This is a genomic window from Staphylococcus sp. LKG3-1, assembly GCF_048568385.1.
GTDB lineage: Bacteria > Bacillota > Bacilli > Staphylococcales > Staphylococcaceae > Staphylococcus > Staphylococcus saprophyticus.
On sequence record NZ_CP183796.1, the window covers coordinates 2,422,199 to 2,537,541 of the forward strand.

The 115,343-nt window shown below is 33.2% G+C and carries 108 protein-coding genes and 1 riboswitch (2 of these 109 running past the window's edge); of the genes, 77 read left to right on the plus strand and 31 right to left on the minus strand.

The features are described 5' to 3' along the window. A protein-coding gene (locus ACM595_RS11980) for a LysM peptidoglycan-binding domain-containing protein (RefSeq protein WP_002483999.1) crosses the window boundary here: on the minus strand, positions 1-663 show its 5' portion. 144 nt of this gene lie to the left of the window's left edge; the window shows 663 of its 807 coding nt (coding positions 1-663); its start codon is at positions 661-663; the stop codon falls past the left edge of the window. 463 nt (positions 664-1,126) lie between these two features. Between ACM595_RS11980 and ACM595_RS11985 the strand changes: the two genes are divergently transcribed. The 7 genes from ACM595_RS11985 (at position 1,127) to ACM595_RS12015 (ending at position 6,413) form a co-directional block, all read left to right on the plus strand. Continuing rightward, positions 1,127-1,786, plus strand: a complete 660-nt coding sequence (locus ACM595_RS11985; protein WP_011303704.1) for a Bax inhibitor-1 family protein — start codon at positions 1,127-1,129, stop codon at positions 1,784-1,786. A 379-nt stretch (positions 1,787-2,165) separates the two neighbouring features. After that, entirely contained in the window at positions 2,166-2,861 is a 696-nt protein-coding gene (locus ACM595_RS11990; RefSeq protein WP_002483997.1) for a helix-turn-helix transcriptional regulator, read from the plus strand. 142 nt (positions 2,862-3,003) lie between these two features. Beyond that, positions 3,004-3,456 carry a hypothetical protein gene (locus tag ACM595_RS11995; RefSeq protein WP_002483996.1) on the plus strand — a complete coding sequence of 151 codons (453 nt, stop codon included), beginning with the start codon at positions 3,004-3,006 and terminating at the stop codon, positions 3,454-3,456. Between the two features lie 18 nt (positions 3,457-3,474). Further along, positions 3,475-4,263, plus strand: a complete 789-nt coding sequence (locus tag ACM595_RS12000) for a hypothetical protein (RefSeq protein WP_041079736.1) — start codon at positions 3,475-3,477, stop codon at positions 4,261-4,263. Between the two features lie 171 nt (positions 4,264-4,434). After that, on the plus strand, positions 4,435-4,791 hold the full coding sequence (locus tag ACM595_RS12005; RefSeq protein WP_002483994.1) for a transcriptional regulator, SarA/Rot family: 357 nt from the start codon (positions 4,435-4,437) through the stop codon (positions 4,789-4,791). A gap of 394 nt (positions 4,792-5,185) precedes the next feature. Beyond that, positions 5,186-5,902, plus strand: coding sequence for a YebC/PmpR family DNA-binding transcriptional regulator (locus ACM595_RS12010; protein WP_115347516.1), 717 nt, complete (start codon positions 5,186-5,188; stop codon positions 5,900-5,902). Between the two features lies 1 nt (position 5,903). Then, the gene (locus ACM595_RS12015) at positions 5,904-6,413 is read left to right on the plus strand and encodes a cupin domain-containing protein (RefSeq protein WP_002483992.1); all 510 of its coding nucleotides are present in this window, start codon (positions 5,904-5,906) and stop codon (positions 6,411-6,413) included. A gap of 202 nt (positions 6,414-6,615) precedes the next feature. Here the strand turns inward: ACM595_RS12015 and ACM595_RS12020 are convergent, their stop codons facing one another. After that, positions 6,616-7,728 (minus strand): 5-methyltetrahydropteroyltriglutamate--homocysteine S-methyltransferase, encoded by a 1,113-nt coding sequence (locus ACM595_RS12020; RefSeq protein ID WP_011303699.1) that lies wholly within the window; start codon positions 7,726-7,728, stop codon positions 6,616-6,618. A 213-nt stretch (positions 7,729-7,941) separates the two neighbouring features. Here ACM595_RS12020 and ACM595_RS12025 point away from each other — a divergent pair, with 213 nt between their 5' ends. The 5 genes from ACM595_RS12025 (at position 7,942) to ACM595_RS12045 (ending at position 13,103) form a co-directional block, all read left to right on the plus strand. Continuing rightward, a complete protein-coding gene (locus ACM595_RS12025; RefSeq protein WP_037538993.1) occupies positions 7,942-8,685 on the plus strand; it encodes a DUF402 domain-containing protein in 744 nt (247 codons plus the stop codon). Positions 8,686-9,043: 358 nt separating this feature from the next. Continuing rightward, positions 9,044-9,901 carry a LysR family transcriptional regulator gene (locus ACM595_RS12030; protein ID WP_002483989.1) on the plus strand — a complete coding sequence of 286 codons (858 nt, stop codon included), beginning with the start codon at positions 9,044-9,046 and terminating at the stop codon, positions 9,899-9,901. 103 nt (positions 9,902-10,004) lie between these two features. Beyond that, positions 10,005-11,213, plus strand: coding sequence for a sugar efflux transporter (locus ACM595_RS12035; RefSeq protein WP_011303697.1), 1,209 nt, complete (start codon positions 10,005-10,007; stop codon positions 11,211-11,213). A gap of 6 nt (positions 11,214-11,219) precedes the next feature. After that, positions 11,220-11,708, plus strand: a complete 489-nt coding sequence (locus tag ACM595_RS12040; RefSeq protein ID WP_011303696.1) for a DUF456 domain-containing protein — start codon at positions 11,220-11,222, stop codon at positions 11,706-11,708. 234 nt (positions 11,709-11,942) lie between these two features. Continuing rightward, positions 11,943-13,103 carry an MFS transporter gene (locus tag ACM595_RS12045; RefSeq protein WP_011303695.1) on the plus strand — a complete coding sequence of 387 codons (1,161 nt, stop codon included), beginning with the start codon at positions 11,943-11,945 and terminating at the stop codon, positions 13,101-13,103. A 93-nt stretch (positions 13,104-13,196) separates the two neighbouring features. On the opposite strand, the gene ACM595_RS12050 is transcribed toward ACM595_RS12045, so the two are convergent. Further along, positions 13,197-13,880, minus strand: coding sequence for a DUF1129 family protein (locus ACM595_RS12050; protein ID WP_115338652.1), 684 nt, complete (start codon positions 13,878-13,880; stop codon positions 13,197-13,199). Positions 13,881-13,978: 98 nt separating this feature from the next. On the opposite strand from ACM595_RS12050, the gene ACM595_RS12055 reads away from it, so the two are divergent. The 4 genes from ACM595_RS12055 (at position 13,979) to ACM595_RS12070 (ending at position 15,918) form a co-directional block, all read left to right on the plus strand. Beyond that, complete coding sequence (locus tag ACM595_RS12055) at positions 13,979-14,446, plus strand: GNAT family N-acetyltransferase (RefSeq protein ID WP_002483984.1); 468 nt, start codon at positions 13,979-13,981, stop codon at positions 14,444-14,446. A 38-nt stretch (positions 14,447-14,484) separates the two neighbouring features. Next, positions 14,485-14,697, plus strand: a complete 213-nt coding sequence (locus tag ACM595_RS12060; protein WP_002483983.1) for an SA0632 family lipoprotein — start codon at positions 14,485-14,487, stop codon at positions 14,695-14,697. Positions 14,698-14,969: 272 nt separating this feature from the next. Next, positions 14,970-15,266 (plus strand): hypothetical protein, encoded by a 297-nt coding sequence (locus tag ACM595_RS12065; protein ID WP_002483982.1) that lies wholly within the window; start codon positions 14,970-14,972, stop codon positions 15,264-15,266. Between the two features lie 100 nt (positions 15,267-15,366). Beyond that, positions 15,367-15,918: a GNAT family N-acetyltransferase gene (locus tag ACM595_RS12070; RefSeq protein WP_002483981.1), complete on the plus strand. Its 552-nt coding sequence runs from the start codon at positions 15,367-15,369 to the stop codon at positions 15,916-15,918. A 160-nt stretch (positions 15,919-16,078) separates the two neighbouring features. On the opposite strand, the gene ACM595_RS12075 is transcribed toward ACM595_RS12070, so the two are convergent. Beyond that, positions 16,079-17,509 (minus strand): PLP-dependent aminotransferase family protein, encoded by a 1,431-nt coding sequence (locus ACM595_RS12075; RefSeq protein ID WP_241686131.1) that lies wholly within the window; start codon positions 17,507-17,509, stop codon positions 16,079-16,081. 142 nt (positions 17,510-17,651) lie between these two features. Between ACM595_RS12075 and ACM595_RS12080 the strand changes: the two genes are divergently transcribed. Continuing rightward, positions 17,652-18,269, plus strand: coding sequence for a LysE/ArgO family amino acid transporter (locus ACM595_RS12080; protein ID WP_011303689.1), 618 nt, complete (start codon positions 17,652-17,654; stop codon positions 18,267-18,269). A 232-nt stretch (positions 18,270-18,501) separates the two neighbouring features. On the opposite strand, the gene ACM595_RS12085 is transcribed toward ACM595_RS12080, so the two are convergent. The 4 genes from ACM595_RS12085 to ACM595_RS12100 all read right to left on the minus strand — a co-directional run bounded on the left by ACM595_RS12085 (position 18,502) and on the right by ACM595_RS12100 (position 21,451). After that, positions 18,502-19,068 (minus strand): TIGR00730 family Rossman fold protein, encoded by a 567-nt coding sequence (locus ACM595_RS12085; RefSeq protein WP_145437594.1) that lies wholly within the window; start codon positions 19,066-19,068, stop codon positions 18,502-18,504. Between the two features lie 2 nt (positions 19,069-19,070). Beyond that, positions 19,071-19,535 (minus strand): YaiI/YqxD family protein, encoded by a 465-nt coding sequence (locus ACM595_RS12090; RefSeq protein WP_115338651.1) that lies wholly within the window; start codon positions 19,533-19,535, stop codon positions 19,071-19,073. A 4-nt stretch (positions 19,536-19,539) separates the two neighbouring features. Continuing rightward, entirely contained in the window at positions 19,540-20,241 is a 702-nt protein-coding gene (locus ACM595_RS12095) for a hypothetical protein (RefSeq protein WP_037538991.1), read from the minus strand. Between the two features lie 334 nt (positions 20,242-20,575). Continuing rightward, entirely contained in the window at positions 20,576-21,451 is an 876-nt protein-coding gene (locus ACM595_RS12100; protein ID WP_002483975.1) for an undecaprenyl-diphosphate phosphatase, read from the minus strand. A 279-nt stretch (positions 21,452-21,730) separates the two neighbouring features. Between ACM595_RS12100 and ACM595_RS12105 the strand changes: the two genes are divergently transcribed. Continuing rightward, positions 21,731-23,362, plus strand: a complete 1,632-nt coding sequence (locus tag ACM595_RS12105) for an ABC transporter ATP-binding protein/permease (RefSeq protein WP_069821742.1) — start codon at positions 21,731-21,733, stop codon at positions 23,360-23,362. Further along, positions 23,359-25,038, plus strand: a complete 1,680-nt coding sequence (gene cydC / locus ACM595_RS12110; protein ID WP_002483973.1) for a thiol reductant ABC exporter subunit CydC — start codon at positions 23,359-23,361, stop codon at positions 25,036-25,038. Before ACM595_RS12105 ends, cydC begins: the two co-directional genes overlap by 4 nt. A gap of 208 nt (positions 25,039-25,246) precedes the next feature. On the opposite strand, the gene ACM595_RS12115 is transcribed toward cydC, so the two are convergent. Beyond that, a complete protein-coding gene (locus ACM595_RS12115; protein ID WP_011303683.1) occupies positions 25,247-25,690 on the minus strand; it encodes a MarR family winged helix-turn-helix transcriptional regulator in 444 nt (147 codons plus the stop codon). A 225-nt stretch (positions 25,691-25,915) separates the two neighbouring features. Between ACM595_RS12115 and ACM595_RS12120 the strand changes: the two genes are divergently transcribed. The 5 genes from ACM595_RS12120 (at position 25,916) to mdh (ending at position 29,814) form a co-directional block, all read left to right on the plus strand. Next, positions 25,916-26,842, plus strand: a complete 927-nt coding sequence (locus ACM595_RS12120; RefSeq protein WP_037538987.1) for a CobW family GTP-binding protein — start codon at positions 25,916-25,918, stop codon at positions 26,840-26,842. A gap of 33 nt (positions 26,843-26,875) precedes the next feature. Further along, entirely contained in the window at positions 26,876-27,784 is a 909-nt protein-coding gene (locus ACM595_RS12125; protein WP_037538985.1) for an aldo/keto reductase, read from the plus strand. Positions 27,785-27,809: 25 nt separating this feature from the next. Next, positions 27,810-28,112, plus strand: coding sequence for a hypothetical protein (locus tag ACM595_RS12130; protein ID WP_037538982.1), 303 nt, complete (start codon positions 27,810-27,812; stop codon positions 28,110-28,112). Positions 28,113-28,164: 52 nt separating this feature from the next. Then, positions 28,165-28,776 (plus strand): DedA family protein, encoded by a 612-nt coding sequence (locus tag ACM595_RS12135; protein WP_069821745.1) that lies wholly within the window; start codon positions 28,165-28,167, stop codon positions 28,774-28,776. Positions 28,777-28,875: 99 nt separating this feature from the next. Next, complete coding sequence (mdh, locus tag ACM595_RS12140) at positions 28,876-29,814, plus strand: malate dehydrogenase (RefSeq protein ID WP_002483968.1); 939 nt, start codon at positions 28,876-28,878, stop codon at positions 29,812-29,814. Between the two features lie 320 nt (positions 29,815-30,134). Here mdh and ACM595_RS12145 read toward each other — a convergent pair whose 3' ends face one another. The 3 genes from ACM595_RS12145 to ACM595_RS12155 all read right to left on the minus strand — a co-directional run bounded on the left by ACM595_RS12145 (position 30,135) and on the right by ACM595_RS12155 (position 32,089). Next, on the minus strand, positions 30,135-30,410 hold the full coding sequence (locus ACM595_RS12145) for a hypothetical protein (RefSeq protein ID WP_011303679.1): 276 nt from the start codon (positions 30,408-30,410) through the stop codon (positions 30,135-30,137). Further along, complete coding sequence (locus ACM595_RS12150) at positions 30,407-31,024, minus strand: DUF1361 domain-containing protein (RefSeq protein ID WP_041079729.1); 618 nt, start codon at positions 31,022-31,024, stop codon at positions 30,407-30,409. The genes ACM595_RS12145 and ACM595_RS12150 overlap by 4 nt, the downstream gene beginning before the upstream one ends. Positions 31,025-31,669: 645 nt before the next feature. After that, complete coding sequence (locus ACM595_RS12155) at positions 31,670-32,089, minus strand: PPC domain-containing DNA-binding protein (protein ID WP_041079728.1); 420 nt, start codon at positions 32,087-32,089, stop codon at positions 31,670-31,672. A 197-nt stretch (positions 32,090-32,286) separates the two neighbouring features. On the opposite strand from ACM595_RS12155, the gene norA reads away from it, so the two are divergent. The 11 genes from norA to ACM595_RS12210 all read left to right on the plus strand — a co-directional run bounded on the left by norA (position 32,287) and on the right by ACM595_RS12210 (position 45,854). After that, the gene (gene norA / locus ACM595_RS12160; RefSeq protein ID WP_011303676.1) at positions 32,287-33,447 is read left to right on the plus strand and encodes a multidrug efflux MFS transporter NorA; all 1,161 of its coding nucleotides are present in this window, start codon (positions 32,287-32,289) and stop codon (positions 33,445-33,447) included. Between the two features lie 321 nt (positions 33,448-33,768). Further along, positions 33,769-34,509 (plus strand): hypothetical protein, encoded by a 741-nt coding sequence (locus ACM595_RS12165; protein WP_037538980.1) that lies wholly within the window; start codon positions 33,769-33,771, stop codon positions 34,507-34,509. A gap of 369 nt (positions 34,510-34,878) precedes the next feature. Further along, positions 34,879-35,748 carry a UTP--glucose-1-phosphate uridylyltransferase GalU gene (gene galU / locus ACM595_RS12170; protein WP_011303674.1) on the plus strand — a complete coding sequence of 290 codons (870 nt, stop codon included), beginning with the start codon at positions 34,879-34,881 and terminating at the stop codon, positions 35,746-35,748. An 81-nt stretch (positions 35,749-35,829) separates the two neighbouring features. After that, positions 35,830-36,309, plus strand: coding sequence for a Cys-tRNA(Pro) deacylase (ybaK, locus tag ACM595_RS12175; RefSeq protein ID WP_002483962.1), 480 nt, complete (start codon positions 35,830-35,832; stop codon positions 36,307-36,309). Positions 36,310-36,658: 349 nt separating this feature from the next. Then, positions 36,659-37,417, plus strand: a complete 759-nt coding sequence (locus ACM595_RS12180) for a DeoR/GlpR family DNA-binding transcription regulator (RefSeq protein WP_002483961.1) — start codon at positions 36,659-36,661, stop codon at positions 37,415-37,417. Next, positions 37,414-38,337: a 1-phosphofructokinase gene (gene pfkB, locus ACM595_RS12185; RefSeq protein WP_041079727.1), complete on the plus strand. Its 924-nt coding sequence runs from the start codon at positions 37,414-37,416 to the stop codon at positions 38,335-38,337. The genes ACM595_RS12180 and pfkB overlap by 4 nt, the downstream gene beginning before the upstream one ends. 1 nt (position 38,338) lies before the next feature. Further along, complete coding sequence (locus ACM595_RS12190; protein WP_041079726.1) at positions 38,339-40,282, plus strand: PTS fructose transporter subunit IIABC; 1,944 nt, start codon at positions 38,339-38,341, stop codon at positions 40,280-40,282. A 198-nt stretch (positions 40,283-40,480) separates the two neighbouring features. Next, complete coding sequence (gene nagA / locus ACM595_RS12195) at positions 40,481-41,647, plus strand: N-acetylglucosamine-6-phosphate deacetylase (RefSeq protein WP_002483958.1); 1,167 nt, start codon at positions 40,481-40,483, stop codon at positions 41,645-41,647. A 292-nt stretch (positions 41,648-41,939) separates the two neighbouring features. Further along, entirely contained in the window at positions 41,940-43,289 is a 1,350-nt protein-coding gene (locus tag ACM595_RS12200; RefSeq protein ID WP_011303668.1) for a hemolysin family protein, read from the plus strand. Between the two features lie 170 nt (positions 43,290-43,459). Beyond that, positions 43,460-44,299, plus strand: a complete 840-nt coding sequence (locus ACM595_RS12205; RefSeq protein WP_002483956.1) for an aldo/keto reductase — start codon at positions 43,460-43,462, stop codon at positions 44,297-44,299. A gap of 493 nt (positions 44,300-44,792) precedes the next feature. Continuing rightward, entirely contained in the window at positions 44,793-45,854 is a 1,062-nt protein-coding gene (locus tag ACM595_RS12210) for a glycosyltransferase family 2 protein (RefSeq protein ID WP_075340015.1), read from the plus strand. Positions 45,855-46,071: 217 nt separating this feature from the next. Here the strand turns inward: ACM595_RS12210 and ACM595_RS12215 are convergent, their stop codons facing one another. The 5 genes from ACM595_RS12215 to queC all read right to left on the minus strand — a co-directional run bounded on the left by ACM595_RS12215 (position 46,072) and on the right by queC (position 49,033). Continuing rightward, entirely contained in the window at positions 46,072-46,323 is a 252-nt protein-coding gene (locus ACM595_RS12215; RefSeq protein WP_002483954.1) for a GlsB/YeaQ/YmgE family stress response membrane protein, read from the minus strand. A 68-nt stretch (positions 46,324-46,391) separates the two neighbouring features. Then, positions 46,392-46,985: a hypothetical protein gene (locus ACM595_RS12220; RefSeq protein ID WP_075340016.1), complete on the minus strand. Its 594-nt coding sequence runs from the start codon at positions 46,983-46,985 to the stop codon at positions 46,392-46,394. Between the two features lie 240 nt (positions 46,986-47,225). Continuing rightward, positions 47,226-47,942: a 7-carboxy-7-deazaguanine synthase QueE gene (gene queE, locus ACM595_RS12225; protein WP_419744314.1), complete on the minus strand. Its 717-nt coding sequence runs from the start codon at positions 47,940-47,942 to the stop codon at positions 47,226-47,228. Further along, a complete protein-coding gene (gene queD / locus ACM595_RS12230; protein ID WP_069819972.1) occupies positions 47,935-48,360 on the minus strand; it encodes a 6-carboxytetrahydropterin synthase QueD in 426 nt (141 codons plus the stop codon). The genes queE and queD overlap by 8 nt, the downstream gene beginning before the upstream one ends. A 1-nt stretch (position 48,361) precedes the next feature. Then, positions 48,362-49,033 (minus strand): 7-cyano-7-deazaguanine synthase QueC, encoded by a 672-nt coding sequence (gene queC, locus ACM595_RS12235; RefSeq protein ID WP_069821746.1) that lies wholly within the window; start codon positions 49,031-49,033, stop codon positions 48,362-48,364. Between the two features lie 99 nt (positions 49,034-49,132). Further along, positions 49,133-49,179, minus strand: a riboswitch (PreQ1 riboswitch). Between the two features lie 109 nt (positions 49,180-49,288). On the opposite strand from queC, the gene ACM595_RS12240 reads away from it, so the two are divergent. From ACM595_RS12240 to ltaS, 6 genes are all read left to right on the plus strand, one after another. Next, complete coding sequence (locus ACM595_RS12240; RefSeq protein WP_011303664.1) at positions 49,289-49,882, plus strand: anthranilate synthase component II; 594 nt, start codon at positions 49,289-49,291, stop codon at positions 49,880-49,882. Then, positions 49,866-51,008 (plus strand): aminodeoxychorismate synthase component I, encoded by a 1,143-nt coding sequence (pabB, locus tag ACM595_RS12245; RefSeq protein ID WP_069825721.1) that lies wholly within the window; start codon positions 49,866-49,868, stop codon positions 51,006-51,008. The genes ACM595_RS12240 and pabB overlap by 17 nt, the downstream gene beginning before the upstream one ends. Then, positions 51,008-51,616, plus strand: a complete 609-nt coding sequence (locus ACM595_RS12250; RefSeq protein ID WP_002483947.1) for an aminotransferase class IV — start codon at positions 51,008-51,010, stop codon at positions 51,614-51,616. The genes pabB and ACM595_RS12250 overlap by 1 nt, the downstream gene beginning before the upstream one ends. 339 nt (positions 51,617-51,955) lie before the next feature. After that, positions 51,956-52,663 (plus strand): 5-oxoprolinase subunit PxpB, encoded by a 708-nt coding sequence (pxpB, locus tag ACM595_RS12255; RefSeq protein WP_002483946.1) that lies wholly within the window; start codon positions 51,956-51,958, stop codon positions 52,661-52,663. Next, positions 52,651-53,655, plus strand: coding sequence for a biotin-dependent carboxyltransferase family protein (locus tag ACM595_RS12260; RefSeq protein WP_002483945.1), 1,005 nt, complete (start codon positions 52,651-52,653; stop codon positions 53,653-53,655). The genes pxpB and ACM595_RS12260 overlap by 13 nt, the downstream gene beginning before the upstream one ends. 667 nt (positions 53,656-54,322) lie before the next feature. Then, positions 54,323-56,263, plus strand: coding sequence for a polyglycerol-phosphate lipoteichoic acid synthase LtaS (ltaS, locus tag ACM595_RS12265; protein ID WP_037538973.1), 1,941 nt, complete (start codon positions 54,323-54,325; stop codon positions 56,261-56,263). Between the two features lie 218 nt (positions 56,264-56,481). On the opposite strand, the gene ACM595_RS12270 is transcribed toward ltaS, so the two are convergent. After that, on the minus strand, positions 56,482-57,300 hold the full coding sequence (locus tag ACM595_RS12270) for a ZIP family metal transporter (RefSeq protein WP_041079719.1): 819 nt from the start codon (positions 57,298-57,300) through the stop codon (positions 56,482-56,484). A gap of 112 nt (positions 57,301-57,412) precedes the next feature. Between ACM595_RS12270 and ACM595_RS12275 the strand changes: the two genes are divergently transcribed. The 6 genes from ACM595_RS12275 to ACM595_RS12300 all read left to right on the plus strand — a co-directional run bounded on the left by ACM595_RS12275 (position 57,413) and on the right by ACM595_RS12300 (position 65,813). Then, on the plus strand, positions 57,413-59,296 hold the full coding sequence (locus ACM595_RS12275) for an ABC-F family ATP-binding cassette domain-containing protein (RefSeq protein ID WP_115343895.1): 1,884 nt from the start codon (positions 57,413-57,415) through the stop codon (positions 59,294-59,296). A gap of 13 nt (positions 59,297-59,309) precedes the next feature. After that, positions 59,310-61,088 carry a DNA helicase RecQ gene (gene recQ / locus ACM595_RS12280; RefSeq protein WP_011303656.1) on the plus strand — a complete coding sequence of 593 codons (1,779 nt, stop codon included), beginning with the start codon at positions 59,310-59,312 and terminating at the stop codon, positions 61,086-61,088. A 308-nt stretch (positions 61,089-61,396) separates the two neighbouring features. Next, positions 61,397-62,359, plus strand: coding sequence for an ABC transporter ATP-binding protein (locus ACM595_RS12285; RefSeq protein ID WP_002483940.1), 963 nt, complete (start codon positions 61,397-61,399; stop codon positions 62,357-62,359). Beyond that, positions 62,356-63,873: an ABC transporter permease/substrate-binding protein gene (locus ACM595_RS12290; RefSeq protein WP_041079717.1), complete on the plus strand. Its 1,518-nt coding sequence runs from the start codon at positions 62,356-62,358 to the stop codon at positions 63,871-63,873. The genes ACM595_RS12285 and ACM595_RS12290 overlap by 4 nt, the downstream gene beginning before the upstream one ends. 158 nt (positions 63,874-64,031) lie before the next feature. Beyond that, on the plus strand, positions 64,032-65,087 hold the full coding sequence (gene hisC, locus ACM595_RS12295; RefSeq protein ID WP_041079716.1) for a histidinol-phosphate transaminase: 1,056 nt from the start codon (positions 64,032-64,034) through the stop codon (positions 65,085-65,087). A 177-nt stretch (positions 65,088-65,264) separates the two neighbouring features. Continuing rightward, on the plus strand, positions 65,265-65,813 hold the full coding sequence (locus ACM595_RS12300; protein ID WP_002483937.1) for a 5' nucleotidase, NT5C type: 549 nt from the start codon (positions 65,265-65,267) through the stop codon (positions 65,811-65,813). 169 nt (positions 65,814-65,982) lie between these two features. Here the strand turns inward: ACM595_RS12300 and ACM595_RS12305 are convergent, their stop codons facing one another. The 5 genes from ACM595_RS12305 to ACM595_RS12325 all read right to left on the minus strand — a co-directional run bounded on the left by ACM595_RS12305 (position 65,983) and on the right by ACM595_RS12325 (position 72,373). Continuing rightward, on the minus strand, positions 65,983-66,942 hold the full coding sequence (locus ACM595_RS12305; protein WP_069821750.1) for a diacylglycerol/lipid kinase family protein: 960 nt from the start codon (positions 66,940-66,942) through the stop codon (positions 65,983-65,985). A 457-nt stretch (positions 66,943-67,399) separates the two neighbouring features. After that, entirely contained in the window at positions 67,400-68,905 is a 1,506-nt protein-coding gene (locus ACM595_RS12310; protein ID WP_002483934.1) for a peptide MFS transporter, read from the minus strand. A gap of 369 nt (positions 68,906-69,274) precedes the next feature. Continuing rightward, on the minus strand, positions 69,275-70,789 hold the full coding sequence (locus ACM595_RS12315; RefSeq protein ID WP_011303650.1) for a peptide MFS transporter: 1,515 nt from the start codon (positions 70,787-70,789) through the stop codon (positions 69,275-69,277). A 182-nt stretch (positions 70,790-70,971) separates the two neighbouring features. Further along, complete coding sequence (gene queF, locus ACM595_RS12320; RefSeq protein ID WP_002483932.1) at positions 70,972-71,472, minus strand: preQ(1) synthase; 501 nt, start codon at positions 71,470-71,472, stop codon at positions 70,972-70,974. A 13-nt stretch (positions 71,473-71,485) separates the two neighbouring features. Further along, positions 71,486-72,373 (minus strand): DMT family transporter, encoded by an 888-nt coding sequence (locus ACM595_RS12325; protein ID WP_011303649.1) that lies wholly within the window; start codon positions 72,371-72,373, stop codon positions 71,486-71,488. A 726-nt stretch (positions 72,374-73,099) separates the two neighbouring features. Between ACM595_RS12325 and nrdI the strand changes: the two genes are divergently transcribed. From nrdI to ACM595_RS12365, 8 genes are all read left to right on the plus strand, one after another. Further along, positions 73,100-73,498 carry a class Ib ribonucleoside-diphosphate reductase assembly flavoprotein NrdI gene (gene nrdI, locus ACM595_RS12330; protein WP_069821751.1) on the plus strand — a complete coding sequence of 133 codons (399 nt, stop codon included), beginning with the start codon at positions 73,100-73,102 and terminating at the stop codon, positions 73,496-73,498. Next, positions 73,461-75,566, plus strand: coding sequence for a class 1b ribonucleoside-diphosphate reductase subunit alpha (gene nrdE, locus ACM595_RS12335; RefSeq protein ID WP_037538966.1), 2,106 nt, complete (start codon positions 73,461-73,463; stop codon positions 75,564-75,566). Before nrdI ends, nrdE begins: the two co-directional genes overlap by 38 nt. A 121-nt stretch (positions 75,567-75,687) precedes the next feature. Then, on the plus strand, positions 75,688-76,656 hold the full coding sequence (gene nrdF / locus ACM595_RS12340) for a class 1b ribonucleoside-diphosphate reductase subunit beta (RefSeq protein WP_002483928.1): 969 nt from the start codon (positions 75,688-75,690) through the stop codon (positions 76,654-76,656). Positions 76,657-77,069: 413 nt separating this feature from the next. Next, positions 77,070-78,038 carry an ABC transporter permease gene (locus tag ACM595_RS12345; RefSeq protein ID WP_037538964.1) on the plus strand — a complete coding sequence of 323 codons (969 nt, stop codon included), beginning with the start codon at positions 77,070-77,072 and terminating at the stop codon, positions 78,036-78,038. Next, complete coding sequence (locus ACM595_RS12350; RefSeq protein ID WP_002483925.1) at positions 78,028-78,987, plus strand: iron chelate uptake ABC transporter family permease subunit; 960 nt, start codon at positions 78,028-78,030, stop codon at positions 78,985-78,987. Before ACM595_RS12345 ends, ACM595_RS12350 begins: the two co-directional genes overlap by 11 nt. Further along, positions 78,984-79,784: an ABC transporter ATP-binding protein gene (locus tag ACM595_RS12355; RefSeq protein WP_069821753.1), complete on the plus strand. Its 801-nt coding sequence runs from the start codon at positions 78,984-78,986 to the stop codon at positions 79,782-79,784. The genes ACM595_RS12350 and ACM595_RS12355 overlap by 4 nt, the downstream gene beginning before the upstream one ends. A gap of 103 nt (positions 79,785-79,887) precedes the next feature. Next, positions 79,888-80,934 (plus strand): ferrated catecholamine ABC transporter substrate-binding lipoprotein SstD, encoded by a 1,047-nt coding sequence (locus ACM595_RS12360; RefSeq protein ID WP_041079713.1) that lies wholly within the window; start codon positions 79,888-79,890, stop codon positions 80,932-80,934. Between the two features lie 206 nt (positions 80,935-81,140). Then, a complete protein-coding gene (locus ACM595_RS12365; protein WP_002483922.1) occupies positions 81,141-81,467 on the plus strand; it encodes a PH domain-containing protein in 327 nt (108 codons plus the stop codon). Positions 81,468-81,580: 113 nt separating this feature from the next. On the opposite strand, the gene ACM595_RS12370 is transcribed toward ACM595_RS12365, so the two are convergent. The 3 genes from ACM595_RS12370 to ACM595_RS12380 form a co-directional block, all read right to left on the minus strand. Further along, positions 81,581-81,895 (minus strand): CHY zinc finger protein, encoded by a 315-nt coding sequence (locus ACM595_RS12370; protein WP_011303643.1) that lies wholly within the window; start codon positions 81,893-81,895, stop codon positions 81,581-81,583. A gap of 11 nt (positions 81,896-81,906) precedes the next feature. Continuing rightward, complete coding sequence (murB, locus tag ACM595_RS12375) at positions 81,907-82,833, minus strand: UDP-N-acetylmuramate dehydrogenase (RefSeq protein ID WP_002483921.1); 927 nt, start codon at positions 82,831-82,833, stop codon at positions 81,907-81,909. Between the two features lie 160 nt (positions 82,834-82,993). Next, positions 82,994-83,512, minus strand: coding sequence for a GrpB family protein (locus ACM595_RS12380; protein WP_002483920.1), 519 nt, complete (start codon positions 83,510-83,512; stop codon positions 82,994-82,996). 127 nt (positions 83,513-83,639) lie between these two features. Here ACM595_RS12380 and ACM595_RS12385 point away from each other — a divergent pair, with 127 nt between their 5' ends. The 3 genes from ACM595_RS12385 (at position 83,640) to ACM595_RS12395 (ending at position 86,505) form a co-directional block, all read left to right on the plus strand. After that, the gene (locus ACM595_RS12385; RefSeq protein WP_037538962.1) at positions 83,640-84,533 is read left to right on the plus strand and encodes an EMYY motif lipoprotein; all 894 of its coding nucleotides are present in this window, start codon (positions 83,640-83,642) and stop codon (positions 84,531-84,533) included. A 154-nt stretch (positions 84,534-84,687) separates the two neighbouring features. Beyond that, positions 84,688-85,008, plus strand: coding sequence for a bacillithiol system redox-active protein YtxJ (ytxJ, locus tag ACM595_RS12390; RefSeq protein ID WP_011303640.1), 321 nt, complete (start codon positions 84,688-84,690; stop codon positions 85,006-85,008). A 375-nt stretch (positions 85,009-85,383) separates the two neighbouring features. Beyond that, positions 85,384-86,505 carry a glycerate kinase gene (locus ACM595_RS12395; RefSeq protein WP_002483917.1) on the plus strand — a complete coding sequence of 374 codons (1,122 nt, stop codon included), beginning with the start codon at positions 85,384-85,386 and terminating at the stop codon, positions 86,503-86,505. Between the two features lie 244 nt (positions 86,506-86,749). On the opposite strand, the gene pepT is transcribed toward ACM595_RS12395, so the two are convergent. The 4 genes from pepT to gdpS form a co-directional block, all read right to left on the minus strand. Further along, the gene (pepT, locus tag ACM595_RS12400; RefSeq protein ID WP_011303639.1) at positions 86,750-87,982 is read right to left on the minus strand and encodes a peptidase T; all 1,233 of its coding nucleotides are present in this window, start codon (positions 87,980-87,982) and stop codon (positions 86,750-86,752) included. A 13-nt stretch (positions 87,983-87,995) separates the two neighbouring features. Further along, positions 87,996-88,496 carry a threonine/serine exporter family protein gene (locus tag ACM595_RS12405; RefSeq protein ID WP_100217405.1) on the minus strand — a complete coding sequence of 167 codons (501 nt, stop codon included), beginning with the start codon at positions 88,494-88,496 and terminating at the stop codon, positions 87,996-87,998. 16 nt (positions 88,497-88,512) lie between these two features. Continuing rightward, complete coding sequence (locus ACM595_RS12410; protein WP_011303637.1) at positions 88,513-89,274, minus strand: threonine/serine exporter family protein; 762 nt, start codon at positions 89,272-89,274, stop codon at positions 88,513-88,515. A gap of 338 nt (positions 89,275-89,612) precedes the next feature. Further along, positions 89,613-90,683, minus strand: coding sequence for a GGDEF domain-containing protein GdpS (gene gdpS / locus ACM595_RS12415; RefSeq protein ID WP_011303636.1), 1,071 nt, complete (start codon positions 90,681-90,683; stop codon positions 89,613-89,615). Between the two features lie 395 nt (positions 90,684-91,078). Here gdpS and ACM595_RS12420 point away from each other — a divergent pair, with 395 nt between their 5' ends. Further along, the gene (locus tag ACM595_RS12420) at positions 91,079-92,137 is read left to right on the plus strand and encodes a glycosyltransferase family 4 protein (RefSeq protein WP_002483912.1); all 1,059 of its coding nucleotides are present in this window, start codon (positions 91,079-91,081) and stop codon (positions 92,135-92,137) included. A 121-nt stretch (positions 92,138-92,258) separates the two neighbouring features. Here ACM595_RS12420 and ACM595_RS12425 read toward each other — a convergent pair whose 3' ends face one another. Beyond that, on the minus strand, positions 92,259-92,900 hold the full coding sequence (locus tag ACM595_RS12425) for a YigZ family protein (RefSeq protein ID WP_041079705.1): 642 nt from the start codon (positions 92,898-92,900) through the stop codon (positions 92,259-92,261). Between the two features lie 168 nt (positions 92,901-93,068). On the opposite strand from ACM595_RS12425, the gene fakB1 reads away from it, so the two are divergent. The 18 genes from fakB1 to ACM595_RS12515 form a co-directional block, all read left to right on the plus strand. Further along, entirely contained in the window at positions 93,069-93,932 is an 864-nt protein-coding gene (gene fakB1 / locus ACM595_RS12430) for a fatty acid kinase binding subunit FakB1 (RefSeq protein ID WP_002483910.1), read from the plus strand. A gap of 90 nt (positions 93,933-94,022) precedes the next feature. Beyond that, on the plus strand, positions 94,023-95,291 hold the full coding sequence (locus ACM595_RS12435; RefSeq protein ID WP_419744315.1) for a DEAD/DEAH box helicase family protein: 1,269 nt from the start codon (positions 94,023-94,025) through the stop codon (positions 95,289-95,291). Continuing rightward, the gene (locus ACM595_RS12440) at positions 95,284-95,955 is read left to right on the plus strand and encodes a ComF family protein (protein ID WP_002483908.1); all 672 of its coding nucleotides are present in this window, start codon (positions 95,284-95,286) and stop codon (positions 95,953-95,955) included. Before ACM595_RS12435 ends, ACM595_RS12440 begins: the two co-directional genes overlap by 8 nt. Positions 95,956-96,021: 66 nt before the next feature. After that, positions 96,022-96,594 (plus strand): ribosome hibernation-promoting factor, HPF/YfiA family, encoded by a 573-nt coding sequence (hpf, locus tag ACM595_RS12445; protein WP_037538957.1) that lies wholly within the window; start codon positions 96,022-96,024, stop codon positions 96,592-96,594. Positions 96,595-96,895: 301 nt separating this feature from the next. Next, positions 96,896-99,427, plus strand: a complete 2,532-nt coding sequence (secA, locus tag ACM595_RS12450) for a preprotein translocase subunit SecA (protein WP_419744316.1) — start codon at positions 96,896-96,898, stop codon at positions 99,425-99,427. A 212-nt stretch (positions 99,428-99,639) separates the two neighbouring features. Further along, positions 99,640-100,762, plus strand: a protein-coding gene (gene prfB / locus ACM595_RS12455) for a peptide chain release factor 2 (RefSeq protein ID WP_100217404.1) whose coding sequence is annotated in 2 segments (ribosomal slippage) — positions 99,640-99,711 and positions 99,713-100,762 — 1,122 coding nt in all. Because the reading frame shifts where the segments join, the coding sequence is not laid out codon by codon here. Positions 100,763-101,136: 374 nt separating this feature from the next. Further along, positions 101,137-102,090 carry a COG3942 and LysM peptidoglycan-binding domain-containing protein gene (locus ACM595_RS12460; RefSeq protein WP_002483904.1) on the plus strand — a complete coding sequence of 318 codons (954 nt, stop codon included), beginning with the start codon at positions 101,137-101,139 and terminating at the stop codon, positions 102,088-102,090. 392 nt (positions 102,091-102,482) lie between these two features. Beyond that, positions 102,483-103,124 (plus strand): YfbR-like 5'-deoxynucleotidase, encoded by a 642-nt coding sequence (locus tag ACM595_RS12465; protein WP_002483903.1) that lies wholly within the window; start codon positions 102,483-102,485, stop codon positions 103,122-103,124. Between the two features lie 5 nt (positions 103,125-103,129). Next, positions 103,130-103,360 carry a CsbA family protein gene (locus ACM595_RS12470; protein ID WP_037538954.1) on the plus strand — a complete coding sequence of 77 codons (231 nt, stop codon included), beginning with the start codon at positions 103,130-103,132 and terminating at the stop codon, positions 103,358-103,360. Positions 103,361-103,693: 333 nt separating this feature from the next. Beyond that, positions 103,694-105,676 carry an excinuclease ABC subunit UvrB gene (uvrB, locus tag ACM595_RS12475; protein ID WP_002483901.1) on the plus strand — a complete coding sequence of 661 codons (1,983 nt, stop codon included), beginning with the start codon at positions 103,694-103,696 and terminating at the stop codon, positions 105,674-105,676. A 5-nt stretch (positions 105,677-105,681) separates the two neighbouring features. Beyond that, positions 105,682-108,519, plus strand: coding sequence for an excinuclease ABC subunit UvrA (gene uvrA / locus ACM595_RS12480; protein ID WP_037538951.1), 2,838 nt, complete (start codon positions 105,682-105,684; stop codon positions 108,517-108,519). A 301-nt stretch (positions 108,520-108,820) separates the two neighbouring features. Beyond that, positions 108,821-109,762, plus strand: a complete 942-nt coding sequence (gene hprK / locus ACM595_RS12485; RefSeq protein ID WP_002483899.1) for an HPr(Ser) kinase/phosphatase — start codon at positions 108,821-108,823, stop codon at positions 109,760-109,762. Further along, a complete protein-coding gene (lgt, locus tag ACM595_RS12490; RefSeq protein WP_002483898.1) occupies positions 109,759-110,595 on the plus strand; it encodes a prolipoprotein diacylglyceryl transferase in 837 nt (278 codons plus the stop codon). Before hprK ends, lgt begins: the two co-directional genes overlap by 4 nt. A 9-nt stretch (positions 110,596-110,604) precedes the next feature. Then, the gene (locus tag ACM595_RS12495; protein WP_002483897.1) at positions 110,605-111,081 is read left to right on the plus strand and encodes an acyltransferase; all 477 of its coding nucleotides are present in this window, start codon (positions 110,605-110,607) and stop codon (positions 111,079-111,081) included. A gap of 25 nt (positions 111,082-111,106) precedes the next feature. Next, positions 111,107-112,543, plus strand: a complete 1,437-nt coding sequence (locus tag ACM595_RS12500) for a tetratricopeptide repeat protein (protein ID WP_002483896.1) — start codon at positions 111,107-111,109, stop codon at positions 112,541-112,543. A 65-nt stretch (positions 112,544-112,608) separates the two neighbouring features. Then, positions 112,609-113,553 (plus strand): thioredoxin-disulfide reductase, encoded by a 945-nt coding sequence (trxB, locus tag ACM595_RS12505; RefSeq protein ID WP_002483895.1) that lies wholly within the window; start codon positions 112,609-112,611, stop codon positions 113,551-113,553. Positions 113,554-113,898: 345 nt separating this feature from the next. Beyond that, on the plus strand, positions 113,899-114,825 hold the full coding sequence (gene rapZ / locus ACM595_RS12510; protein WP_002483894.1) for an RNase adapter RapZ: 927 nt from the start codon (positions 113,899-113,901) through the stop codon (positions 114,823-114,825). Then, a protein-coding gene (locus ACM595_RS12515; protein ID WP_002483893.1) for a gluconeogenesis factor YvcK family protein crosses the window boundary here: on the plus strand, positions 114,812-115,343 show its 5' portion. Its footprint extends 467 nt past the window's final position; the window shows 532 of its 999 coding nt (coding positions 1-532); its start codon is at positions 114,812-114,814; its stop codon lies beyond the right edge, outside the window. The genes rapZ and ACM595_RS12515 overlap by 14 nt, the downstream gene beginning before the upstream one ends.

Consider the following 115,343-nt stretch of genomic DNA (forward strand, 5'->3'; position numbering starts at 1 on the left):
AGGTCCTTCGAAGTTTTGCATAATTGAACCTGCTGTAGGTGCATTATTAACTGTATAACCATCTGCTGCTGCATTATCAGCCCAGTGATCAGCGTTCCACCAGTAAGTACTGATTGGTTGACCAGTTTCTGCTCTACGGTTAAATACATGCCAAGTACATTGTCCCCAGTCATATAGGTTAGCATCACTTGCTGTAGAACCACCTGTATTTGAACTTGGTGTTTCTGTAGCAGTTCCACCTGAACCACCTGTTCCTGTAGTATCTGGAATTGTTAGTGTTTGATTAGGATGTATTAAATATCCATTTAAATTATTAGCTGCAATGATTTCATCAACTGACACGCCATATTGATTCGCAATAATGTTTAGTGATTCACCAGATTGAACTGTATGTGATGAACCATTTGAAGTGTTATTTGATGTAGATCCACTTTCTTTTGAGCTACTTCCACCAATTTCAATAACTTGTCCCGGGAATACCATATTATTATTGATGTTATTGCTTTGTTTGATTTCGTCTACTGAAACACCGTATTGTTGTGAAATTGACCAAAGTGACTCACCAGATTTTACTGTATGTTGTGTTGACGCATCGGCTTCATGATTGGCGATAACGGCTGCCGCGCCTGAAGCTGCTGTAACTGCAAATGCTAACTTTTTCAAAAGAACTCCTCCTTCAATTCCTATATATCTAACCGTAAATATGTATTAAATATATTCGTTAGTGTTTTTAATCTGAATTCACGTTCCATACTAACAAAAATCATTTGCTTTGTGTACGTTGTTATCAAGATGTAATATTATTAAAATTTCGTAATGCCATGTTTATATGAAATAAATACTTTTACTGCGCCATTTACAAGTCTTTCTGTTATTTCAAGTAAGATGATATTTATTTCAAATGTAACATAAGCGGATATAAAAAAAGTCTATAAATAATAAATTTTAAAAATATTGTATATTCAATGTTTGTTTATTTGAAAAAACGTGAACATTAAAGTATTACGCATTAATTTTGTGGAAAATTTAAAAAGTACATGCTATTAATATAGACGTTTAATGTTATGATTAAACGCATATGTTTTATTTATTTTATAGTAGCTTTTGGAATTAAGGAGTGATTGGGTTGGCTGAAACAGCACAACATGTTAATAACCAGCAAAAAAAGACTAAAGAACAATCAAAATCACATGCATACGGAAAAGTATGGCTCTTTTTTGTATATTATTGGATTATTTTTGGAATAGGTTGTTATTTTGGACAATACCTACCAATGTCATGGAGACAACCACTTTCTTTTGTACTGCTCGGTTTAGTATTAATAACTTTAATTTTTAATAGAGCGCGTAAGTATGGGCTTGTGATTTCTCATATCTATGCCATTATACTTGGGTTGCTATCCTATGCAACGTTTACGGCGTATTTACAGAATTTAGGGCCAGAGGTTTTTTATAAGAATATTATATTAGCCATATCTGCCTTTATTGTATTTGGATTGATTGGATTTTTCGTTATTGGAAATGCAGCGAGCATGGGTAAATACCTTTTTGTAACACTCATTGCATTAATTGTTGCAAGTTTAATAGGTATGTTTATCCAGAATCCAATTTTCCATACAATTATTACAGTTGTAGGATTATTGCTATTTTTACTCTATACGTTATATGACTTTAACCGCATGAAACGGGGTCAGTTCTCACCGAGAGAAATGGGTTTCAACTTGTTTATTAACTTACTTCATATTATAAAATATGTATTAAGACTTGCCAACAGAATGAGAAAATAGTTAAATAAAGTATATATAATCCAAAAATGTTATTACACCCTTAAAATTACTTTCTACAGTAATTTATAAGGGTTTTTTTTAAAATCTAGTGTAATTTTAAATTTTGTGAACTATTTAAAAGTTTAATAATACTATAGCTGTATTTTAAAATTTAGTTCGATTAATACAAAAAATGTTGACAAAATTAATTATTTTATTCAAAATTACCTAAAGACTAAAAACATGTTAATTGAAATATTTGGGGTATGACGTGATTAAGCTAGAATTAATAGTGAAGTGAGCGTTTAATGCATAGCGTATGACAATATTCGAAAGAGGTTAAATTATGAAAGCGTAATGCTTAAATATTATTTCTAAGGACAAGTATCCTACTAAGCGCGTGACAGACGGTATATTATTATTATTTCCTTTAAAGGATGCCGTTGAAGTACAGCATTTTATAACAAATGTAGAAGTTGAAGAAGATTTACTTATCGTGAACAATACAGAAATATTTAGAATCAAAAGAAACGAAATGTCGTTATTATTATATATTTCTAGTGATTGGTTTCATGAGCGAGGGTATTCATTTTTTGAGTATCAATATACATCTAAGTTGATACAATCTTCGAGCAGATTATTTGAGGCTTTATTAAATTTAGCTAAGCATCATTTAGATCAAACACTGACAAATGAACTATATGAAACTTATATGTATAAAATCGTTGATATTATTGCGACAGAAGCTAAGATTGATGTTAATTATTTAAAACAACAAACAGATTATTCATTTTATGGTATTACAGGTGAAATGTTAGATTATGTAAATACACATTTACATAAAAGGCTAACATTGAAAGCAATTGCTAATAAAGTGTTTATATCGCAATCAAATATATCAAGCCAATTTTATAATACACTAGGCATGCGATTCAAAACTTATGTAGATACATTAAAATTACCAGTATCAATCGGCCCATTATTAGAAGGGAAACTTACGATTTCTGAAATTTCAGATGCATATGGTTTTAGTAGTTTTGCGAGTTATAGTAAAAAATTTAAACATTATTTTGGATATTCACCTAAAGAAAATTGACAACTTACAAAATCAGATAAAGTCTTTAATGTAGTAAACCAAAGATGATGAGCAAAACTTTGAGGAAACACAACAAATCATTGCTAAAAAATTACAGAAACTAAATGTCCAAAATAATTATATTTGTTTAGATATCAATGAAATGGCAGAATCGAACAACGATGCAATTGTCATTCAAATTCATTCTTTAGAAGAATTTCGTAATTTATTTGATAACCAAAGTATGCGCTACATCTTTGAAGGCACACAAAAAGTATTAGTTTATTGCATGATAGATGTTGAATCATTACGAGATGCTTTTACAACAGATGTGGATTGCGGTTTTATAAAATTTGTGTTGAATACGAATGTTAATATAGCATTTCAAATTCAAACAGATGAAGAAGTGAATATTTATATAGATGAGATCTATAGTCAATACAAATCATATGTACAATCACACCCTGAGTTGTTAGAAGATAGCATGCACTCGGTCAGCTACGTCTTTGATCTTTCAACGATGCCCCTTAAAGAAATATATCGCAATATCATTAAAATACAACTTTATAGAAAAAATGTGAAATTTGGTGTTGATATTACACATTTATTCAATTAGCCAGAAGTTTTTAAAAATATGGAGCCTCAATTGAAGCGCATTGGATTTGATTACTATTTTATTGATAATCATAAATTATCATCACCTTATCTTAATGAAGATTATGAAGAGTTACTTACCAAAGAAGTGTTTAAATTCAGTAATATTAAAAAAATAATGAGTGAAATGCAGTTAGAAGAAAGAAAATATTATCTTTTAAATGTTCATAATAATTTTTTATTAAATGATGATCATATGGAGTTAATAGAAAGTCCGCCATTATTGATGAGTATGTTTAAGAAAGCGCGTGGAAACTTCTTTGGTGTCGGTATAGATTTAGTTAAACAAGAGGATAAGAAACATGCATTGTATTTATATGATAGAAATGGATTCCGTTCTATTCTAGGTAATATATATGAAAGATTAATGGGAAAGAGTAAATCTAGCGTGAAAGAATATGATTATTATACGGTAGCACATCACCCACACAAAATCACAATTTTTGTGGGTGACTGGCGTGTAGTTGAGAGTGAAAATGCTTTAGATCACGAAGAACAAAACATCCAAATTCATATCAACTTTAAGGATATGATGTTGCGACGTGCTTATGTTATTTTTTATGAAACTATAAGCAACGTGTACGGTAATATTAATTACGCGATTCCTGAGCACTTACGTAACCATTATCAATGGTCAAATGAATGTATTAAGAAAATAGATGAATATAATAAACCTGAATTCAGTGTGTTTGAGCATCATTTTGAAGAAGAAACTTTGACATTAAATTTAGATTATAATACAGTGCACATTATTGATATATATAAATGATCAACACATAATATAATTTATAAAATGCAATATTGAAAAAGCGTTATGAAACTTAATTTATTATTGTTCGCAATTTTGACAAACCTATAATTACAAATGATAAGGACAAGCAATTACATTTTATGGATAATTATATTGTATTGCTTACTAGCATTTGGAGGTGTAACAACAATGAATGAAGAGAAAAAAGCGCAATTTTTAAATGTTTATAAAAAGTATAAACGTGTGATGCATTACGTTGAAGAAACCTATAAGTTAACAATGAATGATGTAGCTATCTTAGAGCTTATACGACATAACTGTAGGAACAAAAATATGCTAATGCAACCATTTTTAAAAATTGCAACAACGGAATTAGAGTTGAGTAGAACGAAGGTGCTTGCATCTATCCGTCGCTTAATCGATCAAGACAGAGTAAGTAAAATACGTTCAACAGAAGATGAACGTAAAGTCTACTTATTTATGAATGACGACAACGCAGAAAAATATGAGACTCTTCTTGATGATATTGAAGCATATGTAAAATAATCATTCATTATTAACACGAAATTTTTATGTGAAAATAGAATATAAATATAACGACGAGCCTGAGACATAAATAGATGTCTTGGGCTCGTTTTCAATTAGGGAGTAGATGGCTATATTGAAAATGCAATGTTCTCACTTGTTTAAAGAAAAGATGTTTATATTTTTATAGAATAGCGTCGTCTTTATGCATAAGCTAAAACATAGATATGACACGTAAAAATGCTTGTGAGACATATGCGTGAGCGTTAGCCCAGGTAAACCCACGCCTGTTTTTTAGTATATAAGGTGAATAAACAAAATGGATGTTATGGGCTTACATCTATATTCTCTGTGGAAATTATTGTATAATATAACATGTTAATCAATGTAGTTATTGAGAAAGTGAGATGGAAATATGGGACGTAAATGGAATAATATTAAGGAAAAAAAGGCCCAAAAGGATAAAAATACAAGTAGAATTTATGCTAAATTTGGTAAAGAAATTTATGTGGCTGCTAAATCTGGAGAACCAGATCCTGAGTCAAACCAAGCATTGCGTCTAACTTTAGAACGCGCGAAGACATATTCAGTGCCTAACCATATTATTGAAAAAGCGATTGAAAAAGCAAAAGGTTCTGGTGAAGAGAACTACGACGAACTACGATACGAGGGATTCGGTCCAAGTGGTTCAATGATTATCGTAGATGCTTTGACTGATAATGTGAATAGAACAGCTTCTGATGTTCGTGCAGCTTTTGGTAAAAACGGTGGCAACATGGGTGTCTCTGGTTCGGTTGCGTATATGTTTGAATACACGGCAGTCTTTGGTATAGAAGATAGATCAGCGGATGATATATTGGAAGCATTAATGGAACAAGATATAGATGTGAGAGATGTTATAGATGAGAATGGATTAACGATTGTCTATGCTGAACCGGATCAATTCGCTCAGGTGCAAGATGCATTACGTGAAACAGGCGTTGATACATTTAAAGTAGCTGAATTTGAAATGTTACCACAAACAGATATTGAGTTATCAGCAGAAGACCAAGAAACATTTGAAACATTAGTAGAAGCGTTAGAAGATTTAGACGATGTACAAAATGTATTCCATAATGTGGATTTGAAGTAGTATGGAACAAACAGTACAACGTTGGATTTCACAATTAGCATTGCAACCGCATCCAGAAGGTGGCTATTATAAAGAAGTTATCAAAGGTAACCTTGATAAAGACATGGATAGAGCAGCTTACACAAGTATTTATTTTTTGTTAACTTATCATAATATTTCACATTTTCATCGTATCGATGCTGATGAAATTTGGTATCATCATGAGGGTGATTCACTCACAATTCACATGATTTCTCCGAATGGTCAATATGAAAAGGTGACATTAGGTAAGCATATTGAAGCGGGTGACGTATTACAATACGTCGTTCCTAAAGGTACGATTTTTGCATCTAGCGTAGAAGATGAAAATGCATATGCTTTGGTTGGCTGTATGTGTCAACCAGGCTTTGAATTTGAACATTTTGAATTGCTTAGTAAAGAGTGGCTAAATAAACATTATCCAGAATTAACAGAGATAAATGAACGCTATGCTTTAAAGGCAGATGAAATAGAAAAAATAATAAATAAGTGAAAGAGTCTGGGACATAAATAGATGCCCCAGACTCTTTTTTGAATTAAGCAGTAGATGATTGAATTGAAAATGTAATGTCTCATTTATTTAAAGAAACGTAGCTTAATTTATGATATATCTAAGATCACATCGCCATAAAATGGGTTGTTTTAATATGCAATCTCTTCATTTATCATTTTTGCGTAAGACAAGATATTTAAAATTACTTCGCAGTGCCAAAGACTTCATTTGCAATTTCGACAACGTAAGCTAATTTTTTCCATTGCGCGTCTTCAGTCAATTTATTTCCTTCTTCTGTAGAAGCAAAGCCACATTGAGGGCTTAAGCATATTTGATCTAAAGTAATGTATTTTTGTGCTTCTTCAATACGCTTAAGAATCGTTGCTTTATCTTCTAAGTCACCATTTTTTGATGTAAATAATCCTAACACTGCTGCAGATTTGTCTTTAGGGAAGAAACGTAAAGGTTCAAAGTCACCAGAACGTTCATCATCATATTCTAAGAAAAACCCACCAAGTTGTTCTTGGAATAAATAAGGTGCTACAGGTTCATAGCCACCTGAAATTGCCCAAGTAGATTGATAGTTACCACGGCAAATGTGTGTGGTAATGAGTAAATCTTCTGGTAAATCTTTAACAGCTTCATTGACAACTTGATAGGCAAGTTGACGTGCAGCTTCTTTTTCTTCTTCAGTTCGATCACGACCACGCGTCTTTTGTGTACCTGAAGTTAGGTTTGCCCAATAAACATCGTCTAATTGAATGTAACGTGCGCCTAATTCGTAAAATTTAAGTAGGCTATCATGATAGGCTTTTGCGACGTCATGCGCAAAGTCTTCGATATCTGGATAAATCTCTTCATTTAAAATATTAGGATGAAATAATTGATTAGGGCTTGGTATAGAGACTTTAGATGTAGCACGTCCATCTACTTTGTCATGTAAAAATTTGAAATGCTCAAAGTGAGGATGATCTGGATTGAATTGTACTTTGCTAATGATTTTAACATTGTGATTTCGTGTCTCTACACCTTCGAATTCTAAACCACGGTCTGAAGTATAACCTTCTACGCCATTTAAATTTTCTAGGAAATCGAAATGCCACCAACTTCTGCGAAACTCTCCATCAGTGATACTATGTAATCCAATTTCAAGTTGTTTTTCAATGATGTGCTCAATTTCCTCATCTTCAACTTGTTTCAATGCCTGTGCATCGATAATGTTGTTTTGGTAATCCTGGCGTGCTTGTTTTAAGCGTTCAGGACGTAATAAACTACCGACATGATCGGCTCTAAATGGTCTTTGAATAACTGCCATGGTTCTATCTCCTTTATTTATAGAATTTTCAGAAAAATATAGATAAAATTTAACAGAATTCATAAAGATTGTCAATTTCGCTTTTACGCTATGAAATATAGTACAATAATAATAATCAAATTTTCTGCAGTGCAAATTGAATGCTGACAATATAATTCATGAGATGACATAAAGAAGACAGTTTTATATAATAATGTTAAGGAGTTGGTGACAGTGAAAGTAAAATATATCGATAAGCGTCACTGGCGTCGCATCATTGATAGAGAATATACTGAGGTCAAGGTGAACAATAATAAGTTCAAAGGAATCATTGGTTTGGTCACAATGAATAAAGTACGAGAACCATTAGAGGTTTCAGTTGTAGGTCAAAATATTATTGTTGCTGATGATAACTATCAATGGTTACAAATCTTACCTGAGAAAAAGCGCTATAGTATTACAGTGATGATAGATGACAAGGGCAATCCGTTGGAATATTATTTTGATATAAATATAAAAAATGTTACACAAAAAGGTAATGCACGCACAATTGATTTATGTCTGGATGTACTTGTATTACCCAATGGCGAATATGAACTTGTAGACCAAGACGATTTAGAACGCGCTTTAGAGTCAGGGCAAATTACGAGAAAGCAGTATCACGAAGCTTATGTAATTGCACATCAATTAATGATTAAAATTGATGCAGATTTTCAATCGATGCAAGATAAGATTATGTATTGCTTTTATAAAATTAAACAAAAGGCAAAGCAACATAAGCAAGGTGTTACAAAAACGCAAGCACAGCATAAACCGAAAGATCATAAAGCTAAAACACACAAGCATAAGCCCTCGCACAAACAAGAAAAACACATCAAACAAGCGAAAAATGAAAGATCTGAAACAAAATCTCAGCATAAAAAAGGTACATTTGAACAATGGAGTCAGAAGTCTTCATCTATATCCAAAGAAAATTAGAAACTGATTAATATGCATAACAAACTTAATCGCTCATTATGCAGTATGTAATCCTTTGAAAAATAGTATAGGAGTCATTAAAAAAACGTGTTATAGTGAACCATACACATAGAATAAAAGACATTTGAAACATAACTTGAATGTCTTTTATTTATTTTAATTGCTGAACTATAGTGAAAGTAGCGAGGACGAACTGAAAAGGTGATTGTGGTTAGTATGAAATGAAATATTGAGATAAAACGTGCGTATTGAAGTATGAGTCAGTTTGTTTACAGGTTACATTATGGGCATAATGGAAAACATGTGTAATGAAATGGAAGCGGCTACAGAAACGTGCATAAAAAATAGGGGGATAATTATGAAGATAGACGATTATCGCTTGTTAACTACGCTTGATGAAACTAAAACACTTAGGAAAGCAGCAGAAATATTATATATTTCTCAACCTGCAGTCACGCAACGTCTAAAGGCCATTGAGAATGCTTTTGGCGTAAATGTATTTATTCGAACAAAGAAACAATTGATTACGACTACTGAAGGCGCAATGATTATTGAGCATGCTAGAGAAATGCTTAATAGAGAACGTCTATTCTTAGACAAAATGCAAGCGCATATTGGCGAAGTAAATGGTACGATATCGATTGGTTGTTCATCTTTAATTGGACAAACATTATTGCCAGAAGTTTTAAACTTATATACACGACAATTTCCAAACGTAGAAATTCAAGTTCAAGTAGGTTCAAGTGAACAGATAAAAGCAAATCATAGAGATTACCATGTCATGATTATTCGTGGTAATAAAATGATGAATTTAAGTAATACGCATCTTTTCAATGATGAACATTTCTTTATTCATCCCAAAAATCGCAATGATGAAGTAGATAAGATGCCATTTATTGAATTTCAAGCTGATCCAATTTATATTAATCAGATAAAAGAATGGTATGGTAGTCAAATAGGTCAAGATTATCATGCGATGATTACTGTTGACCAAGTTGCTACATGTAAAGAAATGTTATTGAATGGTGTAGGCGTTACGATTTTACCTGAAATTATGATGAAACATCTCGATCGAGAGCAATTTGAATTCCAACGTGTAAATATTGATGAAAAACCATTGATTCGTTCAACATTTTTAAGCTACGATGCGAGTATGAAGCAATTACCTCAAGTAGAATCATTTATCAATTTAATGATGGAATATGTTGAATCATAAACGACAAACCATCTCAACTTTCTTATAGTTAGAAATATTTCCATATTGGAATACTTACTTTCACACTGTTGAACATATTATTTATTGAATAGAGGTTGGCTATATGTTTAGTGCCTTATTACATATCAAGAATTACAAATTATTTGTAATTAATATGATGCTATTGGGAATGGGAATTGCGATTACCGTACCTTATTTAGTGTTATTTGCTACAAATGATTTAGGAATGACGTCCTCTCAATACGGGTTATTATTAGCTTTAGCAGCAATAAGTCAATTTATTGTAAATACAATTGTGGCACGATTTTCAGATACGCGAAATATAAATAGGAAATTGATTATTGTTGCTGCCCTGTTTATGGGGGCCGTAAGTTTTTCTATTTATTTTTATATTCATGAAATTTGGATTTTTATAGCGATGTATGCGATTTTTCAAGGGTGTTTTGCACCTGCAATGCCACAAATGTATGCCTCGGCAAGAGAATCAATTAATGCCTCCGCGTCTAAAAATAAAGCCAAATTTGCAAATGCTGTTTTGAGATCAATGTTTTCATTTGGATTTTTATTCGGTCCTTTAATAGGTGCTTTGCTATTAAGCGCAAATGGTTATTCTGGGCTGTTTGGGGGCACCATTACAATTATAATCTTCACTTTACTACTGCAAGTTTTCTTTTTTAAAGATATTAAAACGGAACACACTGTTTCCGATGTGAACCATGTAGAAGCAGCTGCACCAAATATGTTAAAAGATAAAGTATTATTAGTTCCATTTTTAGCGTTTATCTTATTGCATATTGGGCAATGGATGTATACGTTGAATATGCCATTGTTCGTTACAAACTATTTAAATGAACCTGAAGGGTTTGTCGGCGGTTTGGCAAGTTTATGTGCAGGATTAGAAGTACCATTTATGGTATTACTCGGTATTTTATCTGCTAAATTAACAACGCGCACACTATTAATATTAGGCGGCTTATTTGGTGGATTATTTTACTTTAGCATTGGGGTATTCGAAAGCCTTGTAATGATGTTTGTTGGCCAAGTATTCTTAGCCATATTTTTAGCAATTTTACTTGGGCTAGGTATTAGCTATTTCCAAGATATATTACCAGATTTTCCGGGTTATGCGTCGACATTATTTGCTAATGCGATGGTTATTGGTCAATTATGTGGGAATTTATTAGGTGGTATCATGAGTCAATGGGTTGGTTTAGGCAATGTATTTTATGTCTCAGCAGCTTCAATATTTGTTGGCATGATACTGATTTTCTTTACTAAAGATCAAAAATTTACAGAAGAAAGTATGGAGTAGATAATCATGACAGTAATTTTATGGCTATGTATTATAGCAGCATTTGTTTTAGCATTTATTGGATTAATTAAACCCATTATTCCTTCAGTATTAGTGTTATGGGTCGGTTTTTTAATTTATCAATTTGGTTTTCATAATGGCAACTTATCATGGGTATTTTATGTTTCTATGATATTATTCACGGTATTTATTCTTGTTGCTGATTTTATTATGAATAAATACTTTGTAAATAAATTTGGTGGTTCAAAGTTAAGTGAACTGGTTGCACTTGTCGGTGTCATCGTCGGTTGTTTTGTCTTTCCACCTTTTGGCATTATTATAGTTCCATTTGTTGCAGTGCTTGTTGTAGAAATGATTCAAGAGCCTAACTTAACTAAAGCGCTAAAAGCGAGCTTTGGTTCGGTCGTTGCCTTTTTAGCAAGCTCAGTAGCACAGGCAATCATTATGATTATTATGGTGATTTGGTTCTTTGTAGATGCCTTACTTATAAACTAAATCAGTATACCTTCGTGTTGATGGTTCATTTTTAAAATAACTTTTGTAAGATGTTATTTTAGATTTGAATGATCAACATTTTTTATATGTGCGATTAATTTTAACTACACATATAATGTAAGCGGATTTATATAAAAAACAGTAAAAATTAAGCAATACCCTTGTTTTAAGCAATCGCATTTTAGTATAATCACAATCATGTTTAAAAAATACGTAATGGGAGGTAAGTCGAAAATGAAATATCCTATAGCGATATGGATGCTTGCAATTGGTGCGTTTGCAATTGGCATGACAGAGTTTGTTATTATGGGGTTATTGCCTAATATTGCACGAGATTTTGACGTGACGGTGAGTCAAGCAGGACAATTGATCACTGGTTATGCATTGGGTGTAGCAATCGGTGGACCTATCATAGTTATGTTGACAATAAAATGGAATAGAAAATATTTGTTGATTGTATTGATGGGAATATTTATTATAGGGAATCTTACAGCATCGTTTAGTCCTAATTATGGGTTTATGATGACAAGTCGAATTATTACCTCTTTAGCACATGGTTCGTTCTTTGGTATTGGTTCTATACTTGCGGCAAGTATGGTAAGACCTGAAAAGCGTGCGAGCGCAATGGCACTTATGTTTATGGGGTTAAGTATGAGTAATATATTAGGTGTACCTTTTGGTACATTAATTGGTCAAAACTTTGGTTGGCCTATGACGTTTATTATTATTTCGATTATTGGGGCACTTGCACTGATTGGCATCATCATTTTTGTTCCTATGCAACGTGAAACGATTAAGTCATCTGTCTTAAATGAATTACAAATTTTAAAAGAAAAGCGCTTGTGGCTAACGCTTGCAGTGACATTGTTTGGTTTTAGTAGTGTGTTTGCATACTTTACTTATATTTCTACTGTGCTCATAGATGTCTCCAATGTACAAGAAAACTTAATCTCTTATCTGTTAATTATATTTGGTATAGGGGTTACTCTTGGTAATGTCGTTGGTGGTAAGCTGGCAGATTGGAATTTAAATAAAGCTTTAAAAATCATTTTTATCGTCTTTATTCTATATTTCATCTTATTATACTTCGTTCAAATGAATAGTATTTTAATGGTAGCAGGCATCTTCTTCTTTGGTTTGATTGGCTTTAGTATGAGCCCGTCATTACAATTTAAGAGTACTTTAATCTCTCAAGATGCACCAACACTTGCAAGTACGTTGAATCAATCTGCATTTAATTTAGGTAATGCTTTAGGTGCCTTCATAGGAGGCGTCGTGGTTACGAATTTACCTATAGCATCATTAAGTTTAATAGCACCTATATTAACGGTTATTGGACTCATTTTCTTATTAGTGAGTATTCGTGTTGAGAAAAAAGAAGGACTAAATATTTAATATAGACATATTAAATAATAGATAAAAGTAGGGCGATGAAATCATATTTTAAATAAGATTTCGTTGTCCTACTTTTTTATCACTATGCACTGTTTATAAAGAAGTGTTGGCATCTTTATTGATAAAGTGATGATCGATATAGAGTGAAACTGGAATAACGATAAAAGAAATAATGATAAAGGTCCAATTACTAATTAAGAGATAAGGGCCTATCGCTAAAAAAGATTGTGGAACAAAAAATACATAGAAAGTTGCAAATAATAAAAGGATAATGCTGATATAAGTGCCAATCGATGTCCAATGTGATTTAGTAAAACATTGCATTTGCACAGTTTTAAATATTACCCAAATAAATAAGAAAATGATAATGAAACCGACAATTAACATAAGAGGGAAGGTATAAATATATAAACGTTTTGCGCCAATGAAAAATCCAATAAAACCTTTTAAAAAACAAAAAATACCTATAAATAATAAGATATGTTGAAATATATATTTGAATATATTAGTTATAGTTTCATTAGGTAACTTTTTGATTTCGTTTTTAGCATGCGCTTTAGGATCATGGTTAAAGAAATCCATTGCGAGGGTGCCTTCCTTTTCGGCCTGTAATAACTGATGTAAAATGCGATTTAACATTTTTTCAGATGCATGTGGATTTACGCTTAAATCAGCTCGTACATAAGTCATATAATTTTCAAACGTTTCTCTATCTGTATTATTTAATCTAAGTGATTTCACATTATTTTCACGCATTAATTTATCAGTGGATTTCATTTGAATTTCGCTACCTTTTTTTAGAATATATTTATAAGATAAGAATTATTATGACTAATATCATAATATAAATCAACAAGCTTTTATAAGGAGTATATATGAATCGATTAACAATTAAACAGACACAATATATTAACCGAATTGCTGAAGTGCATGAAGCAGAACTGGAACGGCAAAATACTACATATAAAAGGACTAAACTTTCTGTTGCTTTGCGTATTGAAATGATTGAACATGGTTTAAGATACAGTGACGATACAATATTGATTCAAACACAAGGTGAACAGTTGATTGGTTTTATTTGGGCACGATATGATAAAACACTGAAAACAGCATTAATTGAAATGTTATATGTTGAATCTACTCACCGTAATCAGGGTGTTGCAACTAAGTTAAAAAAAGAGATTGAAGCATGGGCACGAGATAAAGGGGCGCATACAATAGAAAGTACTGTAGCTTATTCGAACCAAAAAATGCAAAAAATGAATTTTAATATGGGGTATGATATGGATAAGGTCGTTATGGTCAAAAACTTATTGGTAAATAATGAAGATAAGCATAAATAATGATAAAATATATATTATTATGAAAAAGGAGATATTACATGAAAAAATGGCTGGCACTCATAATAGCATCAACCATTACTCTAACAGCATGTGGTAAAGATGATGAGAAAGCGTCTTTAGAAAAAGATATCGATAAACTTGAAAAGCAAAATAAAGACTTGAAAAAGCAAAAAGAAAAATTAGAAAAAGAGCAAGACAAACTTAAAGATAAATCGGACGACTTAGAAAAAGATATTAATGCCAAGACATAAAGTAGTCGTAGGGTATCACGCATCATAATTTATATATCATCTTATTTAAACATCCTTAAATAGTATTTCCTAGGAAATCATTGTAAACTGGTTTTAGTAATTGTTATAATGGGTATCGTTATAAGATATTACAAGTTTTAATCGTCACATATAAAAATATTTAAAATAAAAAGTTGGAATACAAGTTAATTGATAAATATGTTTTATCGTTTATGTGAATATAAAGATAAAGTGAATTAACAATTTCCTTGAATAGAAGAGAGGTTACCGTTATGCATGAACAAGATTTCAATTTATTAGAAGGCCGTTCAATTACTTTGCCAGAATTAGGTAGAGAAATTGAAAGCATTACTGGCAGACAAATTAAAGATTCAACGGGTGAAATTAAACGTGTTATTGCACATTTGCCAAATTTCGAATCAGATACGGATACATTTGTAGCGACGTATAAACTAGATCATCAGAATGATTTTATCGATGCAACATTTACTGCACCGAAAAGCGAACGCAATCGTTTAAAAGAAATTGCGGTAAACGTTGAATTAATTAGCTATATTTCAAGAACGTAATGGATATTCTTTGAAATACTAAAAAAGTAACGCGATATGAGTGCGCTCATAACGCGTTACTTTTCTATATAAATTTACTTTAAGTATAGAGGTGTAATGAATGACAGTTTATATTGAAACTGAACGGTTGAGATTACGTGATTGGCGAGAAACAGACTTATTACCATTTCAACAAATGAATGCCAATCGGCAAGTTCGGAGATATTTTCCTAGTTTATTAAGCTATAAACGTTCAGAACACGATATGAAAAAAATGGATGAAGCGATCCAATCAAATGGCATAGGATTATTCGCTGTAGAACTTAAAGAAACAAATGGCTGGCTAGGGTTTATTGGCTTGAATTATGTTCCTAAAGAAAGTAAATACACATTTGAAGAATTGCCATTTTATGAAATTGGGTGGCGCTTAATTCCAGAAGTATGGGGCAATGGCTTTGCAACTGAGGGCGCAGCTGCGGTATTGAAATATGCTAAAGAACAAGGCATTGAAGAAGTATATGCTTTCACTTCAGAAAATAACGAAGCTTCACGCAAAGTTATGGAGAAAATTGGTATGAAACGTTTTGATCATTTTGAATACCCAGAACTTAGTAAGTATCATCCACTGAAAAAACATGTTCGATATTATAAAGATTTAACAATAAATGTCTGAGAAGTGTTGTTTTGATAATGTATATGATCATCTATACAAATGTATATAGATTAAGTTAAATAGAGGCTGAGGCAAATTTAATTGTTTCAGCCTTTATCAATTTTTTAAAGTTAGAAAGATTTATGCATGTACCACAGTTCAGAAACACTTTTTATACTTATCAACCGTGATTACCTTTGCCAATGTGGGAAGACGGTGGCGTAAAACGTGTTTGGATAATTTTGCTTAAATGCTTTAAAGTTGCATCGATATCTTCGGCATCGATATAAGCATATGAGAAACGGATACAATCACGCGCATCTTTATCATATACTTCACCAGGGTTAATCAGTATGTTTTCTGCAATCGCTTCATCGAAAAGTCTTTTCATATCGATGGAGAACTTAAATTGGAACCAAATATAAAATGATCCTTCGGGCGTTGACCATGAACCGAAATCACTAAAATATCTCTTCAGAGATTCTAAAAATAAATTTCTCTTAATTAAAAGTTGGTTCTTTAACATTTTGAGGTGTTGGTCATGATATTGAGGATGTGTTAACCATTGTATTGCGATATATTGTGATATAGAACTTGCGCCATAGTCATTTTGCATTTTTAAATCAGCTAAATGTGCTGCGACAGAAGGCTTGGCAACAATCCACCCGACACGTAAACCAGGACTTACTGTTTTAGATAAGCTATTCATATATAAAATATTGTCTTTTGTATCAAACGATTTTAATGGTTTAGGTCGTTCATGATTGAAATATAAGTCACCATACACATCGTCTTCTACGATTGGTATACCATGTTGTTCACATTGCATGATGATTTTTTGTTTTTCTTCTGTTGAATAACTATGTTGTGTTGGATTGTGTAAAGTCGGTATACAATAAAAGATACTGTTTGTATATTGTGATTGTACTTTAAAAATATTATTAATATTACTTTTAATATCAGAAATGCTTATTTGCTGAATATCGGCCCTCATATTATGCCACGTGCGTATTGAATTAATGTATGAAGGTGATTCAACAATAATCTTGGATTGTAGAATGAGTAAGCCATCTGCAATGAGTTTTAACCCTTGTAATGCACCTGATGTAATACAAATGTGATCAACAGTACATGCGACACCTAATTTTTGCATATATTGTGCCACTGCTTCTCTAAGCTTAAGGTTGCCTTGGGGTGGTTCATAATTAGTATTTAACACAGGAGTATGACACTTGCTCAAAATTTCTTTGAACTGTTCATTAGGTATAAGATCGGGAGCAAGTTCACCAGTACCCAATCGTATCATGTTAGTGTGAAATTCTAGTTTATTAATTTGTTGAACAAAGTATTGGTTATTTTTAGTCGTACTATGGCTAATATAGTTTTGCCAATTAATATTGTTTTTAATATAAGTATGCCAAGTATTTCCAGATACATATAAGCGTTGTTTTTCTCTACCTTCTATGATTCCCTGGCTTTTTAGAATATCGAGTGCTTGTATAACGGTGGAACGGTTCACTTGATATAACGAGGCCATATCTCGTTGAGAAGGTAATTGCATGCCTTGTTCTAAATCTCCAGAATCTATTTGTGAAATGATATCATCTATAATTTACTTGTATTTTGGTTTGAACATAAAATAGCTCCTATATTATCTGGTTGGTATTTTAATTTGTATCTGGTGGGTCCAATTTCTGTGCATATAGTATAGCATAGTTAAAATAGACGTAATAATTAAAGGAGCGTAGTTTTGTATGTTGCAATCAGCCGTTCACGGATTACTATTAGCGCTAGGGCTCATATTGCCTTTAGGGGCGCAAAACGTATTTGTATTTAATCAAGGTGCAAACCATAAAAGTATTACCAAATCATTACCAGTTATTATAACAGCAGGGTTATGTGATACATTTTTAATCGTGTTAGCCGTCATAGGTATTTCTGTGATATTGTTATCGATGCCTGTGCTACAAATTACAATTTATTGTATTGGACTGGTATTTTTATTATATATGGCATGGTCATTATGGCGTACACGTCCAGTTACACTACAATCATATCGACCGATGTCCGCTAAAAAGCAAATTGGTTTTGCACTGTCTGTATCATTACTTAATCCCCATGCAATCATGGATACCATAGGCGTAATAGGGACAAGTGGTGCAGTTTATGAAGGTACTGAAAAAATGGTCTTTACTATAGCTACTGTTATTGTTTCTTGGCTATGGTTTATTTTCTTGGCAGTAGTTGGAAAAATGATTGGAAACATAGATAAAACAGGGAAATATATCATGCTATTGAACAAATTGTCATCAGTCATTATTTTAATCGTAGCTATAATGATTTTAAAACAACTCTTAGCAATTTTGTTATAAGTCAAAGGCTAACTATTCAATGATAGATTTCAAGTTAGATTATATTAAATGTTTGGGATATAAATAGATATTGTCAAATTGAGGGATAAGGCGAAATAATGCTTCATTATTAAAAAGCGTCTGGGACAAAAATAAATGTCTCAGACGCTTTCCTACGATTAGTCATCCTTTTTTCGCGGATTATATAAGCTAGTGCTTGTGTATAATAGCTGCTTAATTTTATTAACATGATTTAGTCATAAGTTCTAATGCCAAGAGGTTGGTAATTGTTTAATGTTTTAAAAAGTGATTCTGGCGTAGCGCATAAAGGTGCAAGTGCTTTATATTTTGGATCGATAAAGCCTTCTTTAATCATATGATTTATTAATGTTTGTAAAGGTTCAAAAAAGGCATTGATGTTAAAAATGGCTATCGGTTTCTGGTGTATACCAATTTGCGCCCAACTATACATTTCGAAAAATTCCTCTAGTGAGCCAGCGCCACCAGGTGCCATCACGAATGCATCGGCAAGCTCTGCCATTTTATTTTTTCGCTCATGCATGGAATCCACTAAAATAAGCTTCGTTAATTTAGTACTCGTAATTTCTTTTTCATCTAACATTTTAGGCATGACACCAATTGCAGTGCCGCCATGATCCAATACACCATCTTGAATTGCGCCCATAATCCCTACAGAACCTGCACCGAAAATGAGTTCATAGCCTTGTTCTGCCATGTACTTACCTAATTGATAAGCTTCGTTCATATATGTAACATCATTGCCTTTACTGGCACCACAATAGATAGCAATTTTTTTCATGATTAATCCTCCGTTTCTAAAAAATATTTATGAATTAAATTTGAAAATATAGACTCGAATTTTGATACATCTTCTTCTGTAAAAGTAGCCGGCCCTTTTGTTCGACCACCACTCTTTCTAAACTGTGCACTTGCATGTCGTTGTTCGAGTAGCGTATTGATATTTTCTTGATTATATATAAATCCTTTGTGATGCATAACAATTTTAGCTTTGTTTAATAATAAACTAGCGAGTCCATAATCTTGTGTTACAACAAGATCATCAGAGTGAACCAGTTTTACTATTCTATAATCGACAGCATCAGGCCCATCATCAACATAAATAATATTGACATGTTCAGGTTGAATGACGGTAGAGAAGTGGCTAAAGCTACGGACGACGGTAACAAAAATGCCTGTCCCTTTCGTCAATTCAATAATTGAATTGGTTACAGGACAAGCATCTCCATCTATAATGACTTGTGTCATTTGCTTATTTGCCTTTATCTTCGTTGTTTTGTTTTACAACGCTTTTTGCCACATAGTCTTTATATTTTTTGAATTCAGATAAACGTGCTTTTTTATTTTTTTCTTGCACTTTCTCTTCTTCTTTATGACGTTTGTCGATGTTTTTTTGTAACAATTTGTTTAATTTATTTACATCTTTACGATTATCTTTTTCAAGCTTTTCGCCTTTTTTCTCAGTTTCGTCATCAAGTTTACCTGGTGTTAATCCAACTTTTTCCATGTGCTTGTTAGATTTTTTCATATCTTTGATACGTTGTTTTTCATTTTCTTGACGTGCTTTCTCTTCTTCTTTATGACGTTTATCGATATTTTTTTGCAGAATTTTGTTCATTTTATCTGCTTCTTTGCGATTTTCTTTTTCTAATTTTTCGCCTTTTTTCTCGATATAAGCAGGATCATTTTCTTTTGCAATGCGTTTAAGTTCGCGCTTTTGATCCATGTTGTGTTTTTTATCTACAACATATGCTTTCGCATTAGAAGATTTTTCAACTACATTATCTTTCAAATGTACAGATTTATCTGCAACTGTTTTAGAAGCGCTAACTGTCGCATCGCTAGCTTTTTTAACATCTGGATGATCTTTGATGCGTTTACGTTCGACGATTAGCGGTACTAGAAACACAGGCGCTACTGTGATAATTGTTTTAATTAATTGCTTTTTGTCCATACTCGTTGCCTCCATTTAATTTATACTATCTTCACCATACCCTATATTACATGAAAATAAACGGTAAATATAGCGTATACATAGGATTTATTATCTGTTGTTTTATTCAACATAACAAACACTACGACTGCCCAATTTATATATTATATTATTTTCTATATATTATTGGCAGTGATTTAGATCGATACCTGGGAAAGCAACACTAGCCGAAACCTACACGCTAAGATACTGTCTGCGAAAACCATACACAAAAAAACTGCCAACAAAATCGGAGACTTTGTCGACAGTTTGTGATAAACCCCGTTGATGGGGGAGTTACCTGTTTTTTATTAAATTATTCACCAGTGATACCTTGACCAATACCAAAGCCAAAATAAAGAATAGCGATAATGATTACTAAGACAATTCTATAAATAGCGAATGGAATCAGTTTGATTTTACTAATTAAGTATAAGAAAGTTTTAATGGCAATTAGACCAACAATAAATGCGGCTAAGAAACCTAAAACATAAAAGCCAATATCACTCATGTGGATATATTCCATATTTTTAACTAAAGATAAACCACTTGCAGCAAGCATTACTGGCACTGCCATGATAAATGTAAAGTCAGATGCTGATTTATGATTCATTTTCATTAAGACACCAGTGGAAATCGTAGATCCTGATCTACTAAAACCTGGCCACATAGCTATGGCTTGCGATAAACCAATGACAAATGCTTGGAAATAATTGATTTGGTCCACGTTTCGTGGATTGGTAACTTTTTTGCTGTAAATATCAGCAATAATCATATATATAGCACCGATAAATAGTCCTATCATTACAGTAGGCACACTGAAAAGATATTCTTGGATGACATCATCGAAGAGTAATCCTAAGACACCAGCAGGTATCATACCAACGATAATATGCAATAAGTTTAAACGTTTTGGTTTTTGGCCAATACCGTCAATGGGTTCATGTCTGTATTTGCCAATATGTAACATTTCGAAATAACGTTCACGGAATACCCAAGCACCTGCGAACACAGAACCGAGTTGGATTACAATTTTAAATGTAAAAGCGGATTGTGAACCTAAAAATTCACTAGATTTTAGCCACATGTCATCGACAAGTATCATATGGCCAGTAGAAGAAACGGGTGCAAATTCCGTTAATCCTTCAACGATACCTAGAATAATACCTTTAATTAATTCAAGTATTAACATAATTTACCTACTTTCATAGTACTTATTAAATTTTATGCATTTTCATCTAACAATAATAGCACAATAAAAATATAATACGCTACTTAAAACCGTAATATGAGACCAAAGAATGAGATAATATAAAATATATATATTTTAGTAGCTTTGTCAGAGTAATAAAAAATCAATTTTAAATTTATGTCAGAAATATGAAATTAACATAAAAAATGTTACTTGATAATGAGCGAAATCATTTAAATTTCATATAATGTGTTTATAATATGTGGCAGGTGATATTTTGTGAAAAGATTAACAAATTTAGCTTTAAAATTTAAAGTATATCCTATATGGATGTTTATTATTAGTACATTATTAGCCATAACCGTAGTAGTTCAAAATATTTCTATTGCTGAAATTTTAAATATCATGTTATTAAAAACCAATCAAGATGTATTGGCTTTATTATTTATAACATTGGTGATTTTAATTGCACGTGCGACACTTAATACAGTGAACCAAATGATAGGTAATCGTATGGCTTCAAAAGTCAAACGAGATTTGCGACGTCAGCTCATATTACAACGCTCAAAAGAACCAATTGGTGCGCAAATAAACACATTGACAGAAAGTATAGATGGCATTGTTCCTTTCTTTAACAGTTATTTTCCACAGGTATTTAAATCGATGATGATTCCACTGATGATCATTGTGGCAATGTGTTTTATACATTTAAATACTGCATTAATTATGATTGTTACAGCACCATTTATTCCTATTTTCTATATTATATTTGGCTTGAAAACACGTGATGAATCTAAAGATAAAATGACATATTTAAATCAATTTAGTCAGCAATTTCTAAATAAAATTAAAGGTCTTATTACATTAAAGCTTTTTAATAGAACAGATAAGACTGAAGCGGCATTATATGAAGAAAGTACAACATTTAGAGATTTGACAATGCGCATCTTAAAGAGTGCATTTTTATCAGGCCTCATGCTTGAATTTATTAGTATGTTAGGTATTGGCTTGGTTGCATTAGAAGCAGGTTTAGGATTGATTTTATTTCATAACATTGATTTTAAAACAGCAGCAATTGCAATTATCTTAGCGCCAGAATTTTATAATTCAATTAAAGATCTTGGACAATCGTTTCATACCGGTAAACAAAGTGAAGGTTCAAGTGATGTCGTATTTGATGTCTTAGATAAAGGAACCGCAGAACATAAGATTCAAAAACAGATTGATACGTATCAAACACCCATTGTTCAATTATCGCAGGTTGATTTCAAATATGATGCAGCTGACACCTATGCTTTGAAAAATATTAATCTAAGTATTTATCAAGGCGAGAAAATTGCACTAGTTGGTAAAAGTGGTGCGGGTAAATCAACGTTAGCACAATTGATAACACAAAATTACAAACCCCAATCCGGTTCAGTAACGTTTAAGGATCCATCTTTAAGTATTGGCTTTTTGAGCCAATCACCTTATATTTTTAATGCTTCTATACGTGATAACATTACGATGTTCCAAGACGTTGATGATGCTAGAATATTAAAGGTATTAGATGATGTAGGACTGAAAGAAAAAGTACTGAGCTTAGCGGATGGTTTAGATACATGGATAGGTGAAGGTGGAGAAATGCTCTCAGGAGGGCAAATGAGACGTATAGAACTCTCAAGAGTATTAATGACACAACCAGAGCTCATCATCTTTGATGAGCCCGCTACCGGCTTAGATGTGAAAACAGAACAAACCATTCAAGATGTGATTGCACATGAATTTGAAAGTGCGACCATTATTACGATTGCCCATAGATCACATACGATTAACAAAGCAGATAAACGCATATTAATAGAAAATGGTTATGCAACATCTGTTGAGCAAACGACAATGAAAAATTCATCTCAAGGTGGTGATGCAACATGAAACCACATATTCAATTTAAAATAGACAAAGATTTGATTTTATCAATACTAGTTGGTGTCGTTGGTAGTTTGGTAGCGTTGGGTATGTTCTTCTTAAGCGGGTACATGATTACACAAAGTGCATTAGGTGCGCCTTTATTCGCTTTAATGATCCTGATTGTATCTGTTAAAATGTTTGGATTTCTAAGAGCGATTGCACGTTATATCGAAAGACTTTTATCTCACAGAGCGACATTTACGATGTTGAGAAATGTGAGAGTTCAGTTTTTCAAGAAATTATTACCCGTCATACCCGATGTATATCGTAAATTTAATTCTAGCGATTTGATTGCGCGTATGATTGGTAGGGTGGAAGCACTACAAAATATTTATCTGAGAGTGTATTATCCTCCAGTAGTTATTGGCATTACAGCAACGATAACTGTTTTAACAATGATTTATTTTTCATATGTACATGCAATTATTATCTGTGTGAGTATGATTGCAACTTTATTAGTTATACCTTGGTTGAGTGCTAAAAAAGCGCGACAACTAAAAAAACAAGTCAATCAAGTACAAAGTGGCTTTTTAAATCACTTTTACGATTATAAAGAAGGTTACGAAGAACTCGTTCGTTTTGATAGAACAACATATTATAAAACAGCATTGTTAGATCAATTAGATCAATATGAAGACGCACAAGCGAAAGAGCAACGATTTTTATCGCTGTATGAGTATAGTTTAAATATTGTCTCAATGGTTGCACTGTTTTTTACCTTATATTTGGGTGTTGTCCAAGTGCAAAATCACCAATTAGACGTCGTTTATTTAACGAGTATCGTGCTCATGATGTTAACGTTGTTTGAACAAGCCATTCCGATGAGTAATGTGGCTTACTATAAAGGTGATACAGATGAAGCAATTGAAAATATAAATGAAGTGATTGCGCATCCGATGATACAAGGTACTGAACAAATGCAAAGAGATTTGAATGAAGCTAATTTGTTATTCGATATTCAAGCAGTAGATTTTAAATATTGGAATCAATCAAGTAATGTGTTATCCAATATTCAATGTACTATTAACAAAGGTGAACATGTTGCAATCGTTGGTCCTTCTGGTTCAGGGAAAAGCTCATTACTTCAACTCATGCTAGGTTTGTATCAAAGTGAAAAAGGGAGCATATTATTTAACCAACAAGATATAGTGAAAATTAAGGATAAGGAAAAATATGGTCATATAAATGCCTTATTACAATCACAACAACTTTTTGATGGAACAGTTCGTGAGAATTTATTTGCTGAAAAGCGTGATAATGAAATGAGAGAAGTACTTGATGACTTGGGATTAGCGCATATTGATTTGGATAGAATGATTACACTTTCAGGTCAAACATTATCTGGTGGAGAGGTTCAAAGATTGGCAATAGCAAGGTTGTTTTTAAAACATGCGCCTATTTGGATATTAGATGAGCCGACAACGGCATTGGATATATATCATACCGATAAAGTGATGGAAGCAATTCATCAAACTGTGCAAACCTTGATAGTGGCAACACATGATTTAAGACTATTGCCACATTTTGATAGAATTATAGTTATGCAAGATGGCGTTATTTTAGAAGATGGCAGTTATCAGGCGCTATTGAATAAAACGAATGGTTATTTACACCAAATGGTAGCCATTAATGCTGATTAAAATAAACGTGGAAACCAAGACATCTAAAATAAATAATAAATCTTTAGTTATTCATTTAAACCGCGGTAGATAGAGCTGTTGAATATGAGTTATGATTTATTATGAAAAAACGAGCTCAAACACATAAGTGTTTGAGCTCGCTTTATAAATCAAGTATATTAAAGGAATAATTTTTAATAGCTAGTACCTAAACTTTTGTTGTGAAAAATTATTTGGATTTTTCTTCAGTGAAGGCATTGATTACTTTTGAAAGTAATCGATTTAACTCTTGAGATTCATCTGGGCTTAATGATGATGCAACAGCAACATCTTGACAAGCCGTGTCTAATTCTGGACGAATTGCTTCACTCTTGTCAGTTAAATGAATAAACACTTCACGTTGATCTACTTCAGAACGTTCACGTTTGATTAAATCAACTTGTTCCATTCTCTTGAGTAATGGAGATACAGTACCTGTATCTAATGCTAATTCTGTTACGACTTTCTTTACATTGACAGGTGAATCAGCCCATAAAATTGTTAATACTAAAAATTGTGGGTAAGTCAGTTTGTATTTCTTAAAGACATTATTTGAGTAGTAGCGATTTACTTGTCTTTGAGCATTATACAAACTAAAGCAAAGTTGTTCCTTTAAATTAAGTGGTTCAGACATAAGTTCTCCTCCAGACATTCTATCCGTTTTGTTCTCTCTGTATCGGACCTGAATCCGTCTTGCGTTGTGTTTGACACTTCTTCCATCATACTTTTGCACTGTGCCATGCTAAAATAAAGTGTGTATAAAGTTTAGAAGATATCTAATATTTTATCAAGTAAAATTTAATTATATGTATAAATTAAATTTTACACAAACATTTGTGTTTAAGAAATGAGTGATTTTATGAAAAATATTAAACAACCTAACACGCCTATTACAATTGTAACAGGTTTTTTAGGTAGTGGGAAAACAACTTTCCTTAGCAATTATGTGAAATATTTATTAAGAAAAAATGAAAACCCAAGTATCATCGTAAATGAATACGGCAATTTAGATGTAGATAGCGCTGCATTAAGCGACGATGTTGAAGTCGCATCGGTATTAAATGGTTGCGTCTGTTGTGACTTGCAACAAGATTTAATAAAACAATTAAAACATTTTCTTAACAAAAGTGCAATGCACCATATTATAATTGAGGCGACGGGTATTGCACATCCGATAGAAATTATTGCGGCATGCCAAGATCCTGAAATTGTCGCTAATGTCCAAACACCTATGGTAATAGGATTATTAGACGCACCAAGATTTTTGACCAGAACCCAATATACCCATAGTACAACACAATTGATGGAAGAACAATTAGAAGTAAGTCATGCAATTGTAGTCAATAAAATGGATTTATTAAAAAGTGATGCGTATGATGATCTTAAAGCTATTGATAAAATTAATTCAGAAGCGCCCAAATTTTATACAACTTATGCAGATATGCACATGGATGCTTTTGATACGATTACAAATACATCATTGCCAACTAAAGAAAGCCATATGCATCATCATGGTATAAATAGTGTACAATACCATTTTTCTGGGCCGATTGATCGTCAATTATTTTATCAATTTATTTTACGGCTCCCAGATAATGTTCTAAGATTAAAGGGATATGTTAAATTTCGTGATATGCCTCATGAAACTTATGAATTTCAATATGCATTTGGTCTCCCAGATTATCAAATTATTGATGATGAAATGCCATTAACGATTGTGATGATTGGTGAACAGATTGATGAAAATCAAATACACAACAAATTAGACATGTTACAGTTCACTTAATTATCTAATAAAATAAAAGGTGTTGGTTTTTAAATGGATAAAGTAAAAATAAATCAGTATGTCTCGTTTTCAAAAGTGATACAAGGGTTTTGGAGAGCACAAGATTGGCAGTGGACACCACAACAATTGAATCGTTATTTAAATGAGTTAGTAGAGCGCGGGGTCACAACGATGGACCATGCCGATATTTACGGTAATTATACATGCGAAGGTATTTTTGGTGAGGCTTTAAAATTATCACCTCAATTACGAGATGAAATTGAGATTGTGACGAAATGTGGTATCGTACTACCATCAAGCCCTGAACAAGACATTCAGGGACACAGATATGATCATAGTAAAACACATATTCAAAAAGCGGTAGACCGTTCATTACAACAATTAAATGTTGATTATTTAGATAGTTTGCTTATCCATCGACCATCACCGTTGATGGATCCCCATGAAGTAACAGAAGCTTTAAAGGCTTTAGTAAGCGAGGGGAAAGTGAGATCGTTTGGTGTCTCGAATTTTAATAAATCGCAATATGATTTGTTAAGTAAATGCCTTGTGTGTGACAAATTACACATTACAATAAATCAATTAGAAGTGTCACCGTACACATTAGATGCAATTGACAATGGTGTCATTAATCATATGTATAAAGATGATGTTAAAATTATGTCATGGAGCCCTATGGCTGGTGGCAAGCTCTTTGATCTAGCTGATGAAAAGGCTGCAAGAATTATGGCAATTGTTTCACCATTAGCACAGAAATATAATGTGACAACGAATGGCATCATCATGGCTTGGTTAGATAAACATCCTGCCGCAATCATGCCAGTGTTGGGTACGCATAAGATAGAACGGATTGATGACGCAATCGCTGGACTTGAGGTAACATTAACAGACCAAGAATGGTTTGATATTTATACGGCTTCATTAGGCCACGATATCCCTTAATTTAATTTTAAAAGGAGTGTAAATAATGAATACTCAGAACGAACAACACCATAGAAAAGAACTCAAGTTTCAAAAACGCTTTATTACTTTTCCATTTTTAGGATTTGCTTTGATTATTGCTATATTGAACATCGTTTTTCCTGACATTACTGTGATGGTAACTTTATTTGGTTTGTTTTTCCTTTATAATGCTGCGATTTTATTCGTTGTTTTTATTCATCATTTTAAACGGATAATGATTTTATCATTAATATTAACTATACTTTCCTTAGTATTATTTGGACTTACATTTTATTTATATGGTTTGACTAACCATTTTTTTAACTAGTCACGAGTAAATGACTTATAGAGCAAGCGTGATTATAACGAGGAGGTAATGCATGGAACAGTGGATTACACACTTTATGGAACAATATGGTTATTGGGGTATTGCTTTTTTAATTTTTCTAGAAAATGTCTTTCCGCCTATACCGTCTGAAATTATTTTAACTTTTGGTGGTTTTATGACTACTAAATCTGATTTAAGTTTTATTGGTGTGACCATTACGTCTACAATTGGTTCAGTTGTCGGTGCAATCGTCTTATACGGAATAGGAGCTTGGATTGGTGAACGTAATTTATATCGTTTTGTTAATCGATATGGAAAGTTTCTTCGTGTAAAAACGAAGGATATTGATAGAACAATACAGTGGTTTGATAAATATGGTTATTGGACTATTTTCTTCTGTCGTTTCGTGCCTTTGTTGAGAAGTTTAATCTCTATACCTGCTGGTTTAACAAGAATGAATCTACCATTATTTATGCTATTTACAACGATAGGAACATTAATATGGAATATTGTTTTAATTTATTTAGGTCAAGCAGTCGGCGGTAATTGGCATGCAATTGTGTACTATATGGATATTTATTCTCGCATTATATATATTGTACTGATTATCCTCGCCATTTTCATTATGTGGAAATGGTTTAAGCGCCAACGCAAACATAAGTAAAGATGATAACTTAAGTTTATGAATTGCAATCATTGTTTAAAATGAATGCGTGTTATAATTTAATTGAGATATAAATTGCTTGATTAAGGGGATGTTTTTATGACCAAAAAGAAAATTTCCATAATAGGTGCTGGTAACACAGGCGCTACATTAGCATTTATTGTTGCGCAGCATGAGTTAGCTGATGTAGTGCTCATTGATCGACCAGATAACGAAGGACAAGTGAAGGGTAAGGCGCTAGATATATTCGAAAGCAGTCCGGTATATGGTTTTGATGCGAAAGTGACGGGTTCCGTGAATTACGCTGATACAGCCGATTCAGATATTGTTGTGATAACTGCAGGAAGTCCTCGTAAACCAGGTATGAGTAGAGATGACTTAGTACAAATTAATGAAAAAGTGATGTTCGATGTTACGAAGGAAATTGTAAAGTATTCACCGGATTGCAAAATTATCGTACTTACTAATCCAGTAGATGCGATGACCTATTCTGTGTTAAAAGCGTCAGGTTTTCCGAAAGAACGCGTGATTGGACAGTCTGGTGTATTAGATACTGCACGATATCAATCCTTTATTGCAGAAGCTTTAAATGTGTCAATAAAAGATATTAGAGGGCTTGTATTAGGCGGCCACGGTGATACAATGGTACCTTTAGTAAATTCAACCAATGTCAATGGTGTCCCTTTACATCAATTGTTGAATCAAACGCAAATAGAGCAAATTGTAGAACGTACAAGAAAAGGTGGCGCTGAAATTGTTGCTTTGCTTGGCAATGGTTCTGCATATTATGCCCCTGCGTCTGCAGTTTTTGAAATGATTGAAGCAATTCTAAAGGATCAACATCGTTTATTACCAAGTATCGCATTGTTAGAAGGAGAATATGGATTCTCTGATATCTGTTTAGGTGTACCAACTGTTTTAAGTGAAAAAGGTATCGAAAATATTGTTGAATTAGCACTTTCAGACAATGAACAGGCACAATTGCGCATCTCTGCAGACTCTGTAGAAGAAGTGAAACAAGCTTTGAAAAATCAATGATAAATAGATGAGATACTTTAAAATAGAAGTATTTAGACAGCAGTTAAGTAGTAGTAAATGTAGTATTTTACAGCATCAATTGAGTCTTTTATTGAGAATAAGATTTATTATCTAAGTCATATAAATAACTCCCGTTAAAGTTGACATTGAAAAATGAAAACTTAGACGGGAGCTTTTTTATATCAGTATTTTTAACTAGCACCTAAAAGTAGGCGAAATATCTATTTATATCTCAGACACGTATACTTAATCCTTAGCACATGTAATATTAGAACTGATGATACAATTCATTAACTGTTTACTATGTAAACGATAAATGATTACATTCTAAAGATACAAATGTATAGCGCAACATATTCGAAGAAAGTGAGTATATACATGTATTTTAGTCTGATCTTAACATGGATGGGTATATTCCACTTAGGGAAGCGACGCTCGTAATAAAATAATTGTAGGTAAAACAAACCGATTCCTAAGGGAAGGCACATCAAGATAATGCTGTGCGTATATGAGAATCCTACATCATGTAATAGATGACCAATGATTAGCTGCAATAAAATGAGTATAATAATTAAAATAATAATATTGAAAGTCATTTTGCACTACGCACTCCTTTCGCAAATGCATATATGATAATTTGCAATGCTACAAGTAATAAAATGAAGCACAAAGTATCAAATTTCAGGCTTGCCGCAACTTCATTAAAAATACGGAGTGGTTCATTAATAAGATAAACGGAATGTAAACGCAAGAAGCGACCGATGTAAATACCGAGTCCATTAAGGAACATCATTGCTACGATGATGAGTCGATTTAACCACATACGGTGTGTAAATTGCTCAATTTCTAAAAACATTAAAATTAATAGATACAGTGCGAGTAATACGGCTGCAACTAAAAATGCGAAATAGGCCCATTCAGTGATTAATAAACCCTGATAAAAATTAAATCTAAATTGATTTAAATGGATTAAGTCTGTAACCATATATAATGTATTAGGAACCATAAATACAAAAATAAGTGCAAATATAATAAAGAGCGGCCATTCGTATTTATAAATAGGTTTAAATAAATTCAAGAGTAAGCATAGTTCAAATGGCACATATGCTAGAAATAAATTTAATGTCATAAACGGAAAATAATGATTAAAAAATATTGAAATAATGATTAGAATAAAGAACATAGTTCTAGCAATATATCGAGCCGACATCAATACACCTACTTTCTTTTTAGTATGTCGTTGCTGATGAATGTATTAGTTTAAATGCTTATTATATACAATAATAAATATATCTCTACCTTAAATCGCATAACTTAAGAGAGGTGTTAGTTCAATTTGTTGAAATACAAGACTACATGATACATTTTTTGAAAATAAAATTCAACGAAAAGTACAAGTTGGATTCATAAAGATAAAATGTATAATTAAATAGTTGGAGAATGAATTCATATAAATTAATTAAACACCATAACATAGCAACTTATGACACGGTTGGATTAAAGCAGTAACGGTTAAATGCTAAATCATGTTTAAATCATATCCCAAATCATCATATTATATATTATAAAAGTAAAGTAAATTTTAATATTAACAAGATCTAAGTCAATAGAGGAGCATATTGCGTATTTTCTGAATTTACACTTTTAAGTGAATTTATGTAAAATAAATGGAAATACAGTTTATAAAAATACGTGTAGTTCAGACAACTACTCCTTAATGGATAAAAGAGTCTGAGACAGCTATTTATGTCTCAGACTCAAATTAAGCATAATGAATAGTTGCGTATAGCACTTACATTCTTATTGGGTTGCATAGTTAGTGAATGATTTAAAAATAAAGGTAAACACATTTTATTTATAAATCTAACAGATTCAAACCAATGGTTTCATTGTGTTTACGATTGATGTCTAGGTTAGTCATTGTAATGATAATTTCAGCAGTTGCAGATACAACGGCTTTTGTTAAATGACCACTAAGTGTTTCATATTGATTGGTTCCAAATGTTGCGTGTAAATGTGCAAAGGGCTGTTCATCAATATGAGAAATGTTGCCCATTAAACCGATTAATTCTAATGGTTCATCAATTAATTTCTTCTCATATGTTTGTGTTTCTAGATTATAAAAGTTGAGCTCTGCGCTTGAACAAGCGCCAATACCACTGACTGTGCCATACTTACCATTTTGTTCTCTAGCAATATCTGTTACAGCTTCTACAATATCTTCACCCTGTTCCAATACTAAAACAATCGTTTTGCCGTCTACTTGATAAATCATAAGAAACCTCCGTTCTGAAAATGGATTACAACACTATTATACAAGTTCTTATTAAGAGTTTGTATAATAGTGTTTATAGTAAATATTTTTTATTGTCATTTGCTATAGAACTGTTATAGAATGTTGTAATATTAAGGTTTTATCAATGTTATAAATAGCCAGCAATTTATATATTAAAAAAGAATGGAGTGAGAAACGTGAATAAGCAATTTATTATATTATATTTTAATATTTTTCTTGTCTTTTTAGGTATTGGTTTAGTTGTTCCGGTATTACCGGTTTATTTGAAAGACTTAGGCTTAAAAGGTAGTGACTTAGGTATACTCGTTGCTGTCTTTGCTTTAGCACAAATGATCATTTCACCATTTGGTGGTACGCTGGCAGATAAATTAGGTAAAAAACTGATTATTTGTATAGGTTTGGGTCTTTTTGCTATTTCAGAATTCTTATTCGCTGCAAGTCATACGTTCTCACTTTTAATCGTTTCTAGAATACTAGGTGGATTTAGTGCTGGTATGGTTATGCCGGGGGTAACAGGAATGATTGCTGATATTTCTGTAGGTAGAGATAAAGCGAAAAATTTCGGCTATATGTCAGCAATTATTAATTCGGGATTCATTTTAGGACCAGGGATGGGTGGATTTCTAGCAGAATTTTCACATAGATTACCGTTTTATGTGGCTGGTTTTAGTGGATGTGTGGCATTAATCTTATCGATTGCATTAATCAAAAATCCAAAGAACAGTACGCAAGATGGTTTCACTCAATATCAACCAGAATTACTATCAAAAATTAATTGGAAAGTATTTCTGACACCAATTATCTTGACACTTGTACTCGCGTTTGGCCTATCTGCTTTTGAAACGCTATTCCCATTATACACAGCAGATAAAGCACACTATTCACCATTAGATATTTCATTCGCGATTACTGGTGGTGGGATAGCCGGCGCAATATTCCAAGTGTTTTTCTTTGATAAATTCATGAAACATTTCAAAGAGTTAACATTTATCACTTATGCATTACTTTATTCTGCTATCATTTTATTGGCACTGACATTTGTTCATAGCTATTGGTCAATTATGATTATTAGTTTCATCGTGTTTATCGGATTCGATATGATCCGACCAGCGATTACAAACTATTTTTCTAATATTGCTGGAAATCGACAAGGTTTCGCAGGTGGGCTGAATTCTACATTTACCAGTATGGGCAACTTTATCGGGCCTCTTGTAGCAGGCACATTATATGATATCAATTTCGAATTTCCCTTATATATGTCAGTATTAGTAATGGTATTAGGTATGTTCGTTATATTTATAGAAAAAATGATTAGATCACGCTTCAGTAATATTTAAATTTTAAACAAGAACAAGTTGAATATGCAGATGTACCCTTCAGAGTTGACGTTAAAAAGTGGAAACTGTGAAGGGTTTATTTATGTAAAAAGGGGATAGTGAATGACTGTTTTCAGAAATAAATCATTTAAGTGTTTATGTCATAAGGCTAATACTAAAAACTGAAAACGAATATGACACTTGTATTAAATAAGCTAGACTTACGTAATATTCATGTAACAAAGATTACATTTGTTTTAAATTGTGTTCTATTTAAGTGTTTATAGAATAATCTGTGCTAACATGATAAGAAATGTAATAAATGTAAGTAAGGGGATGAACTTGAAAAATTTAATGTTAACGATTATGGCGTTCCTTCTTGCTTGCTGTTTAGGTTTTCTTCTTTTTATAGCTACAAACCAACAAGCGCTTGCAAAAGTACATGAAACGATTTCTAGTATTTCAGTTGGAGAACAAAATGCTGAAGCTAAGGACAAAGCAAAACAAAAAGATAAGAATTCAATTAAGGCAGCGATGAAAGAAGAAAAAAATGAAGCGCCATATAATGCAACAAACTACCAACCTATTGCCAAATTAACGACGCACGATTTAAAAGAGAACGAAACGGGACAAGCGAACTTACCGCAATTTTCTAAAGCACTAAATAAAGCACAGACGCTTGTGAATCATGACAATCATAAATCTAATCCATATAACGATTATGGTATCGATAGCACTTGCCAAGGTGTATATTATTATATTTTTACATTTAAAAATGAAGCAAAACCAAATACGTATTACAGAGTAACTGTAAGTGAAGACAATCAAGCGAGTATATTTGATAAATCGTATGTAGTGAATGACAATCAATCACCGTTACATTCGAGTATCTCTCCTCAAGAATCTGAAGTGATTGCACAAAAGCATGCTGTAGATAAGCTAGGAGAAAATGTCGTTTTGAAAAAGGTTAAAGAATCTAAGGACGGCATGTACTATACTTTTCATGAATATAAAACACAAAGAGATTATAAAGTTGTTGTTAGTAAATCCGGGGATGTTATACAGCAACCTTCATTAAATTAGATATAGAAGTCTGGGACAAATATAGATGTCTCAGGCTTTTTTCATTTAGGCAGTAGATGACTGAATTGAAAATGTAAAGTCCTACTTCTTTAAAGAACTACTTATTTAATTTATGAAAATTAGTAGTTCTTATGCATGTGCTTTAGCTCAAGTAAACCATTACCCTAGTCACCCTTGTCTTGTTTACATAAGTAGGACTACGAATTCTCAATTAAAAAATTTGTTTTCTGTCTCACTTCCTTCTATATTAGGGAAATCAGTATAAAGACACTCATATCAATGTTATGATGATAGTAATGAATAAAAAATAAATTGAATAGTTTATTTTCTGTAGTAGTCATAAATATTAATAGGAAAAGGATGAGCGTTTTGAGAAAAATAAAGAAAGCAATCATACCAGCTGCTGGATTGGGTACACGTTTTTTACCAGCTACGAAAGCGATGCCCAAAGAGATGTTGCCTATTTTAGATAAACCTACGATTCAATACATAGTAGAAGAAGCGGCACGAGCAGGCATCGAAGATATTATTATAGTGACAGGTAAACACAAACGTGCTATTGAAGATCATTTTGATAATCAAAAGGAATTAGAAATGATTCTTCAGGAAAAAGGTAAAACAGATTTATTAGAAAAAGTTAAATATTCTACAGAACTTGCAAACATTTTTTATGTTCGACAAAAAGAACAAAAAGGACTAGGTCATGCAATATATTCGGCAAGACAATTTATTGGTGATGAACCATTTGCTGTCTTATTAGGTGATGACATCGTTGAATCAGATAATCCAGCTATTAAGCAACTGATTGAAGCTTATGAAGAAACGGGGAAATCTGTCATCGGTGTTCAAGAGGTGGATGAAGCACAAACACATCGTTATGGTATTATTGATCCACTACAAAAGTTTGGTAGAAAATATGAAGTGAATGAATTTGTAGAAAAACCAAAACAAGGCACTGCGCCTTCTAATTTAGCTATTATGGGGCGTTATGTTCTAACGCCTGATATTTTTGATTACTTAGCTACGCAAGGCGAGGGTGCAGGCGGAGAAATTCAACTCACTGATGCCATAGAACGCTTGAACAGAGCAGATCAAGTCTATGCATATGATTTTGAGGGTGACCGTTATGATGTTGGTGAAAAATTAGGTTTTGTAAAAACGACGATAGAGTACGCTTTAAAAGATGAATCAATGCATGATGAGTTAGTTGAGTTTATAAAAAAACTGAAGCTAAATTAAATTACGATGAATTTAAAAAAGTATTAGCTAAAAAGTTTAATGTAATGACGTCTTTTTAAAAGTCATATGGAGTGATTGATAATGAAGCAAAAGAAAACCAATGCAATGAGAATGCTTGACCGAAGTAAAATACCGTATGAAGTTAATACTTATGAAGTTTCAGAAATACATATGGATGGTGAAAGTGTAGCTGAAAAGGTAGGCGTGGATCCCGGTCTTGTATATAAAACTCTTGTACTTGAGAATACAAATCACGCTCATTTTGTGTTTGTTATTCCAGTTCGCGAATCTTTAGATATGAAAGCGGCAGCGCACGCGGTGGGAGAGAAGAAACTGCATTTAATGCCACTTGATGATTTGAAAAAAATTACTGGATATATCAGGGGTGGTTGCTCACCTATTGGTATGAAACGCGCATTTCCAACGATAATAGATCAACAAGCAATGGACATCGATACCCTTTATGTAAGTGGTGGTGAACGGGGCACACAGATTAAAATAGATGTTAGAGACTTAATTAATGTGACGAAGGCAAAGATTGTCGAAGTCATACATAAATAAAAGCATGTAATAACAAAGCGGCAGACAGGAATCTGATTATATAGATTGCTGTCTGTCATTTTTTTGTATATAAGTATTTAAGATAACTCAATTTGCAACCACATGATGAACTACAAACGAGTATTAGATTTTAGATGAATAAATAACGTGTTTGTTCATATTATACAAACGATAAAAGATTAAGTTTGTGATGATAAAATTTAACGTAGCGCTTTATTTACAAATAACTAAAAATGACAATTAATAGAACTTTTAAGGTTGTATATGACTGTTTTTGATTGTTTTTGACGAAAAATGATTGAAAAAAGAAAGCGTAAACATTATAATGACATTGAGATGAGGTGAAGCGATGATAACGGAAAAACGCCATGAACTAATTTTGACTGAATTGTCAAAACAAGATTTTTTAACGTTACAAGAATTAATTGAACGCACAGGTTATAGTGCTTCAACAATTCGGCGTGATTTATCAAAATTGCAGAAATTCGGGAAACTCAAAAGAGTACATGGAGGTGCAACGCTAAATCAATCATCTGCATTAGAACCTAACTTGGCGGATAAAAGAAGTACCAATTTAAGGGAGAAACAAGAAATTGGTAGGCTGGCAGCAAGTCAAATTGAAAATCGAGATTGTGTGTTTTTAGATGCCGGTTCAACAACATTGGAAATGATTCCTTATATCAAAGCGAGTGACATTATTGTTGTTACAAACGGCCTAACACATGTTGAAGAACTATTAAAACATGGCATCAGAACACTGATTATAGGTGGGGAAGTCAAATCTACCACATTTGCAACCGTTGGTGCGAGCGCTTTAGAAACATTGCGTCGTTATCGATTTGATAAAGTGTTTTTAGGAATGAATGGTATTGATTTGAAATATGGTTTGACGACACCAGATGAACAAGAAGCAATTATAAAGCATCATGCCATGCAATTAGGCACACAAGTTTATGTATTGATAGACCACGATAAATACGAAAAAGTTTATTTTGCACATGTACCTTTAGAAGAAGGGATTTCAATCATTACTTCCAAAAAGGCACAATCACTTAAACAATTTCATCTGTTTGCTGGTCAATATAATTTTATTGGAGGCACATTATGATTTATACGGTAACTTTTAATCCTTCTATTGACTACATTATGTTCGCAAATGATTTTGAACTTAATGGATTAAATCGCGCCACGGAAACATATAAATTTGCAGGCGGTAAAGGCATTAATGTATCAAGAGTGCTTAAAACACTTGATGTATCATCAACGGCACTTGGATTTGCGGGTGGTTTTCCTGGTCAATTTATCGCAGAAACATTAGCTAAATCAGATATAGTTACGAACTTTGTACAAGTTAATGAAGATACAAGAATTAATGTTAAATTAAAAACTGGGAAAGAAACAGAAATTAATGCACCTGGACCGCAAATAACAGATGAACAGTTCGAAACATTGTTAACACAAATTAAAAAAACCACAAAAGAGGATACGGTTATAGTTGCTGGGAGCATTCCGAAAAGTGTACCGAATGATGCATATGAACAAATTGCTCAAATCACTAATGCAACGGGAGCCAAACTAGTGGTTGATGCAGAAAAAGATTTAGTTGAATCGGTATTGGGGTATCATCCTTTATTTATTAAACCGAATAAAGACGAGTTAGAAGTGATGTTTAATACTACGATTGAGACTGATCAAGATGTAATCAAGTATGCGACTGAAATATTAACAAGGGGTGCGCAATCGGTCATTATCTCGTTAGGCGGTGAAGGCGCAGTTTATGTCGATGCACAACAGAGCTTTAAAGCCATTGTGCCTAACGGTCACGTAGTTAATACAGTAGGATCAGGAGATAGTACGGTTGCTGGTATGGTTGCCGGTCTTGAGGCTGGATTGCCAATTAAAGAAGCATTTAAACAAGCCGTGTCTGCTGGAACCGCTACAGCATTTAACGAGGATTTGGCTACAGCAACTGCGATTGAAGATATTAAAAAGCAAGTCGTTATTACGACATTAGGTGGGAGGGAGTAATATGAGAATTACTGAGTTATTAACAAAAGATACAATTGCTATGGATTTATCAGCTTCAGACAAAAATGGTGTTATCGATGAATTAGTCAATCAGCTGAATCAGGCAGGTAAATTGAATGATTTAACAAGTTTTAAAGAAGCGATTCATAATCGTGAATCCCAAAGTACAACAGGTATTGGTGAAGGTATAGCGATTCCACATGCTAAAGTAGCTGCAGTTAATACACCTGCAATCGCATTTGGTAAGTCTAAAACAGGTGTGGATTATCAAAGTTTAGATATGCAACCAGCACATTTATTCTTTATGATTGCAGCACCTGAAGGCGGTGCTCAAACACATTTAGATGCTTTAGCTAAATTATCTGGAATTCTGATGGATGAAAATGTCAGAGCATCATTATTACATGCGGAGTCACCAGAAGAAGTCCTTAACATTATCGATAAAGCTGATGATGAAGCAACGGAAGAAGAAGCCGCAGAAGCACAAGGCACGCCTGCTTCAACTACGGATTCAAACGAGCCATACATTTTAGCTGTAACAGCGTGTCCAACCGGTATCGCACATACGTATATGGCACGTGATGCTTTGAAAAAACAAGCTGAAAAAATGAACGTTAAAATAAAAGTAGAAACAAATGGCTCAGGTGGTATTAAGAATCACCTGACTGACGAGGATATCCAAAACGCAACAGGTGTCATCGTAGCAGCGGATGTACATGTAGAAACAGATCGTTTTGATGGTAAAAATGTCGTGGAAGTACCTGTAGCAGATGGGATTAAACGTCCAGAAGAATTAATTCATTTAGCGCAAGATACTTCGCGTAAACCATTTGTAGCTAAAGGTGGTAATACGGTAAATAAAGGCGCTGCAAGTAATGAAAAACAAGGTGTAGGTAAGACAATATATAAACACTTGATGAATGGTGTTTCTAATATGTTACCACTTGTTATTGCTGGTGGTATCTTAATGGCGATTGCTTTCTTATTTGGCGCAAATTCATTTGATCCAAAGAGTTCTGAATACAATGCCTTTGCTGAGCAATTGTGGAATATAGGTAACAAGAGCGCATTCATGTTTATTATTCCTATTCTTGCTGGTTACATTGCACGTAGTATTGCGGATAAACCAGGTTTTGCAGCAGGACTTGTAGGTGGTTTGCTTGCTAGTACAGGAGATTCTGGATTTATCGGTGGTATCATTGCAGGTTTCTTAGCAGGTTACTTAACATTAGGTATTAAGAAATTAACAAGTGGTATGCCACAATCATTAGAAGGATTGAAGCCAACGTTAATATTCCCAGTATTGTCTGTGTCTATTACTGGTTTGCTTATGATTTATGTGATTAATCCGCCTGCTTCTTGGTTGAATAATACATTATTGAATGGTTTACAAAGTTTATCTGGCACGAATATTATGTTACTCGGATTAGTCGTCGGTGCAATGATGGCAATTGATATGGGAGGACCGTTTAATAAAGCGGCCTATGTGTTCTCAGTAGCTGCATTAACAGAAGGAAATGCAGCACCTATCACGGCAGCAATGATTGGTGGTATGGTGCCACCACTTGCTATTGCAACAGCGATGTTAATCTTCCGTAAAAAATTCACCAAAGAACAAAAAGGTTCTATTGTACCAAACTATGTTATGGGCTTGTCCTTTATTACAGAGGGTGCCATTCCGTTTGCAGCCGCTGACCCACTTAGAGTTATCCCATCAATGATGGTTGGCTCAGGTGTAGCCGGTGCCATTGCATTAGGACTAGGCTCTTCAATTCAAGCACCACATGGTGGGATTATCGTCATCTTAGGTACGGACTTTAGTCATGTGTTGCAATCACTTATCGCAATAATTGTTGGCGCTATCGTGGCAGCAATCATTTATGGTTTATTAAAACCAAAATTAACGCAAGATGAAATACAATCTTCAGAAGCTATGAATGAGTAAAGTAGATTTATCGTAATAGCTTAGATTAAAAAAGTCAGAAACGTCTCATGTCATGAGTGCGATTTCTGGCTTTTTTTGTTTTATGAATTTTAGGATTAAAAACTTTTGAATATAATATTGACACTTGATTTGGTAAAATGTGAATAAAGACTGCAATAAAGATGCATAGAGTAAATAAACTTAAAGAAGGTTGAAAAAATGAGCGAATATGTTATTGAAAATGGACGGATTTATACTGAGACAGAGACAATAGAGCGAGGCTACCTCGTTATTAACAATGAGAAAATAACTGAAATTAAATCGGGAGACTATCACGGAGATTTAACAACAATTGATGCGCAAGGACAACATATTATACCTGGATTTATAGATATTCATATGCATGGTGGATATGGGGAAGATGCTATGGATGCTTCTTATGATGGGTTGAAACATTTATCTGAATCACTATTGTCAGAAGGAACTACGAGTTATCTAGCGACGACAATGACGCAATCTGATGAAAACATCACGAAAGCATTAGAAAATATAGTGAATTACCAAAAAGCGCAAGATCAATACAATGCAGCAACTATTGTCGGTGTACATTTAGAAGGACCGTTTATATCTGAACATAAAGTAGGCGCACAAAATCCAGCTTATGTTCAAAGACCTACTGTCGCAAAAGTTGAACAATTTCAAACCACAGCTAATAATCAAATAAAAGTAATTACCTTTGCACCAGAAGTTGAAGGTGCGCATGAAACACTAGAGGCATTACATAAAGAGATTCAATTTTCAATTGGACATACAGTCGCTACTTTTGATGAGGTAAATGATGCTGTTGCACATGGTGCCAAACATGTTACACATCTTTATAATGCTGGAACATCATTTGAACACCGAGAGCCAGGGGTCTTTGGTGCTGCTTGGTTGAATGATCAATTAAGTACGGAATTGATTGTTGATGGTATTCACTCACATCCTGCAGCCGTTAAAATTGCCTATAAACAAAAAGGGAATGCGCGCTTCTTTTTAATCACAGATGCTATGAGAGCTAAAGGCATGCTTGATGGAGAATATGATTTAGGTGGGCAAAATGTAATTGTTAAAGGGTCCGAGGCGCGTTTAGCTTCTGGCGCATTAGCGGGAAGTATATTGAAAATGAATACCGGCTTGAAAAACTTAATCAACTTTACAGGTGATACATTAGATCATTTATGGCGTGTAACGAGTCTAAACCAAGCGATAGCTTTAAATATTGATACACAAACAGGCAGTTTGGAAGTTGGGAAAGATGCAGATATTGTCATAGTCAATGACGATATCGACGTGCTAGCAACGATTAAATCTGGTAAGATTCACAAGTTTAAATCAGTACTTTAATGTAATAATAAATCTTTTTGAAAATTGATTTTAAGAATGGATTAATTACAAAAGTTGACTTAAGTTGTCATTTAGGTTTAAATGTTATGTTAGAATATTGATTTTTAAGCATGTAAATAACAAGAACTGTATCCATTATGATAAAATAAAAGAAATGCGTATTTTTAGGGAGGTGTCGCAATGGGGAGGATTTAGTATTCAACATAGTCATGCATAATAAAAAAAATACTTATGTTCGGTCACCTTTTGTGACACGAAATATGGAGGTGAATCCCTAGAAATAGGGAACTAATTGGAAACAGTGACCATAATGAATTTAGTAATATTTTTTCTTTTAATAGCATTAACAACGGTATTCGTAGGATCGGAATTTGCTTTAGTAAAAGTGCGTAGTACAAGAATCGATCAACTCGCTGCGGAAGGTAATGGTAGCGCACGCGTAGTTAAAAAAATGATAAAAAATCTAGACTATTACTTATCGGCATGTCAACTCGGTATAACAGTAACGTCATTAGGTTTAGGTTGGTTAGGTGAACCAACTTTCGACAAATTATTGCATCCATTATTTGAACTGATTCATTTACCAGATGCTTTAACTACTACAATTTCATTTATCGTATCCTTTATTATCGTGACATACTTGCACGTAGTATTGGGTGAGTTGGCACCGAAGACATTAGCGATTCAACATACTGAAAAATTAGCATTGTTATATTCAAGACCACTTTATTATTTTGGTGTCGTTATGAAACCATTAATTTGGTTAATGAATGGTTCAGCAAGGATGATTATTCGTATGTTCGGCGTTGACCCAGATGCGAATAACGATGCAATGTCAGAAGAAGAAATAAAAATCATAATTAATAATAGCTATAACGGTGGAGAAATCAATCAAACAGAATTAGCTTATATGCAAAATATCTTTTCATTCGATGAAAGACAGTCTAAAGATATCATGGTTCCCCGTACACAAATGATTACAATGAATGAGCCATTTAATGTAGACGAATTGTTAGAAACGATTAAAGAACATCAATTCACACGTTATCCAATCACAGCAGATGGAGATAAAGACCATGTGAAAGGCTTTATTAATGTTAAAGAATTTTTAACAGAATATGCTTCTGGTAAACAAATTAAAGTAAGTAACTACATTCATGATTTACCTATGATTTCAGAAACAACACGTATTAGTGATGCACTGGTACGTATGCAGCGTGAACATGTTCATATTAGTTTGATAATTGATGAATATGGCGGTACTGCTGGTATCTTGACAATGGAAGATATATTAGAAGAAATTGTTGGTGAAATCCGTGATGAGTTTGACGATGATGAAGTCAATGATATTGTTAAAGTAACGGAAAATAGATACCAAATTAATGGTCGTGTGTTATTAGATGATTTAAACGATCAACTTGGCATTGAATTTGAGGATTCAGAAGATATAGATACCATTGGCGGTTGGTTACAAGCACATAATACCAATTTACAGCAAAATGATTATGTGGATACTGAATACGATAGATGGGTTATTTCAGAAATTGATAATCATCAAATTATCACAGTTATTTTAGAATTAGAACATAATAAAACAAGACCAACTTTAGAAGAACTTGAAGAAGAAGAAGAAAACGATTAATCTAATTCCAGTTTCAGATGGAATAGTTATACGAAATCCTGACAAAGCATCAATGCTTTGTTGGGGTTTTTTGATTTTTACATATATGAAAAGATGATATAGTGTATTTTAGTAACAGTATTGGTAATATGTGCAGGATTTAGAAGCATAAATGAAAAGGGGTTTGAATTATGTTAGAAGACGTATATTATTTAAACAACGGTTATCCTATGCCGAAAGTTGGATTAGGTGTCTATAAAATTACTGATGACGAAATGAATGTTTCAGTAGCAACAGCACTAGATGCTGGTTATCGTGCATTTGATACTGCCTATTTTTATAAAAATGAAATAGCCTTAGGCAATGCATTAAAAAAAGCTGACATTCCGCGTGAAGATTTATTTATTACATCAAAATTATGGAATGATTATCAGGGTTATGACCGTACAATTGAATTTTTTACTAAATCTATTGAAAATTTAGGTACTGATTACCTAGATTTATTTTTAATACATTGGCCATGTGAAGCAGATGACTTATTTATAGAAAGTTATAAAGCTATGGAGGCATTATATGAAGCGGGTAGAATACGTGCGATTGGTGTATGTAACTTTAAACAACACCATTTAGAGAAATTAATGAGTGAAACAGATATCGTGCCAGCTGTGAATCAAATTGAAGTACATCCTTACTTTAATCAACAAGAACTGCAAGCATACTGTGATAGTAAAGATATTGCTGTTACAGCGTGGATGCCGTTGATGAGAAATCGAGGTTTACTTGAACATGAAGTCATTTTAAAACTAGCAGAACGCTATGAGAAGACACCGGCTCAAATTGTGTTACGTTGGCATCTTGCACATAACCGACTTATTATTCCAAAATCAAAGACACCTGAACGTATTAAAGAAAATTATGATATCTTCGATTTTAATCTTGAGCTCACAGATATCGCAGAAATTGATGCAATGAATCGTGATGAAAGACAAGGTAAAGATCCAGATGAAGTACGCATCGGTACATTAAAATAAACGAAAGATGAGTCTGGGACATAAATAGTTGTCTCAGACTCTTTTTCGTTTAGGCAGTAGATGACTGAATTGAAAATACGCTTATATCAAGCTTTTTTCAATCCTAGTCATCCTTGCCGGGGTGGGACTACGAAATCTCTATTAAAAAATTTGATTTCTGTCCCACTCCCTTTATTTATTGTTGCAATGGTTATTGTTTTCAAATAGTTCCAATAGTTGATAGACTTAATGTAACAATTTATATCTTTAATCATTTTAAATTTCAGTCAATATGATTGGTTGAGTAAAAATCGTTTTTACTGAGTTTATGAACATTAAATTGACATGAACGTGTTAATTTAAGCAAAGGCAGAAACTAAGCATATACATTAAGTTTTACCATTGAACATTAAGGCTATATAAAGATTGTGTAAATTTAATTGATTTAGATAGCATGATGTAGGTGGGAATTGATAAAGTAAAATTGAAGTAATTGAAATGAAGGTGTTTAGGTATGCAAATCAGAGTTATAGTACCTTGTTATAATGAAGGTGAAGTGATTTTAAAAACGTATGAAAAATTGACTGAGATTTTATCGAAAGATAGTCAGTACCATCACTATGACTACGATATATTATTTGTAGATGATGGTAGTAAAGACAAAACAATTAATTATATACAAGATATGGCTACAAAAGATCATCACGTGAAATTTATTTCATTTAGCCGAAACTTTGGTAAAGAATCTGCAATGATAGCTGGCTACCAACATAGTAAAGACTGTGATGGTGTGATTATGATAGATGCCGATTTACAACATCCGCCGGAACTCATCCCTCAGATGATTGAAGGTTATATGGACGGTTACGATCAAGTGATAGCTAAGCGTGATAGAATTGGTGAAAAACAATCCAGAAAAGTAATGACTAAAATTTATTATAAATTAATTAATCAATTTGTTGAAGATATTAAACTAGAAGACGGTATTGGAGACTTTAGATTACTGAGTCAACGTGCTGTTATATCACTCACACAATTAGATGAATATAATCGTTTTTCAAAAGGATTATATGAGTGGATTGGTTATAATACCAAAGTGTTTACGTATGAAAATGTAGAGCGTGAAGATGGCGAATCAAAATGGTCATTTAGTAAATTATTAAATTACGGTATAGATGGCTTAATTTCTTTTAATAATAAACCATTACGGGCCATGATATATCTTGGGCTTATCGTGTTCTTTATTAGTTTACTTTATATAGGATACATTTCAGTCGGTATTATGATTCGTGGTGTGGAAACGCCAGGTTATTTCTCTACGATTGCCGCTATCTTATTACTCGGTGGGATACAGTTGACATCCATTGGTATTGTAGGCGAATATATTGGACGTATTTATTATGAAGTGAAACAACGTCCAAAATACATCGTCCAAGCAACGAACTTTAACTATGCGTGTGATAATAATAAACAAAATATAAATCAAGACATTAACCATGAAATCGAACGCAACGATCGACAACATGAAATGTCTGAAAAAAGTAAATCAGAAAAAGAATTAATTAAAAACAGATGAGTTACCTGTTAATTGTTAAGCGTATTGAAAGTTAGTGTGCATAATGATTTTGCAACACACGCGATACAAGGTGGACACTTGATAAGTGGCTAGCTTGTATCGCTTTTTTATTTATATAAAGTGCAATTAGGACTAATAATATTATGATAAATGGTCAACAAAGACATAGAAAAAAAGCCAATTTCGATTATTCGAAATTGGCTTTTAAAAATTGCGATTATTTTTTACGTAATTTACCAAAAATAAATGATACAACTGCTACTAAGATAATTGTACCGATAAGTGCTGGGAACACAGCGATGCCACCTAAGTGCCAACCCCAATCTCCAAGTAGCCAAGAACCTAATGCTGAACCAACGATACCAGCAATAATATTACCTAAAATACCACCTGGAATATCTTTACCGACGATACCACCAGCAATCCAGCCGATTAAACCACCGACAATTAACATAAGAATAAAGCCCATAATGATTTACCTCCTTTAATAAAAACTTAATTAACTGTTATCATATACCACAAAATATAATATCTTAATCATTTATTAGAAAAAAATATATTCTGCCATAATAAAAACCCGATAAATAGTAAATGAATTATGATGAAAGCATACCAATAGGGTGTTAATAAGGTCATTATCGTAAAGGAAAGTATAATCAATAATTGCCCGACAAAGATAGGGCGCTTAATCCGATTCATAGGTTTAAGTTGTTCTTTTTCTTTTGGCTGAAAGGTACTATAAAATAGTAAAATTGCTCCAATAAGGAAAATAGCTGGCGCTAAATAAGGGATAGACATGTAATAAGAATCATGACTCGTACTATATGTAAGAATGAGTGAAGTACTCAAAATGATTGTGAGTACAACTGCGATAAATTTTTGGTCTGTTACCTTGAAAGCAGCTACTTTTCGGTCTAGATATAATTGTAATAATGTCCAAATTATTAGTTGACCACATGTATAAAATACGATGTAATCATATTCTCCAACTAGAAATATATTAATAATACTGTTGAGACAGATTGCTATTAGTATAGAGCTAAACTTTAGTTGTTTAAAATTCTGACGATATAAATCAATACCAAGTATGATGCATATCGCAGCGATATTTATAATGATATTAATCAGCATGATGCTCTCCTAACCTAGATACTTCATTGAAACATTATATCAATTAAGTTAAAGTTAATCATTTAATTTCATGTCTTTAATTAAAAATTATCCAATATAGTTTGAATAAGAATAATTTGATATAAATGAATGAAATGATGTCTACAGTGATAATCCACTATATAATATTTGCATCACAAAAAAAGCGATTCGTTATATAGACAAAGAGCATTATACAACGGATCGCATTCAATACTCAATTTAAACACCTTTTTTGTTACTCCAAAGCAGTGTGTGTAATTGAGGTAATACATATACATTATTCATATCACTACTCACCATCACGCGGTCTACCAATGTTTCATATAATGATAATAATTTTTCAGTGTGAGCTTCTACATGCTCGCCATCTAAGTAGGGATTTCCGACCTGTAAATAGAAAGGCACAGTAGGATAACGATGATGAATCATCTTAGCGAATTGGTAGTCTTCGTCATCAAAGATTACAACTTTCAAGTTCAATGATTCCGGCACACATTGCTCGATGACTTCATCTAGAATAGGGAGATTAGGTTTCATTTTTGAACTTGGTGGTTTGGGGCTAATAGTTAAGTCATCAATTTGAGTCATCCATGGTTGGAATTTGCTACCTTGTGTTTCTAAAGCACTTTGAATCCCTTTTTCATCAAATAAATCTACTAATTGTTGAATGCCTTTAATTAAAGCAGGATTTCCACCTGAAATAGTGACATGATTAAATGAATCGCCAGCAATATGATAAAGTTGGTCATATATTTCTTCAGCTGACATCATTCTAATATCTTCTTTAGCACTACCGTCCCAAGTGAAACTTGAATCGCACCAACTACAACGATAATCACACCCTGCTGTACGCACAAACATGGTCTTTCTACCTATCACGCGTCCTTCACCTTGAATAGTTGGGCCAAATATTTCTAAAACGGGTATTTTACTCATGTTTTGTCTCCTTTGGTCGATAAACAACGTAACTGGTAGGCGTTTCTCTGACATAGACCTGTAAACATTTAGGTTGGTTGTCACGTTGATTCAACGAAGTTTGAACCATTTCATAAATAGTTTGGGCAACGATTTCGGTAGAAGGGCTTTTGCCTTCAAATTGAGGTAAATCATTAAGTAAATAATGATCAAATTGGCCATGAACCAATTGTTTCAATTCACTAAAATTCACTAAGAAACCATTGTGATCTAAAGTGTCACCAGCAATTGTTAAATTTACAAAGTATGTGTGACCATGTGTACGCATGCATTTTCCTGCATCATCACTTGGTATGTAATGTGCAGCAGAAAAATTAAAGTCTTTATTTAGTTCGAAGCTATAGGGATGTTGTACGCTTGGATAATTTTGTTGGAACATATTAGTCCACTCCTTCTTCCGCTAGATAAGCATTTAAACCATTTGCTCTTAATTGACAAGCTGGACATTCTCCACAGCCATCTCCAATGACGCCGTTATAACAAGTTAACGTATTGTAACGGATATAATCTAAAACGCCTAAATCATCACTTAAAGCCCATGTGGCTTTTTTATCTAACCACATTAATGGTGTATGAATGACGAAGTCTTTATCCATAGAAAGTGATAATGTGACATTCATTGATTTAACAAAGCTATCTCTACAGTCTGGATATCCTGAAAAGTCAGTTTCGCAAACGCCGGTAATAATATGTTTGGCATTGGTTTGGTAAGCTAATGCACCAGCAAATGAAAGGAATAATAAATTTCTTGCAGGTACAAAGGTATTTGGAATACCATCATCACCAACCTCGATGTCTAAGTCGTGTTGCGTTAATGCATTGGGTGTAAGTTGTGAAAGTAATGACATATCAAGTAGATGATGCTTCACACCTTGTTCATCTGCAATTTGCTTTGCGACTTCAATTTCGGTGTCATGTCTTTGGCCATATGCGAATGTGACAAGTTCTACCGACTCAAAATGTTTTTTTGCCCAAAATAAGCACGTCGTACTATCTTGACCACCACTAAATACGACGATGGCTTTGTTATTGTCTAATGTTTGTTCTGACATTTGTCTTGCACTCCTTAAAAATAGTCGAACTAACTGGTACAGGGTATAGATAAGCGCATAAAAAAACGCCTATCTCTATAAAAAAGACAGACGTTGTACATGTGTCTAGTTTTTTATAGAGGGTATCAGCTAGGAACCTCTTTATATTCATTTATAACGTGATTCAGAATAATATATTTAAACTGTAAAATCAAGCTAATATTTGTGATAATAAGTATAACAGACTATTGAACATTTTTAAAAAGAGGCGACAACATGATATTAATTATTGATAATAAAGATTCGTTTACTTATAACATTGTAGACTATGTAAAACAAAGTTATCGTGGCTTAATCGAAGTGATAGACGTTACGTATTTAACAGTAAATAAAATATATGAGCTAGCACCTAAAGCAATTATTATTTCTCCGGGGCCAGGTGCGCCCAGAGATTATCCATTATTAAATGAGGTTATTAAAACATTCTCTGAAGCAATGCCCATACTAGGTGTTTGCCTTGGCTTCCAACAAATTGTGACTTATTTTGGTGGCGATATTATCAAAAGTGATAAACCGATTCATGGGCATACTACTCAAATTCGACATAGTGGCAAAGGTCTATTTCATCAATTACCGGAAACTTTTAAAGTTATGCGCTATCATTCTTTAAAAGCTCATGCACAAACTTTTCCGAATACATTAGAAATTACTGCAATCAATGAAGACAATATTATTATGGGGTTAGAACATAAAGTATTACCTATATATGGCGTTCAATATCATCCTGAATCAATCCTAAGTGAACATGGGTTAACACAAATACAAACATTTATAAATATAGTGGAGGCGTATCATGCAAATACACTTTAATTATCGTTATACATTAGATGAAGAAAATTATGAAATGCATCAATATTTACTCACACAGTGTACAGATAAAAAAGTAGCTCTGAACATTGAAACGGTTGGGGAAGTGATTTCTTTTGCAGAATCTAAGCAAAAAGCAGGTTATTATGTTGCGCTTTATATAGCCTATGAAGCGGCACCGTATTTTAATCCTCAAATGTCTACAGTGAAAATTGAAGATGCGTATATATATGCAGCAGCTTATGCGTTTGATCAAGCTACGAATGCTGAAAAACAAAATGACAAACAACCACCGCAACAGAAATGTAATTTTAAATTTAAACGCCCATCGTCTCAACTGGTAGAACATATTAAAATGATTCAATCGGCGATTATTGAAGGCAATACATATCAAGTAAACTACACAACACGTTTAACAGATCAAATACGACAACCCATTGCAGATTTATATTATACGTTATTACAACAAAATCATGGTTTTTATGCTGCACTTATAGATACAGAAGAAATACAAATTGCCTCTATGTCACCCGAATTATTTTTCCAACGAGGCCCTTTTAAAAACAAAGCAGATGTACTATTAAGTAAACCAATGAAAGGGACCATCGCACGAGGTAAAACGAAAGCAGAAGACCAACTTAACCAAATGACACTGGCAGAATCGGCAAAAGATAGAGCGGAGAACGTGATGATTGTAGATTTATTACGTAATGATATGAGTCGAATTGCAAAGACTGGAACCGTAAAGGTCTATAAACCTTTTCATATCGAAACGTATAGCACCGTTTTTCAAATGACTTCAATGGTAACAAGTGAACTTAGTAGCAAGACAGATTTAATAGATGTATTAACTGCTTTATTCCCTTGTGGTTCAATTACCGGTGCACCTAAATTGAATACGATGCAATATATTAAAGATTTAGAACAGACACCGAGACATGCTTATTGTGGCACAATCGGCTTACTATTGCCGGAGGGTAAATCTATTTTCAATGTGCCAATTCGCACAATACAATACTTAAATGATGAAGCAATTTATGGAGTGGGTTCAGGGATTACTATTGATTCTATACCTGAAAATGAAGTGCAAGAATTTAAAGATAAAACAAAAATACTGGAGAGATTATAATGCAGCTATTTGAAACTTTACGTATGGAAGCAGGTAAATTACCAAGATTGTCTTATCATAAAGCACGAATGGAACGGTCAGCAGCACGATTAGGATTCAGGTTTGATGGTGATTTATGGCAAAATGAGATCAATACCATCATTGAAAAACATCCAGTAGGACATTTTAGAACGAAACTTATTCTAAATCCAGATGGCACAATGCAACATGTCGTTGCAGATTTATCAGATAAAAAGGCATTTACAGCAAAATTTCAACAATTACAAAATCATATACCTAGATCAGTAGTAATCAACAAAACAACGCAAAGAGACCACTTAGCGCACATGCATGAGACAGACCTTATACTACTTTATGATGAAAAGGGTAAAATATTAGAATTTGATATTGGGAATGTAGCTATTAAAGAAAATAATCAACTTTTTACACCTGTTTATGAAGCAGATTTTTTACTCGGTTGTAAGCGACAAGAGATGATCGACAATGGCGCATTGCTAGAAAAAAACTTTTATTTAAACGAATTAAAGGAAAAAGTTGCGCAAGGCAAGGTATCCCTTTTTCTGATAAATAGTTTGAGAGAGGTTGCCGACGTAGAAATTTATCTATAGAATATAAAAAGTATAAACATGGTGTAGTAAATAAAATCATAAAGTGGTTTAATCATGAATTGAGTAAATAAAATAAGGGCAAAATAACAGTAGAATGTGAGTGAAGCAAAATGATGATACTAGCTTGGATACTAGTAATTATTATAATTTCTGTCATTACCAAATGGGTAGTACATTTATTAACACAACGACAAAGCATTTACTTAACTAAGTTGGTCATTACGACATCATGTATCATTCAGTTTATTATTGTCTTTTTTTTGATGAAAGCAATCGTACATTATCTGGCACAAGCATTAGATGTGTTTTATCGATAGTAACAAATTACGAGGTGAGCCTATGAAAATATATAGTCAAGGGGACCAAGCTATTGTGGTTTCTATAGAAAAAGAGGTCTCTAAAGATTTAACTGAAGAGTTATTAGCTTTGAAAAAGTATTTAGCAGATAAACAATATCCATTTATTACTGAAATTGTGCCGACGGAATCAGATATGATGATTTGTTATGATGCACGTGACATGATCAAGCACCACCATATACAGTCTCCATTCTTATATATGAAAGCATTGATGCAAACTATACAATTAGAGATTAAACATGAAGACGCGCCCGCACCTTCAATAGAAATACCAGTTATTTATGGAGGAGAATATGGTCCGGATTTAGACGCTTTATTAGCACATTATAAATTGGACTTTGAAAAATTTGTAAAATTACATACGCAACCAACATATTTTGTTTCTATGATGGGCTATACACCAGGGTTCCCTTATTTGACTGGCATGTCTAAACGTTTATTCGTCAATCATACTGGAGGTAATAAAACCTTCATACCTGCAGGATCAGTTATTATCGAAGGCAAAAAGACGGGGATTACGACGACAGATACTTATGGTGACTGGTTAGTGATTGGTTATACACCTGTAAAATTATTTAATCCAGAATTAAAAGATTTCACCAAACTTAAGCTTGGTGATAATGTTGTATTTCAAGCAACGACAGAGGAATCGCTGGATTTAGGAGGCTTTGAACCATGTCAATCATAATAGAAGGCGAAGGGTTATTTTCTAGTTTTCAAGATTTTGGACGAAAAGGCTATGAACATGACGGTGTGATTCCAGGTGGTGCCTTAGACCCGCTTTCCCATGAAATAGCAAATAGATTAGTAGCCAATGATAAACATGAAGCTACATTGGAAATGACAAATAGAATGGCAAGCTTTCGTTTTACGGAGCCTACATTAATTGCTATGAGTGGTGGCAGCTTTAAAGCTGAGACAGCACATATGAAAGTCTTGCCAAACAAATTATATTTAATGGAAAAAGGTGACGTCCTAGCATTTACTGAAACGAAGCATACATCTCGGGTGTATTTGGCAATAGGTGGCGGTTTCGAGTTAGATGAATGGTTAGGTTCAACATCAACAGATTTTAAATCGAATATCGGTGGTTTCCATGGACGAAGTTTAAAAAAAGGTGACGAAATCAATATGAAACGTGATTATACCGAGCGTCATCATAAACTTTTTGAGAATTTAGAAGAAACACATCAAACTGACTGGGGAATTGATGGCTACGCATTGTCCTTTAATTATATGTCTGATGTGTTCCATGTTATTAAAAATAAAGGCACAGAAGACTTTGAACAAAAAGCATTAAGTCGATTTACATCTGGTGAATATAAAGTGACGAGTAAAGCGAACAGGGTCGGCATGTATGTAGAAGGTAAACCAGTAAAAGCTTTCTATGAAGATATGCCTGCGCATCAATCAGTACAAATTGGCACGATACAAGTTAAAAGAGATGGCACACCCATTATTTTACTGAACGATCATTATACATTGGGTAGTTACCCCCAAATTGGTACAATTGCAAGCTATCATTTAACTAAATTAGGACAAAAGCATCAAGGTACTAAATTGAAGTTCCAATTTATCGATGTAGAAAGCGCGGAGAAAAATTTAATTAAATACACAAATTGGTTGAATCAACTATTTCATGGTATTGAGTATCGTATGCAATTAGAAATGCTCAAATAACAGTGTTGAACTGAAATTGAACAATTAAACTTTAGTGAGCTGTAATCCACAAGTGTATCTTGTTGGATTGCAGTTTTTTTATTTATATCAGTATCTATCACTGGAGTGAAGATTAAATTATGATGACATACGACTCAAGCCTGATTAATATACATAATATGCAGTGTATAATTAAATGGCATATTAATAATTAATAACCAGTTAACATCGTTTTAATAAGCCGTTAACAAAGTATTTATTTAGTCCTTAAATACATAAAAAAGTGTGTTTTTACTTGATATTCAACTGGATTTGCTTTATATTTATTAATTGAACTGTGTGCGTTTTGTTACGAATGCATTACAAATGATTGAAGTTTGTAAATGACTCGTAAAACACGACGTTAATTAAATCAATATAGTTTAAATATGCCAACTTAATGGATATTTAAAAAATTAAATTTAAAAAATGAAGTAATACACTGACTTTACTATTAATAAATTATAATCTGATTTGAAGATTTTAATAAATATTAGCCAGAAGTATCATCAACAAAGCAAATAAGGACGCAGACTGAGTTGGAGATATCAACATCGCTAACAAGTTTATTGAAAAAGTAACTTAGCCATTCTATACGAGGTTTGGATTGTATTCTAGCCATTATTAATCTATATCGGGGGATAAAAACATGAAATTGCACAAAAAGAAATTGACTCTTTTTGCGTTTTTTATTTTAACAGTATTAACTGTCACTTTAAAAACGTATTTTTCATACTATGTTGATTTTTCTTTAGGTGTTAAAGGATTAGTTCAAAACTTAATCTTATTAATGAATCCATACAGTTTAATCGCATTAGTACTAAGTATTTTCTTATTTTTCAAAGGTAAGAAAGCATTTTGGTTCATCTTTATTGGTGGCTTTATATTAACGTTCTTACTATATGCAAATGTTGTATACTTCAGATTCTTTTCTGATTTCTTAACATTTAGTACATTGAATCAAGCTGGGAATGTTGAATCTATGGGTGGTGCAGTGACGGCATCATTCAAATGGTATGATTTTGTATACTTTATTGATACAATCATTTACTTATTCGTTTTAATCTTTAAACAAAAATGGCTTGATAAGCGCGTGTTCAGTAAGAAATTTGTTCCAGTCGTGATGGCTGCTTCAATCGCATTATTCTTCTTGAACTTAGCGTTTGCTGAATCAGATCGTCCAGAATTATTAACGCGTACATTTGACCATAAATATTTAGTTAAGTACTTAGGACCATATAACTTCACTGTTTATGATGGTGTTAAAACAATACAAAATAATCAACAAAAAGCATTGGCAAACGAAGATGATTTAACAAAAGTATTGAATTATACAAAACAAAAGCAAACTGAACCTAATAAAGAATATTTTGGTGCAGCTAAGAAGAAAAATATTATTAAAATTCACTTAGAAAGTTTCCAAACGTTCCTAATTAATAAAAAAGTGAACGGTGAAGAAGTAACGCCTTTCTTAAACAAACTTTCAACAGGTAATGAAGGCTATAGATACTATCCAAACTTCTATCATCAAACTGGTCAAGGTAAAACATCGGATTCAGAGTTTACAATGGATAACAGTTTATTCGGCTTACCTCAAGGGTCAGCGTATTCTCTAAAAGGTGATAATACTTACCAATCGTTACCTGCTATATTAGATCAACAACAAGGTTATACATCTAGTGTTATGCATGGTGACTACAAAACATTCTGGAACCGTGATCAAGTATACAAACACTTTGGTATAGATAAATTCTATGATGCGACATATTATGATATGTCTGAAGATAATATTGAAAACTTAGGTCTTAAAGATAAAGAGTTCTTTAAAGAATCTGCTGACTATTTAGCTAAAGAAAAACAACCGTTCTACAATCATTTAATTACGTTAACAAACCATTATCCATTTACAGTGTCTCCTGAAGACGCATCAATTGAAAAACCAAACACTGGTGACTCCACGGTAGATGGTTATATACAAACAGCAAGATATTTAGATGAATCATTAGAAGAATTTGTAAATGAATTGAAGAAAAAAGGTCTATATGACGACTCAGTTATTATGATTTACGGTGACCACTATGGTATCTCTGAAAATCATAACAAAGCGATGGAAAAATTATTAGGCGAAGATATTACGCCAGCTAAATTCAACGATTTAAACCGAACTGGTTTCTGGTTGAAGATTCCTGGTAAAGAAGGTACCGTTGATAAGACTTATGCAGGTCAAGCAGACGTAATGCCTACGATCTTACACTTAATGGGTATCGACACGAAAAATTATCTCATGATGGGTACAGATTTATTATCTAAAGATCACAATGACACAGTACCATTTAGAAATGGTGACTTTGTAACCAAAGACTATAAATATGTTAATGGCAGAATTTATGATAATAAGAATAATGAACCTATGACTGAAAAACCTAAAGACTTCGAAAAACGTAAACAACAATCTGAAAAAGATTTACAGATGAGTGATGACGTGCTTAACGGAGACTTATTGAGATTCTATGACAACCCAGATTTCGATAAGATTAAACCATCAGAGTATGAATATAAAACAGGTCCAAAAGGACAAGAGAAAAAATAATTTTATTAAAGCGCTCGAGACACCAAAGTCTCGGGCGCTTATTTTTATAACCTAATCGATAAGTACGCGCATTGATTGCGTATGGGGAATGCGTCACAATGTGCTAAAAATTTTATAAAAGAAAAAACGTCAATTTCTATGTATAAAAAATAGAAATTGACGTTTTTTACTGGAAATCCTATAAAGTTTGAATAGGGTATGATCGTATGCCTTATCTCTTATCCTAGAGCTACATCAAGTATCATCATGATTGTGAAACCAACCATTAAACTTAACGTTGCAAGATCAGTGTTATTACTGGCTTGGGAATCAGGGATTAGTTCTTCAACCACAACGAATATCATTGCACCTGCAGCAAATGCTAACGCATATGGTAGCATGGGTGTAATAATTAATACGGCTGCTGCACCAATCGTTGCAAATATAGGTTCAACGATTGCGGATGCTTGTCCATAATTAAAAGCTTTCCATCTTGAGGCTCCTGCAGCTCGTATCGGCATAGATAGGGCAGCGCCTTCAGGAATATTCTGGATACCAATACCAATTGCGAGTCCAAGTGCACCTAAAAATGTCGCTTGTCCATTACCAGATACAATACCGCCAAATGCGACACCGATTGATAGGCCTTCAGGAATGTTATGGAGTGTAATAGCTAAAACAAGTAACGTGTTTTTATTGAGTTTTTTAGTACTTACACCTTCGTGGTATTGGTTTGTGTCTTGGGTGTTAGGGTGTATATGTGGGATGACTAAATCTAATCCACGAATGAAAAGACCGCCCAATAGAAAACCGATAGCAGCGGGTAACCATGCTACTGATGAACCTTCGCCATAGTCAATAGCTGGTTGTAAAAGAGACCAAAAACTTGCTGCAATCATTATACCTGCAGCAAACCCTTGCATAGAATTTAATATTTTGTCGTTTACTCTTTTAAAAATAAAGACCGCTGCTGCTCCTAATGCAGTTAGTAGCCAAGTGATAATACCTGCTATTAATGCTTGGATATAAGGAGGTAAGTTTTGGAAATTTTCCGACATAAGCTTCGCTCCTTTGTATCATTTGAGTTCAAAAAGGTGTATAATATATAGAACTGAAATTAAGTTTAACAGAAATAATTATAATTTTCGATATTTAAAAGGATGTTGGACAATGGAAGCATACAAAATTGAACATTTACATAAATCATATGCCGATAAAATCATTTTTGATGATTTGCAATTGTCTATTTCTGAAGGTGAAAAAATAGGACTTGTAGGTATAAACGGTACAGGAAAAAGTACACTACTCCAAGTGATAGCTGGATTAGATGAAGACTTTAATGCTGAAGTCTCGCATCCTAACGCCTATCGCATTAGATATTCTTCGCAAAAGCAAGAATTTGATCGTAATATGACTGTATTTGAAGCTGTATTAACTTCAGAAACGAAAACACTACAAGTGATTCGTGCATATGAATCAGCTTTAAATCAATATACTGCAACACAAAGCGATGATGATTTCAAAAAAATGATGCATGCACAAGAAGAGATGGATAATTATCAGGCGTGGGATTATAGTGCAGAAATTAAAACGATTCTGTCAAAATTAGGTATTTATGACACGACGAAAGAAGTGAGTGCACTTTCTGGTGGTCAACAAAAAAGGGTTGGCTTAGCTAAAACATTAATAGAACAACCTGATTTACTACTCTTAGATGAACCTACCAACCATTTAGATTTTGAATCTATCAATTGGTTAATCAATTATGTAAAACAATATCCACATACAGTATTGTTTGTAACGCATGATCGTTACTTTTTAAATGAAGTATCGTCACGCATCATAGAACTTGATCGGGGTAAACTCACGACATATACAGGTAATTATGAAGCTTATATTGCTAAACGTGCTGAAAATGAAGTCATAGAACAAAAACAACAGGCTAAGCAACAATCCTTATATAAAAAAGAACTCGCATGGATGCGTGCTGGTGTTAAAGCCCGTTCTACTAAACAACAAGCTAGAAAGAACAGATTTAATGATTTGGAACAAGATGTGAAAGGGCAACAACATCAAGATAAAGCATCGTTGAATTTGGCATATTCAAGACTTGGAAAACAAGTGTTTGAATTAGAGCATTTAACCAAACGGATAAATGATAAAACGCTATTTGAAGACATCACACAAATCATTCAAAGTGGCCAACAAATAGGTATTGTGGGGCCAAATGGCGCAGGTAAGACAACATTACTGAATATATTGAGTGGTGAAGATCAAAGTTATGAAGGTAATCTTAAAATTGGTCAAACCGTTAAGGTCGCATATTTTAAACAAACAGAAGAGCGTCTCGATCGCGACATCAGGATGATTGACTATTTAAGAGAAGAAAGTGAAGTTGCTAAAGAAAAAGATGGCACTTCCGTATCTATAACGCAATTGCTTGAAAGATTTCTATTTCCAAGTGCAACACATGGTAAAAAAATCTATAAATTATCAGGTGGCGAGCAAAAAAGGTTATATCTTTTAAAATTATTAGTCCATCAACCGAATGTGCTACTACTAGATGAACCAACAAATGATTTAGATACAGAGACACTTACAATTCTTGAAGATTATGTTGAGACATTTGGTGGTGCCGTCATCACTGTCAGCCATGATCGATACTTTTTAAATAAAGTCGCTCAGGAATATTGGTATATTCATGACGGAGAAATGGAACGCATCATCGGTACGTTTGAGGATTACGAAGCATATAAAAAAGAGCAAGATCAAAAGATAGAACAACAGGCTAAACAACAATCAAAAAATAAAACAAATAATGAGAAGAAAAAGAAAAAAGGTTTATCATATAAAGAGCAAAAAGAATATGAAACTATCATTGAACGTATTGATACAACTGAACAGAGATTAGAAGAGATTGATGAAGAAATGGTTGCAGCAAGTTCAGATTACGCTAAGATAAAAGCGTTGAATGAAGAACAAAAGCAATTAAATGAACAGTATGAAACAGATATCTCAAGATGGAGCGAACTTGAAGAACTAAAAGAACAATGAGGGATTTTATAACATGGAGTCAACATTATCACATTATTTTGGCTATGACACTTATCGTCCTGGTCAAAAAGAAATCATAACTAGAGTCATGAACCATCAAAATGTGCTAGGTGTGTTACCAACTGGTGGGGGAAAATCAATTTGTTATCAAGTACCAGGATTAATGTTGGGTGGAACAACGATTGTCATCAGCCCATTAATTTCTTTGATGAAAGACCAAGTTGATCAATTAAAGGCCATGGGTATACATGCAGCTTACTTAAATAGTAGTTTGACGCAAAAGCAACAAAAAGAAATTGAGACCCAACTTCGAAAAGGTGAGATTCAATTTTTATATGTTGCACCGGAACGTTTTGATAATGTTTATTTTATAAGATTATTACAACAACTATCTATTCATTTAGTTGCATTTGACGAAGCACATTGTATTTCAAAATGGGGTCATGATTTTAGACCGAGTTATCAAGATGTTATTCATAAAGTGTTTGCATTACCACAAGATTTTACGATTGTAGCACTTACAGCGACAGCCACGATAGAAGTTCAAAAAGACATCATGGAACGTTTGAATATTGGTAAGCATGATGAGGTTAAAACAAGTACAAAACGACGTAATTTAGTTTTTAAAGTAAATCCGACTTATCAACGTCAGAAATTTGTGATGGAGTACGTCAAAGAACATAAAAATGCAGCGGGTATTATTTATTGTTCAACGCGTAAACAAGTAGAAGAATTACATGACGCTTTAGAAAACAACGGCGTAGATAGTACCATATACCACGCTGGGCTTTCTAATAAAGAACGTGAGGCAGCACAGAACGATTTTGTTTATGACCGTGTCCGTGTTGTAGTAGCTACCAACGCATTTGGTATGGGAATTGACAAATCTAATGTTCGTTTTGTGATCCATTACAATATGCCAGGTGATTTAGAATCTTATTATCAAGAAGCAGGACGTGCAGGACGTGATGGTTTAAATAGTGATTGTATATTGCTATTTAGTGAACGTGATATTGGCTTGCACCAATATTTTATTTCATCATCAAAAGCAGACGATGATTACAAAGATAAAATGGGTGAAAAGCTTAATAAAATGATACTTTATACTAAAACTAAGAAATGTCTGGAAGCGACGCTTGTTCATTATTTTGAGCCAAATGAAAAATTAGAAGAATGTGGCCAATGTAGTAATTGTGTCGTTGAAAATAAAACGTACAATATGACGGATGAAGCTAAGATGATTGTCAGTTGTATTGCACGTATGAAACAACAAGAAAGTTATAGTGTGATTATTCAAGTGTTGAGAGGCGAAGAGTCAGATTATATTCGCTATTGTGATTATCATCAGCTATCAACACATGGCATTATGAAAAATTATACAACATCTGATCTCAGTCACCTTATTGATGAACTTAGATTTAAAGGATTTTTAAATGAACACGATGAAATTTTAACTTGTGATAATTCAGTCAAAGAATTATTGAATAACCAAGTAGATGTATATACAACACCATTTAAACGTAAGTCAAAAGAGAAAGTAAATATCAATACGGTCGAAGGTGTAGATCGTGCATTGTTTGATGAATTAATTAACGTACGCAAGCAATTAAGTGAGTCGTTAAGTATTCCACCAGTCAGCATATTCTCAGATTTCACATTAGAAGAATTTGCAAAAAGAAAACCAGAATCTAAACAAGAGATGATTTTGATTGATGGTGTAGGAAGTTATAAATTAAAGCATTACTGTCCAATGTTTTTAGAAAAAATCCAAACATACAAAGCTAAAAGTTAAATGAGCAAAACATTTTAATTTTCAAAAATATATCTATATACTTAATAATAATATAAATGAAAATGTGTACTTATCATGAACAACATAACTGCGAAGTTAATTTGACAATAATTAATATTTCTATGCAACCATGTATGCCATAGATTTAGTTTTTGTTAAAAATTAACTTCGCTATTTTTATAAAAAGTTTTATAAGATGTATGTTTAATGTTGTTTTGAGTTTTTGATGAATAATACATAAATTATATATAAATAGGGAATAAACTATAATAATTGTAATTTGAGTATATTAAAGTGAAGGTGATAAAGTGATAGAATTTAAAAATGTAGTAAAACGTTATGGGGATAAAACAGCCGTAGATGATATCAGTTTCAATATACAAAAAGGGGAATTTTTTGTATTGATTGGGCCATCTGGTTGCGGTAAGACGACAACTTTAAAGATGATTAATAGATTAATCTCACTTTCAGAAGGTTACATCTATTTTAATGATAAGCCGATAAGTGACTATCCTGTTTATGAAATGAGATGGGATATTGGGTATGTGTTGCAACAAATTGCTTTATTTCCACATATGACAATTAAAGAAAACATTGCGCAAGTACCACAGATGAAAAAATGGAATGAACAAACAACGAATCAGCGTGTTGAAGAACTCATGGATATGGTTGGTTTAGAACCAGAAACATATAAAAATAGAAAACCTGATGAGCTATCTGGTGGTCAACAACAACGTGTAGGCGTTGTTCGAGCATTAGCAGCCGATCCACCAGTTATCTTAATGGATGAGCCATTTAGTGCGTTAGATCCCATTAGTCGAGAGAAATTACAAGATGATTTATTAGAACTTCAACAACAAATCAAGAAAACGATTATTTTTGTGACACATGATATTCAAGAAGCAATGAAATTGGGAGATAGAATTTGTTTGTTAAATAAAGGTCATGTAGAACAAATTGATACGCCAGAAGGATTCATCAATCATCCTAAAAATGACTTTGTGAAACAATTTATGGGAAATCAATTACAACGTACGGTTAATGATTTAAAATTATCAGAAATCATTGATGGACTTCCTATCCATGAGCAAGATGTGAAAGCAGGTTATCCTGTTATCGATAGTGACAAATACGTGAAAGATATCTATTCAGCGTTAGCAAGTCATGAAACAATTATCGTTCAAGATATTACAAATGCTACGCAACACGTGTTAAGTCGTCAGGACATTTTTGAAATATTATCGGAACGTAAAGGAGGTCATCATGAATGAATACCTTCATAGATACACTCATTCAACGTAGGGGAGAATTATTAACCACGATATTTGAACATATTCAAATTTCATTTATTGCTCTGTTGATTGCGGCTTTAATAGGTGTACCATTAGGTATTGCCTTAACAAAGACACGTAAATTGTCTGAAGTTATTATGAATATTGCTGCAGTGTTACAAACAATACCTTCTCTTGCTTTATTAGGTCTTATGATCCCGTTGTTCGGTATTGGTAAAGTACCAGCGGTGATTGCGTTAGTTGTATATGCATTATTACCTATTTTAAGAAATACATATACAGGTATAAACGAAGTGGATCCATCACTAGTGGAAGCGGCAAAAGGGATAGGTATGAAACCTGGACGACGTCTTTCGAAAGTCGAATTACCTATTGCTATGCCTGTTATTATGGCTGGTATTAGAACAGCGATGGTTTTAATTATTGGGACTGCTACACTTGCAGCATTAATAGGTGCTGGTGGTTTAGGTGATCTTATCTTGTTAGGTATCGACCGAAATGATACTTCATTAATACTAATTGGTGCCATTCCAGCAGCATTATTAGCTATACTATTTGATTTAGTTTTAAGATATATGCAAAACATGTCATATAAAAAATTACTTATTTCGCTTGGCGTCATTGTAATTATTTTATTATTAGTGATTATTGCGCCTATGCTAGGTCAAAAGGGTGACAAAGTGACTCTAGCAGGTAAATTAGGTTCTGAGCCATCTGTGATTACGAATATGTATAAGATTTTAATTGAACAAGATACCGAGGATACTGTAGAAGTTAAAGACGGTATGGGAAAAACATCATTCTTATTTAATGCATTAAAATCGGATGACATTGATGGCTATTTAGAGTTTACAGGTACGGTACTAGGTGAACTAACAAAAGAGGATTTAAAATCTAAAAAAGAAGCGCAAGTCTATCAACAAGCAAAATCTAGTCTGGAAGATAAATTTGATATGACAATGCTGAAACCAATGAAATACAACAATACGTATGCTTTAGCAGTTAAAAGAGACTTTGCAGAAGCACATCATATTAAGACGATTGGTGATTTAAATAAAGTAAGTGATCAGATTAAACCTGGCTTTACTTTAGAATTTAATGATCGTGGCGATGGTTATCCTGCCGTTAAAAAAGCATATGACCTTGATTTAGGTGACGTGAAAACAATGGAGCCTAAATTACGTTATCAAGCAATTGAAAATGGAGACATTAATTTGATTGATGCTTATTCAACAGATGCTGAACTTAAAGAATATGATATGGTTGTATTAGAAGATGATAAACATGTCTTCCCACCTTATCAAGGGGCACCTATGTTTAAGGAATCATACTTAAAAGAACATCCAGAAATTAAAAAACCACTGAATAAATTAGAAGGTAAAATTTCAGATGAAGATATGCAACAGATGAATTATGATGTAACCGTTAAGAATAAAGATCCATATCAAGTGGCAAAAGATTATTTAGAAAAACACAATTTAATAAAACATTAGTATACAAAAATATGAGGCTGAGACATCTAATGATGTACTGGCCTCATATTTTAAACTTAATTTGATGATAAGGATGCATTGATTTTCGTTGAACATTGGGTTTATAATGGTTATTAAGTTTTGAAATTTCTGTAAATTCAAGGAGGACCGATACAACAATGAAGAAACAAATAGACCAATTATCAGCATATGAACCTGGGTTATCACCTAGAGCATTAAAAGAAAATTATGGTATTAAAGGCGAATTACATAAATTAGCATCGAATGAGAATTTATATGGTCCGTCACCAAAAGTTAAAGAAGCAATTCAAGCACATTTAGATGAATTGCAATATTATCCAGAAACAGGTTCTCCATTAATCAAAGAGGCAATTAGCAAACATTTAAATATAGACCCAGCACGCATTTTATTTGGTGCAGGTTTAGATGAAGTCATTTTAATGATTTCGAGAGCAGTATTGACGCCTGGTGATAAAATTGTGACGAGCGAGATGACGTTTGGCCAATATTATCATAACGCAATTGTAGAATCTGCAAATGTGGTGCAAGTTCCATTACAAAACGGTGAATTTGATTTGGATGGCATCTTATCAGAAATAGATAATGATACTAAACTGGTATGGTTATGTAATCCAAATAATCCGACTGGTAGATATTTTACACATGATGCGCTTCGCAATTTCTTGGAACGTGTACCAAGTCATATTCCAGTGATTGTAGATGAAGCATACGTAGAATTCGCTACAGCCAAAGATTTTCCAGATACTTTAGCTTTACAACAAGAATTTGAAAACGCATTTTTATTGCGTACATTTTCAAAAGCATATGGCTTAGCAGGCATGCGTATTGGTTATGTAATTGCAGCAAAAGAAGCCATTGAAAAGTATAATATCATACGTCCACCATTTAACGTAGGACGTTTATCTGAATATGCTGCATTAGCTGCGTTGGAAGATCAAGAATACTTAGCTTCTATCCGTGAACGTAATGCAGAGGAAAGAGAAAAATTCTTTGAATTATCACAAAGTGATCACTTTTACCCAAGCCAAACTAATTTTGTCTTTGTTAAGACGGACAAACCACATGAATTATATGAAGCATTACTCAATGTGGGATGCATAACAAGAGAATTTCCGAATGGCGTAAGAATTACGATCGGTTTCCCAGAACAAAATGCAAAAATGCGTGAAGTATTAGCGCAGTTTACTTTATAAAAGGTGTATGAACGAAACGTTCTACGTTACTAAATGTGTAATTTTATTGCAATTTTGGTTTCGTTGAACGTTTTTGCTATACTTAAATAAATATTAACTATTAGATTTAGCCTGTATGACGATGTATCGTGTGCTATTTATTTTAGATTATGAATTGAAAAGGGAGTAGAGTGATACATGACAAAAAAGAAGATTGCGATTGATATGGACGAAGTGCTTGCAGATACTGTAGGTGCATTGATTGAAGATGTCAATCAACGTACAGACTTAGGGATTACGATTGATATGTTAGATGGCATTAAGTTGAGACATGCCATGCCAGAGCATGATGGTTTGTTAACTGAAATTTTAAGGGAGCCTGGTTTTTTTAAGAAATTAAAAGTGATGTCAGATGCGCAAGATGTTGTTAAAAAATTAACAGAACACTATGATGTGTTTATCGCAACTGCAGCAATGGACGTTCCAACGTCATTTCATGATAAATACGCGTGGTTAAGAGAGTACTTCCCATTCTTAGATCCACAGCATTTTGTATTTTGTGGTAGAAAAGATATTGTACATGCAGATTATTTAATTGATGATAACCCAAGACAACTAAGTATTTTCAAGGGTACACCAATTATATATACGGCTACACATAATATTAATGATGATAGATTTACACGTGTTAATAACTGGAAAGAGGTAGAACAATATTTCCTAGGTGATAGTGCATATCATATCTAAACATTGTCATAAAATTGGGTAGAGACATAAATCATTTAGAAAAATAAAAAACGGTAATTTCTATTTTAATTCAATAGAAATTACCGTTTTATTTATTGCTATGAAATTGATCCATTATTTATAAGTTAGAGATGAATGTAAGTGAATTCATCTCATATCACTATATCATTTATTCACTTTCTGGTTGGTTCGTTGCTTGTGCTTCAGGCAATGTCAAGATTTGAATAGCATTTGGGATAACTTCAATTTCTAAAGGTGTTTTTAGATTAATTTCTCCATCAATATCCACCTTCATTTGTGGATCTGTTTCAATCGTTATTTTTTTTGCCGGTAAATGTTTAATGCCTTCTGTCATTTTGTTCCAATTCATGCTATCACGTTGTTTAAATACATCATTTAAAACACTTGAACTTTGTTCTTTGAAGATGAACGTATTTAAATAACCATCATTAGGTGATAAATCGGTTAATGGAATACGACTTCCACCTATAAAAGGTCCATTGGCTACGACGAGCATTGAAGTATTACCGTCTACGGTTTGATCATCAACTGAAATTTTATAATCAAAATGCTCTGGATTAAGTAACGTTTTAACTGTAGAACCTACATAACTTAACTTACCAAAGATATCTTTATTACCATTTTGTACATTTTCAGCATTTTGAACAATTAATCCAAGTCCAACAAAGTTGAGTGCATATTCATCATTGATCTTCATGACATCGTAAGGTCTTAATTCCGCATTCATCAGTTGTTGGCTGGCCATTTTATGACGTGGATTAAGATTTAAAGTTTTTACAAAATCATTAAATGTGCCTCCTGGAATGATACCAATAGGAAGATCTAATTCACTCTTCATAATGCCATTAACTAACTCATTGACCGTACCATCGCCGCCTAAAATAAAGATAATATCAACATCATCACTGTAACGTTTATCTTTAATTTTTTGGCAGAAGGTAATAATATCTCCTTCATTTTCACTGAGTTGTATTGATAAATGTTTACAAAATGTAGTTAAGGATGTTGCGACATCTCCTAGACCTCTATAGATGTCTTTAATCCCGGTATGTTCATGGTAAAATAATACGCCATGTTTAAATTGTTTTTTAGTCAAGGTGCTCACCATATTTCTTTGATTTTAGATTTATATCTATATCAGTATACCCGTTTTTAGTTAAAAATATGTTTAATGTCGTATATATGTATGTAGGGATTCATGTATTAATCAAGTTTATCTGCGAATTGTATTTGAGTATGGTGATAAAAATTTCCATATATGGGGCCGCAAATCAGCCATTCAATAAAAAATATCTCTATATAAGTGTCACATAGAGGTGAAAAGGGGCTTTCTTACTTTAATCTATGTTGTATCAATGGTTGATACCTAGGATCATTGTATGCGTGAGAGATTTCAAGCTCGAGCCATAAACCATAGACCAATAAGGACATTCAAAATCGTAAAACTTTAAAAAAAGAGGACTCATCCATTTATGGAAGTCCTCTTTTTGAGCATGGGTACGTATGACCCAGATGTTTTTAAAATGAAAATCATCAGAATAAATAGTTTTTTGAAATTGTAGAAACTATTTAATACCGCGCATGCCTTTTACAATTTTTGGTATGAAAGCAAGAATAACAAGGCTGACTACGATTGCAATACCACCTAAAAGTAGGAAGTAATTTTTATGGCCAAGAGGTTCAATCAATTTAACTAAGGTACCGTTAATTGCTTGCGCACATGCATTCGTTAATAACCATAAACTCATCATTTGTGTGTTAAATGCTTTTGGTGCTAATTTAACTGCTGCACTGTTACCTGTAGGAGATAAACATAATTCACCAATAACACAAATAATGTAGGAAAGAATAACCCAGTTAACACTTAAATTATTACCAGATGTGTGACCAATTAAACCAATCATAATGTAAGAAGCACCAGCTAGTGACGCACCGAGTACAAATTTAGTTGCTAAGCTTGGTTGGCGTCGTGCCATTTTCGCCCATATCAGTGAGATAACAGGTGCTAATAGCACGATGAATAATGGGTTAATGGATTGGAATAGTGCTGGACCGAAGTCTGTTTTCCAACCAAAGAGGTTTAATTTCATATCACTACTTTCAAACGCAAATAGGTTAAGCACGTTAGCACCTTGTTCTTGAATAGACCAGAATACGACACCTAAAAGGAACAATGGTATAAATGAAATGACACGTGAGCGCTCATCATCGGTAACGTCTTTACTGCGTATCATAATGGTGAAGTAGATAATTGGTAATGCGACACCAAGTATCAATACAGTTGTACTAACGATATTAAATGATAATGTACCAGTTAATCCTGTAATAACAAGCACTGCAGCAATAATTAAAATAGCCACGATAAATATCAATGCATATTTTTTCTTTTCGCTTTGGTTTAATGGATTCGTTGGTTTTGTACCTACATTACCGATATTTTTCTTGTTAAATATCATGTACCAAGCTAAACCAAGCGCCATACCTACGGCTGCAATTAAGAAACCAGCATGGAAATTACCAGTATTTACGAATTGATTTAGAATCAATGGTGAAATAAGTCCACCTAGATTGACAGACATATAGAAAATAACAAAGCCTGCATCAATACGTGTATCATTTTCTGGGTATAATCGACCAACGATATTAGAAATACTTGGTTTCATTAAACCAGATCCAACGATAATGAAGAACATTGAGATAAATAATCCGACAATATCTAATGGTAAACTTAAGAAAATATGCCCGATAATAATGAGTACACCACCATAGAAAGTAGCAGCACGTGTACCCGTAATTCTATCCGAAACCCAACCACCAAGTACCGATGTCATATATATTAGTGCACCGTAAACAGCCATAACTGACTGTGCGGTACCTTTATCCATACCTAGTCCGCCATCTTTTATAGCGAAATACATATAAAAGATAAGTAAAGCGCGCATACCATAGTAGCTAAATCTTTCCCAAAATTCTACAAAGAATAGCACCCCTAGTCCTTTAGGATGTCCAAAAAATCCTTTTTGAGGAATTGATTCTACTGCTGAGTCTTGCGCTATGTATTTGTCTTGCATAAAACATTCCCGTCCTTTCTTACTCCCAATAAAAATATATAAAAAAGATTTTACGCTTTATTAAATTAAATTGCAATAATATTCTAAAAATAAGAATATTGAGAATGTTCTGTTATTTTATGCAATCAATTTTATGCCATTTAATTTCCTCATTTAAATGATGATAATTAGATGTAATTATAAAATGAATAATATATAGCTTGCTTTGCATCAGTAATGAATGTGAAGAGGGGTATGTTTGTACTCAATGTCCTTATAATAAAAAACTATTAGGAAATAAAAAAACTGCTCATCCAGCTTTATAAGCTTGGATGAGCAATATTAATTCATTTAAAATCATAAGTTGATATTAAATAGTAATATGAACGATTAGTAAACGCCTTTCATGGCACGTTTTACTTTAGGTGAAATGATTAATAGAAGTATACCGATAACGACTGCAAATAAACCTGAATACATAAAATAGTCACTTTGATTTATTTTTGTATAGACAACAACAAGTTGTGCGTTAAGTCCTTGTGCAGTAGCATTACTTAACATCCACAAACTCATCATACGTGCTGTAAATGTCACAGGTGCTAATTTAGTCGTTGTAGACAAACCAACAGGTGATATACAAAGTTCACCAATTGTAATTAATAAGAAACTGAGTACAAGCCATAATGGATTTATTAATTCAACGCCTGTAGCTAAAGGAATAATCATAACTAAGTAAGACAAACCAGCAACGATTACACCGATAGCAAATTTATAAACGGTAGGTGGATTGTGTTTACCTAATTTCATCCAAAGTGTTGCAAATATTGGTGCAAGTACCACGATAAAGATTGGGTTGAGTGACTGTGCCCAAGCTGATGGTATCGAAAAGTCAATTAAACCATTTGTAAGCACTGACATTTCTAATTGTGTCTTTTTATCTGCGAATGTTGCTAAAATCGTTGAGCCTTGTTCTTGAATCATCCAAAAGGCAACAGATGTGATATATAAAGGTATGTAACTGTAAACACGTGAACGTTCATCTTTCGTTACATCTTTACTCGCAATCATATTAATAAAGATGTAAATCGGTAATACGATACCTAAAATAGTAATTAAGAAACTGAAATTTTCTAAAGTTAAAGCATTATTTAATTGCAGGATAAGTAAGTAAATTAAGAATAATAGAATGATACCACCAGATATCAAACCGAATTTTTTAAGTTCAGGCTTAGTTAGTGGATTAGGAACATTACGACCAGCTAATCCTAAGTTTTTCTTACGTTTAATTGCGTAAACGACTAAACCACAGAACATGCCAATTGCAGCAGCTAAGAAGCCAGCATGGAAACTAATTCTAGTTTGTAAGTAACCCGTTAATAACGGTGCAGTCAAACTACCTAAGTTAATACCCATGTAAAATAATGTGAATGCAGCATCACGACGGACATCGTTACGATCATATAATTCACCAACGGTCGTTGAGATATTAGGTTTTAATAACCCCGTACCAGCAATAATGACTGCGAGTGCTACCATGACTAATGTTAAGTTATTTGGTAGTGAAAGTAAGATATGACCTATCATAATCAAGAAGCCACCATAAAAGACGGCATTCTGGGTGCCGGTAATCCTGTCGGCAATCCAACCACCGATGACACCTGACATGTAGATTAATGTACCGTAGATAGCAACAATTTGCATTGCAACGGCTTGACTTAGACCGAAACCACCCTCAGCAACACTATAGTAAAGATAGTATATGAGTATCGCTTTCATACCATAGTAACTGAACCTCTCCCAAAATTCAGTGAAGAATAATGTACTTAGTCCTTTTGGATGGCCGAAGAAACCGGTTCTTGGAGTACTTTCCATAATTTCTTCGTGTGTATAATTAATTTTTTTCATAATTTCCCTCCCCCTAAATGGTTGGATTTATTTTATACTTTTTTAATAAAAATGACAAGTGTATATCTCAATAGTGCAAAATTAAGTTTGAAATCAATTTAATAAAAAATGAAATAATATAAAAATAAACTACCGGCAAGATACTTTAAGATCTTGTGGGTAGTTATTATAATGAAGAAAAATTAACGATTATCGATTTTTTCAGGGTAAAGATCATGATTCATTAAACGATGTTCTGCCATTTTTTCATATTTAGAATCTGGACGGCCATAATTGGTATATGGATCAATTGAGATGCCACCACGTGGTGTGAACTTGCCCCAAACTTCAATATAATGAGGGTCCATGAGTTCGATTAAATCATTCATTATGATGTTCATGCAGTCTTCGTGGAAATCACCGTGATTTCTAAAACTAAATAAATAAAGTTTTAAAGATTTTGATTCAACCATTTTGATATTTGGAATATAAGAAATATAAATTGTAGCGAAATCTGGTTGACCAGTAATAGGGCAGAGTGATGTGAACTCAGGGCAATTGAATTTAACAAAATAATCGCGTCCCTGATGCTTATTATCAAACGACTCTAAAACGTCAGGTCTATAATCAAAATCGTATTTGTTATTTTGATTACCGAGTAATGTAATATCTTCTAATTCTTCTTTATTACGTCCTTCTGTCATGGTAAAGCACTCCTTATGTTTTTGGTTTTTGTTCTTCTTTTTGAATTGATAGCGGTTGGCGTCTTGCTTTTTCAAACATGTAGTAGCTTGAAGCTATGATAATGACATAACCCAAGATTGCATAGAAATCTGGTGATTCTCCGAATAATATAAAACCGAAGAATGCAGTAAATATAATCGATGCATAAGTGAATATCGAAATGTCTTTAGCTGGAGCGTAACTATAGGCTAGTGTAATACCAATTTGACCAGCAGCTGCTGCGAGCCCAGCTCCAATTAAATAAATAACCTGCATCATACTCATGGGTTCGAATGTGAAGATCGTAAATGGAATCAATACTACAATAGAAAAGAATGAAAAATAAAATACAATTGTATAGGGTGCTTCGCGAGTGCTCAATGCACGTACACACGTATATGCACTTGCAGCAAAAATACCAGAGAATAAACCGCCAATAGCAGGAATCATAGAGGATGAGAATTCTGGTTTAACCACGAATAACATACCGAATATTGCAATGACCATCGCTATAATTTGATAGTTACGAACTTTTTCATTTAGAAATATCAAACTCAGCAAAATAGTCCAAAAAGGATTGAGTTTCATTAGCGTATCAGCGTCACTTAATATCATATGGTCTATCGCATAGATATTTAATAAAACACCGATTAGACCTAAAGTCGAACGTGAAATTAAAAGTGGCTGACTGCTAAGTTTACCAAATAGGGGTTGCTTATATTTATAAATGAAATATAAAGGGATAAACATAGCTACTAAATTTCGAGCGAGTGACTTTTGAAACACCGGCAAATCACCAGCTAATCTGAAGAAAACAGACATAAAGCTAAAGCCAATTGCTGAAACTAGGATAGCAATGATTCCTTTAACTTTAGGATTCATATGTATCGCCTCGATTATTTTAATTTTTAACGTATTCATATTAGCATAATTATATAGATTATGTATATATACTTGAAAGTAAAAGGGAAATGATATAACATAAAAATACGAACAAACGTTCTGTATTGGTTCAATGAAATTCAAGACATATTTCAAAGTATTTTATTGCTTAGATAATTTCAATTGTGAGCAATTTAGCATTAGATGATAAGCTGAGTGACGCTATATCAATAGTTACAAGGTTTTAGAAAAAAGCAACTAAAATAGCTTTAAATTCCGAAAAAAATTTTTTATAAATAGAAAAGTACGAGTTAACGTTGAATTGGTGCCATTTCTGTTTCGAATTCAAACTTTTGTCAAAAACAAAGCCCTTTAAATAACTTTCTGAGTTATGTATAATGAAACACATAATATAGTATTTGTGACCAGGACAAAACACAATATATTGTGTTTTGGGACGTAGTCAATTTATTTATAATAAATCAAATTTTAAGTAAAATCACACTATTTTGGACGTTTAATCATGACAAATCAAGCATTAATGCTTAATTATTGAGTTTTTACATAATCACATATAGTTAAAAGAAATCACTATATATTGTGGTTACCCAATATGTGCGCTACGGTTACTTATAATACATTTAAAATATAAATACGATGAAAGTACTATTTAATAACGTCAAAGTGAACTTAATAACATACTAGTATTAGAAAGAAGGTGATCCAATGAAGGTTGTTTATTTTTCATTCTCTGGTAATGTACGTAGATTTATTAAAAAAGCAGAAATTACTAACACTATGGAAATTACTCAAAATAATTGTACTGAGAAGATTGAAGAACCATTCATCTTGGTCACTGGAACGATAGGTTTTGGAGAAGTACCACAACCAGTTCAGTCATTTTTAGATATAAATCATGATTTACTAAGAGGCGTTGCAGCTAGTGGAAACCGCAATTGGGGACAAAACTTTGCGAAAGCTGGACGATTTATCGCGGAAAAATATCAAGTTCCTTTACTAATGAAATTTGAAGTTCAAGGTACACAAAATGATATTAGCGAATTTAAAGATAAGGTGGGACAGTTCAATGAAGATTATGGACGAGAAGAAATACAATCATATTGAGTTAAATAACGAAGTAACGAAACGTAAAGATAATGGCTTTTTTAATTTAGAAAAAGATCAAGAGGCGCTTGAAGTTTATTTAGAAGAAATTCAGGATAAAACAATTTATTTCGACACTGAAATTGAGCGTTTGCGCTATCTCGTTGACAATGACTTTTATTTTGATTTGTTTGCAAAATATTCAGAAGCTGATCTACAAGAAATTACAGATTATGCTAAAAGTATTCCGTTTAAATTTGCAAGTTACATGTCAGCAAGTAAATTCTTTAAAGATTACGCACTTAAAACAAACGATAAAAGTCAATATCTAGAAGATTATAAGCAACACGTAGCGATTGTTGCACTTTATTTAGCTAATGGCCATAAAGCGACTGCCAAACAATTTATTTCAGCAATGGTGGAACAACGATATCAACCAGCGACACCAACATTCTTAAATGCTGGCCGTGCACGTCGTGGAGAATTAGTATCTTGTTTCTTACTAGAAGCGGATGATAGTTTAAACTCTATTAATTTTATTGATTCAACTGCAAAGCAATTAAGTAAAATTGGGGGCGGCGTAGCCATTAATCTTTCTAAACTACGTGCGCGTGGAGAAGCAATCAAAGGAATTAAAGGTGTAGCGAAAGGTGTGCTACCTGTTGCAAAATCTCTTGAAGGCGGCTTTAGTTATGCAGATCAATTAGGTCAAAGACCTGGTGCAGGTGCTGTTTATTTAAATATTTTTCATTATGATGTGGAAGAGTTTTTAGATACGAAAAAAGTGAACGCCGATGAAGATTTACGTTTATCAACGATTTCAACTGGTTTAATTGTGCCATCTAAATTCTTTGATTTAGCAAAAGAAGGAAAAGATTTCCATATGTTTGCACCGCATACCATTTATAAAGAATACGGTGTAACGTTAGATGACATTAATTTAGATGAATACTATGATGAACTTGTTGCAAATCCTAATATTGATAAAAAGAAAAAAGATGCACGTGAAATGTTAAATACGATTGCACAAACACAATTGCAATCTGGTTATCCTTATTTAATGTTCAAAGATAATGCAAATAAGGTACATGCTAACTCAGACATTGGCCAAATTAAAATGAGTAATTTATGTACTGAAATTTTCCAATTACAAGAAACGTCTATCATTAACGATTACGGTACAGAAGATGAAATTAAACGTGACATTTCATGTAACCTTGGTTCTTTAAACATCGTTAATGTTATGGAATCAGGCAAGTTTAAAGATTCAGTTCATACAGGTATGGATGCATTGACAGTAGTGAGTGATGAAGCAGATATTCAAAATGCGCCAGGCGTTAGGAAAGCCAATAGAGAGTTACATTCTGTAGGTTTAGGTGTAATGAATTTACACGGTTATCTAGCTAAAAATAAAATTGGTTATGAATCAGAAGAAGCTAAAGACTTTGCCAATATTTTCTTTATGATGTTGAATTATTATTCTATAGAACGCTCTATGGAAATCGCTAAAGAAAGACAAGAAGTATACAAAGATTTTGAACAATCAGACTATGCTAATGGTAAGTATTTTGAATTTTACACTTCACAAACATTTGAACCTAAATATGAAAAAGTACGCAAATTATTTGATGGTTTAGAAATTCCGACACCAGAAGATTGGAAAGCACTGCAAGAGCAAGTGGAAACAAACGGTCTTTTCCATGCATATCGCTTAGCGATTGCACCGACACAAAGTATTTCATATGTCCAAAATGCTACGAGTTCTGTAATGCCAATCGTTGATCAAATCGAACGTCGTACGTATGGTAATGCGGAAACATTCTATCCAATGCCATTCCTATCACCAGAAACAATGTGGTATTACAAGTCAGCATTTAATACGGATCAAATGAAATTAATTGATTTAATCTCAACGATTCAAACGCATATTGACCAGGGTATCTCTACAATTCTTTATGTTAATTCTGAAATTTCTACGCGTGAATTATCAAGATTATATGTATATGCGCATCATAAAGGTCTAAAATCTTTATACTATACACGTAATAAATTATTAAGTGTAGAAGAGTGTACAAGTTGTTCAATTTAATAAATGAAATGTAAACGTGCAAAGTGAACAGCGGTGTTATGAGGCAGCCTTATCCAATGGTTAGATTAGGCTGCATATCACTGCTTAATTAAATATTTACTGGATAGGGGACGATAACTAAATGAAAGCAGTCAATTGGAATACGCAAGAAGACATGACGAATATGTTTTGGCGACAAAATATTTCACAGATGTGGGTAGAAACTGAATTTAAAGTATCTAAAGATATTGCAAGCTGGAAAACATTAACAGATCCTGAAAAAGAGGCTTTTAAAAAAGCATTAGCTGGTTTAACAGGATTAGATACACATCAAGCTGACGATGGCATGCCATTGATTATGTTACATACTACGGATTTAAGAAAAAAAGCCGTTTATTCATTTATGGCAATGATGGAACAAATCCATGCTAAAAGTTATTCACATATCTTTACAACGTTACTACCTTCCAGTGAAACAAACTATTTATTAGATAAATGGGTTATTGAAGAACCACATTTAAAATACAAATCAGATAAAATTATCAATAATTATCATAAATTATGGGGTAAAGAAGCTTCAATTTATGATCAATATATCGCACGAGTATCAAGTGTGTTCTTAGAAACATTTTTATTCTATTCAGGTTTCTATTATCCGCTTTATCTTGCTGGGCAAGGTAAAATGACGACTTCTGGAGAAATCATTCGTAAAATCTTATTAGATGAATCTATTCATGGTGTATTTACTGGTATGGATGCTCAATCTTTACGTAATGAACTTTCAGAAAGTGAAAAGCTGCAAGCAGATCAAGAAATGTATAAATTATTAGATGATTTATATAAAAATGAGGTAGCTTATACGCATTCACTTTATGATGATATTGGTTTAGCTGAAGATGTATTAAACTATGTGAGATACAATGGTAACAAAGCATTATCTAATTTAGGATTTGATCCGTACTTTGAAGAACGTGAATTCAATCCAATTATTGAAAATGCTTTAGATACAACGACTAAAAACCATGACTTCTTTTCAGTTAAAGGTGATGGTTATACATTAGCGTTAAATGTAGAAGCATTAAAAGATGAAGACTTCGTTTTTGACGAGTAGAAGCACTATTAATTATAAAAATGTCATGATGAAAGTACAATTTTAAGCAAGCATTAGTCAACCGTATATAATAAGTGAAAAGCCGAGACATTATGTCTCGGTTTTTTTACTTATGGATAAAATAAACAGGCATGATATTTAAATAGAGATATACATTATATAAAGTCCATTAGAATAAAATTACATAAAAATGAACAATTAAAATAAAAAAGTGTGTTTTTCAAGGTTTGATATTAAATATAACGCTATACATATATAGATTGTATTTAAATACTTTTGTTTAAATTGCTCAAGGCTATTGAATTTACCATTAAAAATGGTAAAATTTTATTATAGGTATTGATAATGATTATCATAACCAATATAGTTTGAGCATCGCATTTTATAGTGGAAGGGTTAGAGGTAGGTCATTTATGAAATTTTTATTAAATGGTATTGTCTTAGCTATTATATTACTGGTACTTACAATCCTTTCTTTATTTATAGGCGTAAGCAAGGTATCAATTACAGACATTTTCCATCTTACAGAATCACAGATGAATATTATTGTTTCAAGTAGAATTCCGAGAACGGTTAGTATCATCATATCGGGTAGTACGTTAGCGCTAGCTGGTTTAATTATGCAACAAATGATGCAGAATAAATTTGTCAGTCCTACTACTGCTGGAACGATGGAATGGGCGAAACTAGGTATTTTATTATCAATGATTTTCTTTCCACAGGAGAATATCATTATAAAGTTAATTTTTGCAGTAGTTTTAAGTATTGCAGGTACTTTCCTTTTCGTTAAATTAGTACAATATATTCGTTTTACAGACGTCATTTTCATACCACTATTAGGCATCATGTTAGGTGGTATCGTATCAAGTTTTGCAACATTTATCGCGTTGAGAACCAATACAGTACAAAGTATAGGAAATTGGTTAAATGGTAACTTCGCCATTATTACAAGCGGTAGATATGAGATTTTATACTTAAGCATTCCTTTATTAATACTTACATATATATTCGCCAATCATTTTACTATTGCTGGTATGGGGAAAGATTTTAGTAATAACTTAGGAGTCAATTATGAAAAAATAATTAATATAGGATTGTTTATCACGGCTACGATTACAGCACTGGTTGTTGTAACTGTAGGCACGTTACCATTCTTAGGGCTTATTGTTCCTAATATTGTCTCAATTTTTAGGGGAGACCATCTGAAAAATGCATTGCCGCATACAGCGATGCTAGGTGCTATATTTGTAATGTTTTCTGATATTTTTGGCAGAATCATTGTATATCCATATGAAATTAATATCGGTTTAACGATTGGGGTCTTTGGCACTGTTATTTTCATAATCTTGTTAATGAAAGGACGACATAATTATGCAAATTAGTGCTAAGTCTAAATTATTTACGTTAATAGCAATTACTGTGGTTATCGCGGGATTGTATCTCATTATAGGTATTGATTTCGAAATATTCCAATATCAATTTACAAGTCGTTTGCGTAAATTGATCCTCATGATTTTAGTAGGTGGTGCCATTGCTGCGTCTGTCGTTATTTTCCAAGCGATTACCACGAACAGACTTTTAACACCATCTATTATGGGGTTGGACGCTGTATATATGTTTGTAAAAGTATTGATTGTTTTTGTATTCGGAGTACAATCCGTATTTGTTACAAATCTATACATTAGCTTCCTTATATCACTCATAGTCATGATTGGTTTTTCATTATTATTATTTCAAGGCATTTTTAGAATCGGAAATGTTTCAGTCTATTTAATATTACTTGTTGGTATTATTTTAGGCACATTCTTTAGAAGTATCACAGGCTTTTTAGAATTAATTATCAATCCAGAAGATTTTTTAGCTGTACAAAGCGCAATGTTTGCTAATTTTGATGCGTCAAATACGAAATTGGTCACTTTATGTGGTGTGATACTTATCATTTTAATTATGATTACTGTATACGCAATACCTTATTTAGACGTGTTGCTACTAGGTCGAGATCAAGCTATCAATTTAGGGATTTCTTATCAGACATTAACACGTATTTTATTAATTCTAGTTGCAATTTTGGTGTCTATTTCAACGGCATTAGTAGGACCAATTACATTTTTAGGGTTACTGACAGTAAACTTGGCTCATGAATTAATGAAAACGTATCAACACAAATATATTTTACCGGCAACCATTTGTATAAGTTGGATAAGTTTGTTTTTAGCGCAAGCAATTGTAGAGAATTTCTTTCAAGCAACAACGCAAGTTAGTATCATCATTGATTTAGTAGGTGGCAGTTACTTCATTTATTTATTAATTAAAAGGAGACATGCGAATTGATACGAGTACAAGGGCTTAATAAAACGATACAAGATAAAGTGATTTTGCAAGATATTGATGTAGAGATACGCAAGGGACGACTTACATCGATGATAGGGCCTAACGGTGCAGGTAAAAGTACGCTATTGTCTGCTATTACACGATTAATTGACTTTGAAGAAGGTACCATCGATATAGAGGGCAAAGCGATTACAGATTATAAAAGTAATGACTTGGCTAAAAAACTATCAATTTTAAAACAATCTAATCATACAGAATTGAATATAACGGTTGAAGAGTTGGTTAAATTTGGACGTTTTCCTCATTCCAAGGGGCGTTTGAAGCAAGAAGATAGAGATCAAGTTGAGTATGCACTCGAGTTATTACATCTTACTGAAATTAGAGGTCGTTATTTAAAAACACTTTCTGGTGGACAGCGTCAACGTGCTTATGTAGCAATGACTATTGCTCAAGATACGGATTATATTTTACTTGATGAACCGTTAAATAATATGGATATGAAACATTCAGTTCAAATTATGCAAACTTTGAGAAGATTAGCCAAAGAGTTGGATAAGACGATTGTAGTCGTTATTCATGATATTAATTTTGCCTCTTGCTATTCAGACGATATTATTGCTTTGAAAGATGGCCAACTTGTTAAGGCAAGTACGAAAAATGAAGTCATCCAAACAGATATTTTAAAAGAATTATATGATATGGATGTCAAAATTGAAGAGATTCGTGGACAACGTATTTGTATTTATTACGATGAAGTGACCGAAGTGCCGGAATTATCATTTGCACAGTCGATGTAAGATGATGCGTGGACTTTGAAGGGAGTGATGCAACCGTAACGTTGTTAAACTTTTAGGGACATAGAAGGTAGTACATATTAAAAATTCAGGAGGAGTTAAGCACATGAAAAAGTTAGGATTATTATTAGTAGTTGGGTTAATGTTTTTATTAGTAGCATGTAGTAATGGCGGATCAGAAGATAAAAAATCTTCAGACACTGATTCGAAGAGTAAAGATTCAAATGAAACTGTAAAAATTGAAAATAATTATAAAGCAAATGGTGAAAAGCGTGATGGTAGTGATGCCAAGACTGTTAAAGAAACAGTTGAAGTGCCTAAAAATCCTGAAAAGGCAGTTGTTTTAGATTATGGTGCATTAGATACAATGAAAGAACTTGGTCTTCAAGATAAAGTTAAAGCGCTTCCTAAAGGTGAAGGTAACAAGTCATTACCTGATTTCTTAAGTGATTTCAAAGATGATAAGTATTTAAATACTGGTAGTCTTAAAGAAGTTAATTTCGATAAAATTGCAGAAGCTAAACCAGACGTAATATACATATCTGGACGTACAGCAAATCAAAAAAACCTAGATGAATTTAAAAAAGCAGCACCTGATGCAAAAGTTGTTTATGTTGGTGCAGACGATAAAGATGAATTGAATTCATTGAAGAAAAATGCAGAAAATCTAGGGAAAATTTATGATAAAGAAGATAAAGCTAAATCATTAAATAAAGAATTAGATGATAAAATTGCTAGTATGAAAGAAAAAACAAAAGATCTAAAAAATGATAAAGCATTATTCTTATTAGTTAATGAAGGTGAATTATCAACATTTGGTTCTGGTGAACGTTTCGGTTCGATGATTTTCGATACAATGGGCTTCACTCCTGCAGATGATAACATTAAAGATAGCCAACATGGTCAAAACGTTACAAATGAATATATTGCTGAGAAAGATCCAAGTATTATTTTCGCAATGGACCGTGGTCAAGCAGTAAGTGATAACGCTACAGCTAAAAAAGCATTAGGTAATGACGTTATTAAAGATGTTAAAGCAATCAAAGACAATAAAGTGTATGAATTAGATCCAAAACTTTGGTATTTTGCTAGTGGATCAACAACAACAGCGATAAAACAAATCGATGAAGTTGAAAAAGCGATGGAAAAATAAAAAAGCATTAAAATGTGGGGATATTGATTGAAAAAAGCGTCTGGAATTTATTCTAGGCGCTTTTTTGTTGAAAAGAAAATAAGTTAAAACGTTAAATTATTCATCACTATCATACTAATGTTATAATATTTTTATCATCATACTTTCGAGTAAATATATAAATGCTAGATAGAGCGTTTTAAAGAAATAGTAGGGGGACAAAGTACATGATATTAGATAATGTAAATCCAAATGATTTATTTCCAACTGAGAAAAAAGGACCAACTGTTCTAGGCACAATAGAGTATTCAGTACAAGGTTCGACTGAATTTGAGGGTGCTTTTATAGCTACAAATGAGAGAATCATTTTAAATGTTGATATGAACGGTGAATTTTATTATAGAAGTATTGCATATAATGAAGTTGAAAAAATTGAATATGATGGAGAAAAAATTAATTTCACTTTTAACATTGGGCCTATGCCTATGAAAAATATTCAAAAAGGTGACGTTGCTACATTTGTACAATATGTTAGTGATAAAATTGACCAATAGTTCACTGGGAATATGAGATACAAACAAATAAAGAAATAACAAAAAGCGTAGATGCACACCATGACATCTACGCTTTTTAATATGACAAAATTAAGTTTTATATCGTTTCTTTATTAAATTTCAAAGTATAAATGATAATGATACTTACAGCGATTATTAAAATGGGCATCGCATTTTGGACAAGCTTCTATCATCATGTAGTCATTAATTGTCATTTCATGATTACAGACACCACATAAAATAGCTTTTTCGTGAAATTCATTTGCTTGCCATCGCTGAATCTTATGTGATTCATGTTCATTGTGGCATTTATAACAAGGATAGTATTTATTACAACATTTAAACTTAATGGCAATAATATCTAAAGGTGTTTGATAATGTGTACAGCGTGACTCATTATCTACAGTGGATCCATATACTTTTACCATAGTGATTTCTCCTATTGTTCATTGAGTGGGTGTTCTCCAATAATTCTAACTTCAGGGTGCAGCTCAACATCAAATTTTTCTTGTACTATTTTTTGAACGTAATGAATTAAATCTTCATAATCTGTTGCCGTTCCTTTATCTACGTTAACCATAAAGCCAGCATGTTTTGTTGAAACTTCAACGCCACCAATGCGATGACCTTGCAAATGAGCATCTTGAATCAACTTACCAGCGAAATGACCAGGCGGACGTTGGAATACACTACCACATGAAGGATACTCTAGTGGTTGTTTTGATTCTCTTCTTTCTGTTAAATCATCCATAGAAGCTTGTATTTCTTGTTGATCGCCAGGTGCTAAGGTAAAGGCAGCTTCTAATACAACGAGATGTTCTTTCTGAACAATACTATTACGATAGTCCAACTCAAGTTCTTTATTGGTTAACGTGATTAATTCACCTTTGTTATTAACGCAAAGTGCATAATCAATACAGTCTTTTACTTCACCGCCATAAGCACCAGCATTCATAAATACAGCGCCACCGATGGAACCGGGTATGCCGCATGCGAATTCAAGACCAGTTAAGCCATGGTCTCTTGCAGCACGTGAAACATCGATGATTGCAGCGCCACTACCTGAAATGATAGCATCGTCGGACACATCAATGTAATCAAGTGAAAGTAAACTAATCACAATACCGCGAATACCACCTTCACGAATAATAATATTAGACCCATTACCTAAATACGTCACAGGTATATCATGTGTGTAAGCATAATGCACAATGGCTTGCACATGTTCGTTGTGGGTTGGGGAAAGATAATAATCGGCTTTACCCCCTGTTTGAGTGTATGTATATTTTTTTAGAGGTTCATCAATTTTAATAATTTCTTCTGGGACAATTGCTTTTAATTCTTTTAAGATGTCATCCTTATGCAACTATAGAACATCCTTTCCTGTTGAATTCATTTATTCATTATACCAATGATTTGGAGTCTTTGCTAAATACTATGGTAATTAATTTTGTTAAATTATTAATACAATGATCATCGTGTGTTTAATATTGATGTGAGGCTATATTTCATAATCCATATTTAAGTTAATTTACTGTGTGAGAGAATGAATCAAATAATTGTTGTTTCCTGTTTTCATATGCACGTATAGATTGAACTTCATTAGCTAACATCAATTTCTTAGAACCAAATCGTGTAGCGGTGTGTTGATCATGAGACAATTGATGATGCGTTTGAATATACGCTTTGTATAGGTTAGAATCTTTTTGAATAATATGTAAACGTGCTATTTGTTTTAAATCTATTAAATTATTAAATTGTGCCATAATTACTTTTTTCTTATATGAATGGTGTAAACGATAAAAACCTTCATAATTCAAACGTTTTTCATCCAAAGCGGTGATATCATGTAAATTATCTACGCCTACTAATATATCTAAAATGGGTTCAGTAACGTAATTGAAATGTGATGTTCCACCGATATGAAGTGTAGTTTTAACAGGTGTGTCGAGCAGGTTAAAAAGCATTTTTTTCAAATTTTGATATTGCTCTGCAAAATAATTATCTTTGTCCTCAGAAATAAATGCTTGGATGTTTGAATTCATATAGGTTGTTCACTCCTTTCTTTATTGTGATATAACTGTTAAACTGTAAATTCTGAAATAATATATCACATATTATTTTCAAGTTAAATAAGTTTCTGTATAATACTGAATGATAAGGAGTGCAGAAATGAAAAAATTACTTTGCATTGTTTTGTTGTTTGGCTTTGTGATAACCCTTGGTGCATGCGGTAATGAAGGTGCTAACGAATTCAAAGATTTTGATAGCTCACTGAATGATGTGAAAAATAAGGAAAAAGAACTTAATCATGTCATGGATGACATTTCATTGAAGCAATTAGATGATTTAAGTAAAACAGATACGACTGATAAGGATAAAAAAGCATTTAATGACTTGCAAAATAACATTAATCGCAAATTAATCCCTAAGTTAGAGGAATATGAGACAGCAGCTAAAAAATTACCGGCAGAATCTGAAGAAACGAAAAACTTAAAATCTACCTACTTAAAGTCAGTCAAAGATAAGAAAGCAGCTATTAACGATTTGAAAGTATTTGTTGATTTATGCAATCAAGCAATTAAAGCAAATGAAGATATTTTAGAATATACGAAGTTATTTGAGAAAAGTAGATCTCAAGTTGAAGCGCACATGCAAGACGCAAATGATGCAGGCGCACGCACAGATGTTAATAATTTCAAACATAAATTAGAAGAAAACAACAAAGAACTGAGACATACAGCAGAAAAAGAGTTGGATTCAACAGATTCAGCTAAAGTTAAGCAATCGATTGAAAAAGACATCATGCCTTTAATTAATAAACAAATTAAAGATTTAAACAAATCTGAAATTACGAATAACTATGTAAATAGTGCGCGTAAAAATGCGATTGAAATGTATTACAGCTTGCAAAATTATTATGAAACACGTGTAGAAACGATTGATATTAGTGATGAGTTATCAAAAATAGATCATAAAACTTTACCTAAAGAAAGTGAAGATTTAGAAAAATATGATGCCGTATTTGATAAACAATATAACAATATAAAAGAAGACTATAATTAACAAAGAAATTTGTATTGTTATAAAAATTTAAATAAACGGTTAACAACAAAAAGAGTATTGTGTATAATTGGAAACAATGATATGAGTATATCGTGGAGATTTCACACTTTTTGAAACAATTTGGGTGTGTTAAATATTTTTAGAGGTGAATAGAATGGCTATAAAGCTGAGTTCGATTGACCAGTTTGAGCAAATTATAAAAGAAAATAATTATGTATTTGTATTGAAGCACAGTGAAACGTGCCCAATTTCAGCAAATGCAATGGATCAATTTAATAAATTCTTATATGAACGTGATATGGATGGTTATTATTTAATTGTGCAACAAGAAAGAGACTTATCGAATTATATAGAAGAAAAAACAAATGTAAAACATGAATCGCCACAAGCATTTTATTTTGTTAAGGGACAGGCGATTTGGAATGCGAGTCACAGTGATATTAACGTTACGACTTTAGCTAACGCTGAAGAGTAAAACATAACAGAATATGCAAAAAAACGCTTGTTAACCGCTTCTCTAAATGAAAGTGATTAGCAAGCGTTTCTTATAATGTGAAAAATGTTCATCTGACATGTATAATAAATAGTTGAATATGAAATATAGACTACTACTTTATTGGGAATGACTATATGTGGCTACTTATAGATACAGGTAGTGAGGTTGGGATAGCGAACACATGCTATAAATAGACTTCGCAGACGATGGCCAACATATTTATCTGTTGCCTACTTCATTAACCAAGACCACAAATTTTTGTGGTTCAATCTGGTTGAAAATGACTTTATAATAGTTTATGTTTCATTATACAAAAATACAAAAATGAATTGATAAAATACTTGAGGTGACAATATGAAAGTTTTAGTGGCGATGGATGAATTTAATGGAATTATTTCGAGTTATCAAGCAAACCGCTATGTGGAAGAAGCGGTAGCAAGCCAAATTGAGAAAGCAGATATCGTTCAAGTGCCATTGTTTAACGGACGCCATGAATTAATGGATTCTGTCTTTTTATGGCAATCAGGAACCAAATATAGAGTGCCTACACATGATGCTGATATGAATGAAGTAGAAGCCATTTACGGTATTACAGATAGTGGTATGACTGTGATTGAAGGTAATTTATTTTTAAGTGGTCAAAAACCGATAAATGAGCGCACGAGTTTTGGTATGGGTGAAATCATTGCTGATGCACTTGAAAATGATGCAGACCATATTGTTATATCATTAGGCGGTATCGCAAGTTTTGATGGTGGTGCAGGCATGTTACAGGCCTTAGGTGCTAAATTTTATGATGATGAAGCTCAAGAAGTTGATATGCGTGAAGGTAGTCGTATGTTGAAGTACATTCGAAAAATAGATACTTCTGCATTAAACTCAAAATTAAAAGATGTTCGTTTTCAAGTAATGTCAGATTTTGATAGTAAATTATATGGTAAACATAGTGAGATTATGCAAACCTATGAAACTTATGGTTTAAGTAGAGAAAATGCAGCAGAAATTGATAATTTAATTTGGTATTTAAGTGAAATATTTAAAAGCGAACTCAAACTCGCGCTTGGACCGATTCAAAGAGGTGGTGCAGGAGGCGGTATTGCTGCAGTGCTAAAAGCGCTTTTTGATGCAGAAATTATGACAAGTCATGCATTAGTTGACCAAATAACACATTTAGATTCATTGATTAAACAGGCGGATTTAATTATTTTTGGAGAAGGTGTCAATGAAGAAGACCAAATATTAGAAACTACAACTGTTCGCCTTGCAGAGTTAGCTACGAAATATGACAAACCATCGATTGCAATTTGTGCAACACCAGATAAATTTGATTTATTTGAATCAATGGGTGTTACATCAATGTTTAATACATTTATTGAAATGCCTGAAAGTTTTACTGATTTTAAAATGGGGATTCAAATTAGACATTATACAGTTCAGGCAATTAAATTACTGAAAACACAATTCAGTACAAATTAAACGTAAAGTGAAACAAGCATATCTTATTTTAAGTCGTATAAACTACCATTTATAGCAATTTAATCAGGAACTAATACTTAGATTAGTTGCATAATGGGGCGTATACTGACAGGATGTATATTTTAGATATGTGGCCATGTTCAAAGTAATAAAAATAGAGCTAATCCATATCGAATTAGCTCTATTTTTTGTATTTGTGTCATAGGCGCTACATGTTTAAAAGTAAAAACAACTACTTTTAATATTACTTATCGTAAGTATTTACAACTTCTTCAGCTATACCGACTACAACTTGTACTGCTTTTTCCATGACATCAATAGACGCGTATTCGAATGGTCCATGGAAATTGTCACAACCTGTGAAAATGTTTGGTGTAGGTAGTCCCATATATGAAAGTTGAGAACCATCAGTACCACCGCGTATTGGTGCGGTATTTGCTGGAATGCCTAATTTTTCGAAAACACGTTTAGGTATATCAATCACGTGTGGGTTAGGTTCGATTTTTTCACCCATATTGTAATATTGGTCATTAATTTCTACTTCAATAGGTTCATCTTCGAAATGTGAGTTAATATCATTTTTTATTTCGACGAGACGTTTTTTACGTAATTCAAATTCGTTTCTATCATGATCACGAATAATATATTGTAAGGTTGTTTTTTCAACATCGCCATTTATTTTCATTAAATGATAAAATCCTTCATAACCTTCCGTTCTTTCTGGAACTTCATTTTGTGGTAATAAAGCATTAAATTGCTGACCTAATAATACAGCGTTTATCATAGCATCTTTCGCTGATCCAGGATGAACGTTCACGCCATGGCATGTCACGATCGCTTCTGCAGCATTAAAGCTTTCATACTGTAATTCTCCGTACTCACTACCATCCATCGTGTATGCGAAATCAGCATTAAAACGTTCTACATCAAATTCATGTGGACCTCTTCCAATTTCTTCATCGGGCGTAAAGGCTACGCGAATTTTACCGTGTTTAATTTCAGGATGTGAAGTTAAGTATTTTAAAGCTTCCATAATTTCAACTACACCGGCTTTATCGTCAGCACCTAACAAAGAAGTACCATCTGTAATCATTAATGTATGACCTTCAACGTTTTTCATAGCAGGGAATACATCTTGGCTTAATGTACGGTTCGTCTTACCTAATTGAATCGGTGTCCCATCATAGTTGTCAATAATTTGAGGATTTACATGAGACGCGTTGAAGTCAGGTGAAGTATCAATATGTGCCAAAAATCCGACAGTAGGTAAATCGATGTCTACATTACTGTCTAAAGTAGCAAATAAGTAACCTTGTTCGTCAATATCAGTTTCTAATCCCAAATCAGTCAATTCGTCATTTAATAAATTTAATAAATCCCATTGTTTCTCAGTTGAAGGCGTCGTTGTAGATTCTGGATTGGATTGTGTGTCGATTGTTACATATCTTGTAAGTCGATCAATTATGTCTTGTTTCATTTAAAAACACCCCTTAAGCTCTATTATTTATATTATAAGATTTTTTATATGTTTTGCCTTTCATTTTACCATAATGCTGTTTAACACGTGTATAGATATAATAAATGATTTCAGCACATAAGATACCGAATGCAATAGCTCCAGAGATTAACGTGACCTCAAGGAAGGTATTCACCGCATGCGTATACTGATTACTTACAAGAAAACGTGTGGCTTCGTAAGCTAAACCACCAGGTACAAGAGGTATAATTCCTGGAACGATAAAGATAATAACAGGACGTTTATAACGTCTACTCATGACATGACTCATAATTGCTAAAATAAAACTACCTAAAAATGACGCTAACACTTTACCTAAATCAGCATCAAAGGATAATTTATAAATAATCCATCCCATGGCACCAACAAAACCACAGGCTAAAAGGAGGCGTCTAGGTGCATTAAAAAGAATAGAAAATAACATTGATGCGAAAAAGCTAATCACAAACTGTAAAAAGTAATAAACAATGAACATTATCAGCACTCCTTTTCTAAAAGATTAATAAGACGATAGCAACACCGGCACCAATTGCAAATGAGGTTAGTGCAGCTTCAACGCCACGTGACATGCCTGCAATTAATTCACCAGCCATTAGATCACGAATTGCATTTGTAATCAATATACCGGGTACTAAGGGCATAACACCGGCAATGGTTATGATATCTTGGTTGTGTGCCCAACCTATTTTAGTGAAGAAAGCAGCGATAGCTATAACAACAGCTGCACTGATAAATTCAGAAAAGAATTTAATTTGAATATAGCGTTGTACATAGCTGAAAGTTAAAAAGGCACCAGCACCAGCGATGATTGCAAATATAAAATCATTAATGACGCCACCAAACATAAATAGGAAAAAGCCACAGGCAATTGCTGCTGCAACAAAATTGGTAATTGATGAATACTGCAAGGAAGCATGGTGTAAATGGATAAGTTCAGATTTTGCTTGATCAATATCAAGCTTGTTACTAGATATTTTACGAGACAAACTATTTGTTAATGCAATTTTTTCTAAATCTGTAGTACGTTCACGAATTCTAATGAGTCGTGTATTTGTACGATTATTTAACGAAAAAATGATTGCAGTTGATGTTACAAAGCTATATGTATCATCTAAACCATAACTTGCAGCGATTCTTGTCATTGTATCTTCAACACGATACGTTTCAGCACCGCTTTCTAGTAAAATTCTGCCTGCGATTAATACGACATCAATGACTTTATCTTCATCAATGATGGTAATTGAATCTGACATAGCTTCGCACCTCCTGAATTGTTAATAGAACAATTGAAAGTTTACATTGTCGAATAAAAACTTTCAATAGCGTATCTTACGGTAATTAATGTTTTATATAACATTATATATTGTAACAAACTCATTTTAATTACTATAATTATTCAATGCTTTAATTGAAACTTTATTTAGAAAAAGTAAAACATATGGATGAATCGCGCTGTGTGAAGGGCATGGTAGGTGAAAGAAACGTTACATTTATTTTTACGAAAAAAAGAGTTTGGGACAAAAATAGATGTCTCAAACTCTTTTTCATTTAGGTAGTAGGTGGCTGCATTGAAAATGTAAAGTCCCACTCCCTATAATTTAACAATTGGGTTAAACATGACTTGGTTACGGCCTTCGTTTTTAGCCATATGCAACATATCGTCAGCAATTTTAAACACTTTTCGTTGTGATTTGTAATCATCTGTTGTCAAGTATCCAACGCCAATAGATACGGATAATTTAATGACTTCTTTGTTTGGTAAATGGAATGTAGATTGTTCTACACCGCCACGAATACTCTCACTTAATTTGACACATTGGTCTAAAGTATAATCATACAAAACAATAGAAAATTCTTCACCGCCATTACGATAAATACTAAACTGTTGTGGCACATAGTTTTTAAGTAATTGAGCCACTTGTCTGAGTACAGCGTCGCCCGATTTATGTGAATACATATCGTTCACATCTTTGAAACCGTCGATATCAATCAGTAATAAACCTAAACTTTGGTTATTTTCTTCAGATAAACGAGCTGTTTCATTTAAATGTCTATCGAATTCTTTAACATTACCTAATCCAGTTAAGTAATCTACTTTATCTTCGTTCTCATATCGATTGACTAATGAGAAGAAATGCCAAATATCAACAAAGGTAATAGACGAAGTTATTGTTAAGACAAATGAAATCGGAATTAAAAATAAGACTTCTGTAATCTCGTAATATGGGCTGATTAATGATAAAATTGCAAAAATAACTAATGCAATGACATTTAGTATTTGCAATGAAATGATATCACTTTGTTTTAAGAATGGACCTATCGCACCAATGATGCCTGCTATTACGATAAATATCATAGCAGTAATTATTGTATAATCCCCAATCAGAACATTGACTAAGCCGACAATAAAGGCGGATAGAACAGTGTAAAACATATTCGTATATCTACCTAAAAATAGGATAGGTACAAAGGATAAATAGAGTGTATACTCATTGAATATTGGGACAGGGTACGCAGATAGTAAAAGCGCTACTATCGTCATTAAAACAGTGACATATTCTTTTGAAAATACCATAATTCTATTTTCTGAGTATTGTAGACGATGGAATAAATAAATTCCAGCTACGGTAACAGAAATATTATAGATAATAGCTTCAAACATTTTTACTTTACACTCCTTTAAATAAACACTTAGTTATTGTAAGTGAAAACTTACAATTTGTCATCATGGGGTGAATAGAAAATTCTAACATTCACTTAATATTCATGTTAAAATTATTTTTTAGTGAAAAATTAAAAATTCACTAAAATTGATTTAATAAATAATATCCCTAAATATAACGCATTTATTATCGCACTTCTAGTTGTATAAGTAAAAGCGTATAAGGTATTATAAAGTTATGTAAAAATATCAATTGTGTAATGAGACTATATTTTTATTAGGAAGTATTAAAATAGTCATTTTTGAAGTGAATTCACAATTTAATGAAACAAATATTTTCAACATAGACTTTGAAATTTAAAATAATTAAGAACCATATTAATGAAGGTGAACTGATGTATACATTATTACTAATCATTTTTTCAATGATAGTCAGTTTAATACTTACACCAATAGTCATAAAAGTTTCTCATAAATTAGGGATTGTAGATCAACCGAATTTTAGAAAGGTACATACTAAACCTATTTCAGTACTTGGTGGAACTGTGATACTCTTATCGTTTTTAGTTGGAATTTGGCTTGGACATCCTATAGAAACTGAGGTCAAACCGCTTGTTATTGGATCTGTATTAATCTATTTGGTTGGTTTGATAGATGATATCTATGACTTAAAACCAATTATGAAATTACTTGGCCAAGTAATTGCGGCGTTAGTCGTTGTTTACTATGGTGTTACAATTGACTTTATTTCATTACCTATTGGTCCAACGATACATTTTGGTATATTTGGTATTCCAATAACGGTCATTTGGATTGTTGCCATTACGAATGCGATAAATTTAATCGATGGATTAGATGGTCTAGCGTCAGGCGTTTCAATGATTGCACTGATGACAATTGGCTTTATAGCAATATTACAAGCCAATATATTTATTATAATGATATGTAGTGTATTGATAGGTGCACTTTTAGGATTTTTATTCTTCAATTTCCATCCAGCAAAAATCTTTTTAGGTGACAGTGGCGCGCTATTAGTTGGATTTATTGTAGGCTTTCTATCATTACTCGGGTTTAAAAACATTACATTTGTATCCTTATTCTTCCCAATCGTTATTTTAGCAGTACCATTTATCGATACACTATTCGCTATGATACGTCGAGTGAAGAAAGGTCAACATATTATGCAGGCCGATAAATCTCATTTGCATCATAAATTTTTAGAATTAGGCTATTCGCATCGACAAACCGTGTTATTGATATATTCAATTGCGATACTGTTTAGTCTCTCTAGTATTATATTATACTTATCCCAACCTTGGGGTGTATTCATGATGCTCATACTCATATTCATTACAATTGAATTGATTGTAGAATTTACAGGATTAATTGATGATGATTACAGACCTCTATTGAAATTAATAGAAAATAAAGAGCATAATAAAGATGAACAGTGATAGCAATGAAATTGTGAAACTATAAAACCGACAAGTCAGAGGTTACTGACTTGTCGGTTTTTTTGTACGATTCGGTTTGTTTAAGTACTTGTAAAATAAGACATATATCTATCATTTATATTTAATCTGTTGGTATATCAAACGGTAACCTCATGACTTCGCCTTCTTCTAAATCATAATTACCAGACGTTGTTCTATTTAAAAATGCAATAAATTCATCATAGTCAGACGCGACAACATCTATTTGATAACTTACTTTGTCTGTATAATTTTGGTCACGTAATAAATAGGACGTGCTTTCAAGTTCATATTCGAATTTCCCTGTTAAATCATAATTAATGGTTACAGTTGTAGGTATAGCGGGTTTAAGTTCTACACGACCAATATCGTAAATAACGTCTCTAACGGCACCACTATAAGCGCGAATAAGGCCGCCGCCACCTAGTTTAATGCCACCAAAATAACGTGTAACAACCACGCAAGCATTATGTATTTCTAATTTTTTTAAAATACCTAACATTGGTACGCCAGCAGTACCGCTTGGTTCACCATTGTCATTGGCTTTTTGTATATTCATTTGATCGCCAATTGTATATGCAAAACAATTATGTGTTGCTTCACGGTGTTTTGTAGACACTTGATTAATAAAGGCTTTCGCATCTTCTTCTGATTCTACTGGTTTAATATGTGCAATAAAACGAGATTTATTGATTACATTTTCAATTATATGTTCTGCTTTTATCGTTATAATTGTGTCTTCCATGTGTAACCCTCCAAATGTCTATAGATTTTATCCATTGTAATAATGTTTATCATCATCGCTACCTTTGTATTATACACTGTATTGAATACAAGCATAAATGTAAAAATAAATTTTCTTTTGGTTGAAAATAAGGTATCATAGTTGTGAGTATAATTGAGGAGGATTAGGATGAAGATTGCTGTCTTGACAGATTCAACGAGTTATCTATCTCAAACATTAATAGACAAATATAATATCAAAGTTGCACCACTTAGTGTCACATTTGATAGTGGTGAGAATTACGTTGAGAATGCATCCATTTCAACAGACGAATTTTATGAACGTATGAAGACCTCAGCTACAATTCCAACAACGAGCCAACCTGCAATCGGAGATTTTCTGGAGAATTTCGAGCAACTTCGCGAAGAAGGCTATACAGATGTCATTTGTGTATTTCTTTCTTCTGGAATCAGTGGGTGCTATCAAACTGCGACACAAGCAGGTGAAATGGTCTCAGACATTAATGTCCATACGTTTGATTCTAAATTAGCTGCGATGGTTGAAGGTGGATATGTCCTTAAAGCGATAGAAATGATTGAACAAGGCTATGAACCTAAAGCTATCATTGAAGCATTACATGCAATCCGTGAAGTAACAGGTGCAGTACTCATGGTAGATGATTTGAAAAATTTACAAAAAAGTGGTCGAATTACAGGTGCGCAAGCTTGGATTGGAACGATGTTGAAGATGAAGCCAGTGTTAAAGTTCGAAGATGGCAAAATTGTTCCAGATGAAAAAGTAAGAACTAAAAAACGTGCTTTGCGTAAAATGGTTGAAAAAGTGATAAATGAAGTCAAAAATCTAGATGAAGTTACGTTATTTGTAATTGAGGGTGATATTCCTGAAGATTCAGATTGGATTCAACAAGAATTAGAAACTAACTATCCTCAGTACAATATTTATCGTTCTAGCTTTGGACCAGTCATTGCTGCACATTTAGGATCTGGTGGTATTGGTTTAGGGTATATTGGAAGTACCATTCGCACAGATTAAATTAATGAATAAATTAGAGACATGTCACGCCTATTGGGTGTTACATGTCTTTTTTTGGAGGTAAGGCAAATAAAATATTATGGTCGACTTATGTTAGATAAAACGTTACTGACCGATGAAATCATTGATAAGACTTCAACTGGCATTATAAAAAAACATAATCAATGGCAGTGTATGCAATGTCATACGAAAGAACCGCGTCATTTTTATAATTATTATTCAACTATATTAAAAAAAGAAATAGTCTATTGTAGAAATTGTATCAATTTAGGAAGAATGGATAATATAAAGCCAATCTTTATTACAAAATCTAAAAATGTTGCGTCTCAGGGCATATATCAGTTAGATTTCAAACTGTCTGAACAACAAACTTTTGCATCGATAGCAATTCTAAAGGCAATTAAAGATTATGAAACTAAAATTTTATATGCAGTCACTGGTGCTGGAAAAACAGAAATGATATTTGAAGGTATTCATTATGCGCGTAGTAGAGGGGATAATGTCGCGATTGTATCCCCTAGGGTAGATGTTGTGATAGAAATTAGTATGAGGATTAAAAAGGCATTTTCTTCAGATCAGATTGATGTACTTTACCAAGGTCAAACACAGCGCTTTGATGGGCACTTTATCATTTCAACCGTACATCAATTATATCGATTCAAGCATCATTTTGATTTAATTATTGTTGACGAAGTAGATGCATTTCCTTTAGTAATGGATCATTCATTACAAGAAGCGATTACTCATGCATCAAAAGCGACACACTGTCATATATTTATGACGGCTACACCGCCTAGACATTTATTAAAGAAGATGAATCCATCTGATGTCATCACACTACCTGCGAGATATCATAGACAGCCATTACCTGTACCGCGTTTTAAATATTTCAAATTAAAGCAACATAAAATACAATATGCATTGCTGAAGATACTAAAAAAACAAATCTTAACAGAGCGTTATACACTCGTGTTTTTCGATAATATCAATTTAATGAAAACAGCATATCATCGCTATAAAAAGGAAATAACGTCATTAACTTATGTATATAGCGAAGATGCCTTAAGATTTGAAAAAGTCAAAGCTTTAAGAAATGGGGATAACCAAGTCATTTTTACTACAACAATATTAGAAAGAGGATTTACCATGGCCAAATTAGATGTCATCGTCTGTAATAGCCAAATTTTTAATAAGAGTGCGTTAATACAAATCGCTGGTAGAGTTGGAAGAAAGATAGAGGAACCAACAGGGCTCGTATTATTTTTACATGAAGGTATTACTTTGCCTATGTTAAAAGCTCGAAAAGCAATTATAGATATGAATCAGTTAGCACTAAAAAAGAAGTGGATTGATGGCTAGATGTATACAATGTGATGCCAAGTTAACAGAAATGTTCGATGCGCTTAATTTTTATAAAAAGCCTGTAAAGATGTGTGTAAATTGTATAGAACTATGGGAAGAAAACAAAATCGTATTGGAAGGGCGTTGTACAAAATGTCTAAAAAAACTTGATCAAGGGGAGCATAAATGTCTAGATTGTGCGTTCTTAGCAGTTAAATTTCCGTTAATGAATCAATTATATTGTAATTATCAATATAAAGGCGTAGTGAAACAACTGATACATCAATACAAATTGTTAAAAGATGTAGCAATTTGTGAAATTTTGGCAGAACAACTCACACTACCGAAACAGTCTTACGATTTAATTATTCCAATTCCATCTCCTGTAGAAAGAGATATCAATCGCACCTTTAATCCAGTTACTTGTGTGTTAGATAAACAGCAAGTACCATATGAATCTATACTTCAAACTAAGGTGAGGCCTAAACAATCATTATTAGGCAAGCTACATAGAGCGCGACTTGATAATCCATTTGAAGTATCAAAAGATATCAATTTAGAAGATAAAAGTATTTTACTTGTGGATGACATTTATACTACTGGCTTAACGGTTCATCATGCGATTGAAAAAGTATATGTTAGAAAAATCAGAAAATTCGATGTGTTTACGTTTGCACGGTAGACTAAACGTGGTATTATATTAGTAAGCAATATTACCAATATAGAGGTTTTAAAGGAGTCGATGATTATGATCAGATTTGAAATTCACGGAGAGAACCTCACTATTACTGATGCGATTCGCAACTATATTGAGGAGAAAATTGGTAAATTAGAGCGTTATTTTAATGATGTGCCAAATGCAACAGCACACGTTAAAGTGAAAACGTATCAAAACTCAGCTACTAAGATCGAAGTAACAATTCCATTGAAAAATGTTACATTAAGAGCTGAAGAACGTAACGATGATTTGTATGCAGGTATTGATTTAATTAATAACAAACTTGAAAGACAAGTTAGAAAATACAAAACACGTGTAAATCGTAGAAATAGAAATCGTGGTGAGCAAGAAGCGTTTGCTTCACTACCAGAAGAAAAAGAAGCAGTTGAAATTCAAAATGATGAAAATGAAGCGGATAATGAAATCGAAATTATTCGTGCAAAAAATTTCAGTTTGAAACCAATGGATTCTGAAGAAGCAGTGCTTCAAATGGATTTATTAGGACATGATTTCTTCATCTTTACGGATCGTGAAACAGACGGTACTAGTATTGTATATAAAAGAAAAGATGGAAAATATGGTTTGATTGAAACAACTGAATAAGACGTTTGATGTAAGTTAAGTAGCATTTATACTATAGCGTTCACGATGATGTTAAATCGTGGACGCTTAATTTTTGCTATGTTACTATGTAATAATTTGAAAGTGATATAGCTATTTGTGTATATTTTTATTGAACAAGATTATAATCAATTATTTTAAAATAAATAGAAATGTAAGTGGACAAGAAATATAATTTCAATGTAAGACACTTTAGACAAGTCAATAAGTGTAAATTTAAGCTTATAAATGATATCATAAGTTGTTGTAAGCGAAGAGTTAAAAAGCTAAAGGAGCGAACAGAATGGGTTTTTTATCAAAAATTGCAGATGGCAATAAAAAAGAAATAAAACGCCTTGGTAAATTAGCCGACAAGGTCCTCGCACTTGAAGAGGATATGTCGATATTAACTGATGAAGAAATTAAAGCCAAAACAAGCGCATTCCAAGAAAAATTACAGAGCGAAGAAGATATAAAAAAACAAAACAAAATATTGGATGATATTTTACCGGAAGCATTTGCACTAGTACGAGAAGGGTCAAAACGTGTGTTTAATATGATTCCTTACAAAGTGCAAGTTATGGGTGGAATCGCGATTCATGGCGGCGATATTTCCGAAATGAGAACAGGTGAAGGTAAAACGTTGACAGCGACAATGCCCGTATATTTAAATGCGTTAACTGGTCGCGGTGTACATGTCATAACAGTCAATGAATATTTATCAAGTGTTCAGAGTCAAGAAATGGCTGAACTGTATGAATTTTTAGGACTTTCTGTAGGTTTAAATTTAAATAGTAAAACAACTACTGAAAAACGTGAAGCATATGCGTGTGATATTACGTATTGTACAAATAATGAATTAGGTTTCGATTACTTGCGTGACAACATGGTAAATTATGCAGAAGAACGTGTAATGAGACCATTAAACTTTGCGATTATCGATGAGGTTGACTCCATCTTAATTGATGAAGCACGTACACCTTTAATTATTTCTGGTGAAGCAGAGAAATCGACATCACTTTATACACAAGCAAATGTGTTTGCAAAAATGCTTAAGAGTGAAGATGATTATAATTATGACGAAAAAACAAAAGCGGTACAATTAACTGAACAAGGTATCGATAAAGCAGAGCGCATGTTTAAAATTGATAATTTATATGATGTAAATAATGTAGATGTTATCAGTCATATCAATACGGCACTACGTGCGCACGTGACATTACAAAGAGATGTTGACTACATGGTTAATAACGGTGAAGTCCTTATTGTAGACCAATTTACGGGTCGTACAATGCCTGGACGTCGTTTCTCTGAAGGCTTGCACCAAGCGATTGAAGCTAAAGAGGGTGTGAAAATTCAAAATGAATCTAAAACAATGGCCTCAATCACATTCCAAAACTATTTCAGAATGTATAATAAGTTATCTGGTATGACAGGTACAGCGAAGACCGAAGAAGAAGAGTTTAGAAACATTTATAATATGACGGTTACACAAATTCCTACAAACAAACCAGTGCAACGTGTTGATAAACCAGACTTAATTTATATTAGTCAAAAGGGTAAATTTGATGCAGTTGTTCAAGACGTTATTGAAAAACATAAAGCTGGCCAACCGGTATTACTTGGTACAGTTGCAGTTGAAACCAGTGAATACATTTCAAATTTATTGAAGAAAAATGGCGTGCGTCATAATGTTTTAAATGCTAAAAACCATGAACGTGAAGCCGATATTGTTGCAGGTGCTGGTCAACGAGGCGCAGTAACTATAGCTACCAACATGGCTGGTCGTGGTACGGATATCAAACTAGGTGATGGTGTTCAAGAACTTGGTGGTTTAGCTGTTATCGGCACAGAACGTCATGAGTCACGTCGTATTGATGATCAATTACGTGGTCGTTCAGGACGTCAAGGTGATAAAGGGGACAGTCGTTTCTACTTATCACTTCAAGATGAACTGATGGTGCGCTTTGGTTCAGAACGTTTGCAAAACATGATGAACCGTTTAGGTATGGATGATTCCACGCCAATTGAATCTAAAATGGTTTCACGTGCGGTTGAATCTGCGCAAAAACGTGTTGAGGGTAATAACTTCGACGCACGTAAACGTGTACTTGAATATGATGATGTTTTACGTAAACAACGTGAAATTATTTATGGTGAACGTAATAGTATCATCGATAGTGATGAAAGTGGTGGTTTAGTTAATGACATGCTACGCTCAACACTTGAAAGAAGCGTGAACTACTATGTAAATGAAGAAGCGGACGATCCAGATTATAAACCATTCATTAACTATGTAGACGATGTATTCTTAAATGAAGGCGATATAAAAGTTGAAGATATTAAAGGTAAAGACAACGAGGATATCTTCGAATTCGTTTGGAATAAAGTTGAAATTGCATTAAAAGACCAAAAAGAAAAAATTGGAACACAATTTGATGAATTTGAACGAATGATTTTACTTCGTTCTATAGATACGCATTGGACAGATCATATTGATACGATGGATCAATTAAGACAAGGTATTCATCTGCGTTCTTATGGTCAACAAAATCCTTTACGCGATTATCAAAATGAAGGTCATCAACTTTTCGATACGATGATGCAAAATATCGAAGAAGATGTTAGTAAGTATATCTTGAAATCGGTTGTTTCAGTAGAAGATGATCTTGAAAGAGATAAAACAACAGACTTTGGTAAAGCAGAGCACGTTTCAGCCGAAGATGGTAAAGAAAAAGCTAAAGCAGAACCTTATGTGAAAGATGAACATATTGGTAGAAATGACCCTTGCCCTTGTGGAAGCGGGAAAAAATATAAAAACTGTCACGGTGCATAGTTCATAGTGACAGGTTATAAAACCGGAAGTTTTGATGAGCAGTCATTAACTTTCGGTTTTATTTTGTAATTAAGTTTGGTTAGGTATTTATTTGAATTAGATAAAGTTGTAATTAAACCGCAAACTTCTGTAGAATAGAGTTATTAACTTCAAATAAATGAAATACGTTATAGTTTATTATTTCATTCAAATAATCATAGGAGAGATGCATGATGGAATTGTCAGAGATAAAACGTAATATAGATACGTATAATGAAAAACTAGAACAACTTAGGGGGTCTCTTTGACTTAGAAGCAAAAGAGACGAACATACAAGAATATGAAGAAATGATGACCGATCCAACATTTTGGGATAACCAAGAAAAGGCTCAGGACGTTATTGATAAGAATAATGCTTTAAAATCAGTAGTGAATGCATATAGAACATTAGAGTCTGAACTTGAAGATATGGATACTACGAGAGCTTTGTTACTCGAAGAAGATGATGAAACGATGAAGCAAGATTTAGAGCAAAGCGTTCAAGATTTTAAAAATGAATTAGATCAGTTCGAGTTACAATTATTACTTGATGGGCCTTATGACGCGAATAATGCCATTATGGAATTACATCCAGGTGCAGGCGGCACAGAGTCACAGGATTGGACGAATATGCTCTTGAGAATGTATCAACGTTATTGTGAGCAGAAAGGATTCAACGTCGAAATTGCGGACTATTTACCTGGTGATGAAGCAGGTGTTAAAAGTGTGACGCTTATCGTTAAGGGACATAACGCATATGGTTATTTAAAAGCTGAAAAAGGCGTGCATCGTCTTGTGCGTATTTCACCTTTCGATTCATCTGGTCGAAGACATACATCATTTGCATCATGTGATGTTATACCTCAATTCAATAATACTGAGATTGAAATTGATATTAATCCAGATGATATCACAGTCGATACATTTAGAGCTTCTGGTGCTGGTGGGCAACACATTAACAAAACTGAATCAGCGATTAGAATTACACACCATCCAACAGGGATCGTAGTAAATAACCAAAATGAACGTTCACAAATCAAAAACAGAGAAGCAGCAATGAAAACATTGAAATCTAAACTATATCAATTAAAAATTGAAGAGCAAGAACAAGAAATGGCAGAAATTCGTGGTGAGCAAAAAGAAATCGGCTGGGGTAGTCAAATTAGATCTTACGTATTCCATCCTTATGCTATGGTTAAAGATCACCGTACAAACGAAGAAACGGGTAAAGTAGATGCTGTTATGGATGGCGACATTGGTCCATTTATTGAAGCATTCTTACGCAGTCAAATGGATCAACATGAAAATGAAGGTTAAGTAGCTATTAAACAGCTATTTTAATGAAACATAATATAAGAAAGATATATTTAAATATGTAGAGTCAGCGCGCAATCTTATTAAAAGTTCAGATTGTGATCTGGCTCTTTTTGTTTGATAAAGGACAGATAAATATTTAATTAAATATGTAAAATGCAATTTTTAATATTACGAGTAAGTTTTCAAATCTATCATATCAAACATGTTAAATACTTTAATGGCAAGGTTTGTGGCGTTTTTATCGACTTGTAATATAGGTGTTTGAAATATAAAGTTGACTGTTATGTTACAAAACCATAACAATAGAAAATCTTTGTTTTTATTATGCTATAGTATGTTTGATTAAAATTAAGACAGTAAAGGATGAAAACTTAATGAAGAAAGGTTTAACATTTTCTATCACCTCGGCAGCCTTGTTTTTTGGTTTGAACCATGTTGCATCAGCAGACCAAATACACACAGTAAAAGAAGATGCTAATTTGACAGATATAGCACAAACATTTGCAACTACTACGACAGAAATACAAAATTTAAATCACTTACAGAATAGAGACTATGTTCAAGTTGGGGAAACCATCGTATTACCGGATTCTGACATTGTAGAAGTTAAGGATGGAGATACGATTAAAGCAATTGCTGAAAGACATCAAATGACAATGAGTCAATTGTATCAATTGAATCCAAATTTAGGTGAAGTCATTTATCCAGGTCAATTAGTTGCGGTATCAGAAAAAGGTTCAGCGCATCTTAATAACCAATTACAGCAAATATTTAATAGTCATGAAGCAGTTCAACCAACAGCACAAATAAATCATGACGAACACAATACAGCAGAAAATAATACTATGCGTAATGTGCGTACGTCAGGGAATATCACGCCAAATGCAACGCAAACATGGCAGAACAATGATTATTCCGCTTCGGATAGACAGCAAGTTTCGAATACAACTGCAAATGAACAGGTAACTTCAAATTATCAGTATAGCCCAGTGTCACACGCATCTAACGGAAGTAACTATTATGATTGGGGCCAATGTACATATTATGCTTTTGATCGTCGACAACAATTAGGGAAATCAGTTGGAAACTTATGGGGAAATGCGAATAATTGGGCTTCAGCAGCACAGCAAAGTGGCTATCAAGTGAACAATACGCCTGAAGTAGGTGCTATATTCCAAAGTACTGCAGGTAACTATGGTCATGTAGGTGTTGTTGAAAGTAAAAATGCAGATGGTTCAATTGTCGTATCTGAAATGAATTGGCAAGGTGTAGGTCAAAAATCATATAGAACAATCCATAACACAGGCCAATATAATTATATTCACTAAAACAAATCTATCCTTCTATGTAGAAAATGATTTGATTTGAAGTGACGCTATCTAAATAAGAGTTCGGGATATGAGGCAATATCTCGAACTTTTAATGTATAGATAACAAGCAGAGTAGCTTAAATAAACGATTGTAGCAGTCTTTCAATCAGCATCGTTTTTGATGCGTCATCAATCACCAACGTCATAGAAACAAATCCAATATTTTTGTACTACGCCCAGACTATACCTAAATCATTGATAACTATACCGTTGAAATATAACCTATTTTTATTATATGAGTTAAATTAAATGATTATTATTTTTCAATGATATTGATAAGACATTTAACGCGTTGAATGATATTATAAAATCAAGAATAATCAATTTTTAATAAACTAGGAGGCGATGTCATGGGTGTACATCAATATTTTAAACGTTTATCTGATTTGGAAAAATTAATTAGATTGCCGGGTAAATTTAAATATTTTGAGCATAACGTCGCTGCTCATTCATTCAAAGTGACAAAAATCGCTCAATATTTAGGTACTGTAGAGGAATATCATGGTAATGAAGTCGATTGGAAAAGTTTATATGAGAAAGCATTAAATCATGATTTTGCCGAAATATTTACTGGCGATATTAAGACACCGGTGAAATATGCAAGTGGAGAATTGAAAAAATTATTTTCTCAAGTAGAAGAAGAAATGGTAGACCATTTTATAAATGAGGAAATTCCAGAGCCATATCAAGCTATTTATCGTGAGCGATTACAAGAAGGTAAAGATGATTCCTTAGAAGGACAATTGTTGTCGGTTGCTGATAAAATTGACTTATTATATGAAACTTTCGGAGAAATACAAAAACGTAATCCAGAACAGTTATTTTTTGAAATTTATGAAATGTCACTAGAGACAATCATGCAATTTGATCATCTTAGCTCAGTTCAAGATTTTATCGAGAATATCATCCCAGAGATGCTAACAGAGAAATTCATACCAAGATCTGAATTGCGTGAAACAACAATGGCAATTTTAAATAATAGGAATGGGTGAACTCCATGATTTGGTATATATTGGCATCCTTTTTCCCATGTGTTTTTGTTATATTGTTCAGTGTGCTAACAAGAAGCAAATGGGTAGGTACAATATTGACTTTAATTTTAATAGGTGCATCAGTTGAAAAGGGGTTCTTTCATAATGAATGGATCATTTTCATAGATGTCGTTTCATTATTAGCGGGGTATCTTATCATCGACCAATTAGAGTTGCATAAAAAAGATGATGATTGAATAATAAGCATTGAGCAACCTAATTGCTATAATTAAATAAGAGATTTATAATAATATAACTTCAAAAATAAAGAAGTTTTTATGATATAAAATCAAATGGATGCAAACATGGTGACATACTATGTTTGTTTTTTCTTTATAAAAAGAAGTATTAAAACTACGAACAAATGTTTGTTTTTGTATTCATAAATCTGTTAATATATATAACGAGTATAGAACCATTCATCTGAATAAATGATATGTAAAGAATCAATATATGAACGTTTTAAGATAAACAAATTGTAATAGGTTCGAAATAAGAGATATAGACTTAATTAGGAGGCATGTGTCGCCATGGAACATTATCCGTTCAAACTGCATTCTGAATTTGAACCTCAAGGGGATCAGCCAGAAGCAATTCAAAAAATTGTAAATGGTGTTAATGAAGGGAAAAGACACCAAACGCTATTAGGCGCAACTGGTACTGGTAAGACATTTACGATGAGTAATGTAATCAAACAGGTTGGTAAACCAACACTGATTATCGCACATAATAAGACCTTAGCAGGCCAATTATATAGTGAGTTCAAAGAATTTTTTCCTGAAAATAGAGTGGAATACTTTGTAAGTTACTATGACTATTATCAACCAGAAGCCTATGTGCCTTCAACTGACACTTTTATAGAAAAAGACGCTTCAATCAATGATGAGATTGACCAGTTACGACATTCAGCTACCAGTGCGTTGTTTGAGAGAGATGACGTGATTGTGATTGCCAGTGTCAGTTGTATCTACGGTTTGGGTAATCCAGAAGAATACCGTGATTTAGTCGTTAGTATACGTGCTGGCATGGAGATGGATAGAAGTGAATTACTTAAAAAATTAGTGGACGTCCAATATACAAGAAATGATATAGATTTTAGACGCGGTACGTTTAGAGTTAGAGGAGATGTCGTTGAGATTTTCCCTGCATCTAGAGAAGAAATGTGTATCCGTGTAGAATTCTTTGGTGATGAGATTGATCGTATTCGTGAAGTAAATTACTTAACTGGAGAAGTATTAAGAGAACGCGATCATTTTGCAATCTTCCCAGCATCTCACTTCGTAACACGTGAAGAAAAAATGAAATCAGCAATTCAAAGAATTGAGAACGAATTAGAAGAACGTTTAGCTGAATTAAATGCAGAAAATAAATTGTTAGAAGCGCAACGTTTAGAGCAACGTACCAATTATGATTTAGAAATGATGAGAGAAATGGGATTCTGTTCGGGTATAGAAAATTATTCCGTTCACTTAACATTACGTCCTATGGGGTCAACACCTTATACATTACTTGATTATTTCGGAGATGACTGGTTAGTCATGATTGATGAGTCGCACGTAACTTTGCCGCAGATTAGAGGTATGTATAATGGTGACCGTGCTCGTAAACAAGTATTAGTTGACCACGGATTCCGTTTGCCGAGTGCACTAGATAATAGACCTTTAAAATTCGAGGAATTCGAAGAAAAAACGAAACAGTTGGTTTATGTTTCAGCCACACCAGGACCATTTGAACTTGAGCATACAGATGAGATGGTTCAACAAATCATACGTCCAACCGGTCTGTTAGATCCTAAGATTGAAGTGCGCCCTACAGAAAATCAAATTGATGATTTACTTGGTGAGATACAGGATCGAATCGATCGAAATGAGCGTGTACTTGTTACAACGTTGACTAAGAAAATGAGTGAAGATTTAACGACATATTTAAAAGAAGCAGGCATCAAAGTAAATTATCTGCATTCTGAAATTAAAACACTCGAACGTATAGAAATCATTAGAGATTTAAGAATGGGTACGTATGATGTCATTGTTGGAATTAACTTGTTAAGAGAGGGTATTGATATACCAGAAGTGTCTCTTGTTGTTATTTTAGATGCTGACAAAGAAGGATTTTTACGTTCTCAAAGATCACTTGTTCAGACAATTGGACGTGCCGCACGTAATAGTCGCGGGGAAGTTATCATGTATGGAGATAAAATTACTGACTCCATGCGCTATGCGTTAGATGAGACGGAACGTCGTCGTACGATACAAGAAGCATATAATGAAAAATATAACATTACGCCTACTACAATTAATAAAAAAATACATGACGTGATTAGTGCTACTGTTGAAAACGATGAAACAAATGAGCAACAACAAACAGAAGTACCGAAGAAAATGACGAAGAAAGAACGCGAAAAAACAATTGCAAATATAGAAAAAGAAATGAAGCAAGCCGCAAAAGATTTAGATTTCGAAAAAGCCACAGAGCTTAGAGATATGCTATTTGAATTAAAAGCAGAAGGGTGACACAAATGAAGCAACCATCCATTGTAGTTAAAGGGGCACGTGCCCACAATTTAAAAAATGTAGATATTGAAATACCAAAAGATAAATTAATAGTTATGACAGGGCTTTCCGGTTCAGGAAAGTCATCACTTGCTTTCGATACAATATATGCAGAAGGTCAACGCAGATATGTTGAATCTCTCAGTGCCTATGCACGACAATTTTTAGGTCAAATGGATAAACCGGATGTCGATACGATTGAAGGTTTATCACCAGCGATTTCAATTGATCAAAAAACAACTAGTAAAAACCCAAGATCTACTGTGGCGACAGTCACAGAAATTTATGATTATATTCGTTTACTATATGCGCGTATCGGTAAACCTTTTTGCCCTAACCATGGTATTGAAATAGAATCACAAACAGTTCAACAAATGGTTGACCAAGTGATGAAATTAGAAGCACGTTCTAAAATTCAAATCTTAGCACCTGTGGTTTCTCATAGAAAGGGCGCTCAAGAAAAACTGATAGACGATATAACAAAAAAAGGTTATGTACGTGTACGTGTTGATGGAGAAATATTAGATGTCAATGAAGTACCAGCCTTAGATAAAAATAAAAATCATACAATTGAGGTAGTAGTTGACCGTCTTGTTGTCAAAGAGGGTATCGAAACGCGTTTAGCTGACTCCATTGAGACGGCGTTACAATTGTCAGAAGGAACGCTCATTGTCGATATCATTGACGGTGAAGAATTGAAGTTCTCAGAAAATCATGCTTGTCCGATTTGTGGTTTTTCAATTGGTGAGTTAGAGCCACGTATGTTTAGTTTTAATAGTCCGTTTGGTGCTTGCCCTACATGTGATGGATTAGGTCAGAAATTAACGGTTGATTTAGAGTTAGTCGTACCAGATACGAGTAAAACCTTAAATGAAGGTGCAATCGTTGCTTGGGAATCATCGAGTTCGGATTTTTATCCTACGATATTAAAACGCGTGTGCGAAGTGTTTAAAATTAACATGGACAAACCATTTAAAAAATTAACTGACAGACAAAAAGATATTATTTTATACGGATCTAAAGGTAAAGAAATAGACTTCAAATTTACGCAACGTAACGGCCAATCTCGTAAACGTACGATGGCGTTTGAAGGTGTTATAAATAATATCAGTAGACGATACCATGATTCTCCTTCTGAATTAGTAAGAGAAATGATGAGTAAGTACATGACTGAGTTACCTTGTGAAACGTGTCATGGTAAACGTTTAAGTCGCGAAGCTTTATCAGTTTATGTAGATGGGAAAAATATTGGTGACGTCGTTGAGCGTTCAATTAAAGACGCATTAGATGCCTATAATCATATTGCGCTTTCAGAACAAGACCAAAAAATTGCCAATCAAATATTGAAAGAAATTAATTCTAGATTAGAATTTTTATATAATGTAGGACTAGAATACTTAACTTTAAATCGTGCATCTGGCTCTTTATCTGGTGGCGAAGCGCAACGTATCCGTCTAGCAACTCAAATTGGTTCTAGACTTTCTGGCGTCTTATATGTATTAGATGAACCATCCATAGGTTTACATCAAAGAGATAACGATAGATTAATTAGCACTTTAAAAGAAATGCGTGATTTAGGTAATACGTTAATCGTTGTTGAACACGATGATGATACCATGCGTGCAGCAGACTATTTAGTGGATGTTGGTCCTGGCGCTGGTGAGCATGGTGGTGAGATTGTTGCAAGTGGTACACCTAAGCAAGTTATGAGCAACAAACACTCTTTAACCGGACAATATTTAAGCGGCAAAAAACGCATTGAAGTGCCAGAAGCAAGAAGAGACATTACTGATCGCAAAATTATTGTTAAAGGTGCGCGTAGTAATAATTTAAAAGGCATTGATGTAGATTTCCCATTATCAACGATGACTGTTGTAACGGGTGTTTCAGGTTCTGGTAAGAGTACTTTAGTTAATGAAGTGCTTTATAAATCTTTAGCGAAACAAATCAATAAATCTAAAGTGAAACCAGGTGAATATGATGAAATTAATGGTATAGATCAATTAGACCGAATTATAGATATTGATCAATCGCCTATTGGACGTACGCCAAGATCAAATCCAGCTACATATACTGGGGTTTTTGATAATATTAGAGATATATTTGCACAAACAAATGAATCTAAAGTCAGAGGTTATACCAAAGGTCGTTTTAGTTTTAATGTTAAAGGTGGTCGCTGTGAAGCTTGTAAAGGCGATGGTATCATTAAAATTGAAATGCACTTTTTACCAGATGTCTACGTACCGTGTGAAGTTTGTGGTGGCACGAGATATAATCGTGAAACGCTTGAAGTAACTTATAAAGGGAAAAATATTGCAGAAATCCTAGCGATGACTGCTGAAGAAGCGACGGCATTTTTCGAAAATGTTCCGAAAATTCATCGTAAGTTAAAAACGTTAGTAGATGTTGGTTTAGGTTATGTTACATTAGGTCAACCTGCGACAACGTTATCTGGTGGTGAAGCACAGCGTGTGAAACTTGCATCAGAATTACACAAACGTTCAACAGGACGCTCCATTTATATACTCGACGAACCTACAACAGGTTTACATGTGGATGACATCAGTAGATTACTGAAAGTTTTAAACAAGTTAGTTGAGAATGGTGACACTGTGGTTATTATTGAACATAATTTAGATGTCATTAAAATGGCAGACCATATTATTGATTTAGGTCCAGAAGGTGGCGACGGTGGAGGTACTGTTGTTGCAACGGGTACACCTGAAAAGATTGCAGAAGTAGAAGCAAGTTATACTGGTAAATATTTAAAACCAGTCTTAGAAAGAGACACGGTAAAACAATAGCAATTATATCGTCTCTATTTTCCAACAGCATAACAAAGCTCTTGCGACACCATGTAACATGTGTGAAGCAAGAGCTTTTTTGTGATTGTTAACCTTTGATAACATGTCGCAAACATAAAATGTTAAGTTTATCGTTAATTTTAAAATGAATCAGCTTTTAATAAGAAATATCGTATATAATTTATATAAGGCATATATTAAAATATACTTCGTCTGCACTTTTTAATATAGATTATTAGTTCTTTTTGATATGATATGAACATAGTACAAATGCAGAAGAAAGAATGATAGAGGTGAACGCATGTTAACTACACAGAGTTTAGTAGAACGCTTTAAGCTTGAAGTAATCACAGGTGAAGCGGGTTTAAATAAACAAATTAAAAATACTGATATATCAAGACCGGGTTTAGAAATGGCAGGTTATTTCTCTCATTATGCCTCTGACCGTATTCAATTATTAGGAACTACTGAGTTATCTTTCTATAATTTATTGCCTGATGAAGAACGGAAAGGACGTATGAGAAAATTATGTCGTCCAGAAACACCAGCGATTATAGTGACAAGAGATTTAGAACCTCCGGAAGAACTTATAGAAGCTGCGAAAGAACACGAAACGCCATTGATCACGTCCACAATTGCCACAACTCAATTGATGAGTCGTTTGACTACCTTTTTAGAGCATGAACTCGCTAGAACGACTTCATTGCATGGTGTGCTTGTTGATGTTTACGGTGTTGGTGTGTTAATCACAGGCGATTCTGGTATAGGTAAAAGTGAAACAGCGCTGGAATTAATCAAACGCGGTCACAGACTTGTAGCTGATGATAATGTTGAAATCAGAGAAATTAGTAAAGATGAATTAATAGGTCGTGCACCTAAATTAATTGAACATTTGTTAGAAATTAGAGGACTAGGCATTATAAATGTTATGACTTTATTTGGTGCCGGTTCAATTCTGACTGAGAAGCGCCTGCGTTTAAATATTCACTTAGAAAATTGGCATAAAGAAAAACTATACGACCGTGTAGGGCTAAACGAAGAAACATTACGTATTTTAGACACAGAAATAACGAAAAAAACCATTCCAGTAAGACCAGGTCGTAACGTGGCGGTGATTATTGAAGTAGCTGCGATGAACTATAGACTGAATATCATGGGTATCAATACAGCAGAAGAATTTAATGACCGTTTAAATGCGGAAATTTTGCGTAATGGTAATCATAGTGAGGGGAATAATCAATGATGACGTTAAGCTATATCGATCCGATTGCGTTTGAATTAGGACCGATTTCAGTACGTTGGTATGGCATTATTATTGCTATGGGCATACTGCTAGGTTACTTTATTGCACAAGCAAGCGTGAAACGTATTGGATTCCATCAAGACACACTCGTCGATATTATATTTTGGAGTGCCATATTTGGTTTTATTGTTGCTAGAATATATTTCGTTATTTTTCAGTGGCCGTATTATGTACAACATCCAATTGAAATCCCAATGATTTGGCAGGGTGGTATTGCCATACATGGTGGTCTTATTGGTGGATTCGTAACGGGTATTATTATTTGTAAACAAAAAAATATTAATCCATTTCAAATTGGTGATGTGATTGCGCCAAGTATGATTTTAGGACAAGGTATTGGAAGATGGGGAAACTTTATGAACCATGAAGCGCATGGGGGCACAGTTTCTAAATCTTTCCTTGAAAACTTACATATTCCTGACTTTATAATTAATAATATGTATATTGATGGAAAATACTATCAACCAACATTCCTTTATGAGTCTATTTGGGATGTGTTAGGATTTGTTATCTTAATTCTATTAAGAAAACACTTACGTATTGGTGATACCTTCTGTCTCTATTTAATTTGGTATTCCATTGGCAGATTCTTTGTAGAAGGCATGCGTACGGATAGTTTAATGCTTGCAGGTGATATCCGAATTGCCCAATTAATGTCCATTATTTTAATCATAATAGGTGTCGTCATAATGATTGTTAGACGTGTTAAATATGATGCGCCACGTTATAAAGCTGTTGGTCCATTATCATGGCCAAGTAAAGAAGTGAAGTGATAGTCATTTATGCGTAATTTAAAGAAACAACAAGTTCAAGGTAAAAATCCTTTATGGCATATGTATCGTTTTGTCAAAGGAATGAAAATGTTTAAACAAACGTTAATTATTGAAGTTTGCCGTTATTTGCCTAATGTGAAATTAAAACATTGGGCATATCGTAAATTATTGAAAATGGATATCGGGGCTCATACAGCATTCGCTTTCAAAGTAGTTCCTGATTTATTGTATCCTGAATACATCACGATTGGTAAAAATTGTGTGATTGGCTATAATTCAACGATTTTAACACATGAATTTTTAGTAGATGCATTTACTACAGGCCCTGTGAAAATTGGGGATCATACCTTGATTGGTGCAAATGTGACCATCCTACCAGGCGTTACCATTGGTAATCATGTTAAGATTGGTGCGGGTTCTATTGTATCCAAAGATATTCCAGATCATGCATTAGCGTATGGGAATCCCATACTAATAATAAAATAAAGAAACATTTAGGAGGTGACGAAGGATGGCGCATAAAGACAATGTAATACCAATGAAATTAGATAGTCAATTTTATAAAAAATTAGGTGATCAAAAATTTCATCAACAAGAATATAAAAAAGCGGCATCTTACTTCGCTAAAGTGCTTGAAATGTCACCTCAGGATTTTGAAACAAAAGTAAAATATTCGGAGTGTTTAGTTAGTTTAGGTATAGGTAGCAAGGCTGAACATCTTTTTTATGAAAGTATTGCACAAGGTGAAGAAGTTGAAGAAAGTTATTTTCAATTAAGCCAGTTAAATATAACGATGAATGAAGCCAATAAAGCATTTTTATTTGGTATTAACTATGTAACAATATCTGGTGATGAGGATTATAAAGAAGAACTTGAAGAAATGTTTGAAGTCTCATATCATACACCTGAAAAAATAGAGACAGAAAGTAAATTATTTGCGATTCAACTTATTTTCCAATATTTATTTTCACAAGGCCGCTTACCAGAGGCTCGAAATTTTATTTTAAATCAAAGTACTGACATTCAAGAACACCGCGTCGTACGTAATTTATTAGCAATGTGTTATTTATATTTAAACGAATACGAAACTGCTAAAGAAATGTTTGAACGTTTATTAAGCGAGGACAACACAGATGTGCATGCTTTATGTCATTATACATTGTTGCTATATAACACGAATGATAGTGAAAAATATCATCGCTACTTAAAAATATTAAACAAAGTAATGCCGATGAATGAAGATGAGTCATTTAAATTAGGTATCGTGCTCTGTTATTTAAAACAATATGAAGCTTCGCAAAAGATTCTACAACCACTCTATAGAAGAGGAAAGTTCCTTTCGATTCAAATGTATAATGCACTCAGCTATAATCATTATCATTTAGGCAATCTTGAAGAAAGTAAATTCTTTTGGACAAAATTACAAGAAATTTCTAAAGTTGATGTTGGCCATGCACCTTGGGTTATTGAAGAGAGCAAAGCGTATTTTGACCAACAAGTATTGCCGTTATTGTTGAATGATAATAGCCACCATAGATTATATGGCATCTTTTTATTAAACCAATTAAAGGGTCGTGAAGTACTCTTAACCCAAGAAATTTGGGGTGTACTAGAATCTATGAATGATTATGAGAAACTCTATTTGACTTATTTAATTCAAGATTTAAAATTAAATAAATTAGATTTTATTCACAAAGGCATGTTAATGCTTTATGATATTGAGGCATTGAAAAATAATGAAGATTTATTTATAGTATGGATTGATCAAGCAGAAGCGATTATTTCGGAAAAAGTTGACCTAGCAAATGTTAGTGATTATGTTGCTGCATTTGTATATATGTATTTTCGTCATTCTGAAATCAAAGTTACAAAGCAACAAGTTTTAGAGTGGTTTAAAATTTCATCTTACCGTTTAAATAAGACGATAGATTATTTAGTGAGCATATAAGTTTATAAAATGCAAGTAATCATATATACTTCGCATATTGAATTAATAAACAGGAGGCAATTAAAATGGCTGAACAAGTGGATTTTGATATTGCAATTATTGGTGCAGGCCCAGCAGGTATGACTGCAGCAGTTTATGCATCTCGCGCAAACTTAAGTACTGTAATGATAGAACGTGGCATGCCTGGTGGACAAATGGCAAATACGGAAGAAGTTGAAAACTTTCCAGGATTTGAAATGGTAACAGGTCCGGACTTATCTACAAAAATGTTTGAACATGCGAAAAAATTTGGTGCACAATATCAATATGGTGACATTAAATCAATCGAAGATAAAGGCGCATATAAAGAAGTGAACCTAGGAAATAAAGTAATCACTGCACATGCAGTTATTATCTCAACAGGTGCAGAATATAAAAAAATTGGTGTGCCAGGTGAACAAGAACTTGGTGGCCGTGGTGTAAGTTATTGTGCAGTTTGTGATGGTGCATTCTTTAAAGGTAAAAAATTATTTGTTATTGGTGGCGGTGATTCAGCCGTTGAGGAAGGCACATTCCTTACAAAATTTGCGGATAGCGTAACCATTGTACACCGTAGAGATGAATTACGTGCGCAAAAAATATTACAAGATCGCGCATTTAAAAATGAAAAAATTGATTTTATCTGGAGCCACACACTAAAAACAATTAACGACAAAGATGGTAAAGTAGGATCAGTCACATTAGAATCAACAAAAGATGGTTCTGAACAAACATTAGATGCGGATGGTGTATTTATTTATATTGGTATGAAACCACTGACAGTACCTTTCCAAGATTTAGGTATTACAAATGAAGTCGGTTATGTCTTAACGAATGAAGATATGAGTACAAGCATTCCTGGTATTTACGCAGCAGGCGATGTACGTGAAAAAGGTTTACGTCAAATCGTTACTGCAACAGGTGATGGTAGTATTGCAGCACAAAGTGCTATCGCATATATTGAACACATCAAAGATACAATAGAAGCATAATCAATCGTGTGATTGTGTTGTATAATAGAATTTAGTTAAAGCTAGAACATGATGCTCAGACATAACTGAAAGCATTGTGCTCTAGCTTTTTACATAAGGATATATATTTATCTATGTTTATAATTGAAGTCTTATGGTTATAGGAGTTAAATTGCAGCCACAGCTAACTTCAATATTAAAGTGATAATGCTACTACCTAAGACCTTTTTCATGTAAAATGAAATATGATAGCATAAGATTGTTAGACTTATTTGAAGTGAAATGAATCACATCACTTTAAAATATGAACTGTTAACAACGAAGTAACATTTTATGATTAAATAAATCAACGAATGGTGTGAAAAGATGCAACCGGATGAAAAAGAAATAGTAAAAAGTGAATTATTAGTCGTTACAGGTTTATCAGGTGCTGGGAAATCTGTAGTCATTCAAAGTCTAGAAGATATCGGTTATTTCTGTGTAGACAACTTACCGCCGATACTTTTACCTAAATTTGTAGAATTGATGGGGCAAGGTAATCCATCATTACAAAAAGTTGCAATTGCAATCGATTTAAGAGGGAAAGAATTGTTTAAATCATTAATCCACGAAATGGATTTAATTAAAAGTAACTCTGATGTGATTGTGGATATGATGTTCTTGGAAGCATCTAATGAGCGTTTAATTTCTAGATATAAAGAAACAAGACGTGCGCATCCGTTAAATGGAAATGGACAACGTTCATTGATAGAATCGATAAATGAAGAACGTGAGTTATTAACAGAAATTAAAAGTCTAGCGAACTATACGATTGATACGACGCAAATGAAACCAAAAGAATTGCGTAAACGCATTGGTGACTATTTCAATAAGAGCAATGTACAAACATTTAACATTAATGTAACGAGTTTTGGATTTAAGCATGGTATTCAAATGGATGCAGACTTAGTATTCGATGTGAGATTTTTACCGAATCCACACTATGTTGATGAGTTAAGACCACTCACAGGAGAAGATGAAGCGGTTTATAAATATGTTATGAAATGGAAAGAAACAAATATATTTTATGAAAAATTAATAGATTTATTGAAATTTATGGTACCAGGATATAAAAAAGAAGGTAAATCACAACTGGTTATCGCAATCGGTTGTACTGGTGGTCAACACCGTTCAGTCGCATTAGCCAAACGTATCGGAGCAGAACTTAACGAAAGTTTTAATTACAATGTGTATGTGCATCACAGGGATGCACATGTTGAAAGTGGCGTGAAACATAAAGATGAGAAGAATTAAACTTGTACTAATAGGTGGCGGTACAGGCTTATCCGTTTTAGCTCGAGGCCTTAAAGATTACCCAATAGATATTACGACAATTGTCACAGTTGCCGATGATGGTGGGAGCACAGGAAAAATAAGAAATGAAATGGATATACCTGCACCTGGAGATATAAGAAATGTAATTTCTGCATTAAGTGAAACTGAGTCAACTTTAGAACAACTTTTCCAATATCGTTTTAAAGAAAACCAAGTTGAAGGTCATTCGCTTGGCAATTTACTGATTGCCGCGTTAACGAATATTACGGATGATTTTGGACATGCAGTTAAAGAATTAAGTAAGATTTTAAATATTAGAGGTCGTGTTATTCCGTCCACTAATACAAGTGTGCGTTTAAGTGCAGTCATGGAAGACGGAGAAATCGTATATGGCGAGTCTAAGATTCCTAAAAAAAATAAAAAAATCGAACGTGTATTTTTAGAACCTGAAGATGTAAAACCGATGGAAGAAGCAGTTGAAGCGATTGAAGAGGCAG

Bases quoted from the DNA above. Each gene is read 5' to 3' on its own strand.
- ACM595_RS11995 (WP_002483996.1), top strand. From the start codon at position 3,004: ATGGCAGAATCGAACAACGATGCAATTGTCATTCAAATTCATTCTTTA.
- ACM595_RS12000 (WP_041079736.1), top strand. From the start codon at position 3,475: ATGGAGCCTCAATTGAAGCGCATTGGATTTGATTACTATTTTATTGAT.
- ACM595_RS12005 (WP_002483994.1), top strand. From the start codon at position 4,435: ATGAATGAAGAGAAAAAAGCGCAATTTTTAAATGTTTATAAAAAGTAT.
- ACM595_RS12010 (WP_115347516.1), top strand. From the start codon at position 5,186: ATGGGACGTAAATGGAATAATATTAAGGAAAAAAAGGCCCAAAAGGAT.
- ACM595_RS12015 (WP_002483992.1), top strand. From the start codon at position 5,904: ATGGAACAAACAGTACAACGTTGGATTTCACAATTAGCATTGCAACCG.
- ACM595_RS12020 (WP_011303699.1), bottom strand. From the start codon at position 7,728: ATGGCAGTTATTCAAAGACCATTTAGAGCCGATCATGTCGGTAGTTTA.
- ACM595_RS12030 (WP_002483989.1), top strand. From the start codon at position 9,044: ATGAAGATAGACGATTATCGCTTGTTAACTACGCTTGATGAAACTAAA.
- ACM595_RS12035 (WP_011303697.1), top strand. From the start codon at position 10,005: ATGTTTAGTGCCTTATTACATATCAAGAATTACAAATTATTTGTAATT.
- ACM595_RS12040 (WP_011303696.1), top strand. From the start codon at position 11,220: ATGACAGTAATTTTATGGCTATGTATTATAGCAGCATTTGTTTTAGCA.
- ACM595_RS12045 (WP_011303695.1), top strand. From the start codon at position 11,943: ATGAAATATCCTATAGCGATATGGATGCTTGCAATTGGTGCGTTTGCA.
- ACM595_RS12050 (WP_115338652.1), bottom strand. From the start codon at position 13,880: ATGAAATCCACTGATAAATTAATGCGTGAAAATAATGTGAAATCACTT.
- ACM595_RS12055 (WP_002483984.1), top strand. From the start codon at position 13,979: ATGAATCGATTAACAATTAAACAGACACAATATATTAACCGAATTGCT.
- ACM595_RS12060 (WP_002483983.1), top strand. From the start codon at position 14,485: ATGAAAAAATGGCTGGCACTCATAATAGCATCAACCATTACTCTAACA.
- ACM595_RS12065 (WP_002483982.1), top strand. From the start codon at position 14,970: ATGCATGAACAAGATTTCAATTTATTAGAAGGCCGTTCAATTACTTTG.
- ACM595_RS12070 (WP_002483981.1), top strand. From the start codon at position 15,367: ATGACAGTTTATATTGAAACTGAACGGTTGAGATTACGTGATTGGCGA.
- ACM595_RS12080 (WP_011303689.1), top strand. From the start codon at position 17,652: ATGTTGCAATCAGCCGTTCACGGATTACTATTAGCGCTAGGGCTCATA.
- ACM595_RS12085 (WP_145437594.1), bottom strand. From the start codon at position 19,068: ATGAAAAAAATTGCTATCTATTGTGGTGCCAGTAAAGGCAATGATGTT.
- ACM595_RS12090 (WP_115338651.1), bottom strand. From the start codon at position 19,535: ATGACACAAGTCATTATAGATGGAGATGCTTGTCCTGTAACCAATTCA.
- ACM595_RS12095 (WP_037538991.1), bottom strand. From the start codon at position 20,241: ATGGACAAAAAGCAATTAATTAAAACAATTATCACAGTAGCGCCTGTG.
- ACM595_RS12100 (WP_002483975.1), bottom strand. From the start codon at position 21,451: ATGTTAATACTTGAATTAATTAAAGGTATTATTCTAGGTATCGTTGAA.
- cydC (WP_002483973.1), top strand. From the start codon at position 23,359: ATGAAACCACATATTCAATTTAAAATAGACAAAGATTTGATTTTATCA.
- ACM595_RS12115 (WP_011303683.1), bottom strand. From the start codon at position 25,690: ATGTCTGAACCACTTAATTTAAAGGAACAACTTTGCTTTAGTTTGTAT.
- ACM595_RS12120 (WP_037538987.1), top strand. From the start codon at position 25,916: ATGAAAAATATTAAACAACCTAACACGCCTATTACAATTGTAACAGGT.
- ACM595_RS12125 (WP_037538985.1), top strand. From the start codon at position 26,876: ATGGATAAAGTAAAAATAAATCAGTATGTCTCGTTTTCAAAAGTGATA.
- ACM595_RS12130 (WP_037538982.1), top strand. From the start codon at position 27,810: ATGAATACTCAGAACGAACAACACCATAGAAAAGAACTCAAGTTTCAA.
- ACM595_RS12135 (WP_069821745.1), top strand. From the start codon at position 28,165: ATGGAACAGTGGATTACACACTTTATGGAACAATATGGTTATTGGGGT.
- mdh (WP_002483968.1), top strand. From the start codon at position 28,876: ATGACCAAAAAGAAAATTTCCATAATAGGTGCTGGTAACACAGGCGCT.
- ACM595_RS12145 (WP_011303679.1), bottom strand. From the start codon at position 30,410: ATGACTTTCAATATTATTATTTTAATTATTATACTCATTTTATTGCAG.
- ACM595_RS12150 (WP_041079729.1), bottom strand. From the start codon at position 31,024: ATGTCGGCTCGATATATTGCTAGAACTATGTTCTTTATTCTAATCATT.
- ACM595_RS12155 (WP_041079728.1), bottom strand. From the start codon at position 32,089: ATGATTTATCAAGTAGACGGCAAAACGATTGTTTTAGTATTGGAACAG.
- ybaK (WP_002483962.1), top strand. From the start codon at position 35,830: ATGAAGCAAAAGAAAACCAATGCAATGAGAATGCTTGACCGAAGTAAA.
- ACM595_RS12180 (WP_002483961.1), top strand. From the start codon at position 36,659: ATGATAACGGAAAAACGCCATGAACTAATTTTGACTGAATTGTCAAAA.
- pfkB (WP_041079727.1), top strand. From the start codon at position 37,414: ATGATTTATACGGTAACTTTTAATCCTTCTATTGACTACATTATGTTC.
- ACM595_RS12190 (WP_041079726.1), top strand. From the start codon at position 38,339: ATGAGAATTACTGAGTTATTAACAAAAGATACAATTGCTATGGATTTA.
- nagA (WP_002483958.1), top strand. From the start codon at position 40,481: ATGAGCGAATATGTTATTGAAAATGGACGGATTTATACTGAGACAGAG.
- ACM595_RS12205 (WP_002483956.1), top strand. From the start codon at position 43,460: ATGTTAGAAGACGTATATTATTTAAACAACGGTTATCCTATGCCGAAA.
- ACM595_RS12210 (WP_075340015.1), top strand. From the start codon at position 44,793: ATGCAAATCAGAGTTATAGTACCTTGTTATAATGAAGGTGAAGTGATT.
- ACM595_RS12215 (WP_002483954.1), bottom strand. From the start codon at position 46,323: ATGGGCTTTATTCTTATGTTAATTGTCGGTGGTTTAATCGGCTGGATT.
- ACM595_RS12220 (WP_075340016.1), bottom strand. From the start codon at position 46,985: ATGCTGATTAATATCATTATAAATATCGCTGCGATATGCATCATACTT.
- queE (WP_419744314.1), bottom strand. From the start codon at position 47,942: ATGAGTAAAATACCCGTTTTAGAAATATTTGGCCCAACTATTCAAGGT.
- queD (WP_069819972.1), bottom strand. From the start codon at position 48,360: ATGTTCCAACAAAATTATCCAAGCGTACAACATCCCTATAGCTTCGAA.
- queC (WP_069821746.1), bottom strand. From the start codon at position 49,033: ATGTCAGAACAAACATTAGACAATAACAAAGCCATCGTCGTATTTAGT.
- ACM595_RS12240 (WP_011303664.1), top strand. From the start codon at position 49,289: ATGATATTAATTATTGATAATAAAGATTCGTTTACTTATAACATTGTA.
- pabB (WP_069825721.1), top strand. From the start codon at position 49,866: ATGCAAATACACTTTAATTATCGTTATACATTAGATGAAGAAAATTAT.
- ACM595_RS12250 (WP_002483947.1), top strand. From the start codon at position 51,008: ATGCAGCTATTTGAAACTTTACGTATGGAAGCAGGTAAATTACCAAGA.
- pxpB (WP_002483946.1), top strand. From the start codon at position 51,956: ATGAAAATATATAGTCAAGGGGACCAAGCTATTGTGGTTTCTATAGAA.
- ACM595_RS12260 (WP_002483945.1), top strand. From the start codon at position 52,651: ATGTCAATCATAATAGAAGGCGAAGGGTTATTTTCTAGTTTTCAAGAT.
- ltaS (WP_037538973.1), top strand. From the start codon at position 54,323: ATGAAATTGCACAAAAAGAAATTGACTCTTTTTGCGTTTTTTATTTTA.
- ACM595_RS12270 (WP_041079719.1), bottom strand. From the start codon at position 57,300: ATGTCGGAAAATTTCCAAAACTTACCTCCTTATATCCAAGCATTAATA.
- ACM595_RS12275 (WP_115343895.1), top strand. From the start codon at position 57,413: ATGGAAGCATACAAAATTGAACATTTACATAAATCATATGCCGATAAA.
- recQ (WP_011303656.1), top strand. From the start codon at position 59,310: ATGGAGTCAACATTATCACATTATTTTGGCTATGACACTTATCGTCCT.
- ACM595_RS12290 (WP_041079717.1), top strand. From the start codon at position 62,356: ATGAATACCTTCATAGATACACTCATTCAACGTAGGGGAGAATTATTA.
- hisC (WP_041079716.1), top strand. From the start codon at position 64,032: ATGAAGAAACAAATAGACCAATTATCAGCATATGAACCTGGGTTATCA.
- ACM595_RS12300 (WP_002483937.1), top strand. From the start codon at position 65,265: ATGACAAAAAAGAAGATTGCGATTGATATGGACGAAGTGCTTGCAGAT.
- ACM595_RS12305 (WP_069821750.1), bottom strand. From the start codon at position 66,942: ATGGTGAGCACCTTGACTAAAAAACAATTTAAACATGGCGTATTATTT.
- ACM595_RS12310 (WP_002483934.1), bottom strand. From the start codon at position 68,905: ATGCAAGACAAATACATAGCGCAAGACTCAGCAGTAGAATCAATTCCT.
- ACM595_RS12315 (WP_011303650.1), bottom strand. From the start codon at position 70,789: ATGAAAAAAATTAATTATACACACGAAGAAATTATGGAAAGTACTCCA.
- queF (WP_002483932.1), bottom strand. From the start codon at position 71,472: ATGACAGAAGGACGTAATAAAGAAGAATTAGAAGATATTACATTACTC.
- ACM595_RS12325 (WP_011303649.1), bottom strand. From the start codon at position 72,373: ATGAATCCTAAAGTTAAAGGAATCATTGCTATCCTAGTTTCAGCAATT.
- nrdI (WP_069821751.1), top strand. From the start codon at position 73,100: ATGAAGGTTGTTTATTTTTCATTCTCTGGTAATGTACGTAGATTTATT.
- nrdE (WP_037538966.1), top strand. From the start codon at position 73,461: ATGAAGATTATGGACGAGAAGAAATACAATCATATTGAGTTAAATAAC.
- nrdF (WP_002483928.1), top strand. From the start codon at position 75,688: ATGAAAGCAGTCAATTGGAATACGCAAGAAGACATGACGAATATGTTT.
- ACM595_RS12345 (WP_037538964.1), top strand. From the start codon at position 77,070: ATGAAATTTTTATTAAATGGTATTGTCTTAGCTATTATATTACTGGTA.
- ACM595_RS12350 (WP_002483925.1), top strand. From the start codon at position 78,028: ATGCAAATTAGTGCTAAGTCTAAATTATTTACGTTAATAGCAATTACT.
- ACM595_RS12360 (WP_041079713.1), top strand. From the start codon at position 79,888: ATGAAAAAGTTAGGATTATTATTAGTAGTTGGGTTAATGTTTTTATTA.
- ACM595_RS12365 (WP_002483922.1), top strand. From the start codon at position 81,141: ATGATATTAGATAATGTAAATCCAAATGATTTATTTCCAACTGAGAAA.
- ACM595_RS12370 (WP_011303643.1), bottom strand. From the start codon at position 81,895: ATGGTAAAAGTATATGGATCCACTGTAGATAATGAGTCACGCTGTACA.
- ACM595_RS12380 (WP_002483920.1), bottom strand. From the start codon at position 83,512: ATGAATTCAAACATCCAAGCATTTATTTCTGAGGACAAAGATAATTAT.
- ACM595_RS12385 (WP_037538962.1), top strand. From the start codon at position 83,640: ATGAAAAAATTACTTTGCATTGTTTTGTTGTTTGGCTTTGTGATAACC.
- ytxJ (WP_011303640.1), top strand. From the start codon at position 84,688: ATGGCTATAAAGCTGAGTTCGATTGACCAGTTTGAGCAAATTATAAAA.
- ACM595_RS12395 (WP_002483917.1), top strand. From the start codon at position 85,384: ATGAAAGTTTTAGTGGCGATGGATGAATTTAATGGAATTATTTCGAGT.
- pepT (WP_011303639.1), bottom strand. From the start codon at position 87,982: ATGAAACAAGACATAATTGATCGACTTACAAGATATGTAACAATCGAC.
- ACM595_RS12405 (WP_100217405.1), bottom strand. From the start codon at position 88,496: ATGTTCATTGTTTATTACTTTTTACAGTTTGTGATTAGCTTTTTCGCA.
- ACM595_RS12410 (WP_011303637.1), bottom strand. From the start codon at position 89,274: ATGTCAGATTCAATTACCATCATTGATGAAGATAAAGTCATTGATGTC.
- gdpS (WP_011303636.1), bottom strand. From the start codon at position 90,683: ATGTTTGAAGCTATTATCTATAATATTTCTGTTACCGTAGCTGGAATT.
- ACM595_RS12420 (WP_002483912.1), top strand. From the start codon at position 91,079: ATGTATACATTATTACTAATCATTTTTTCAATGATAGTCAGTTTAATA.
- ACM595_RS12425 (WP_041079705.1), bottom strand. From the start codon at position 92,900: ATGGAAGACACAATTATAACGATAAAAGCAGAACATATAATTGAAAAT.
- fakB1 (WP_002483910.1), top strand. From the start codon at position 93,069: ATGAAGATTGCTGTCTTGACAGATTCAACGAGTTATCTATCTCAAACA.
- ACM595_RS12435 (WP_419744315.1), top strand. From the start codon at position 94,023: ATGTTAGATAAAACGTTACTGACCGATGAAATCATTGATAAGACTTCA.
- ACM595_RS12440 (WP_002483908.1), top strand. From the start codon at position 95,284: ATGGCTAGATGTATACAATGTGATGCCAAGTTAACAGAAATGTTCGAT.
- hpf (WP_037538957.1), top strand. From the start codon at position 96,022: ATGATCAGATTTGAAATTCACGGAGAGAACCTCACTATTACTGATGCG.
- secA (WP_419744316.1), top strand. From the start codon at position 96,896: ATGGGTTTTTTATCAAAAATTGCAGATGGCAATAAAAAAGAAATAAAA.
- ACM595_RS12460 (WP_002483904.1), top strand. From the start codon at position 101,137: ATGAAGAAAGGTTTAACATTTTCTATCACCTCGGCAGCCTTGTTTTTT.
- ACM595_RS12465 (WP_002483903.1), top strand. From the start codon at position 102,483: ATGGGTGTACATCAATATTTTAAACGTTTATCTGATTTGGAAAAATTA.
- ACM595_RS12470 (WP_037538954.1), top strand. From the start codon at position 103,130: ATGATTTGGTATATATTGGCATCCTTTTTCCCATGTGTTTTTGTTATA.
- uvrB (WP_002483901.1), top strand. From the start codon at position 103,694: ATGGAACATTATCCGTTCAAACTGCATTCTGAATTTGAACCTCAAGGG.
- uvrA (WP_037538951.1), top strand. From the start codon at position 105,682: ATGAAGCAACCATCCATTGTAGTTAAAGGGGCACGTGCCCACAATTTA.
- hprK (WP_002483899.1), top strand. From the start codon at position 108,821: ATGTTAACTACACAGAGTTTAGTAGAACGCTTTAAGCTTGAAGTAATC.
- lgt (WP_002483898.1), top strand. From the start codon at position 109,759: ATGATGACGTTAAGCTATATCGATCCGATTGCGTTTGAATTAGGACCG.
- ACM595_RS12495 (WP_002483897.1), top strand. From the start codon at position 110,605: ATGCGTAATTTAAAGAAACAACAAGTTCAAGGTAAAAATCCTTTATGG.
- ACM595_RS12500 (WP_002483896.1), top strand. From the start codon at position 111,107: ATGGCGCATAAAGACAATGTAATACCAATGAAATTAGATAGTCAATTT.
- trxB (WP_002483895.1), top strand. From the start codon at position 112,609: ATGGCTGAACAAGTGGATTTTGATATTGCAATTATTGGTGCAGGCCCA.
- rapZ (WP_002483894.1), top strand. From the start codon at position 113,899: ATGCAACCGGATGAAAAAGAAATAGTAAAAAGTGAATTATTAGTCGTT.